General features: G+C 64.9%; 115 protein-coding genes, 1 tRNA gene and 1 pseudogene (2 of these 117 running past the window's edge). 63 read left to right on the top strand and 54 right to left on the bottom strand.

The window, feature by feature from the left end; genetic code table 11:
- The 4 genes from OK015_RS27455 to OK015_RS27440 all read left to right on the top strand — a co-directional run.
- Positions 1–456, top strand: partial view of an ABC transporter substrate-binding protein gene (locus OK015_RS27455; protein ID WP_268127975.1) — the end only. It extends 1,044 nt beyond the left edge of the window; the window shows 456 of its 1,500 coding nt (coding positions 1,045–1,500); its start codon lies beyond the left edge, outside the window; its stop codon occupies positions 454–456.
- Positions 457–498: 42 nt separating this feature from the next.
- Complete coding sequence (locus tag OK015_RS27450; RefSeq protein ID WP_268127974.1) at positions 499–1,380, top strand: ABC transporter permease; 882 nt, start codon at positions 499–501, stop codon at positions 1,378–1,380.
- The gene (locus OK015_RS27445) at positions 1,377–2,132 is read left to right on the top strand and encodes an ABC transporter ATP-binding protein (protein ID WP_268127973.1); all 756 of its coding nucleotides are present in this window, start codon (positions 1,377–1,379) and stop codon (positions 2,130–2,132) included. Before OK015_RS27450 ends, OK015_RS27445 begins: the two co-directional genes overlap by 4 nt.
- A gap of 62 nt (positions 2,133–2,194) precedes the next feature.
- The gene (locus tag OK015_RS27440) at positions 2,195–3,712 is read left to right on the top strand and encodes a SulP family inorganic anion transporter (RefSeq protein ID WP_268127972.1); all 1,518 of its coding nucleotides are present in this window, start codon (positions 2,195–2,197) and stop codon (positions 3,710–3,712) included.
- A 7-nt stretch (positions 3,713–3,719) separates the two neighbouring features.
- Here OK015_RS27440 and OK015_RS27435 read toward each other — a convergent pair whose 3' ends face one another.
- The 3 genes from OK015_RS27435 to OK015_RS27425 are packed head-to-tail and all read right to left on the bottom strand — an operon-like array spanning position 3,720 to position 5,740.
- Positions 3,720–4,172 (bottom strand): nitroreductase family deazaflavin-dependent oxidoreductase, encoded by a 453-nt coding sequence (locus OK015_RS27435; protein ID WP_268127971.1) that lies wholly within the window; start codon positions 4,170–4,172, stop codon positions 3,720–3,722.
- Positions 4,173–4,181: 9 nt separating this feature from the next.
- Complete coding sequence (locus OK015_RS27430) at positions 4,182–4,568, bottom strand: hypothetical protein (RefSeq protein WP_268127969.1); 387 nt, start codon at positions 4,566–4,568, stop codon at positions 4,182–4,184.
- Positions 4,569–4,576: 8 nt separating this feature from the next.
- Positions 4,577–5,740 carry a steroid 3-ketoacyl-CoA thiolase gene (locus OK015_RS27425; RefSeq protein WP_268127967.1) on the bottom strand — a complete coding sequence of 388 codons (1,164 nt, stop codon included), beginning with the start codon at positions 5,738–5,740 and terminating at the stop codon, positions 4,577–4,579.
- A 121-nt stretch (positions 5,741–5,861) separates the two neighbouring features.
- Here OK015_RS27425 and OK015_RS27420 point away from each other — a divergent pair, with 121 nt between their 5' ends.
- From OK015_RS27420 to OK015_RS27390, 7 genes are all read left to right on the top strand, one after another.
- A complete protein-coding gene (locus OK015_RS27420) occupies positions 5,862–7,112 on the top strand; it encodes a cytochrome P450 (RefSeq protein WP_268127965.1) in 1,251 nt (416 codons plus the stop codon).
- Positions 7,112–8,146 carry an acyl-CoA dehydrogenase family protein gene (locus tag OK015_RS27415; protein ID WP_268127963.1) on the top strand — a complete coding sequence of 345 codons (1,035 nt, stop codon included), beginning with the start codon at positions 7,112–7,114 and terminating at the stop codon, positions 8,144–8,146. Before OK015_RS27420 ends, OK015_RS27415 begins: the two co-directional genes overlap by 1 nt.
- Positions 8,137–9,300: an acyl-CoA dehydrogenase FadE29 gene (gene fadE29 / locus OK015_RS27410; RefSeq protein ID WP_268127961.1), complete on the top strand. Its 1,164-nt coding sequence runs from the start codon at positions 8,137–8,139 to the stop codon at positions 9,298–9,300. Before OK015_RS27415 ends, fadE29 begins: the two co-directional genes overlap by 10 nt.
- The gene (locus OK015_RS27405; RefSeq protein ID WP_268127959.1) at positions 9,297–10,256 is read left to right on the top strand and encodes a bifunctional MaoC family dehydratase N-terminal/OB-fold nucleic acid binding domain-containing protein; all 960 of its coding nucleotides are present in this window, start codon (positions 9,297–9,299) and stop codon (positions 10,254–10,256) included. The genes fadE29 and OK015_RS27405 overlap by 4 nt, the downstream gene beginning before the upstream one ends.
- Positions 10,253–10,684, top strand: a complete 432-nt coding sequence (locus tag OK015_RS27400) for a MaoC family dehydratase (RefSeq protein WP_268127957.1) — start codon at positions 10,253–10,255, stop codon at positions 10,682–10,684. Before OK015_RS27405 ends, OK015_RS27400 begins: the two co-directional genes overlap by 4 nt.
- Positions 10,684–11,877 (top strand): lipid-transfer protein, encoded by a 1,194-nt coding sequence (locus OK015_RS27395; protein ID WP_268127955.1) that lies wholly within the window; start codon positions 10,684–10,686, stop codon positions 11,875–11,877. Before OK015_RS27400 ends, OK015_RS27395 begins: the two co-directional genes overlap by 1 nt.
- Positions 11,878–12,001: 124 nt before the next feature.
- Positions 12,002–12,847, top strand: a complete 846-nt coding sequence (locus tag OK015_RS27390) for a DUF559 domain-containing protein (protein ID WP_268127953.1) — start codon at positions 12,002–12,004, stop codon at positions 12,845–12,847.
- Between the two features lie 53 nt (positions 12,848–12,900).
- Here the strand turns inward: OK015_RS27390 and OK015_RS27385 are convergent, their stop codons facing one another.
- Both OK015_RS27385 and kstD read right to left on the bottom strand, forming a co-directional pair.
- Complete coding sequence (locus OK015_RS27385; RefSeq protein ID WP_268127950.1) at positions 12,901–13,770, bottom strand: MaoC/PaaZ C-terminal domain-containing protein; 870 nt, start codon at positions 13,768–13,770, stop codon at positions 12,901–12,903.
- A gap of 1 nt (position 13,771) precedes the next feature.
- The gene (kstD, locus tag OK015_RS27380; RefSeq protein ID WP_268127947.1) at positions 13,772–15,463 is read right to left on the bottom strand and encodes a 3-oxosteroid 1-dehydrogenase; all 1,692 of its coding nucleotides are present in this window, start codon (positions 15,461–15,463) and stop codon (positions 13,772–13,774) included.
- 72 nt (positions 15,464–15,535) lie between these two features.
- Here kstD and OK015_RS27375 point away from each other — a divergent pair, with 72 nt between their 5' ends.
- The 7 genes from OK015_RS27375 to OK015_RS27345 all read left to right on the top strand — a co-directional run bounded on the left by OK015_RS27375 (position 15,536) and on the right by OK015_RS27345 (position 21,924).
- Positions 15,536–16,321: a 2-keto-4-pentenoate hydratase gene (locus OK015_RS27375; protein WP_268127944.1), complete on the top strand. Its 786-nt coding sequence runs from the start codon at positions 15,536–15,538 to the stop codon at positions 16,319–16,321.
- 51 nt (positions 16,322–16,372) lie between these two features.
- Complete coding sequence (locus OK015_RS27370; RefSeq protein ID WP_268127942.1) at positions 16,373–17,287, top strand: acetaldehyde dehydrogenase (acetylating); 915 nt, start codon at positions 16,373–16,375, stop codon at positions 17,285–17,287.
- On the top strand, positions 17,284–18,336 hold the full coding sequence (dmpG, locus tag OK015_RS27365) for a 4-hydroxy-2-oxovalerate aldolase (protein ID WP_268127941.1): 1,053 nt from the start codon (positions 17,284–17,286) through the stop codon (positions 18,334–18,336). The genes OK015_RS27370 and dmpG overlap by 4 nt, the downstream gene beginning before the upstream one ends.
- 77 nt (positions 18,337–18,413) lie before the next feature.
- Positions 18,414–18,719, top strand: a complete 306-nt coding sequence (locus OK015_RS27360; protein ID WP_268127939.1) for a hypothetical protein — start codon at positions 18,414–18,416, stop codon at positions 18,717–18,719.
- 88 nt (positions 18,720–18,807) lie between these two features.
- Positions 18,808–19,947: a hypothetical protein gene (locus OK015_RS27355; RefSeq protein ID WP_268127937.1), complete on the top strand. Its 1,140-nt coding sequence runs from the start codon at positions 18,808–18,810 to the stop codon at positions 19,945–19,947.
- Positions 19,944–20,726 carry an SDR family oxidoreductase gene (locus OK015_RS27350; RefSeq protein ID WP_268127936.1) on the top strand — a complete coding sequence of 261 codons (783 nt, stop codon included), beginning with the start codon at positions 19,944–19,946 and terminating at the stop codon, positions 20,724–20,726. The genes OK015_RS27355 and OK015_RS27350 overlap by 4 nt, the downstream gene beginning before the upstream one ends.
- Before the next feature lie 52 nt (positions 20,727–20,778).
- Positions 20,779–21,924, top strand: a complete 1,146-nt coding sequence (locus tag OK015_RS27345) for a sulfotransferase family protein (protein ID WP_268127933.1) — start codon at positions 20,779–20,781, stop codon at positions 21,922–21,924.
- Between the two features lie 82 nt (positions 21,925–22,006).
- On the opposite strand, the gene OK015_RS27340 is transcribed toward OK015_RS27345, so the two are convergent.
- Together OK015_RS27340 and OK015_RS27335 are read right to left on the bottom strand one after the other, a co-directional pair.
- On the bottom strand, positions 22,007–22,456 hold the full coding sequence (locus tag OK015_RS27340) for a hypothetical protein (RefSeq protein WP_268127931.1): 450 nt from the start codon (positions 22,454–22,456) through the stop codon (positions 22,007–22,009).
- A gap of 4 nt (positions 22,457–22,460) precedes the next feature.
- On the bottom strand, positions 22,461–23,633 hold the full coding sequence (locus tag OK015_RS27335; protein WP_268127930.1) for a Rieske 2Fe-2S domain-containing protein: 1,173 nt from the start codon (positions 23,631–23,633) through the stop codon (positions 22,461–22,463).
- Positions 23,634–23,758: 125 nt separating this feature from the next.
- On the opposite strand from OK015_RS27335, the gene OK015_RS27330 reads away from it, so the two are divergent.
- Complete coding sequence (locus OK015_RS27330; protein WP_268127928.1) at positions 23,759–24,283, top strand: gamma carbonic anhydrase family protein; 525 nt, start codon at positions 23,759–23,761, stop codon at positions 24,281–24,283.
- A gap of 10 nt (positions 24,284–24,293) precedes the next feature.
- On the opposite strand, the gene OK015_RS27325 is transcribed toward OK015_RS27330, so the two are convergent.
- The 5 genes from OK015_RS27325 to OK015_RS27305 all read right to left on the bottom strand — a co-directional run bounded on the left by OK015_RS27325 (position 24,294) and on the right by OK015_RS27305 (position 29,339).
- Positions 24,294–25,274 carry an NHL repeat-containing protein gene (locus OK015_RS27325; protein ID WP_268127926.1) on the bottom strand — a complete coding sequence of 327 codons (981 nt, stop codon included), beginning with the start codon at positions 25,272–25,274 and terminating at the stop codon, positions 24,294–24,296.
- Positions 25,275–25,645: 371 nt separating this feature from the next.
- A complete protein-coding gene (locus tag OK015_RS27320) occupies positions 25,646–26,071 on the bottom strand; it encodes a nuclear transport factor 2 family protein (protein ID WP_268127925.1) in 426 nt (141 codons plus the stop codon).
- The gene (locus tag OK015_RS27315) at positions 26,068–27,261 is read right to left on the bottom strand and encodes a thiolase domain-containing protein (protein WP_268127923.1); all 1,194 of its coding nucleotides are present in this window, start codon (positions 27,259–27,261) and stop codon (positions 26,068–26,070) included. The genes OK015_RS27320 and OK015_RS27315 overlap by 4 nt, the downstream gene beginning before the upstream one ends.
- Positions 27,261–28,325: a thiolase domain-containing protein gene (locus OK015_RS27310; RefSeq protein WP_268127922.1), complete on the bottom strand. Its 1,065-nt coding sequence runs from the start codon at positions 28,323–28,325 to the stop codon at positions 27,261–27,263. The genes OK015_RS27315 and OK015_RS27310 overlap by 1 nt, the downstream gene beginning before the upstream one ends.
- Positions 28,326–28,340: 15 nt before the next feature.
- On the bottom strand, positions 28,341–29,339 hold the full coding sequence (locus OK015_RS27305) for a Zn-ribbon domain-containing OB-fold protein (RefSeq protein ID WP_268127921.1): 999 nt from the start codon (positions 29,337–29,339) through the stop codon (positions 28,341–28,343).
- A gap of 70 nt (positions 29,340–29,409) precedes the next feature.
- Between OK015_RS27305 and OK015_RS27300 the strand changes: the two genes are divergently transcribed.
- From OK015_RS27300 to OK015_RS27290, 3 genes are read left to right on the top strand one after another with little or no spacing between them, the layout of a single operon-like run.
- The gene (locus OK015_RS27300; protein WP_268127919.1) at positions 29,410–30,441 is read left to right on the top strand and encodes an LLM class F420-dependent oxidoreductase; all 1,032 of its coding nucleotides are present in this window, start codon (positions 29,410–29,412) and stop codon (positions 30,439–30,441) included.
- A gap of 44 nt (positions 30,442–30,485) precedes the next feature.
- Positions 30,486–31,202 carry an acetoacetate decarboxylase family protein gene (locus tag OK015_RS27295; RefSeq protein WP_268127917.1) on the top strand — a complete coding sequence of 239 codons (717 nt, stop codon included), beginning with the start codon at positions 30,486–30,488 and terminating at the stop codon, positions 31,200–31,202.
- On the top strand, positions 31,199–32,404 hold the full coding sequence (locus OK015_RS27290; RefSeq protein WP_442791172.1) for a cytochrome P450: 1,206 nt from the start codon (positions 31,199–31,201) through the stop codon (positions 32,402–32,404). The genes OK015_RS27295 and OK015_RS27290 overlap by 4 nt, the downstream gene beginning before the upstream one ends.
- A gap of 87 nt (positions 32,405–32,491) precedes the next feature.
- Here the strand turns inward: OK015_RS27290 and OK015_RS27285 are convergent, their stop codons facing one another.
- Both OK015_RS27285 and OK015_RS27280 read right to left on the bottom strand, forming a co-directional pair.
- Positions 32,492–33,331 carry a type IV toxin-antitoxin system AbiEi family antitoxin gene (locus tag OK015_RS27285; RefSeq protein ID WP_268127916.1) on the bottom strand — a complete coding sequence of 280 codons (840 nt, stop codon included), beginning with the start codon at positions 33,329–33,331 and terminating at the stop codon, positions 32,492–32,494.
- Positions 33,332–33,490: 159 nt separating this feature from the next.
- Positions 33,491–34,282 carry a crotonase/enoyl-CoA hydratase family protein gene (locus tag OK015_RS27280; RefSeq protein WP_268127914.1) on the bottom strand — a complete coding sequence of 264 codons (792 nt, stop codon included), beginning with the start codon at positions 34,280–34,282 and terminating at the stop codon, positions 33,491–33,493.
- 97 nt (positions 34,283–34,379) lie between these two features.
- On the opposite strand from OK015_RS27280, the gene OK015_RS27275 reads away from it, so the two are divergent.
- Genes OK015_RS27275 through OK015_RS27265 form a run of 3 tightly spaced genes read left to right on the top strand, consistent with a single transcriptional unit; the run spans position 34,380 to position 37,662 of the window.
- Positions 34,380–36,032, top strand: coding sequence for an acyl-CoA synthetase (locus OK015_RS27275; protein WP_268127912.1), 1,653 nt, complete (start codon positions 34,380–34,382; stop codon positions 36,030–36,032).
- Positions 36,029–36,796 carry a fructosamine kinase family protein gene (locus OK015_RS27270; protein ID WP_268127910.1) on the top strand — a complete coding sequence of 256 codons (768 nt, stop codon included), beginning with the start codon at positions 36,029–36,031 and terminating at the stop codon, positions 36,794–36,796. The genes OK015_RS27275 and OK015_RS27270 overlap by 4 nt, the downstream gene beginning before the upstream one ends.
- Before the next feature lie 26 nt (positions 36,797–36,822).
- Positions 36,823–37,662 carry an amidohydrolase family protein gene (locus OK015_RS27265; RefSeq protein ID WP_268127909.1) on the top strand — a complete coding sequence of 280 codons (840 nt, stop codon included), beginning with the start codon at positions 36,823–36,825 and terminating at the stop codon, positions 37,660–37,662.
- Between the two features lie 14 nt (positions 37,663–37,676).
- On the opposite strand, the gene OK015_RS27260 is transcribed toward OK015_RS27265, so the two are convergent.
- Positions 37,677–38,342, bottom strand: a complete 666-nt coding sequence (locus tag OK015_RS27260) for a TetR/AcrR family transcriptional regulator (protein ID WP_268127908.1) — start codon at positions 38,340–38,342, stop codon at positions 37,677–37,679.
- A 131-nt stretch (positions 38,343–38,473) separates the two neighbouring features.
- Between OK015_RS27260 and OK015_RS27255 the strand changes: the two genes are divergently transcribed.
- Both OK015_RS27255 and OK015_RS27250 read left to right on the top strand, forming a co-directional pair.
- Positions 38,474–39,829: an amidase gene (locus tag OK015_RS27255; protein ID WP_268127906.1), complete on the top strand. Its 1,356-nt coding sequence runs from the start codon at positions 38,474–38,476 to the stop codon at positions 39,827–39,829.
- Between the two features lie 146 nt (positions 39,830–39,975).
- On the top strand, positions 39,976–41,526 hold the full coding sequence (locus tag OK015_RS27250) for an acetolactate synthase large subunit (RefSeq protein ID WP_268127904.1): 1,551 nt from the start codon (positions 39,976–39,978) through the stop codon (positions 41,524–41,526).
- Between the two features lie 49 nt (positions 41,527–41,575).
- Here OK015_RS27250 and OK015_RS27245 read toward each other — a convergent pair whose 3' ends face one another.
- The 4 genes from OK015_RS27245 to OK015_RS27230 are packed head-to-tail and all read right to left on the bottom strand — an operon-like array spanning position 41,576 to position 46,114.
- Positions 41,576–42,289 carry a hypothetical protein gene (locus OK015_RS27245; protein ID WP_268127902.1) on the bottom strand — a complete coding sequence of 238 codons (714 nt, stop codon included), beginning with the start codon at positions 42,287–42,289 and terminating at the stop codon, positions 41,576–41,578.
- A 4-nt stretch (positions 42,290–42,293) separates the two neighbouring features.
- Positions 42,294–43,802, bottom strand: coding sequence for a long-chain-fatty-acid--CoA ligase FadD17 (gene fadD17 / locus OK015_RS27240; protein ID WP_268127900.1), 1,509 nt, complete (start codon positions 43,800–43,802; stop codon positions 42,294–42,296).
- A 3-nt stretch (positions 43,803–43,805) separates the two neighbouring features.
- On the bottom strand, positions 43,806–44,903 hold the full coding sequence (locus tag OK015_RS27235; protein ID WP_268127898.1) for an acyl-CoA dehydrogenase family protein: 1,098 nt from the start codon (positions 44,901–44,903) through the stop codon (positions 43,806–43,808).
- A gap of 32 nt (positions 44,904–44,935) precedes the next feature.
- Positions 44,936–46,114, bottom strand: coding sequence for an acyl-CoA dehydrogenase (locus OK015_RS27230; RefSeq protein ID WP_268127896.1), 1,179 nt, complete (start codon positions 46,112–46,114; stop codon positions 44,936–44,938).
- Positions 46,115–46,306: 192 nt separating this feature from the next.
- On the opposite strand from OK015_RS27230, the gene OK015_RS27225 reads away from it, so the two are divergent.
- From OK015_RS27225 to OK015_RS27170, 12 genes are all read left to right on the top strand, one after another.
- Entirely contained in the window at positions 46,307–46,498 is a 192-nt protein-coding gene (locus tag OK015_RS27225; protein WP_267733354.1) for a ferredoxin, read from the top strand.
- Positions 46,499–46,533: 35 nt separating this feature from the next.
- On the top strand, positions 46,534–47,448 hold the full coding sequence (locus OK015_RS27220) for a 3-oxoacyl-ACP reductase (protein WP_268127894.1): 915 nt from the start codon (positions 46,534–46,536) through the stop codon (positions 47,446–47,448).
- Positions 47,449–47,688: 240 nt separating this feature from the next.
- On the top strand, positions 47,689–48,453 hold the full coding sequence (locus OK015_RS27215) for an MlaE family ABC transporter permease (RefSeq protein WP_268133149.1): 765 nt from the start codon (positions 47,689–47,691) through the stop codon (positions 48,451–48,453).
- Between the two features lie 7 nt (positions 48,454–48,460).
- On the top strand, positions 48,461–49,303 hold the full coding sequence (locus OK015_RS27210; RefSeq protein WP_268127893.1) for an MlaE family ABC transporter permease: 843 nt from the start codon (positions 48,461–48,463) through the stop codon (positions 49,301–49,303).
- A gap of 18 nt (positions 49,304–49,321) precedes the next feature.
- Positions 49,322–50,524: an MCE family protein gene (locus tag OK015_RS27205; protein ID WP_268127892.1), complete on the top strand. Its 1,203-nt coding sequence runs from the start codon at positions 49,322–49,324 to the stop codon at positions 50,522–50,524.
- Positions 50,524–51,576, top strand: coding sequence for an MCE family protein (locus OK015_RS27200; RefSeq protein WP_268127890.1), 1,053 nt, complete (start codon positions 50,524–50,526; stop codon positions 51,574–51,576). The genes OK015_RS27205 and OK015_RS27200 overlap by 1 nt, the downstream gene beginning before the upstream one ends.
- Positions 51,566–52,630 carry a virulence factor Mce family protein gene (locus OK015_RS27195; protein ID WP_442791171.1) on the top strand — a complete coding sequence of 355 codons (1,065 nt, stop codon included), beginning with the start codon at positions 51,566–51,568 and terminating at the stop codon, positions 52,628–52,630. The genes OK015_RS27200 and OK015_RS27195 overlap by 11 nt, the downstream gene beginning before the upstream one ends.
- Positions 52,631–52,642: 12 nt before the next feature.
- The gene (locus OK015_RS27190) at positions 52,643–54,085 is read left to right on the top strand and encodes a virulence factor Mce family protein (protein ID WP_268127888.1); all 1,443 of its coding nucleotides are present in this window, start codon (positions 52,643–52,645) and stop codon (positions 54,083–54,085) included.
- Entirely contained in the window at positions 54,082–55,239 is a 1,158-nt protein-coding gene (locus OK015_RS27185) for a virulence factor Mce family protein (protein WP_268127886.1), read from the top strand. Before OK015_RS27190 ends, OK015_RS27185 begins: the two co-directional genes overlap by 4 nt.
- 12 nt (positions 55,240–55,251) lie before the next feature.
- Entirely contained in the window at positions 55,252–56,910 is a 1,659-nt protein-coding gene (locus OK015_RS27180) for a virulence factor Mce family protein (protein WP_268127884.1), read from the top strand.
- Complete coding sequence (locus OK015_RS27175; RefSeq protein ID WP_268127883.1) at positions 56,910–57,617, top strand: mammalian cell entry protein; 708 nt, start codon at positions 56,910–56,912, stop codon at positions 57,615–57,617. The genes OK015_RS27180 and OK015_RS27175 overlap by 1 nt, the downstream gene beginning before the upstream one ends.
- Positions 57,617–58,108 carry a mammalian cell entry protein gene (locus OK015_RS27170; RefSeq protein WP_268127881.1) on the top strand — a complete coding sequence of 164 codons (492 nt, stop codon included), beginning with the start codon at positions 57,617–57,619 and terminating at the stop codon, positions 58,106–58,108. Before OK015_RS27175 ends, OK015_RS27170 begins: the two co-directional genes overlap by 1 nt.
- 18 nt (positions 58,109–58,126) lie before the next feature.
- Here OK015_RS27170 and OK015_RS27165 read toward each other — a convergent pair whose 3' ends face one another.
- From OK015_RS27165 to OK015_RS27155, 3 genes are all read right to left on the bottom strand, one after another.
- On the bottom strand, positions 58,127–58,705 hold the full coding sequence (locus OK015_RS27165) for a hypothetical protein (RefSeq protein ID WP_268127878.1): 579 nt from the start codon (positions 58,703–58,705) through the stop codon (positions 58,127–58,129).
- 81 nt (positions 58,706–58,786) lie between these two features.
- Positions 58,787–60,280, bottom strand: coding sequence for an alpha,alpha-trehalose-phosphate synthase (UDP-forming) (locus tag OK015_RS27160; RefSeq protein WP_268127876.1), 1,494 nt, complete (start codon positions 60,278–60,280; stop codon positions 58,787–58,789).
- Positions 60,281–60,445 carry a hypothetical protein gene (locus OK015_RS27155; protein ID WP_090607062.1) on the bottom strand — a complete coding sequence of 55 codons (165 nt, stop codon included), beginning with the start codon at positions 60,443–60,445 and terminating at the stop codon, positions 60,281–60,283.
- A 591-nt stretch (positions 60,446–61,036) separates the two neighbouring features.
- Here OK015_RS27155 and OK015_RS29135 point away from each other — a divergent pair.
- The 4 genes from OK015_RS29135 to OK015_RS27135 all read left to right on the top strand — a co-directional run bounded on the left by OK015_RS29135 (position 61,037) and on the right by OK015_RS27135 (position 64,797).
- Positions 61,037–62,011, top strand: a complete 975-nt coding sequence (locus OK015_RS29135; RefSeq protein WP_326498503.1) for a DivIVA domain-containing protein — start codon at positions 61,037–61,039, stop codon at positions 62,009–62,011.
- An 89-nt stretch (positions 62,012–62,100) separates the two neighbouring features.
- Complete coding sequence (locus OK015_RS27145) at positions 62,101–63,036, top strand: enoyl-CoA hydratase (protein ID WP_268127870.1); 936 nt, start codon at positions 62,101–62,103, stop codon at positions 63,034–63,036.
- Between the two features lie 118 nt (positions 63,037–63,154).
- The gene (locus tag OK015_RS27140) at positions 63,155–64,009 is read left to right on the top strand and encodes an SDR family oxidoreductase (protein WP_268127868.1); all 855 of its coding nucleotides are present in this window, start codon (positions 63,155–63,157) and stop codon (positions 64,007–64,009) included.
- The gene (locus tag OK015_RS27135; protein ID WP_268127866.1) at positions 64,006–64,797 is read left to right on the top strand and encodes an SDR family NAD(P)-dependent oxidoreductase; all 792 of its coding nucleotides are present in this window, start codon (positions 64,006–64,008) and stop codon (positions 64,795–64,797) included. Before OK015_RS27140 ends, OK015_RS27135 begins: the two co-directional genes overlap by 4 nt.
- Before the next feature lie 14 nt (positions 64,798–64,811).
- On the opposite strand, the gene OK015_RS27130 is transcribed toward OK015_RS27135, so the two are convergent.
- Positions 64,812–66,389: an LCP family protein gene (locus tag OK015_RS27130; protein ID WP_268127864.1), complete on the bottom strand. Its 1,578-nt coding sequence runs from the start codon at positions 66,387–66,389 to the stop codon at positions 64,812–64,814.
- Positions 66,390–66,869: 480 nt separating this feature from the next.
- Between OK015_RS27130 and OK015_RS27125 the strand changes: the two genes are divergently transcribed.
- Entirely contained in the window at positions 66,870–67,142 is a 273-nt protein-coding gene (locus tag OK015_RS27125; protein ID WP_268127861.1) for a hypothetical protein, read from the top strand.
- 147 nt (positions 67,143–67,289) lie between these two features.
- Here the strand turns inward: OK015_RS27125 and OK015_RS27120 are convergent, their stop codons facing one another.
- On the bottom strand, positions 67,290–67,496 hold the full coding sequence (locus tag OK015_RS27120; RefSeq protein ID WP_442791332.1) for a hypothetical protein: 207 nt from the start codon (positions 67,494–67,496) through the stop codon (positions 67,290–67,292).
- 122 nt (positions 67,497–67,618) lie between these two features.
- Between OK015_RS27120 and OK015_RS27115 the strand changes: the two genes are divergently transcribed.
- Positions 67,619–68,770: a TDT family transporter gene (locus tag OK015_RS27115; RefSeq protein WP_268127859.1), complete on the top strand. Its 1,152-nt coding sequence runs from the start codon at positions 67,619–67,621 to the stop codon at positions 68,768–68,770.
- 17 nt (positions 68,771–68,787) lie between these two features.
- Here OK015_RS27115 and OK015_RS27110 read toward each other — a convergent pair whose 3' ends face one another.
- On the bottom strand, positions 68,788–69,279 hold the full coding sequence (locus tag OK015_RS27110; RefSeq protein WP_268127858.1) for a hypothetical protein: 492 nt from the start codon (positions 69,277–69,279) through the stop codon (positions 68,788–68,790).
- 27 nt (positions 69,280–69,306) lie between these two features.
- On the opposite strand from OK015_RS27110, the gene OK015_RS27105 reads away from it, so the two are divergent.
- The 6 genes from OK015_RS27105 (at position 69,307) to OK015_RS27080 (ending at position 75,366) form a co-directional block, all read left to right on the top strand.
- Positions 69,307–70,182, top strand: a complete 876-nt coding sequence (locus OK015_RS27105) for an alpha/beta fold hydrolase (RefSeq protein ID WP_268127856.1) — start codon at positions 69,307–69,309, stop codon at positions 70,180–70,182.
- A gap of 349 nt (positions 70,183–70,531) precedes the next feature.
- Positions 70,532–71,218: a S1 family peptidase gene (locus OK015_RS27100; RefSeq protein ID WP_442791170.1), complete on the top strand. Its 687-nt coding sequence runs from the start codon at positions 70,532–70,534 to the stop codon at positions 71,216–71,218.
- 167 nt (positions 71,219–71,385) lie between these two features.
- Complete coding sequence (locus OK015_RS27095) at positions 71,386–71,850, top strand: lipoprotein LpqH (protein ID WP_268127852.1); 465 nt, start codon at positions 71,386–71,388, stop codon at positions 71,848–71,850.
- Between the two features lie 51 nt (positions 71,851–71,901).
- On the top strand, positions 71,902–72,807 hold the full coding sequence (locus OK015_RS27090) for an MAP_0585 family protein (RefSeq protein WP_268127850.1): 906 nt from the start codon (positions 71,902–71,904) through the stop codon (positions 72,805–72,807).
- A gap of 22 nt (positions 72,808–72,829) precedes the next feature.
- Positions 72,830–73,600: an enoyl-CoA hydratase gene (locus tag OK015_RS27085; RefSeq protein WP_268127847.1), complete on the top strand. Its 771-nt coding sequence runs from the start codon at positions 72,830–72,832 to the stop codon at positions 73,598–73,600.
- 125 nt (positions 73,601–73,725) lie between these two features.
- The gene (locus OK015_RS27080; RefSeq protein ID WP_268127845.1) at positions 73,726–75,366 is read left to right on the top strand and encodes a diflavin oxidoreductase; all 1,641 of its coding nucleotides are present in this window, start codon (positions 73,726–73,728) and stop codon (positions 75,364–75,366) included.
- Here the strand turns inward: OK015_RS27080 and OK015_RS27075 are convergent, their stop codons facing one another.
- A complete protein-coding gene (locus OK015_RS27075) occupies positions 75,367–75,972 on the bottom strand; it encodes a TetR/AcrR family transcriptional regulator (protein ID WP_268127843.1) in 606 nt (201 codons plus the stop codon). It abuts the gene before it with no gap.
- Between the two features lie 71 nt (positions 75,973–76,043).
- On the opposite strand from OK015_RS27075, the gene OK015_RS27070 reads away from it, so the two are divergent.
- Together OK015_RS27070 and OK015_RS27065 are read left to right on the top strand one after the other, a co-directional pair.
- A complete protein-coding gene (locus OK015_RS27070) occupies positions 76,044–77,459 on the top strand; it encodes an ABC1 kinase family protein (protein ID WP_268127841.1) in 1,416 nt (471 codons plus the stop codon).
- Positions 77,446–78,627: a cytochrome P450 gene (locus tag OK015_RS27065; protein WP_268127839.1), complete on the top strand. Its 1,182-nt coding sequence runs from the start codon at positions 77,446–77,448 to the stop codon at positions 78,625–78,627. The genes OK015_RS27070 and OK015_RS27065 overlap by 14 nt, the downstream gene beginning before the upstream one ends.
- A 47-nt stretch (positions 78,628–78,674) precedes the next feature.
- On the opposite strand, the gene OK015_RS27060 is transcribed toward OK015_RS27065, so the two are convergent.
- The 4 genes from OK015_RS27060 to OK015_RS27045 form a co-directional block, all read right to left on the bottom strand.
- Positions 78,675–79,079 carry an ATP-binding protein gene (locus tag OK015_RS27060; protein ID WP_268133143.1) on the bottom strand — a complete coding sequence of 135 codons (405 nt, stop codon included), beginning with the start codon at positions 79,077–79,079 and terminating at the stop codon, positions 78,675–78,677.
- A 129-nt stretch (positions 79,080–79,208) separates the two neighbouring features.
- Positions 79,209–79,649, bottom strand: coding sequence for a response regulator (locus OK015_RS27055; protein WP_268127837.1), 441 nt, complete (start codon positions 79,647–79,649; stop codon positions 79,209–79,211).
- A 112-nt stretch (positions 79,650–79,761) separates the two neighbouring features.
- Positions 79,762–80,226 carry a hypothetical protein gene (locus OK015_RS27050; RefSeq protein ID WP_268127836.1) on the bottom strand — a complete coding sequence of 155 codons (465 nt, stop codon included), beginning with the start codon at positions 80,224–80,226 and terminating at the stop codon, positions 79,762–79,764.
- Between the two features lie 196 nt (positions 80,227–80,422).
- Entirely contained in the window at positions 80,423–81,025 is a 603-nt protein-coding gene (locus OK015_RS27045; protein WP_268127834.1) for a TetR/AcrR family transcriptional regulator, read from the bottom strand.
- A 121-nt stretch (positions 81,026–81,146) separates the two neighbouring features.
- Between OK015_RS27045 and OK015_RS27040 the strand changes: the two genes are divergently transcribed.
- The gene (locus OK015_RS27040; protein ID WP_268127832.1) at positions 81,147–81,899 is read left to right on the top strand and encodes an SDR family NAD(P)-dependent oxidoreductase; all 753 of its coding nucleotides are present in this window, start codon (positions 81,147–81,149) and stop codon (positions 81,897–81,899) included.
- A 141-nt stretch (positions 81,900–82,040) separates the two neighbouring features.
- Positions 82,041–82,853, top strand: coding sequence for a DUF732 domain-containing protein (locus OK015_RS27035; protein WP_268127831.1), 813 nt, complete (start codon positions 82,041–82,043; stop codon positions 82,851–82,853).
- A 410-nt stretch (positions 82,854–83,263) separates the two neighbouring features.
- On the opposite strand, the gene OK015_RS27030 is transcribed toward OK015_RS27035, so the two are convergent.
- Together OK015_RS27030 and OK015_RS27025 are read right to left on the bottom strand one after the other, a co-directional pair.
- The gene (locus OK015_RS27030) at positions 83,264–84,088 is read right to left on the bottom strand and encodes an SDR family NAD(P)-dependent oxidoreductase (RefSeq protein ID WP_268127829.1); all 825 of its coding nucleotides are present in this window, start codon (positions 84,086–84,088) and stop codon (positions 83,264–83,266) included.
- A gap of 114 nt (positions 84,089–84,202) precedes the next feature.
- On the bottom strand, positions 84,203–85,630 hold the full coding sequence (locus OK015_RS27025; RefSeq protein WP_268127827.1) for an amidohydrolase family protein: 1,428 nt from the start codon (positions 85,628–85,630) through the stop codon (positions 84,203–84,205).
- A 263-nt stretch (positions 85,631–85,893) separates the two neighbouring features.
- Here OK015_RS27025 and OK015_RS27020 point away from each other — a divergent pair, with 263 nt between their 5' ends.
- Positions 85,894–86,775, top strand: coding sequence for a LysR family transcriptional regulator (locus OK015_RS27020; RefSeq protein WP_268127825.1), 882 nt, complete (start codon positions 85,894–85,896; stop codon positions 86,773–86,775).
- 271 nt (positions 86,776–87,046) lie between these two features.
- On the opposite strand, the gene OK015_RS27015 is transcribed toward OK015_RS27020, so the two are convergent.
- The 5 genes from OK015_RS27015 to OK015_RS26995 form a co-directional block, all read right to left on the bottom strand.
- Positions 87,047–87,580 carry a barstar family protein gene (locus OK015_RS27015; RefSeq protein WP_268127822.1) on the bottom strand — a complete coding sequence of 178 codons (534 nt, stop codon included), beginning with the start codon at positions 87,578–87,580 and terminating at the stop codon, positions 87,047–87,049.
- Positions 87,581–87,582: 2 nt separating this feature from the next.
- Positions 87,583–88,473, bottom strand: coding sequence for a ribonuclease domain-containing protein (locus OK015_RS29380; protein ID WP_442791169.1), 891 nt, complete (start codon positions 88,471–88,473; stop codon positions 87,583–87,585).
- 165 nt (positions 88,474–88,638) lie between these two features.
- Positions 88,639–88,938, bottom strand: coding sequence for a hypothetical protein (locus OK015_RS27005; RefSeq protein WP_268127819.1), 300 nt, complete (start codon positions 88,936–88,938; stop codon positions 88,639–88,641).
- 195 nt (positions 88,939–89,133) lie between these two features.
- Positions 89,134–89,205: transfer RNA gene (locus OK015_RS27000), tRNA-Thr, on the bottom strand.
- 28 nt (positions 89,206–89,233) lie between these two features.
- Positions 89,234–89,959 (bottom strand): hypothetical protein, encoded by a 726-nt coding sequence (locus OK015_RS26995; protein WP_268127817.1) that lies wholly within the window; start codon positions 89,957–89,959, stop codon positions 89,234–89,236.
- Between the two features lie 159 nt (positions 89,960–90,118).
- On the opposite strand from OK015_RS26995, the gene phoP reads away from it, so the two are divergent.
- The gene (phoP, locus tag OK015_RS26990; RefSeq protein WP_268127815.1) at positions 90,119–90,838 is read left to right on the top strand and encodes a two-component system response regulator PhoP; all 720 of its coding nucleotides are present in this window, start codon (positions 90,119–90,121) and stop codon (positions 90,836–90,838) included.
- A 35-nt stretch (positions 90,839–90,873) separates the two neighbouring features.
- Positions 90,874–92,357 (top strand): annotated as a pseudogene (locus OK015_RS26985) (sensor histidine kinase).
- Here OK015_RS26985 and OK015_RS26980 read toward each other — a convergent pair.
- The 9 genes from OK015_RS26980 to OK015_RS26940 form a co-directional block, all read right to left on the bottom strand.
- Positions 92,329–92,733 carry an HIT family protein gene (locus OK015_RS26980; RefSeq protein ID WP_268127814.1) on the bottom strand — a complete coding sequence of 135 codons (405 nt, stop codon included), beginning with the start codon at positions 92,731–92,733 and terminating at the stop codon, positions 92,329–92,331. The pseudogene OK015_RS26985 and the gene OK015_RS26980 overlap by 29 nt on opposite strands.
- Positions 92,734–92,770: 37 nt before the next feature.
- Complete coding sequence (locus OK015_RS26975; protein ID WP_268127812.1) at positions 92,771–93,190, bottom strand: ketosteroid isomerase family protein; 420 nt, start codon at positions 93,188–93,190, stop codon at positions 92,771–92,773.
- A 22-nt stretch (positions 93,191–93,212) separates the two neighbouring features.
- Positions 93,213–94,340: an NDMA-dependent alcohol dehydrogenase gene (locus OK015_RS26970; RefSeq protein WP_268127810.1), complete on the bottom strand. Its 1,128-nt coding sequence runs from the start codon at positions 94,338–94,340 to the stop codon at positions 93,213–93,215.
- A 152-nt stretch (positions 94,341–94,492) separates the two neighbouring features.
- Positions 94,493–95,047 (bottom strand): nuclear transport factor 2 family protein, encoded by a 555-nt coding sequence (locus OK015_RS26965; protein ID WP_268127808.1) that lies wholly within the window; start codon positions 95,045–95,047, stop codon positions 94,493–94,495.
- Between the two features lie 3 nt (positions 95,048–95,050).
- Positions 95,051–95,257, bottom strand: coding sequence for a ferredoxin (locus OK015_RS26960; protein WP_268127806.1), 207 nt, complete (start codon positions 95,255–95,257; stop codon positions 95,051–95,053).
- A 6-nt stretch (positions 95,258–95,263) separates the two neighbouring features.
- Positions 95,264–96,616, bottom strand: a complete 1,353-nt coding sequence (locus OK015_RS26955; RefSeq protein ID WP_268127803.1) for a cytochrome P450 — start codon at positions 96,614–96,616, stop codon at positions 95,264–95,266.
- Between the two features lie 112 nt (positions 96,617–96,728).
- Positions 96,729–97,553, bottom strand: coding sequence for an SDR family oxidoreductase (locus OK015_RS26950; RefSeq protein ID WP_268127801.1), 825 nt, complete (start codon positions 97,551–97,553; stop codon positions 96,729–96,731).
- Positions 97,553–98,773 carry a cytochrome P450 gene (locus tag OK015_RS26945; RefSeq protein WP_268127798.1) on the bottom strand — a complete coding sequence of 407 codons (1,221 nt, stop codon included), beginning with the start codon at positions 98,771–98,773 and terminating at the stop codon, positions 97,553–97,555. The genes OK015_RS26950 and OK015_RS26945 overlap by 1 nt, the downstream gene beginning before the upstream one ends.
- A complete protein-coding gene (locus OK015_RS26940) occupies positions 98,770–99,408 on the bottom strand; it encodes a TetR/AcrR family transcriptional regulator (RefSeq protein WP_268127796.1) in 639 nt (212 codons plus the stop codon). Before OK015_RS26940 ends, OK015_RS26945 begins: the two co-directional genes overlap by 4 nt.
- Positions 99,409–99,631: 223 nt before the next feature.
- On the opposite strand from OK015_RS26940, the gene OK015_RS26935 reads away from it, so the two are divergent.
- From OK015_RS26935 to OK015_RS26920, 4 genes are read left to right on the top strand one after another with little or no spacing between them, the layout of a single operon-like run.
- Positions 99,632–101,098 (top strand): aldehyde dehydrogenase, encoded by a 1,467-nt coding sequence (locus OK015_RS26935; RefSeq protein ID WP_268127794.1) that lies wholly within the window; start codon positions 99,632–99,634, stop codon positions 101,096–101,098.
- 19 nt (positions 101,099–101,117) lie between these two features.
- On the top strand, positions 101,118–101,867 hold the full coding sequence (locus OK015_RS26930; RefSeq protein ID WP_268127792.1) for an SDR family oxidoreductase: 750 nt from the start codon (positions 101,118–101,120) through the stop codon (positions 101,865–101,867).
- Positions 101,864–102,721 (top strand): NAD(P)-dependent oxidoreductase, encoded by an 858-nt coding sequence (locus OK015_RS26925; RefSeq protein WP_268127790.1) that lies wholly within the window; start codon positions 101,864–101,866, stop codon positions 102,719–102,721. Before OK015_RS26930 ends, OK015_RS26925 begins: the two co-directional genes overlap by 4 nt.
- Positions 102,721–103,152, top strand: coding sequence for a carboxymuconolactone decarboxylase family protein (locus OK015_RS26920; RefSeq protein WP_268127788.1), 432 nt, complete (start codon positions 102,721–102,723; stop codon positions 103,150–103,152). The genes OK015_RS26925 and OK015_RS26920 overlap by 1 nt, the downstream gene beginning before the upstream one ends.
- Here OK015_RS26920 and OK015_RS26915 read toward each other — a convergent pair.
- Positions 103,149–104,270 carry a M20/M25/M40 family metallo-hydrolase gene (locus OK015_RS26915; protein WP_268127787.1) on the bottom strand — a complete coding sequence of 374 codons (1,122 nt, stop codon included), beginning with the start codon at positions 104,268–104,270 and terminating at the stop codon, positions 103,149–103,151. The two genes, OK015_RS26920 and OK015_RS26915, sit on opposite strands and share 4 nt — an antisense overlap.
- Before the next feature lie 73 nt (positions 104,271–104,343).
- Entirely contained in the window at positions 104,344–105,429 is a 1,086-nt protein-coding gene (locus OK015_RS26910) for an aldo/keto reductase (protein WP_268127784.1), read from the bottom strand.
- Positions 105,430–105,511: 82 nt separating this feature from the next.
- Between OK015_RS26910 and OK015_RS26905 the strand changes: the two genes are divergently transcribed.
- Positions 105,512–105,919, top strand: a complete 408-nt coding sequence (locus OK015_RS26905; protein ID WP_268127782.1) for a MarR family winged helix-turn-helix transcriptional regulator — start codon at positions 105,512–105,514, stop codon at positions 105,917–105,919.
- 5 nt (positions 105,920–105,924) lie between these two features.
- Here the strand turns inward: OK015_RS26905 and OK015_RS26900 are convergent, their stop codons facing one another.
- The 6 genes in view from OK015_RS26900 to OK015_RS26875 are tightly spaced (at most 42 nt apart) and all read right to left on the bottom strand, a layout consistent with a single transcriptional unit that may run on beyond the window.
- A complete protein-coding gene (locus OK015_RS26900) occupies positions 105,925–107,031 on the bottom strand; it encodes an MSMEG_0565 family glycosyltransferase (protein WP_268133141.1) in 1,107 nt (368 codons plus the stop codon).
- A gap of 2 nt (positions 107,032–107,033) precedes the next feature.
- Positions 107,034–107,879, bottom strand: coding sequence for a carbon-nitrogen hydrolase family protein (locus tag OK015_RS26895; RefSeq protein WP_268127780.1), 846 nt, complete (start codon positions 107,877–107,879; stop codon positions 107,034–107,036).
- Positions 107,880–107,889: 10 nt separating this feature from the next.
- Positions 107,890–109,314: an MSMEG_0567/sll0787 family protein gene (locus tag OK015_RS26890; protein WP_268127777.1), complete on the bottom strand. Its 1,425-nt coding sequence runs from the start codon at positions 109,312–109,314 to the stop codon at positions 107,890–107,892.
- Complete coding sequence (locus OK015_RS26885; RefSeq protein WP_268127774.1) at positions 109,314–110,369, bottom strand: MSMEG_0568 family radical SAM protein; 1,056 nt, start codon at positions 110,367–110,369, stop codon at positions 109,314–109,316. Before OK015_RS26885 ends, OK015_RS26890 begins: the two co-directional genes overlap by 1 nt.
- 42 nt (positions 110,370–110,411) lie before the next feature.
- Positions 110,412–111,689, bottom strand: coding sequence for an MSMEG_0569 family flavin-dependent oxidoreductase (locus OK015_RS26880; protein ID WP_268127772.1), 1,278 nt, complete (start codon positions 111,687–111,689; stop codon positions 110,412–110,414).
- Positions 111,686–111,865: the 3' portion of an MSMEG_0570 family nitrogen starvation response protein gene (locus tag OK015_RS26875; protein WP_268127770.1), read on the bottom strand. It continues 117 nt past the right edge of the window; only the last 180 of its 297 coding nucleotides appear in the window; its start codon lies beyond the right edge, outside the window — the gene reads right to left on this strand; it ends in the stop codon at positions 111,686–111,688. Before OK015_RS26875 ends, OK015_RS26880 begins: the two co-directional genes overlap by 4 nt.

The raw sequence follows: 111,865 nt of genomic DNA, 5'->3' as shown, positions 1-111,865 counted from the left end.
AATCGGGACTTCGAGATCAGCACCTTCGTCAATGACAGTTACCTGCGGCAACTGTCCGGCACCGACTACGAGCGTCGCCGTGACGAAGTCGCCAACCCGACAGCGTTGAGCGGGATCGACGACCTGTGTCAGCAGCCGGTCGATGATCCGGCCCAGGCGTCCGAACTGTGGGTGCGGGGCGCCGTCCAGACGACGGCAGCTGCGACTCCGACCTGCCTGCTTCGCCGGGTTGCCGGCACGAAATCGGTGCGGGTGTCGTACGTGCCGGACACCTTCACGGCTGTCAGGATCTTCGCCGATCATGCGGTCTGGCTGTACGACCCAGTAGCACCACCGATTCAGCGGTACAAGCCATTCGCCACCGCGGAGGGTGCCAGCGTGTACCGGCGACAACACCCGCAGTCCAGTGCCATCACTTACCCGGCCGCCGTGGCCAGGTCCCTTGCCACCGGCTAGCCCGCCACCACACCCGAACTTCCCCTCACGGAAAGGAAATCCATGACTCAGACCATGACCGCACCCGCTTTACCAAAGCTTTCGGTTCCGGCCGGTTGGAAGGCAAAGCCGGGACCGCAGCGGTCGATTGTCCGCGTGCCCCACGCGGTCCGGCGGCGCGCGGCCGCGGTGGTGCTGCCGATGATCCCCATCGCCACCTTTGTCGCGATGTGGCACTTGCTGACCGCCCATAACGTCGTCGCCTGGTTGCGGTTCAACCGGATGCCGGCCCCGGCGACCGTGCTGGAGGCGTTGCTCGCCCGGGTGAGCAGCGGCACCTACTATGACGACCTATTGGCGAGCTTGCAACGAATACTGCTCGGCTTCGGCCTGGCGGCGGTGATCGGCATCGGGCTGGGAATCCTGGTGGGCCGCTCGGGCATCGCGAGAATGGCGCTGCGGCCGTTCATCGAGCTGATCCGGCCCATCCCCGCGATCGCACTGGTGCCGTTGACGATACTGCTGTTTCCCTCCAGCGAGCAGGGGATCGTCTTCATCACCTTCTTCGCCGCGTTCTTTCCGGTTGTGGTCAGCACAATTCACGCGACGGATGCACTGCCCAAGGTGTGGGAGGACGCCGCCAGGACCATGGGAGCCGGCCGCGTATCGCTGCTGTTTCACGTCGTACTGCCGGGCGCCTTGCCGGGGATCTTCGCCGGGCTGTCGGTGGCCATGGGTGTCGCCTGGATCTGCGTCGTCAGTGCGGAGATGATTTCCGGACAGTTCGGCATCGGCTACTACACGTGGCAGTCGTACGGCTTGCTCGACTATTCGGGTGTCGTGGTCGGCATGATTTCCATTGGCGCTCTTGGTCTTATCACCGCGTGGCTTGTCGAGCGCATGGGTCGCCGGGTGAATCACTGGCTGCCGAGAGCCACCGGATGAGCACGGGCGCAGTCACTCTCGAGGAGTTGAAAGTCGGCTTCAACGGTGTTGTCGCCGCCAACATCTCCCTGACCGTGCGCCCCGGCGAGGTGGTCGTCTTTCTGGGCCCTTCGGGATGCGGCAAGTCGACCGTCTTGCGCGCACTGGCCGGGTTGCTCACGCCGATCAGCGGCACGGCCACGGTAGACGGCGCACCGGTCACCGGCAATGCGGCCCAATGCGCGATGGTGTTCCAAGAGGACGCACTGTTTCCCTGGCGCACCGCACTGAAGAACGTGCAGTATCCGCTCAAACTCCGGGGTCTTCGCGGCAAGGAACTCAAGGCGGCGGCAACCGCACGATTGGAACAAGTTGGGCTGGCCGCTTACCTCGACCACCTGCCCAGCCAGCTCTCGGGGGGCATGCGCCAGCGCGTGCAATTGGCGCGAACTCTGGCCTGCGAGCCACGGGTGATGCTGATGGACGAGCCTTTCGGCGCACTGGACGCACAGACCCGGCGCGAGATGCAGGGGCTGCTGATGTCCGTCTGGGAGACCCAGAAGATGACCATCCTGTTTGTCACGCACGATGTCGACGAAGCGCTGCTGCTCGCCGACCGGGTGGTGTTGCTGAGCCATCGGCCGGCGACCGTCGCCGACATCGTCATCATCGACACGCCACGCAACGCCGAGGCCCAGTTCGAAGAACCTTATCAGCAACGGCGCCGCGCCATCCTCGAGTTCCTCGGACACCGTCAGGCCGAAACGGCGTAATTGATCGCCACCGCGCCAGTCTTCGACCAATAGCTAAACCGCTTCCCCATCAAGGAGATTCGATGAGTATCACTATGCCCGGCCTTCGTCTGCGCGCCGCGGGTGTCGCCAGGTCATCCGGCTACCCGCTGCTGTCCACGACCATGCTGCGCACCGAGGTGCTTGCCGGTCTCGTCGTCGCGCTCGCGCTGATTCCAGAAGCGATCGCGTTCTCAGTCATCGCCGGCGTCGATCCGCGGGTGGGGTTGTTCTCCTCGGTCACCATGGCCGTCACCATCGCGTTCGCCGGCGGCCGGCCCGCGATGATCTCTGCCGCCACCGCCGCGGTCGCATTGGTGGTCGCTCCCGTCGCCCGCGATCACGGAGTGGGTTACTTGGTGGCCACGATCATCCTCGCGGGCATCATCCAGATGGCCCTCGCGTTCGCCGGCGTCGCCAAGCTCATCCGGTTCATCCCCCGCAGCGTGATGACCGGGTTCGTCAACGCGCTCGCCATTCTCGTTCTCGTATCGCAATTACCACATCTGTTCGGCGTGCCGTGGCTGGTCTATCCGCTCACGTTGGTCGGCATTCTCGTGATGGTCACGCTGCCGAAGCTGACCACCGCTGTGCCGGCACCGCTGGTGGTCGTGCTGTTGCTCACCGCAGCGGTGATGCTGTTTGGCTGGCATGTTCCTGACGTGGGTGATCAAGGCGCACTGCCGAATTCGCTGCCGCTGCCCGGCTTGCCCCATGTTCCTTTGACACTTGGAACGCTGAAGACCGTCGCGCCCTACGCGTTCGGCGCGGCGCTAGTCGGACTCCTCGAATCACTGATGACCGCAAAACTCGTCGACGACATCACGGACAGCCCGTCGAACAAGACACGCGAAGCCTGGGGCCAAGGGATGGCTAACGTGATCACCGGAATCTTCGGCGGTATGGGCGGGTGTGCCGTGATCGGCCAGACGATGATGAACGTCAAGGTCGCCGGTGCACGAACTCGACTGTCCACCTTGTTGACCGGGATATTCGTCTTCGTGCTGGTGGTCTCGCTGGGAGATGTGGTCGGCCGGATACCGATGGCCGCCTTGGTAGCGGTCATGGTCGTCGTATCGGCGGCCACTTTCGACTGGCACAGCATCTCCCCCCGCACACTGAAAGTCTTGCCGGGCAGCGAAATCCTCATCATGGCCATCACCGTCGCCGGCACGGTGGCCACCAGTAATCTGGCCGTCGGAGTGTCGTTGGGAGTGCTTACCGCCGTTGTGGCCTTCGTCCGCCGCGTCGCCCACTTCACGTCGGTCGAGCCCACCTCCGGGCGCGGGGATTCCGATGCCGGCACTCGCACCTACCGCGTGCACGGCGAACTCTTCTTCGCGTCGAGCAATGATCTTGTCCACCAATTCGATTACGCGAATGACCCCGACGACGTGGTGATCGATATGTCGGGCGCGGTGGTATGGGACGCGTCCTCGGTGGCTGCCCTCGACACGATTCGTCACAAATACCGGTCCCGGGGCAAATCTGTTCGTCTGACCGGTCTCAACAGCGCAAGTCTGGACCGGCTCGGCAGGTTGTCGGGCCTGCTGCGTATCTGATTCGCCGTTAGCCCACCGGGTCGCAGATCACGACCGGGATCACCCGATCCGTCCACGACCGGTAGTCGCCGAACGACGGGTACATGGCGTCCAACTTCGGCCAGTACTCCTGGCGCTCCGCCTCGGTGGCGTCACGCGCCTGAAGCTGCAGCACCTCGTCCTTAATCTGCACGGACACTTTGGGATTGGCCTTGAGGTTGAGGTACCACAGCGGATGCTTGTCGCTGCCGCCCCGGGAGGCCACCAGGATGACGCGGTTGCCCTCGCGCAGGTAGAGCAGCGGGCTCACCCGTGGTTCACCGGTCTTGCGGCCGGTGGTGGTCAGCAACGCGACCGGCGCCTTCTGGAAAGTGCCGCCGAGCTTTCCGTTGCTGCGCTTATAGATCCAGGTGTTGCCCTTCGACATCCACTTGATGAAGAAGCCGACCACCGGGGAATTGAGTGATTTCGGTTTTTCCATGACGTGTCCCTAGCGCTGAATGAAGGGGTGAAACCGGACCGTGATGTGGTGGATTTCTGCTTGGCCGCTTGGACTTTCGGCGGGGATCACGAACGTTTCGTCAACCCGCGCGGCCAGGCGCCGGCCGCCGAGCGCCGCCTTGGTCAGCACCTGGTAAGTGGCATGCACCTCGTCGCCGGCGATGGAATAGTCCGGCGGTGTCGTCTCCGCGAGCAATCGGTACTGGGGTCCGCGATTGAGGCTGCGCCGCAAGTGGTTTCCGGAAAAGCCGTTCTTGATACCCTGCTCGGTCCGGGTGCACCCGACCGCGAACGGAACCGTGTCGCCGACATGGCTGACAAGGGCGTCGATGTATGCCTGCGCCGCGGCGATGCGGTTCTCCTCGGGGACGAGCACTGCCGATGCTAGATGCGCTCGATGATGGTGCCGGTGGACAGCGCGCCACCGGCACACATGGTGATCAGTGCGGTGCTCTGATCGGTGCGCTCCAGCTCGTGCAATGCGGTGGTGATCAGCCGGCTGCCGGTGCTGCCCACCGGGTGGCCCAACGCGATCGCGCCGCCGTTGACGTTGACCTTGTCCATGTCGGGATTGTGCACCCGCGCCCAGGACAGCACCACCGACGCGAAGGCCTCGTTGATCTCCGTGATGTCGATGTCGCCCATCTTCATGCCGGCCTTCTCGAGCACCTTGGCGGTCGACTGCACGGGGCCGTCCAGATGGTAGTACGGCTCCGCACCGATCAGTGCCTGGCTGATGATCCGGGCTCGCGGTTTCAGCCCCAGTGCCTTGGCTTTGTCCTCGTCCATCCACAGCACGGCCGCCGCACCGTCGGAGATCTGCGACGACGTACCCGCCGTGTGGATCCCGCCCTCCAGCACCGGCTTCAGCGAGGCGAGGCCTTCCAGCGTGGTGTCGCGCAGGCCCTGGTCACGAGTGACGACATGACGGTCGCTCGTCGGCTGCTTCTGCTCGTCGAGCACGGGCGCCTCGATGCCACTGATCTCGCGGTCGAACCGGCCCTCGGCCCATGCCTGCTTGGCCTTTCGCTGCGAGTCGAAGCCGAACTGGTCGATGTCCTCGCGGGTGATGCCGCGACGCTTGGCGATCCGCTCGGCGGCGGTGAACTGGTCGGGCAGGTCGATGTCCCACGACTCGGGGCGCAGGATCCCGCGATCGGGGCCGGCGTTGGCGCCCAGCCCGACGCGGCTCATCGCCTCGATACCGCACGCGATGCCGACGTCGATCGCACCCGCCGCGATCAGGCCCGCGATCAGGCCGTTGGCCTGCTGGCTGCTGCCGCACTGGCAGTCCACGGTCGCGGCGCCCACGTGGTCCGGCAGCCCGGCGACGAGCCAGCTCACCCGGGTGATGTTGTTGGACTGCTCGCCGTACTGCGTGACGCAGCCGCCGATGATCTGCTCGACCTCGCCGGCGTTGATGCCGGCCTTCTCCACGAGCGCCTTCTGCGTGGCCCCCAACAACTCGGTGGCGTGCAGACCAGATAGCCACCCGTTCCGCTTACCGATGGGACTACGAGTGGCTTCGACGATGACAGGGTTACCCATTCCGTCAGGCTAGAACACGTTTCATTACTCTGACAAGCGAGGATGGTGACCTGCCTTTTATCTGCGCAGGAGCCGTGTTTTACTGGCACTAGAACACGTTGCAATTGAGGAGCGCATACACATGGCACCCGCCAACATTCCCTCCGACTTCGACTTCCTTGACCCCGACGTCAACCTCGCCGGGCTGCCCGTCGAGGAGCTTGCCCAGCTGCGCAAGGCGGAGCCGATCCACTGGGTCGACATCCCGGGCGGCTCGGGCGGCTTCGAGGACAACGGCTACTGGATCGTCACCAAGCACGCCGACGTCAAGGAGGTATCGCGCCGCAGCGACGTCTTCTCGAGCTGGCTGAACGGTGCCATCCCGACCTGGCCGCCGGAGATGAAGCGCGAGCAGGTCGAGTTGCAGCGCAGCGTCATGCTGAACATGGACGCGCCCCACCACACCCGGCTGCGCAAGATCATCTCCCGCGGGTTCACCCCACGGGCCATCGGCCGGCTGGAAGCCGAACTGGCCCAGCGCGCCGAAAACATCGCCAAGACCGCGGCGACCGAGGGGACCGGCGACTTCGTCGAGCAGGTGTCGTGCGAGCTGCCGCTACAAGCCATCGCGGGCCTGCTCGGTGTTCCCCAGGAGGATCGCGACAAGCTCTTCCGCTGGTCCAACGAGATGACCGGCGGCACCGACCCCGAGTACGCCACCGTCGATCCCGCGCAGTCGTCGATGGAACTGATTGCGTACGCCATGGCCATGGCCGAGGAGCGGGGCAAGAACCCCACCGACGACATCGTCACCACCCTCATCCAGGCCGACATCGAGGGGGAGAAGCTCTCCGACGACGAGTTCGGCTTCTTCGTGGTGATGCTCGCGGTGGCGGGCAACGAGACCACGCGTAACTCGATCACCCACGGCATGATCGCGTTCGCGAACAACCCCGATCAGTGGGAGCTCTTCAAGAGGGAGCGCCCGGCCACCACCGCCGACGAGATCATCCGATGGGCCACCCCGGTATCGGCATTCCAGCGCACCGCCAACGAGGACATCGAGTTGGGTGGCGTGTTGATCAAGCAGGGCCAGCGGGCCGTGATGTCCTACCGCTCGGCCAACTTCGACGAAGAGGTCTTCGAGGACCCGCACACCTTCAACATCCTGCGCGACCCGAATCCGCACGTCGGTTTCGGCGGCACCGGCGCCCACTACTGCATCGGCGCGAACCTGGCCCGCATGACCATCAACCTCATCTTCAACGCGGTCGCCGACCAGATGCCGGACATCAAGTCGGTTGGCGAGCCCGAGCGACTACGGTCAGGGTGGCTCAACGGCATCAAGCACTGGCAGGTCGACTACACGGGAAAGAGCGCGGTTAATTCCTAATGGATTTCGATCTCACTGCAACGCAGCAGGCCGTCGCTGACGTTGTCACGTCCGTGCTGGAACGGGATTTGACGTGGGACGCACTCGTCCGCGGGGGGGTGACGGCGCTACCGGTGCCCGAACGTCTCGGCGGCGACGGCGTCGGTCTCCCCGAGGTCGCCACGGTGCTGACCGAGGTGGGGCGCCACGGTGCGATCACGCCGGCCCTGGCCACGCTGGGCTTCGGCGTGCTGCCGCTGGTGGATCTGGCCTCCGATGACCAACAGGACCGGTTCTTGGCGGGCCTGGTCAAGGGGGCCGATGGCGGGGTGCTGACCGCGGCGCTCAACGAGCCCGGTTCGGCGCTGCCCGACCGGCCCGCCACCACCTTCGCCGACGGGCGGTTGACGGGCACCAAAGTCGGTGTCGCGTACGCCGAACAAGCGGATTGGATCATCGTGACGGCCGACAGTGCGGTCGTCGTGGTGTCGCCGACGGCCGACGGTGTGGAGCTGGTTCGCACCCCGACGTCGAATGGCTCCGATGAGTACACGGTGACGTTTGCCGCTGTCGCGGTTCCCGACACCGACGTATTGGCCGGCGCCGCCGCGCGCCGGGTCAACGAGCTGGCGTTGGCGGCGATCGGCGCCTTCACCGATGGACTGGTGGCCGGGGCGCTGCGGCTGACCGCGGATTACGTGGCCGGGCGCAAGCAGTTCGGCAAGCCGCTGTCGACCTTTCAGACCGTGGCGGCACAGCTCGCCGAGGTCTACATCGCTTCGCGCACCATCGATTTGGCGGCGAAGTCGGTCGTTTGGCGCCTGTCCTTGGGGGGCGAGCCCGCCCCCCAGTTGCGGGCCGATCTCGATGTGCTCGGGTACTGGATCACGTCGCAGGCCCCGCCGGTGATGCAAATCTGCCATCACCTGCACGGCGGTATGGGGATGGACATCACCTACCCCATGCACCGGTACTACTCCACGATCAAGGACCTGTCCCGGTTGCTGGGTGGGTCCTCTCATCGTCTAGACCTGGTGGGAGCGCAATGTTCATAGATCTGACCCCGGAGCAGCGTCAGCTGCAAGCCGAGCTGCGCGAATACTTCTCGAATCTGATTTCGCCCGACGAGGCGAAGGCGATGGAGTCCGACCGTCACAACGAGGCCTATCGCGCGGTGATCCGGCGGATGGGCCAGGACGGCAAGCTCGGCGTGGGTTGGCCAAAGGAGTTCGGCGGCCACGGCTTCGGCCCGATCGAGCAGTCGATCTTCGTCAACGAGGCGCACCGGGCCGACGTGCCACTGCCCGCGGTGACGCTGCAGACGGTCGGACCCACCCTGCAGCAATACGGCAGCGAGCTGCAGAAGAAGAAGTTCCTGCCTTCCATCCTCGCCGGCGAGGTGCACTTCGCTATCGGCTATACCGAACCGGAAGCCGGCACCGACCTGGCATCCCTGCGGACCACGGCGGTGCGCCACGGCGACGAATACATCGTCAACGGTCAGAAAATCTTCACCACCGGTGCCCACGATGCCGACTACATCTGGCTGGCCTGCCGCACCGACCCGGAAGCCGTTAAGCACAAGGGCATTTCGATCCTGATCGTCGACACCAAGGACCCCGGCTACTCCTGGACTCCGATCATCCTGTCCGACGGCGCCCACCACACCAACGCCACCTACTACAACGATGTGCGGGTGCCCGCCGACATGCTGGTCGGCGAGGAGAACGGCGGATGGCGGCTGATCACCACGCAACTCAACAATGAGCGCGTGATGCTCGGTCCCGCGGGCCGCACCGCCGGGATCTACGACCGGTTGCACGCCTGGGCATCCAAGCCGGGTGGCGACGGCGTCACGCCGGTCGATCACGCCGACGTCAAGCGCGCGCTGGGTGAGATCTACTCGATGTGGCGCATCAACGAGCTACTCAACTGGCAGGTCGCCGCCGCCGGTGAGGACATCAACGTGGCCGATGCCGCGTCGACGAAAGTCTTTGGTACCGAGAGCATTCAGTACATCGGTCGGCTCGCCGAGGAGATCGTCGGCAAATACGGTAACCCGGCCGAGTCCGACACCGCCGAGCTGCTGGAGTGGCTCGACTCGCAAACCAAGCGCAATTTGGTGATTACCTTCGGTGGAGGCGTGAACGAGGTTATGCGTGAAATGATCGCGGCGTCCGGCCTCAAAGTGCCGAGGGTGCCTCGATGACCGATATCCGGGAGTCGATCGCGGAAATCACGTCCACTGTTGTCGCCAAGCAGCGCGACGCCAGGGATCCGGTGAACGAGCCGACGATCAAGACGTGGGTGGAAGCGCTCGGGGACCGCAACCCCATCTACACGGACGAGGCCGCCGCCCGCGCGGCCGGACATCCGGGAATTGTCGCCCCACCGGCAATGATTCAGGTATGGACCATGTTCGGCCTGGGCGGCGAGCGTCCAACCGACGATCCCATGGGTCCGCTGATGGAGCTGTTCGACCGCGCCGGGTACGTCGGCGTGGTGGCCACCAACTGCGAGCAGACCTATCACCGGTATCTGCGGCCCGGCGAGCAGGTCAGCATCGCTTCCGAGATGCGCGACGTGGTCGGCCCGAAGCAGACCGCGCTCGGTGAGGGCTGGTTCATCAACCAGCACATCACCTGGCGTGTCGGTGACGAGGATGTCGCCGAGATGGCATGGCGCATACTGAAATTCAAACCTCGCGAATCCTCGGATGACGCGGCGCCGGCTGCGGTGCCCGCAGATCTGGATCCGGACGCCATGATGCGTCCCGCGTTGTCGCGCGACACCGCCTTCTTCTGGGAGGGTGTCGCAGCGCACGAGCTGCGTGTCCAGCGGCGGCCCGACGGTAGCTTGCAGCACCCACCGGTACCGGCGGTGTGGCAGGACAAAGAACAGCCGATCGATTATGTGGTGGCTGCCGGGAAGGGCACGGTGTACAGCTTCGTCGTGCACCACGCGCCCAAGGTGCCGGGCCGCACGCTGCCCTTCGTGATCGCCTTGGTCGAGCTCGAGGAAGGCGTGCGCATGCTGGGTGAGCTGCGCAACGTCGATCACGCCGACGTGACGATCGGAATGCCGGTTCGCGCAACCTATATCGACTTCCCGGCCGGCGATTCCGGACCGGAGTGGACACTGTGCGCCTGGGAGCCGGAGGCATGAGCGCACCTGGGTCGGATGTCGCCGCCAAGGCGGCTCCGCAAATCCAAAAGGGCACGACGCTGCCCGAACTCAAGATCTACGGCGACCCCACGTTCATCATCTCGACAGCCATTGCGACCCGGGACTACCAGGATGTGCACCACGACCGGGACAAGGCGCAGGCCAAGGGATCCAAGGACATCTTCGTCAACATCCTCACCGACACCGGGCTGGTGCAGCGCTTTATCACCGACTGGGCCGGGCCGTCGGCGCTGATCAAGTCGATCGGGCTGCGACTGGGGGTGCCGTGGTACGCGTACGACACGATCACCTTCTCCGGTGAGGTGACCGCGGTCGAGAACGGGTTGATCACAGTGAAAGTGTTTGGCCGCAACAGCCTTGGCGACCATGTCATCGCAACGGCCACATTCACGATCGGGGACGTCTAATGTCCCTCGCAAGCGGGAGGGGCCCCCTGTCGGGTAAGGCGGCCATCGTCGGTATCGGTGCGACCGACTTCTCGAAGAACTCCGGTCGAAGCGAGCTGCGACTGGCCGCCGAAGCGGTGCTCGCCGCTCTCGATGACGCGGGCCTGAGCCCTGCCGACGTCGACGGGCTGACCACCTTCACGATGGACACCAACAACGAGACCGCGGTAGCGCGGGCGGTCGGCATCGGGGACCTGAAGTTCTTTGCCCAGACGGGATACGGCGGGGGTGCCGCGTGCGGGACCGTGTTGCACGCGGCGATGGCCGTCGCCACCGGTGTGGCCGACGTCGTGGTGGCGTACCGGGCATTCAACGAGCGGTCGGGTATGCGGTTCGGCCAGGTGCAGACTCGCTTAGCGGGAAGTGCTGGCGTGCAAGCTGATTCGACGGCGGCCGACAATTCCTTCTCATATCCGCACGGGCTGTCGACGCCGGCCGCGCAGGTCGCGATGATCGCTCAGCGTTACATGCACTGGTCCGGGGCGACCAGCCGTGACTTCGGCGCCATCTCGGTGGCCGACCGCAGGCACGCCGCCAAGAACCCCAAGGCTTACTTCTACGAGAAGCCGATCACCATTGAGGAACACCAGAATTCGCGGTGGATTGCCGAGCCGCTGCGGCTGCTGGACTGCTGCCAGGAGACCGACGGCGCGGTCGCGATCGTGGTGACGTCGGTGGAGCGGGCGAAAGATCTCAAACAACGCCCCGCGGTGATCGAGGCGGCGTCGCAAGGCTCCAGCCCCGACCAGTACACGATGGTCAGCTACTACCGGCCGGAACTGGGTCTGCCCGAGATGGGTGTGGTGGGCCAACAGTTGTGGCAGCAGTCAGGCCTCTCGCCGGCCGACATCCAAACCGCGGTGATTTACGACCACTTCACGCCGTTCACCCTGATTCAGTTGGAGGAGTTGGGTTTCTGCGGCAAGGGTGAGGCCAAGGAGTTCATCGCCGACGGTGCTGTCGAGATCGGCGGACGGCTGCCCATCAACACCCACGGCGGCCAACTCGGCGAGGCCTACATCCACGGCATGAACGGCATCGCGGAGGGTGTGCGGCAACTGCGGGGTACCTCGGTGAACCCGGTGCCCGACGTCGAGCACGTGCTCGTCACCGCAGGAACCGGCGTGCCCACCTCCGGACTGATCCTCGGCTAGCTTGCCTTTTTGCGCCCCGCCCGTCGAGCGCGCGGCTAGCCGCGCGTTCGACGCTGAACGCGAAGCTGGCCGCGCGCTCGTCGACTGAAGTGACGTAGGCAGTACGGCATGCGACGCTGCCCCGATGGGTGAGCCGTTCGTCGGCACTGAGGCAATCGCCCTCGGTACTTTGACCAAGAGCCAGTTGAATAGGCGTTATCGGCGACTATTCCGAGACGTCTACGTCGATCCCGACACTGAAGTCACGTCTGTCCTGCGGGCGAAGGCCGGGTGGCTGTGGAGCGGACGGCGCGCAGTGGTGGCGGGTTTCTCTGCGGCAGCGCTGCACGGCAGCAAATGGGTCGACGACCACAAAGTGGTGGAGTTGATTCACATCCATCGCCACCCGGTGCCGGGAATCCAGATGCACGGCGACGTCGTCGATGCGGACGAAGCCGAGGTGATCGACGGCGTCGCGGTGACATCGCCCGCGAGGACAGCTCTCGACCTTGGGTGTTGGTACCCGACCACGACTGCTGTGGCTGGTATCGACGCATTGGCGAGAGCAGCTGAGGTCAAGGCGGCGGATGTCGAGTTGCTCGCTAAGAGGTATCCGGGACGCCGCGGAATCGTGCAAGCACGGAAGGCGGCGGCCCTTTTTGACGCGGGCTCGCAGTCACCCAGGGAGTCGTGGCTTCGTATTGTCTTGATTCAGGCCGGCTTGCCGCGACCACATACGCAGATTCCGGTGCTCGACGAATGTGGCAACTTCGCCGCCTATCTCGATATGGGCTGGGAGGACGTCAAGGTCGCAGTCGAATACGACGGCGAACAACATCGGAATGATCGATGGCAGTACACGCGAGACATCCGCCGATTGGAAGCTCTGGAGCGCCTCGGCTGGATCGTGGTCCGCGTGGTGGCGGGAGATCGTCCGCCCGCCATCGTTCGCCGGGTTCGCGCGGCTCGTGCGCGCCGAACGTACAGCTAGCCGCGCGTTCGAGCACGAGAGTGCGGCTAGCCGCGCGTTCGACGAACAAGCGTCTACGCGGGGACGAGCTCGACGCCGCTGAGCACCACCGCGTTGTCACGCGACGGCGCAACGACGCTGGCCAGGAAGCGGTTGTCGTCCTTCCAGATGCCGACCCTGAGCGTTTCGCCGGGGAATGCCACACCGGCAAAGCGCGCGCCGTAAGCGGCCACGGCCTTCGCGTCGCCGTCCAGCAGCGCGTCGGTGATGGCCTTACACGTCATGCCGTAGGTGCACAACCCATGCAGGATCGGCTGGGAAAATCCTGCAGCAGCGGCGAATTCGGGATCAGAGTGCAGTGGATTGCGGTCGCCGCAGAGCCGGTACAGCAATGCCTGCTGGGGCAGGATCGGCACGTCGACCTCGAGGTCGGGAGCCCGATCGGGCGCTCCGTCCGACGACCCACCCCCTGAAGGCCCACGCTCGCCACCGAATCCGCCTTCACCGCGGGCGAAGATCGAGCGGCGCTGCGTCCACAGCACGGTGCCATCCGGCGCCGACGCCGTCGTCTCGCTCCAGATCACCGCGGCCTTGCCCTTGTCCCAGATATCGGTGAACCGGGTGACGGCCGTGGCGGAACCCGACGCCGGCAGCGGCCCGGGTACTTCGATCCGCTCGCTGGCGTGCAGCACCTTGCTCAGCTCGATGTCGATGCCCGGGAACTGCACCGTCGGAGGCTTGGTCATGTGAAAGGAGGCCGCGACGTTGCCGAACGTCGGCAGCACCTGCGGGGTGTCGTCGATCAGATAGCGCAGCTCGCGTGCGTCCATGGGGTCGGCGCCCGCGCCCAGCCCAAGGTGATAGAGCTGGATATCGCTACTGGTCCAAGAGAATTCGATGGGCTCTAGCTCGGCAGCCAGCGCGACGTCTACATCGATTGGCATGTCAGTTCCTTCCGCCCTGATCGGCGATGTGCAGCGCGGCGAGGTACCCGAAGGTCATCGCCGGCCCAATGGTGCCGCCCGGACCCGGATAGGTGTGCCCCATCACGGGTGCACTGACGTTGCCCGCGGCGTACAGGCCGTCGATGATGCTGCCATCGTCGCGCAGTGCGCGGCCATGGACATCGGTGCGGATGCCACCTTTGGTCCCCAGGTCGCCGGGCACCATCTTGGCGGCGTAATACGGCGCGTGGGTCAGTTCGCCGAGGTTCGGGTTGGGCTTGTTGGTGGGGTCGCCGTAGTACCGGTCGTAGGCGCTCTCGCCGCGGCGGAAGTCTTCGTCGACACCCGATCGGGCGAAGCCGTTGAACCGTGCCACGGTTTCGGTGAACTCGGCGACCGGAAGACCCGCCGCCTCGGCCAACTCCTCGAGCGTATCGGCCTTGATGATGACGCCGGACTCCATCCACTTGCGCGGAATGCGTTGTCCTGGTTGCAGTCCCGCGAAGATGTAGCGGTCTCGGTACTGCTGGTCGAACACCAGCCAAGCGGGAATGTTCTCGCCCGGCCCGGGCCCCTGGCCGTGTTCCCCGCCGTACATGTGGTGGCAAGCTTCGACGTAGGGCATCGATTCGTTCATGAACCGCTTGCCGGACATGTTGACGATGATCGAGCCGGGCGAGTTGCGCTCCGATAAGGCGAACCACGGTGCGCCCACCAGCGGCACCGTGGGGCCCCACCATGCGTCCTCCATGATGTCCAGTGCGGCGCCCAGCTTTTCGCCCGCGATGATGCCGTCACCGGTGTTGGCCTTCGCGCCGACGGTCCATTCGCTGGTGATCGGTGCGCGCTGGTATTTCACCCGCATCTGCTCGTTGTGCTCGAAACCGCCACTGGCCAGGATCACTCCGCGCCGTGCCCGGATCAGGTGCGGCTCGGCGGATTCCGATGCACCGGTGTCGCGGACGTAGACCCCGCGCACGACGCCGTCTTCGACGTACAGGTCGGTGAGCGCGGTGTTCAGCTGGACCGGAACGCCGGCCCGCTGCAGCCCGATCCGCAAGGGCGCGATCAGGGCCCGCCCCATGCCGACGAGGTTCTTGCCGGTGGTCTTGGCCCACATCGTGCGGGCGCCGACCTTCAGGCTGCGCAGCACTCCCCGCGGGTGCCGCTTCAGCATGTTCAGTCGCACGTAGTCCTGTTGCATCACAACCACATTGAGCGGCACTTTGCCGTACGCCGGCTCCAGCCCGCCCTCGTCAGGACCGAGCTTGCGCGCATTGAACGGCTTGGGCTCGATCGAGCGCCCCTCCGCGCGGCCGCCGGGCGCTTCGGGGTAGTAGTCGGAATACCGGGGCACCCAGCACATCTTGAGCGGCGTATGCCGAAGCACGAAGGACAGCATCTCGGGGCCGCGCTCGAGGTAGGTGTCGATGCGCTCCGGCTCGACGACCGTGCCGACGATGCCGTGTAGGTAGGTGCGGGCAGCCTCGGGCGTGTCCTTCACGCCGGCGCGCTTGAGCACCTCGTTGTTCGGAATCCAGACGCCGCCGCCTGAGCGTGCGGTGGAGCCGCCGAAGTGTGGAGCCTTCTCGATGACTACTGTCGAAAGGCCTCGGTGCGCGGCGGCGAGGGCGGCCACCATCCCGGCGGCGCCGCTTCCGACCACGACGACGTCGTACTCCTGCGCTGTCATGTAGAACACGTTATAGAATTGCCCGGGCTGGCCGCTACCGGCCCGGTCAAACGGACGAGGGGACTTCGGTAAATGCTCAGTGTTGCGATCCGCGACGAGCTGGCAGCCGACCTGGCGCAAGCCGAACGTAGCCGTGAGCCGATCGCGCCGTTAACCTCCGCGCACCCCGACATCGACGTCGTCGACGCGTACGAGATCCAGCTGATCAACATCCGGCAGCGGGTCGCCGAGGGTGCCCGGGTGCTGGGCCACAAGGTCGGCCTGTCCAGCAAGGCGATGCAGCAGATGATGGGGGTCGACGAGCCGGACTACGGGCACCTGCTGGACGAGATGGAGGTGTTCGAGGACACCCCCGTCAAGGCGGACAAGTACCTGTACCCGCGGGTGGAGGTCGAAGTCGGCTTCATCTTGTCCGCCGACCTGCCGGGCGCCGAGTGCACCGAAGACGACGTGCTGGCGGCCACCGAAGCCCTGGTGCCCTCCATCGAGTTGATCGACACCAGGATCACCGACTGGAAGATCGCGTTGTGCGACACCATCGCCGACAACGCCTCGTCCGCCGGTTACGTGCTGGGTAGGGCCAGGGTTTCGCCGGCCGACATCGATGTGAAGGCCATCGACGCGGTGCTGACCCGCAACGGCGAAGTGATCGCCGAGGGCCGCAGCGACGCCGTGCTGGGCAATCCGGTGACGGCCGTGGCCTGGCTGGCCCGCAAGGTCGAGAGCTTCGGGGTCAGGCTGCGCAAGGGCGACGTGGTGCTTCCCGGTTCGTGCACGAGGGCGATCGATGCGCGTCCCGGTGACGACTTCGTCGCCGATTTCGCGGGGCTGGGTTCAGTTCATTTGTCGTTTGAATAGGCTCGGATTAGTTTTGAATCAGTTGATTTAACGCTTCGAAAAAGGAGCATCATGCCGTCGAAGGCAAGCGTCGCAATTGTCGGATCGGGAAACATCAGCACCGACCTGCTGTACAAGCTACTGCGCTCGGACTGGCTGGAACCGCGCTGGATGGTGGGGATCGACCCGGAGAGCGAAGGCCTCGCGCGGGCCCGCAAGCTGGGCTTGGAGACCACCCACGAGGGAGTCGACTGGCTGCTGGCTCAGTCCGAGAAACCCGACCTGGTGTTCGAGGCCACCAGCGCCTACGTGCACCGGGACGCGGCGCCGAAATACGAGGCCGCCGGGATCCGGGCCATCGACCTGACGCCGGCCGCGGTGGGCCCGGCGGTCATTCCGCCGGCGAACCTGCGCCAGCATCTGGACGCGCCGAACGTCAACATGATCACCTGCGGGGGGCAGGCGACGATTCCGATCGTCTACGCCGTGTCGCGCACGGTCGAGGTGCCTTACGCCGAGATCGTCGCATCGGTGTCGTCCTCGTCCGCGGGACCGGGCACCAGGGCCAACATCGACGAGTTCACCAAGACGACCAGCAAGGGCGTCGAGACCATCGGTGGGGCCGCGCGCGGCAAGGCGATCATCATCTTGAACCCGGCCGATCCGCCGATGATCATGCGCGACACCATCTTCTGTGCGATCCCCGAGGACGCCGACCGCGATGCGATCGCCAAATCCATCCACGACGTGGTCGCCGAGGTACAGACTTACGTCCCCGGCTACCGGCTGCTCAACGAGCCGCAATTCGACGACCCGTCGATCAACTCGGGCGAGCAGGCCCTGGTCACGACGTTCGTCGAGGTCGAGGGCGCCGGAGATTACTTGCCGCCCTATGCGGGCAACCTCGACATCATGACGGCGGCGGCCACCAAGGTCGGCGAGGAGATCGCCAAGAAGACGCTCGCGGTAACCGGAGGTGCGCGATGACCACCGACATTTTCTTCAACCCGATCTGGGACGTCCGTATGACGGACACGTCGCTACGTGACGGCTCACACCACAAACGCCACCAATTCACCAAGGACGAGGTCGGTTCGATCGTCGCGGCGCTGGACGCGGCCGGCGTGCCGGTAATCGAGGTGACCCACGGCGACGGCCTGGGCGGCTCGTCCTTCAACTACGGCTTCTCCAAGACTCCCGAGCAGGAGTTGATCAAGCTCGCCGCGGAGACGGCGAAAGAGGCCAAGATCGCGTTCTTGATGCTGCCCGGCGTCGGCACCAAGGAGGACATCAAGGAGGCGCAGGACAACGGCGGGTCGATCTGCCGGATCGCCACTCATTGCACCGAGGCCGACGTCTCGATTCAGCACTTCGGTCTGGCCCGCGAGCTCGGTCTGGAGACCGTTGGGTTCTTGATGATGGCCCACACCATTGCGCCGGAGAAACTCGCCGCCCAGGCCCGCATCATGGCAGACGCCGGCTGTCAGTGCGTCTACGTCGTCGACTCCGCCGGCGCCCTGGTGCTCGACGGCGTGGCCGACCGGGTATCGGCCCTGGTCGCCGAGCTCGGCGACGACGCCCAGGTGGGCTTCCACGGGCACGAGAACCTCGGGCTCGGGGTGGCCAATTCAGTCGAGGCGGTACGCGCGGGCGCCAAGCAGATCGACGGCAGCGTGCGGCGCTTCGGCGCGGGCGCGGGTAATGCTCCGGTCGAGGCCTTGATCGGCGTCTTCGACAAGATCGGCGTGAAGACCGGCATCGACTTCTTCGACATCGCCGACGCCGCCGAGGACGTGGTGCGCCCGGCCATGCCGGCCGAATGCCTGCTCGATCGCAACGCGCTGATCATGGGGTACTCCGGGGTCTACTCGAGCTTCCTCAAGCACGCTGTCCGGCAAGGCGAGCGCTACGGCGTCCCGGCGCACGAGCTGTTGCACCGGGCCGGCCAGCGCAAGCTGATAGGCGGCCAGGAAGACCAGCTGATCGACATCGCGCTGGAGATCAAGCGCGAGCAAGAAAGCGCGGTAACGCGCTGACCCCGCTGTTGTAACGCACCGGCTTCGCTTTGCTGCGGCACAGCCCGGGCACAGCCGACGCCGGTAACCTGACCGGCATGAGCACATCCAACACACTCCGCGGCCGCGGACTGTACGGCCTGCTCGCCGGGGGGCTACTCACTGCTACCGCCGCGACGGTGATCGCGCTGCCCCTGGCGGCCACAGCCAACGCGGATCCTCCCTGTAATCAGACCGTCGGCCAGTCCATCGACGCGTACCTGACGCGGCATCCCGACGTCAAAGCGCAGCTGTCCGCCAAGTCTCAGGCGGAGGGCGGCGGCCCCAACGTCATGGACTACCTGAGTCGGCATCCGGATGTGCGGCAGCATCTGATCGACCTGTCCCAGCAGTGCACCTCTTAGCGATCGGGCCTCGTCGGCAAACGTAAGCGGCGACGCGCGAGAATGTTCGCCATTGACGAAAAAGTAGAACACGTTCTAGCGTCTAGGCGTGTCCACCCATTCCTTTACGGATCCCCTCACCTCCGCGATCGCCGAGGCCGAGAAACTGGTCGCCGCCGCACCGCATATCGAGACGGAAGCCGATCTGCTCGAAGGACTGCAGTATCTGGCCGGCTGTATATCGGGCTGCACACACCTGGCCTTCGACTACGACCGCGATCACCCGTTCCTGCAGTCGGGCACCGGGCCGTTCACCAAGATGGGCCTGGACAACCCGGACACGCTGTACTTCGGTACCCGCGTGCACGCCGACCACGATTACGTGGTGACGGGCCGGCGTGGAACCACCACTGACTTGAGCTTCCAGCTGTTGGGCGGGGAGTACACCGACGACAACGTGCCGGCCAGCCAGGCCGCGTTCGACGACCGTGAGCTCGACATCGCGGCCGACGGCAGCTTCGAGTGGCGGGTACGGCCGACCCGCCCCGGCCAGTTGGTGATACGCGAGGTGTACGGCGACTGGTCGGCCCAGCGTGGCACGCTGGCGATTTCCCGGCTGGACACCGCCGGTACCGCGCCGCCGCCGCTGAGTCGTGACCTCATCGAAAAGCGTTACGCCACAGCAGGAAAGCAGCTGGTGCAGCGGGTCAAGACCTGGCTGCAGTTCCCGCAGTGGTTCTACCTGAATCTGCCGGTCAACACCATGGTGGCGCCGCGGCTGACCCCGGGGGGGCTGGCGACCCAGTACTCCTCGGTGGGGCACTACGAGCTGAATCCCGACCAGGCGCTGGTGATCACCATTCCGGTCAGCGACGCGCCCTACCTGGGCTTCCAGCTCGGCAGCCTGTGGTATATCTCACTGGACTACATCAACCACCAGACCTCACTGAATAACACTCAGGCACAGGCAGATCCGGATGGCAAGGTCCGCATCGTCGTCGCGGACGGGAATCCGGGCGTCACCAACTGGGTCGAGACCCTCGGTCACCGACGCGGGTATCTGCAGTTCCGCTGGCAGCGGGTGTCTCGCGAACTGACCGAGGCCGACGGGCCCACGGTCGAGCTGGTCGACCTCGATGCGGTGGCGCAGGCGCTACCCTACTTCGAGCACAACAAGATTTCCGAGGACGACTGGCGTGCACGAATCACGCTGCGCCATCAACAAATTCAGGCAAGGATGCTGGGATGACGAAGTTGCTCGACGGCAAGGTAGTGGTGATCAGTGGTGTCGGCCCGGGTCTGGGCACCACGTTGGCGCACCGATGCACGCGAGAGGGCGCCGATCTGGTGCTCGCGGCCCGCACTCCAGAACGCCTGGACGACGTCGCCAAGCAGATCGCAGACGTCGGCGGCCGCGCGGCGACGGTGCGTACCGACATCACCGACGACGACCAGGTCAACAACCTCGTCGACGCCACGCTCGAGGCCTACGGCAAGGTCGACGTGCTGATCAACAACGCGTTCCGGGTGCCGTCGATGAAGCCGTTGGCCGGGACCACCTTTCAGCACATCCGCGATGCGATCGAGCTCAGCGCGCTCGGCGCGCTGCGGCTCATCCAGGGCTTCACGCCGGCGCTGGCGGCATCGAAGGGCTCGGTCGTCAACGTCAACTCGATGGTGATCCGGCACTCGCAGGCGAAGTACGGTGCCTACAAGATGGCCAAGTCCGCGTTGCTTTCCATGTCGCAGTCGCTGGCCACCGAGCTGGGCGATCAAGGTATTCGGGTCAATTCCGTTGCACCCGGTTATATCTGGGGCGACACGTTGCAGGCCTACTTCAATCATCAGGCCGGCAAGTACGGCACCACGGCCGAGCAGATCTACGAGGCCACCGCGGCCAACTCCGATCTGAAGCGGCTGCCGACCGAGGACGAGGTGGCGTCGGCGATTCTGTTCATGGCCAGCGACCTGTCCAGCGGTATCACCGGGCAGACCCTGGACGTCAACTGCGGTGAGTACCACACCTAATGACCGTCACCGACGATGCAGAGCGAAGCGATGAGGAGGAGGTGGCGCATCCGTGACACAGCGCACCGATGTGGGCACCGTCGACGATTTGCACGCGTCGGCGACCAAACTGGTTGGGCTCGACGACTTCGGCGTCGACAACGACAACTACCGCGAAGCGCTCGGTGTGCTGCTGGATTCTTACCAGCGTGACGCGGGCCTAACCGCGTTGGGCAGCAAGATGAATCGGTTCTTCCTGCGCGGCGCGCTGGTGGCGAGGCTGTTCTCCGAATCCGCGTGGAAGCAGTACCCCCAGCACGCCGATGTTGCCATCGAGCAACCGATCTTCGTCACCGGGCTGCCGCGCACCGGCACCACGATCTTGCACCGGTTGCTGGGAGCCGACCCGGTACATCAAGGTCTGCACTTGTGGCTGGCCGAGTTCCCCCAGCCGCGCCCGCCGCGCGACACCTGGGAATCCAACCCGTGGTATAGCACGCTGGACGCGCAGTTCAATCAGCATCACCAAGAGAACCCGGAGTACACCGGCCTGCATTTCATGGCCGCCTATGAGCTGGAGGAATGCTGGCAGCTGCTGCGCCAGTCGCTGCATTCGGTGTCCTACGAGACGCTCTCGCACCTGCCGACTTACTCGCGGTGGTTGTCGCAACAGGACTGGACGCCGTCGTATCAGCGGCACCGCCGCAACCTTCAGTTGATCGGCCTCAATGACGCCGAAAAGCGTTGGGTGCTCAAGAATCCCAGTCATCTGTTTGCGCTGGACGCATTGCTGGAGACCTATCCCGACGCGCTGGTGATCCAGACCCACCGGCCCGTGGAGACGATCCTGGCTTCGATGTGCTCGTTGGCGCAGCACACCGCCGAGGGCTGGTCGACGACCTTTACCGGCACCCAGATCGGTGCCGACGCGATGGAGACCTGGTCGCGCGGGCTCGAGCGGTTCAACACCGTGCGCGCCAAACACGATCCGGCCCAGTTCTGCGACGTCGATTACCACGACTTGATCGCCGATCCGCTCGGAACGGTCACAGGCGTGTACCGGCACTTCGGTCTGGCGCTGACCGACGAGGCCCGAAAGGCGATGGAGGACAGCCACGCCGAGAGTCAGACCGGCGCCCGGGCACCGAAGCACAAGTACTCGCTGGCCGACTACGGGCTCACCGCGGAAGAGGTCAAGGAGCGGTTCGCCGGACTGTAAACCGTCGCGAGACGGCAACTGGCAACACATTTCGCGCGTGGCACCGTTGGTAGTTACAGTCGCGCGGCGAGGGTGAACCGGCCTAGTCCTCGTCGGGTTCCTGCTCCAGGTAACCTTCGGCCACCGCATGCTCGATGCTGTCGGACAGCCGCGGGCAAGACCTGGTTCGGGCGGTGTCACCGCCGGACTCACGCACTTCGGCAAAGTGGGCGCACCGCTGCGATGCCTCGGCATTCCATTGCACCGCAGTATGTCCCGGGCCCAGTCGTCGCACGTTCACCGTGACATGGCAGAAGCGGCAATCCACCGGCTGCAGACCCGACGTGAGATAGCGCTCGCGGTCGGCGCGACTGGCCTCGCGGACCGCGGCCGCGCGTTGTGGGTCGTTCGCGAAATCCCTAGACTTCGACCAGGATCCAGACCCGCCATTGCGGGCCGGTTTGTCTTCGTGGTCGTGGCCGTCACCATGGAGCAACAGCATCGACCGGGCGAGCCGATCGACGTCGGGGACCGCCGGCTGGTCGTCAGACATGTCGTCAGTGCTGTTCGGCTGGAACTTCTTCGGCCGCAGGGGCTTCGGCGTCCTGTGCCTTGAGGTTCTCGGCCACCTCGACGTTCCAGTGTTCAATGGCGCGAGTGGTGTCCACCTCGATCTCGAAGCGCTCCACCATCTCCGGCTCGACATCGGCGGCGTCGACGTAGAACTGCTGATACCAGCGACGCAGCTGGTAGACGGCGCCGTCCTCCTCGACCAGCAGCGGGTTGTCGATCCTGGTCTTGTGCTTCCAGATTTCGACGTCCTGCAGGAAGCCCTTACTGACACCCTCGGTGAAAACCCGGGAAAGCTTCTCGGTCATCTTTTCGTCCATGCCCTTGGGCTTCTCGACGATGACGCCCCACTGCAGGACGAACGAGTTCTGGGTCACCGGGTAATGGCAGTTGATCAGAATCGACTCGGCCTTGAAGCCGCCGTAGCTGTTGTGCAGCCAGTTGATCATGAACGACGGCCCGAAGTAGGACGCCTCGGAGTCCAGGTGTGCCTCGCCGTAGGAGGTCCCCAGATCGTTGACGTCGGGCCGGCCCACGTTGTGCAGGTACTGCGAGGCGACGTGGCCCTCGAAAACATTCTTGAAGTACGTCGGCAACCCGAAATGGATGTAGAAGAAGTGCGCCATATCGGTGACGTTGTCGATGATGTCGCGGCAGTTGGACCCCTCGATGAGAATCCGGTTCCACCGCCATTCGGTCCACTCGTCACTGTGAGCCTCCGGGATGTCCGGAATGCGCACGGCCGGGTCGGGCGGGTTGTTCTCGTGGTCGTGCCACACGAACAGCAGGCCGCCGCGCACATCGGTCGTCCAGGACCGGGTGCGCGCCGTCTTGGGTGTGCGCTTGGCGTAGGGCACCAGCTTGCAGCGTCCGTCGCCGCCCCAGCGCCAGTCGTGGAACGGGCAGGCAACTTCGTCGCCCTTGAGGGTGCCCTCGGACAGATCACCGCCCATGTGCCGGCAGTAGCCATCGAGCACCTTGATGTCGCCGTGGGAGTCGGCGAAAACCACCAGCTTGGTGCCGAACGCCTGAACCGAGTGCGGCTTGCCGTCCCGGAAGTCCTCCGCGACGCCCAGGCAGTGCCAGCCCCGGGCGTATCTGGTCGGCAACGCACCGGGATCGATTTCCCGGATGCCGACCGCTTTAGTGTCGGTAGTCACCTGGCACCTCCTACGTGCTAGCCCTCTAACTAGAACACGTTACAGTTTTTTGACACGCGTGCGCAACGACAGCGTGTCTAGCTGGGTCTTCCATGGGGCCTTCATGCCTGGGGTATATCTAGACGATGCCACTGTTTGCTTTCGAGGGTCGGGCGCCACGGATCGATCCGACAGCTTTCGTGGCGCCGACCGCGACCCTGATCGGCGACGTCACGGTCGAGGCCGGGGCGTCGGTTTGGTTCAACGCCGTCCTACGCGGCGACTACGGGCCGATCGTCGTGCGGGAAGGCGCCAATGTTCAGGATGGATCGGTGCTGCACGCGCCACCGGGCATCCCCGTCGATATCGGACCGGGCGCGACGGTGGCCCACATGTGTGTCATCCACGGGGTTCACGTCGGTTCTGAGGCACTGATCGCCAACCACGCCACCGTTCTGGACGGCGCCGTGATCGGTGCGCGCAGCCTGGTTGCCGCGCATTCTTTGGTGACAGCGGGCAGTCAGATTCCGGCCGGGGTGCTCGTCGTCGGAGCCCCGGCGCAGATCAAGGGCCCGATCGCCGGAACCGGCGCCGAGATGTGGATCAACCTGAACCCGCAGGCCTATCGCGATCTGGCGCAGCGCCACCTCGCCGGGCTGGAGCCGCTCTAGACCGACCGGGTCAATGTGCGAGCTCTGTCGGCTGGTATCCCGCCGCCAGCTTCAGCACCCGGTCGTGGAAGTCGACCACGAACACGTCGTCCTGAGGTCCCACCGCTATCCCATAGGGCGCGAAGAGATCGCCGAAAGGCAGCAAGGACACGGTGTTCGAGCCCGCCGTCAGCCTGAGCACCCGATTGTTGTTCAAGTCGGTGACGTAGACGCTGTTGCTCCGATCGACCGCCACGCTGTTCGGAAAGTTCAGGCCGGTGAACGGGAGGATGACCGGGGTGGTCGTGCCCGCGGCCAGCTGCTGGACCCGATTGTTGCCGGCGTCGGCGACGTAGATGCCGTCGCTGCTGTCCACCGCCAGATCGTACGGCTGGTTGAGCTCGGTGAACGGCACCGGAACCTGAACGGTGGTGCCGACCGGCAGTTCGAGTACCTGGTTGTTTTTGAAGTCGGCGACGTAGACATCGCCGACGCTGTCTGCGGTCACGCCATGGGGCTCTGTCAGGCCCGTGAACGGGAGCTCGATTTGGGTCTTGGCGCCGGCGGCAAGTTCGAGCACCCGCCTGTTTTTCTGGTCGACGACATAGAGATTGCCCTTGGTGTCCGTGGCCAGACCCGCCGGACGGTTCAGGCCGGTGAAGGGTAACTCGATCGGGGTAGTGGAACCGGCTTGCAGCTCGAGCACGCGGTTGCCGCCCGAGTCGGCGACGTAGACATTGCCGGCTCGGTCCACTTCCACGCCTTCGGGATCCGCGAGGGTGAACGGCAGCACGACAGGGCCGGCAGCGGGTGACGGAGAGCTTGACGTCACGGTCTGCGTGGACGCCGCCTTGCCGGACGATGTCCGCCCGAACGCGAAGTATCCGGCCAGGCCGAGGATCGTGATGATGACGACGGCCGCGGCACCCGCAATCGCCAGAGTGGGCCGGGATCGCGGCGGCTGTGGCGGATTGGCCTTTGCCGGCGTTTCGAATTCCCAATCGTCGTCCATGGGCCGCCTCTCTCAATCACCACGGTGATCGCGACACCAGGACACTACCGCGCAGGACCGGCCGTATCGCAAGTTCAGCGAAATGCTCGCCCAGTCGAAATCTCGGTCAATTCCCAAGGGCTGTCGATTGGTATCCCGCAGGCAGTTTGAGCACCCGGTTGTGGAAGTCGATGACGTAGAGACGTCACCTCGACCGCCCACGGCCACCTCGAACGGGGCGACCAGATTTGGCCTTTGCGGGCGCTTCGATATCCCAGTCGTCATCCATGGGCAGCCTCCCTCAACCCCCGCGGTGACCGCGACCCTATCGCGCGCAGTTGCGCCCGCACAGGAAGCTCCAGGTGAATTCCGGGAAGCAGGTTTGCGGACGATCAAACTTTGCGGGTATTGGCGGCTGCGCGGTCCATCTCCCAATACGCGCGCAGGGCAACCAGTTCGCCGTCGTCGTTGGCCTTGTAGGTGAACACGCCTTCGGCTGTCGTCTGGTAGTCGCCCGTGGTGATGAGGATGTGGCCGACGTTGGCTTCCTCGTTGCCGCACTGGTAGGTATCGCGGAAGAAGAACTCGATCTTGGTCGTCGGGGCGATGGCCTGGTCCCAGAACGCCGAGATCGCGTCACGGCCCCGGTGTCCTTTGCCCTCGGGGTCGAAGGCCGACGGTCCAATGGGGTCCTCGACGATGGCGTCCTCGGTGAACACCGCCAGCCAGGCCTCTTTGTCCCTGGCCAGGACCGCTTCGCGCGAGCGACGGCCGGCCTCGTGGGCCGGATGCGTGGTCTTCTCCGCGGCGTGGCTCACGCGGTCACTTTTTCGGGCTTGTCGGCACTGACCACCCACATCGAGTAGTACTGCGAACCGCCACCGTAGGCGTGTCCCAAAGCTTTTCGGGCGTTGGGAACCTGATGGTCGCCGCCCTTGCCCATCACCTGGATGGCCGACTCGGCAAAGCGAATCAGGCCCGACGCGCCGATCGGGTTCGACGAGAGCACGCCGCCGGACGGGTTCACCGGAAGCTTTCCGCCTATCGCAGTCTCGCCGGATTCGGTGAGCTTCCAGCCCTCACCCTCGGGCGCAAACCCCAAGCTCTCCAACCACATTGGCTCGAACCAGGAAAACGGCACGTAGATCTCCGCGACGTCGATCTCGTCGATCGGGCTGGTGATGCCGGCGCCTTTCCACAACGCGGCGGCCGCGTCGCGGCTTGCCTGCGGGCTGACCTGGTCGCGGCCCGAGAACTGCAGAGGCTCGGTGCGCAGCGCGGTGGCATGGATCCAGGCCACCGGTTGTCCTTGCGCCACACGGGCTTCGGCGATCTCTTCATTGCCGATGACGACCGCGGCCGCACCGTCGGAGGACGGGCAGGTCTCGTCGTAGCGGATCGGGTCCCACAGCATCGGGGACTCCATCACCTTTTCGACGGTGATGTCGGGCTGGTGTAGATGCGCCAGCGGGTTGCGCGCCCCGTTGAGCCGGTCCTTGACCGCAACGATGGCACCGATGTTGAGCGGTGCGCCGGAGCGGCGGATGTATGACCGAACGTGCGGGGCAAAATACCCGCCCGCGCCCGCGCCCACCGGCTTGATGAACGGGATCGGAATCGACAACGCCCACATGGCATTCGACTCTGACTGCTTCTCCCAGGCCATCGCCAGCACGCGCCGATACTTTCCCGACTGCACCAGGCTGGCGGCCACCACGGCGGTGGATCCGCCGACCGAACCCGCGGTGTGGACCCGGATGAGCGGCTTGCCGGTGGCGCCCATGGCGTCGGCCATGAACAGCTCCGGCATCATGACGCCCTCGAAGAAGTCCGGCGCCTTGCCGACTACGACCGCGTCGATGTCGTCGAACGTCGAGCCGGAGTCCTCCAGCGCCCGGTCGATCGCCTCGCGTACCAGGCCGTTCATCGAAACGTCCTTGCGCTTGGCTACATACTTGGTCTGTCCGGTGCCCAGTACCGCGGCGAGGTGCGCGCCTGCGCCGGCCATCAGTTCTTTCCTTCCATGACCGCGACGAGATTCTGTTGCAGTGCAGGTCCGCTGGTGGCGTGGGCCAGCACCCGCTGCGCAGAGCCGTCCCAGATGTGTTGTGCGGCAAATCCGATGCGCTCCAGGCCGGCAACGAACATGGGGTTGGCCGACAGCGCGCCGCCGGACGGATTGACTTTCGTCTTCCCCGGGATCCGGATGGCTTCGGCCAGGATCAGGTGCTGGTGGGTGAAGGGCGCGTGGATTTCGGCGACGTCGAGGTTGGCGGTGGTGCCGCCGGTGGCCGCCTTGGTCGCTGCTTTCGTCGACGGTGATTCGGTGAGGTCGCGGGCGCCGAGCACCGGGGTTTCGATGCGGTGCTCGATTCCGGTTATCCAGGCCGGGTTTTCGCGCAATTCGCGGGCTCGGTCGTCGGCGGCGAGCACGATGGCGGCCGCGCCGTCGGTGATCGGTGCGATGTCGTGCCGTCGCAGTGGGTCGGCGAAGAAGGGCCGCTCGAGCAGTTCCTCGACCTGGACTGGTGGTTCCACCTGGTCGGTCCGGCGGGCGTTGGCGAACGAGTCGAACGCCACCCGGGCCATTTGTATTTCGGTCCACTTGCCGGAATCGAGCCCGATGCGGGCCTGTAATCCGGCCAGCGACACCGAGTCCGGCCACAGCGGCGCGACCGTGTAGGGATCGGTCTGCCGAGACAGGATCTGGCGCAGGACGCCGGCCGAGGACTTTCCGAAGCCGTACACCAGCGCGGTGTCGACCTCGCCGGTCAGGATCTTGATGTAGGCCTCGTAAAGGGCCCAGGCCGCGTCCATCTCGACGTGCGACTCGTTGATCGGCGGAACCGCGCCGATCGAGTCGATAGCCGAGATAAACGAAAAGGCCCGTCCAGCAAGATAATCGGAGGATCCCGAACACCAGAATCCGATGTCAGTCCTGGCGATGCCCAGTTCCTCGTAGAGCTGGGCGAAGCACGGTATCAACATCTCGACACCGTTGGTGGTGCCGTCGGTGCGGCGGACATGCGGGGCGTGGGCAAAGCCGACGACCGCAACATTGCGTTCGCTCATGTGCAGTTGGGCCCCTTACAGGTGGTGCTTGTAGGTGTTGTACTCGGCGTCCGGCTCGCCGGTGGGCCGGAAGTACTCGATGTTGTCGATGCCAAATCCCCACTCCTCGCGGGGCTTCCACACCGCTTCCACCCGCATGCCCATCCGCACCTCGTGCGCGTCGATGTCGGCGACCAAGTGCAGGAAGGGAATGTCGGCCCCGTCGAGCAGCACGTAGGCCGCCACATAAGGCGGCTTGATGCGCTGACCCTGGAACGGGATGTTGATGATCGCGAACGTGGTTACCGTACCTTTGTCCGGCAGCTCGACGAATTCAGTGGTCGGGCGGCCGGTAGCCGGATCCGCGCCGTGCGGCGGGAAGTACACCTTTCCATTCTCCCCGGTGCGTGCCCCCAGCAGCTTGCCCTCGGCGATGGCGCGCAAGTACGCGCTCTCCTCGTGCGAGGCGGTGTGCTGAATCGTCAGCGAGACGGGCGTGACGATCATCGTGACCGGGTCCCGTCCGTCGGCGGCTCCCTCGGGTTCGGCCGGCTCTTCTTGGTCACCCAGCTTGAAGTACGCGATATCGGTGATGGCGCCCAAGGTTTCGTCGGCCCAGTGCACGTGCACCCGGGTGCCGGTCTTGATCTTGCCCGGTTCGCCGGCGTCGACGGCATGGATCATCGGGGTGTCGGCGCCGTCCAGCGTGATCAGCGCCCAGGCGAACGGACGGTCCAGCGGCTGGTCCTCTAGTGGCTCGGGTTGCCAGGTCCAGGATGCCACGGTGCCGACGGACGACACCGGTACCATTTCGCCCAGTGGTTCGTAGGTGACCGGGTCGTACTCCGCCGGTGGCACATGCACCCGGCCATCCGATCCGCGCACCCCGAGAACGCGGCGCTCACGCAGTGCGGTGAAGAACTTGCCTAGCGTGGGACCGACTGAACGGGTGTAGTCGAAGGAGAGGGTTAACGGCGCGGAGAGAGGCGGCTCGGAGTGATCGATAGTGGTCGGGCCGCTCGAAGTGGCTGTCACGCCATCGAGTAGAACAGGTTCTAAGAACCGTTTCAATATCGGGTCCGGTTCGGCAGGGAAAGGCAGAGAGATGAAGCTGGGTTTGCAGCTGGGTTATTGGGGCGCTCACCCGCCGGACAACGCCGGCGAACTCGTTGCCGAGGCCGAGGCCGCCGGGTTCGACGCCGTGTTCACCGCCGAGGCGTGGGGTTCCGACGCCTACACGCCGCTGGCCTGGTGGGGTTCGTCGACGCAGCGGGTGCGGCTGGGCACGTCGGTCGTTCAGCTTTCGGCGCGGACCCCGACGGCGTGCGCGATGGCCGCACTCACTATCGACCACCTCAGCGGTGGCCGGCACATCCTGGGGCTCGGGGTGTCCGGGCCGCAGGTGGTGGAGGGCTGGTACGGCCAGTCGTTTCCCAAGCCGCTGGCGCGTACCCGCGAATACATCGACATCATCCGGCAGGTGTGGGCCCGCGAAGCGCCGGTGACCAGCGACGGCCCCCACTACCCGCTGCCGCGGACCGGCGAGGGCACCACGGGCCTGGGCAAGCCGCTCAAGCCCATCACCCACCCGCTGCGCGCCGACATCCCGATCATGCTGGGCGCCGAGGGGCCGAAGAACGTTGCGCTGGCCGCGGAGATCTGCGACGGTTGGCTGCCTATCTTCTACACGCCGCGGATGGCCGACATGTACAACGGATGGCTCGACGAGGGCTTTGCCCGGCCCGGCGCCCGGCGCACCCGCGAGGACTTCGAGATCTGCGCGACCGCGCAGATCGTCGTCACCGAGGACCGAGCCTCCGCGCACGCCGCGATCAAGCCCCACCTGGCGCTGTACATGGGCGGCATGGGTGCCGAAGACACCAACTTCCACGCCGACGTCTATCGCCGGATGGGTTACGAGCAGGTGGTCGAGGACGTGACCAAGCTGTTCCGCAGCAACCAGAAGGACAAGGCCGCCGAGATCATCCCGGACGAACTCGTCGACGACGCGATGATCGTCGGCGACATCGACTACGTCCGTAAGCAGATCAAGGCGTGGGAAGCCGCCGGTGTCACGATGATGGTGGTGTCCGGTCGTACTCCGCAGCAGGTCCGGGACCTCGCCGCGCTGATCTAGGGCGGGGCTTGCCCCGTCAATAGAACGGGTTCTAGATTGACCGGATGACAGCCTCGCAGCACACGATCGCCGGCACGGTGATCACGATGCCGGTGCAAATCCATCAGGCAAAGCAGCACATGGCGATGTTCTCGGTGGACGCCGACGCGGCGCAGCATCTGATCGACTACAGCGGCCTGCAGGTCTGCCGCTACCTGCCCGGGCGGGCGGTCGTGGTGCTGATGTTGATGCACTACATCGACGGAGACCTGGGCCAGTACTACGAGTTCGGCACGAGCGTGATGGTCAACCCGCCCGGGTCGGCCGCGAGCGGGCCACGGGCCTTGGGGTCGGCCGGCGCCTTCATCCACCACCTGCCCGTCGATCAGGAGTTCACGCTCGAGGCTGGAACGAAGATCTGGGGTTACCCGAAAGTCATGGCGGACTTCGCCATTCGAGAGGGCCGTCAGTTCGGGTTCGACTGCGTGATAGATGGGCAACTCGTGATCGGCATGGATTTCCGTCCCGGGCTGCCGATTCGGCTGACCCCGCGCCAGCAGGCGCAGCGCAGCTACTCGCACCGCGACGGGATCACCCGCGAGACGGCCTTCGAGCACACGCTGGACGGTGTGCGGACCCGGCTCGGTGGGGTGCGCGTCCGGTTGGGCGATCATCCTTACGCGAAAGAGTTAGCGTCGCTTGGTCTTCCGAAGCGCGCGATGTTGTCCAGCTCTGCTGACCAGGTACGAATGACATTCGGCGATGCCCAGGAGATCTCATGACGGTGACTTCAGCGACCAAACCCGATGTCGACCTGACCGACGGGACCTTCTACGCCGGTGACTCCCGGTCGATTTACAAGTGGATGCGCGAGCACGAACCCGTCTTCCGCGACCGCAACGGGCTGGCCGCGGCGTCGACGTATCAATCCGTCATCGAGGCCGAGCGTAATCCCGAGGTGTTCTCCAACGCCGGTGGCATCCGGCCCGACCAGCCGGGCGTCGAGATGATGATCGAGATGGACGATCCGCAACATCTGTTGCGCCGCAAGCTCGTCAACTACGGGTTCACCCGCAAGCGGGTGAAGAATCTCGAGGCCTCGATCACCTCGTTGTGCGACACGCTGATCGACGCGGTATGCGAGCGCGGCGAGTGTGACTTCGTCTGGGACCTCGCCGCGCCCCTGCCGATGGCGGTCATCGGCGACATGCTCGGGGTCCGTCCCGAGGAACGCGAAATGTTCCTCAAGTGGTCCGACGATCTGGTCAGTTCCTTGAGCAGCACTGCGGCCGAAGCGGATGTCCAGGTCACCATGGACGCCTTCGCCGCCTACAGCGGATACATGATGGGGATGATCGAGGCCCGCAAGGCCGAACCGACCGACGACCTGGTCAGTGTTCTCGTGCACGCGGAGGTCGAAGGATCGCGCCTGGAGGACCATCAGATCGTCACCGAGGTGCTGCTGCTATTGATCGGCGGCGACGAGACCACCCGCCACACGCTGTCGGGCGGGACCAGGCAGCTTCTATTGCACCCGGATCAGCACCGGCGTCTAGCAGCCGATCTGTCGTTGCTGCCCAACGCGATTGAAGAGATGCTGCGTTGGACCGCGCCCGTGAAGAACATGGCCCGCACGATCACCGCCGACACCGAGTTCCACGGCACGCAACTGCACAAGGACGAAAAGATCATCCTGCTGTTCGAGTCGGCGAACTTCGACGAGAAGGTCTTCGAGGAACCGGAGCGCTTCAACATCGAGCGTTACCCGAACAACCACCTCGCGTTCGGATTCGGCACGCACTTCTGTCTGGGCAACCAGCTGGCCCGCCTCGAGCTGTCGATCATGCAGAGTCGCCTGCTGGAGCGCCTGCCTGACATGCGGCTGGCGTCTCCCGATGCGCCGCTGCCGTTGCGGCCGGCGAACTTCGTTTCCGGCTTGGAGAAGATGCCGGTCGCGTTCACCCCGAGCGCGCCGCTCGGCTGAGGCCCTTAACCCGTTCGCGCCTCGTTTCGCCTCGTTTCGCCGAACGTGAACTCACTGCGAAAAATCAGGTGAAATCTCGCAGTGAGTTCACGTTCGGCGCGACCAAGCCGCTGCCACCCGGCGCAGAATGCCGCCCGGCACGTCCTCGGCAGTGACCCGCACGACGATCCAGCCGAGTTCGGTCAGCGCGTCGAAGCGCGCGATGTCCCGGTTGAATTGCCTTCGGTCGGTCCGATGATGGTCGCCTTCGTACTCGACAGCGACTTTGATGTTCTCCCAACCCATATCGAGCACGGCAACAAGTTCGCCATATACGCCGTATACCGTGATCTGGGTCTGAGGTCGCGCATAACCGGCGTTGACCAGCAATAGCCGCAGCCACGTTTCGCGGGGCGACTCCGCGCCGGCGTCGATCAGCTCCAAAGCCCGTCTGCTGCGTCTGATGTTGCGGTGCCCCTTGTAGCGGTTCGCGATGGCTTCGGCATCGGTGATGTTCAGTCGTGTGGCTCTTGCCAGCGCGTCGATGGCGGCGACCGCATTGCCGATCGGATTGCGGCAGGCAAGGTCGAAAGCTGTACGAGCCGGCGTCGTTGCCGGCACGCCGCCGATCAGGGTGATCTCGTCGTCTGCAACGTGATCCGACCAGGTGCGAATCCCTGCCGGAGGCCGGCGGTGCTGATAAAGCAGCTGGGCCGGTGCCCTGTCGTCGACCCACTTTGCGCCATACAACGCGGCGGCAGAATGCCCCGCGACGATGCCGCGTCGCCGAGACCACAACCACGCGGCGCGAGCACGTGCCGCGGCGCTGAGGTTCGTTCCGGATGGGACATAGACGTCGGGATGGACCGCCACGCATCGGCTTCGCAGCCGGTAAGCCGTCAGCGCGCCCGACTTGATGGCCTCACTGCCGAGGAAGGGTTCTCCCACCGATGCAGTGTGGCGCGGTGGTCTGACAACTACGCCGAGCGTGACATGACTGCGAAAAATCGGTCGAAATCTCGCAGTGAGTTCACGTTGGGCGCGAAGGGGGGACGCGTCCGCGGCCGCGCGGGCGGCCCGCCGCGGCGTTCCGCTCGCGGGCGAGCGTCAGCGATTTTGGAAGTTGGGCTTGCGCTTCTCGGCGAACGCCCGTGGGCCTTCCTTGGCGTCGTCGGACAGGAAGACCTTGATGCCGATCTGGGTGTCGATCTTGAAGGCGTCGTTCTCGTGCATGCCCTCGGTCTCGCGGATCGCCCGCAGAATCGCCTGCACAGCCAGCGGGCCGTTGTTCTCGATGAGCTCGGCGATCTCGAGCGCCTTGGTCAGCGCCTGCCCGTCGGGAACCAGGTGCCCGATCAGGCCGATCTCCTTGGCCTCGGCGGCGGTGATGTGCCGGCCGGTCAGCAGCAGGTCGCAGGCCACGGTGTAGGGGATCTGGCGCACCAGCCGGACGGCCGAGCCGCCCATCGGGTACAGGCTCCACTTCGCCTCGGAGATGCCGAACTTGGCGCTCTCGCCGGCGATGCGGATGTCGGTGCCCTGCAGGATCTCGGTGCCGCCGGCGATCGCGGGGCCTTCGACGGCCGCGATGAGGGGTTTGGTCAGCCGACGGCCCTTGAGCAGGGCATCGATGCGTGACGGGTCGTAGCTGCCATCTTTGAACGAATCGCCCGGCGGCTTCTTGGTTGCTGACTTGAGGTCCATGCCGGCGCAGAAGTAGCCACCGGCCCCGGTCAGGATGCAGCACCGGATGTCGTCGTCGTTGTCGACGCGGTCCCAGGCCTGCACCATGATTTCCATCATTTCCGTGCTCAGCGCGTTGCGGGCGTGCGGCCGGTTCAGGGTGACGATGAGCGTGTGACCGCGCTGCTCAACCAGCGCGTCCGGTCCGGATTCCACGTTTGCTGGCGCTTGGCCATTATCAGGAGCCACGGCTACCGCCCTTTCCTCGTCATCGAGCACGAACTTGTCAAGAAATGTAACACGTTCTAATTTGGTGGCCGTGGCCCTGAATATTGCCGATCTTGCCGAGCACGCCATCGACGCCGTGCCTGACCGTGTAGCCCTCATCTGCGGCGATCAACAGCTGACCTACGCGGAGCTGGAGGAGAAGGCCAACCGCCTGGCGCACTATCTGATCGAACAGGGCGTGCAGAAGGACGACAAGGTCGGACTTTACTGCCGCAACCGCATTGAAATCGTCATCGCGATGCTCGGCATCATTAAGGCCGGCGCCATCCTGGTGAACGTCAACTTCCGCTACGTCGAGGGTGAACTGCGCTACCTGTTCGACAATTCCGACATGGTGGCGCTGGTCCACGAGCGGCAATACTCGGACCGGGTTGCCAACGTCCTGCCGGACACTCCGAACGTCAAGACGATCCTGGTGGTCGAGGACGGCTCGGACGACGACTTCAAACGGTACGGCGGTGTCGAGTTCTATTCCGCGATCGCTGACAGCTCGCCCGAGCGTGACTTCGGCGAGCGCAGCGCCGACGACATCTACCTGCTCTACACCGGCGGCACCACCGGGTTCCCGAAGGGCGTGATGTGGCGGCACGAGGACATCTACCGCGTCCTGTTCGGTGGAACCGACTTCGCGACAGGCGAATTCATCTCCGACGAGTACGACCTGGCCAGGGCCGCCGCGGCCAACCCGCCGATGGTCCGCCATCCGATTCCGCCGATGATCCACGGCGCCACCCAGTCGGCCACCTGGATGTCGATCTTCTCGGGCCAAACTACGGTTCTCGCACCGGAATTCAACGCCGACGAAGTTTGGCGCACGATTCACGACCACAAGGTGAACCTGCTGTTCTTCACCGGTGACGCGATGGCGCGACCGTTGCTGGACGCGCTGCTGGCACACCAGGACAAGGGCAACGAGTACGACCTGTCGTCGCTGTTCCTGCTCGCCTCCACCGCGGCGCTGTTCTCGCCGAGCATCAAGGAGAAGTTGCTCGAGCTGCTGCCCAACCGGGTCATCACCGACTCGATCGGCTCTTCGGAGACCGGGTTCGGGGGCACCAGCATCGTCGCCAAGGACGCACCGCACAGCGGCGGCCCGCGCGTGACGATCGACCATCGGACCGTCGTGCTCGACGAGGACGGCAACGAGGTGAAACCGGGCTCCGGTGTGCGCGGCTTCATCGCCAAGAAGGGCAACATTCCCGTCGGCTATTACAAGGACGAGAAGAAGACCGCCGAGACGTTCAAGACCATCAACGGCGTCCGCTACGCCATCCCCGGTGACTTCGCGACGGTCGAGGAGGACGGCACCGTGACGATGTTGGGTCGCGGCTCGGTCTCGATCAACAGCGGCGGCGAGAAAATCTATCCCGAGGAGGTCGAGGCCGCACTGAAGGGGCACCCCGACGTGTTCGACGCCTTGGTGGTCGGTGTGCCGGATGCCCGCTACGGGCAACACGTCGCCGCCGTCGTGCAGGCGCGGCCCGGGACGCGGCCGGCACTGTCGGAGCTGGATGCCTTCGTGCGCTCCGAAATCGCGGGATACAAAGTCCCGCGCAGCCTTTGGCTGGTCGACGAGGTGAAGCGCTCGCCTGCCGGGAAACCGGACTACCGCTGGGCCAAGGAGCAGACCGAGGCGCGGCCCGCCGACGACGTGCACGCGGCTCACGCCACTGCGTGACCCATTTCGTCAAACGCAATCAGGCCGCACCTGGCGGCTTCTTCGCGTGGGAAGCCGCCGGTCTGAAATGGCTTTCGAGTGTCGACGGCGGCGTGCGGTGCGCGCAGGTCGTCTCGTTTGACGCCACGAGTCTGACCCTGCGCCGGCTCGACTCGGTGCGTCCGAGCCCGGACGCGGCCCGCGAGCTCGGGCGTCGCCTGGCGATTACGCACGACGCGGGAGCCCCGTCCTTCGGCGCCGGGCCCGACGGCTGGGACGGGCCGGGATACTTCGGACCGTTGTCGCAGCCGTTACCGATGTCGCTGCGCCGGCATCGGCGCTGGGGCGGCTTCTACGCCGAGGAGCGGTTGGCCCCAATGCTGGAGCTCGCGGCGGCGCAGCTCGACGCGCCGGCCCGAACCGCGATCGACGCCGTGATGGCGCGTTGCGACGCGGGCGATTTCGACGACGGCGACCGGCCGGCGCGGCTGCATGGCGATCTGTGGAGCGGCAACGTGATGTGGACGCCCGGCGGCGTGGTGCTGATCGACCCGGCCGCGCACGCCGGCCACCGCGAGACGGACCTGGCGATGCTCGCGCTGTTCGGCTGCCCGCACTACGACGCCATCGTTGCGGGCTACCAGCGGGTGCGACCGCTCCAACCCGGCTGGCGCGACCGCATCGGGCTGCACCAGCTCTTTCCGCTACTGGCGCATGTCGTGCTGTTCGGTGGCGGGTACGCCGCGCAGACCCATGCCGCCGCCCGCGCCGCGCTGGCCGTCTGACGGGCCGTGGCTAATGTTGAATTGCGATGACGATCGATGTGTGGATGCAGCACCCGACTGCCCGGTTCCTGCGCAGCGACATGCTGGCATCCCTGCGGCGCTGGACCGGCGGGTCCATACCCGATACTGACATCCCGATCGAGGTCACGATCGCGGCGATGGATGCGGCCGACGTCGGCTTCGGCCTGCTCAGCGCCTGGAGCGGACCCAACGGCCAGGACCTTGTTTCCAATGACGAGGTCGCCGAGTGGACCCGGTTGCACCCGAACCGGTTTGCCGGTCTGGCGACCGTCGACCTCGATCGCCCGATGCGGGCGGTCCGTGAGCTGCGGCGCCGGGTCGCCGAGGGATTCGTCGGCCTGCGGCTAGTGCCCTGGCTGTGGAACGCGCCGCCCACCGATCGTCGTTACTATCCGCTTTTCGCCGAATGCGTCGAGGCCGCCGTTCCGTTCTGCACTCAGGTCGGCCACACCGGCCCGCTGCGGCCCTCGGAGACCGGTCGCCCGATTCCCTACATCGATCAGGTGGCCCTGGATTTTCCCGAGCTGGTCATCGTGTGTGGACACGTCGGCTACCCATGGACCGAGGAGATGGTGGCCGTCGCGCGCAAACACGAGAACGTCTATATCGACACTTCCGCCTACACCGTCCGGCGGCTTCCGGAGGAACTGATTCGGTTCATGAAAACCGGTACCGGACAACGCAAAGTCTTGTTCGGCACCAACTACCCGATGATCACTCACGCGCACACGTTGGCCGGGCTCGACGAACTCGGTCTGGGCGACGAGGCTCGTCACGACTTTCTGCACGGCAACGCCGAACGCGTATTCAAACTGGAGGCAAACACACGGCGCTCCGGTCCGTAACCGCATCGCCGGCATCAGCTGCGGACGGATCGGCGTCTGCCGGGTTTTGTGCGTGCGGAGGGTCGGGCAGCCGCATCGCCGGCGAGCACCGAGTGAAGGATAGTGGCCAGATAGGTGCGTTCGAGTTCGCCCACGGGCAGCGTGTCCCGTTCCACCAGGCTCTGCGCCAGGCTGCCCTCGTGAATCGCAACCAATAGCCGGGCCAACATGTCGAGATCGACATCGTCCCGGCGTCCTGATCTCTCCAGTAGCAGCGCAAGGAGTTGGACGAGCTCCTTGCGGAGTCTTCGGTCATGGTCCGCGAGCGCTCGGGCAGCTACGGGATTGCGGATCGCATGCAGCGTGTACTCCATGGACAGCAAAAACCAGCCCGGTTCCTCTCCGTGGCCCTCCGACATCGCCGCAACCAGCGCCGCGATGGGGTCCTCGGAGCGAAGGGCTTCGCTGACGATGTTCTTGAGCCGCTCAACGACGTCCTGGCTGTGCTGATCGAACAGCGCGAGGAACAGTGCGTCCTTGCTGTCGAAGTTCGAGTAGAAAGCGCCCGTTGTCAGTCCCGCGCGCCCGCTGATCTCTCCGATCGTCGAGCCGTGAAAACCGCGCTCTGCGAACACATCTCGGGCCGCGCTTAGCAAGGCCGCCGTGGTCTTCGGCCGCCGCTTGGTCGGCCCTCGTGGCATCGGTAAAGGATATCATCGGTTATCGGATAGGCATACGTATCTTATTTGTGTACCGTTGCATAACGTATGCGATATTGATTCCTATCGGATAGACCTTTTGATCCGATTGAGTCTTCTTGGAGAGGAAGGCGATGCCCACCCCACCGTGTACTGCGGTCGATCTGGCGCGTCAGGTCCGGGCCGGTCAGCTCGATCCCGTCGACGTGACCGCGGCCGCCCTCGATCGTATTGCCGCTGATTCCCGCGCCGCCGCGGCGTTTCGCCACGTCAGGCGGGAGGAGGCGCTCAGCGAGGCAGCGCACCTCGCCCGTCGCCCCGATCGGGGGGCACTACCTCTTGCCGGAGTGCCGGTGGCGATCAAGGAAGTGACGGCCGTGCGAGGCGAATACCCCGCGTGGTCCATGACGGACGGTCGGCGATTCGATTCTGACAGCGACATCGTCGAGCGTCTCCGAGCGGCGGGGGCGGTGATCATCGGAACGACTCGAACGCCGCAATCGTGTTTGTGGCCGATGACTGACGACCAAGACGCAATCGTCGCGAACCCATGGGCATCCACCTACACCGCGGGCGGATCATCAGGTGGTAGCGCGACGGCTGTCGCCGCTGGCTTGGTTCCCCTCGCCCACGGCACCGACGCATTCGGGTCGGTGCGCTCACCGGCCGCCATATGCGGAATAGTCGGATTCACACCAGGTTTCGGAACTGTTCCGGCCGCGGACCGGGATCAATGGTCGGGCCTCTACACCCACGGCCCGCTGGCCACCACCGTTTCCGATGCGGCCCTCATGCTTTCGGTGCTAGCGGAGAAACCCGAACTCGCCACCGTCGACGCAGTCGGCACGCTGCGCATCGCCCTGTCCCTACGACCACCGGGATTCGCGCTGCCGATCCCGAAGGAATATCGCGCCGCCGCTGCGCACGCCGGGCATCTACTCCGAGAGTCTGGCCATCGCGTCGTGGCGCAGTCACCGCGCTACGGAAACATCGCTCCGGCGATGCTGGTCCGTTGGCTTGCCGGTCCCGGGCCCGGCGCCCCGGTTCCGGCCCGGCCCGAACCACGCACTCGGCGACACCAACAGGCCGCAGCCCTCGTACGGTCTGCGGGCCTGATCAGAGAGCGGCCGCAACGCAAGTGGACTGCGCGAGCGCGGGCATTCTTCGATCGTCACGACGTGTTGATAACTCCCATGCTCGCAACGCTTCCGCCCCTGTCGAGACGTTGGAGCGAAAGAGCATGGCTTCCCAATGTCGTGGCGGCGACTCGATTGACCCCTTTTCTGGCCCCCTGGGACTTCGCGGGCTTTCCAGCCATGTCGGTACCGGTTGGACGGATGCCGACCGAGCTACCGATCGGTGTGCAACTCGTGGCTCCGCCCGGCCGGGAGTCATTGCTGTTGGCGGTGGCGGCCCAGCTCGAAAGTCTCAATCCGTGGCCGCGCACCGCGCCTGATCCGTCGCCCCGCGGATCGCGGGCTTCGAACTGATCGCTCGTGGGCATGCATGCAGCGGCACCACCCGCAGGAAGCAGACGTAAAGTCCGTTTCGGCACCAACCAGCCGATAACAACCTCGATGCGCGTCTTGGCCAGGTTGGACGTTGGGCGCGGTTACTTTCGGACAGGAGGACAAAGGTGAACGGCGCTCAGGCTTTGATCAACACCCTGGTCGACGGCGGGGTCGACGTGTGCTTCGCCAATCCCGGAACCTCCGAGATGCACTTCGTCGCCGCCCTGGATACCGTTCCGAAAATGCGTGGTGTGCTGGCCCTTTTCGAAGGCGTCGCCACCGGCGCAGCCGACGGATACGCACGCATCGCCGACCGGCCGGCGGCGGTGCTGTTGCATCTGGGCCCTGGATTGGGCAACGGCCTGGCAAACCTGCACAACGCGCGGCGGGCCCACGTGCCGATGGTGGTTGTCGTCGGTGATCACGCCACCTATCACAAAAAGTACGATGCCCCACTGGAATCCGATATCGACGCGCTTGCGGGCAGCGTCTCGGGGTGGGTGCGCCGCACGGGTTCCGCCGCCGACGTCGCGTTCGACGCCGCCGAGGCAATCGCCGCGAGCCGCGCGGGCTCGCAGATCTCGACGCTGATCCTGCCCGCCGACGCGTCCTGGTCGGACGGCGCCCAGCCCGCCGCGTCGGCGCCCGCGGGGCCGGCAGGCGCCGACCCGCTGCTGGTGCCCGAGGTGGCCGAGGTGCTGCGTTCGGGAGAACCGACCGTGATCATGGTGGGCGGCGACGCCACCCGCGCCCCCGCGTTGGCCGCGGCGGCGCGCATCGCGCAGGCAACCGGCGCCCGCGTGATCTGCGAGACCTTCCCGGCGCGCCTGGAGCGCGGTGCCGGCGTCCCCGCCGTCGAGCGCTTGGCGTACTTCGCCGAGGCCGCCACGGCCCAACTGGACGGCGCCAAGCATCTGGTGTTGGCCGGCGCCAAATCGCCGGTGTCCTTCTTCGCCTACCCGAACATGCCCAGCGACCTGGTCCCGGCCGGCTGCGAGGTGCACGTGCTCGCCGAGTACGGCGGTGCGGCCGAGGCGTTGGTCGCATTGGCCGACGAGGTCGCGGCCGGCACGTCCGCCCCGGTGGCCGACGCGTCGCGCCCGCAGCTCCCGACCGGCGCCCTGACCTCCGCGTCTGCCGCCGACGTGATCGGCGCGCTGCTGCCCGAACGGGCGATCGTCGTCGACGAGTCGAACACCTCGGGCCTGCTGCTGGCGCAGGCCACGGCCGGGGCGCCGGCGCATGACTGGCTGACGCTGACCGGCGGGGCGATCGGCTATGGCATACCCACCGCGGTGGGTGCAGCGGTGGCCGCCCCGGACCGTCCGGTGCTCTGCCTGGAATCCGACGGGTCGGCGATGTACACGATTTCGGGGCTGTGGACCCAGGCGCGCGAGAACCTCAACGTCACCACCGTGTTGTACGACAACAGCGCCTACGACATCCTGCGCATCGAGCTGCAACGTGTCGGCGCCGGTTCGGCGCCAGGTCCCAAGGCACTGGACCTGCTTGATTTATCCCGTCCCACAATGGATTTCGTCAAGATCGCAGAAGGTATGGGGGTGCCGGCCCGGAGGGTGCGCACCGCCGAGGAATTCGCCGAGGCGCTGCGCGAGGCCTTGGCCGAACCCGGACCGCATTTGATCGACGCGGTGGTGCCGTCGATCACGGGTTAGACATCAGCGGGTTCGACGGTCGAGAAGTCGCCGCATCGGCGGTGTTCGGTCAATAACGGGCCAGCACGGGAAGCCGGCTGACGAGCCAGTCCATCACCGTGTTGACGACCTCGACTCCGGCCTCGAAGCCGCCGTCGTGGACTTCGGCCGCCAACGCCACACCCCATTGCCCCGAAGGCGTGGACAAGATCCCGAATTGGCGGACCAGGTACTCGCCGTTCACGCCGGGGCCCCAACCTCCTTTTGCCGCAGAGCCATTGGCGGCCAGACCCCAGCGGTGATCGGGAGTGAGGTCGCCCATCAGCTCGATCACATCCCCCGCATCGGGGATCAGCGGCAACTCCGCGGCGAACCGCGCTTGCCGCTGCAAGGTCCACTCCGTCTGGCCGAAGGCGGTGAAACCGCGGCGAAGCCGCCGTGATTCGACGACGGTGGCGGTGTCGCCGCCTTCGGCGACGACGCCCTGTACCTGCCGCGCCGCGTCCACCGGCTCACCCAGCAGTGACCACAATTGTTCGGATGCGCGGTTGTCGGATTCGGTGATGGCCTTGACGGCGAGCTCGCGGGCGTTGAGCCAATCCCTGCGCAAGGCCGCGATCGCCAGGGGCACTTTGATGGTCGACCACGCGACGCCGGACCACCACCTGCCCAGCGAATAAGTCCGGTCCGGACGGGCGATCGCGACACCAATGTTGGCCGGCACCACATCGGAAAGCTGCTCAAAGCTCGCTTCCAGCGCGAGCTCTAGGGGCCGGGACGTCATCGGATTATCGGGGCATCGGCCATACCCGATCATCGCAGTCGACGCCTTCGGCTGCCAACTGGCGCTTGAGCACCTTGAATGTCACCGTCCGCGGCAGCTCCGCGCTGATCCTGACGTACGACGGCCATTGTTTGGGACCCAGGTCGGGCTGCTCGGCCAGGAAGGCCCGGAATTTTTCGGCATCGAACTCACTACCCGGCGTCATCACCAACGCGGCCATCACTTGGTCGCCCACCACAGGATCGGGGATCGCATACACGGCTACCTCGGCCGCGTCGGGGTATCGCAGCAATACCCGCTCGATCGGGGCGGCGCCGAGGTTCTCGCCGTCGACCCGCATCCAATCACCCAGCCGCCCAGCAAAGTACGCGTAGCCGGCCTCGTCGCGGTAGGCGAGGTCGCCGCTGTGGTAGACCCCACCGGCCATTCGCTCGGCCTCGGCGGCCGCGTCGTTGTAATAACCCTCGAAACGGCCGGGGCCAGCGGTGTTCACCAGCTCGCCGACCACTCCCACTCCGCAGGGCCTACCGGTGTCGGGATCGACGATCTCCAGTCCTTCGGTCAGCGGCCCCAATGCGCCCGGCGGCGTATCGGGGGTGCGGGCGATCGCGACCCCGCCTTCGGTCGACCCGAACCCGTCCTGGACGGCGCAGCCGAATCTGCGGCCGAACCGTTCGATGTCGGCGGGAACCCCCTCGTTGCCATACACCGCGCGGAGCGGGTTGTCCGCGTCGTCGGCTTGTTCCGGCGTGGCCAGCACATAGGACAGCGGTTTGCCCACATAATTGGCGTAGGTGGCGCCGTACCGGCGCACATCCGGCAAGAAACCAGACGCAGAGAACCTACGCCGCAACGCCATTGAGCCCTGACATGCCGCCGCCACCGCCCAGCCGACCAGAACCGCGTTGGAGTGGAACAACGGCATCGACACGTAGCAGACATCGTCGCGGCCGAGGTCGAACCGCTGTGCCATCGTCGTTCCGGCGATCGCGACCTTGCCGTGGCTGCACTTCACCGCCTTCGGCTCGCCGCTGGTGCCCGATGTAAAGATCAGCATGAAGAGGTCTTCGGCCTTCGCGGACTGGAAACTCAACTCGGCATTGCGATGGTCGTCGACTTCGGCGGCCCACTGTGCGGAATCCACGTTCAGATGGTCGATATCATCCAGTGTGGCAGCAGATTTCGAGTCGGCCAGCACCAATTGGCAGTCGGCCCGGCTGATGTCGCGGGCCAGCGCCTCGCCGCGACGCACCGGGTTGAGTCCGACCGGCACAATCCCCGACATTCCCGCCGCGGCCAGCATCGCGGAGAAGAACGGCGTGTTTTCCAGCAGGACGCCGACGTGCGGCGGCCGGTTCGGATCGAGGCGCTCGCGCAGCGTCGCCGAAATCGCGGCAGCATGTCGCAGGTGATCGCGCCAGCTGGTGAATGACTCCTCGAAGTAGACGCCTCGGTCGTCGATGTCGGTCAGTGGCGCCAACAGTTTGGTGACCGTGGGGTCAGCGGGAATCACGAGCTAGGCAGGGGTTTCCGCCAGCTCACGACCGATCCGGCGCAGTTGCCCGGTGGCGCCGCCCAATGCGAACTCCGCCTCCTTGGCTGCCAGGAAGTAGCGGTGCGCGGGGTGATCGGTGTCGACGCCGACGCCGCCATGCACGTGCACGATGGTGTGCGCGACCCGGTGCCCGGCGTCAGCGGCCCAGAAGGCGGCGCTGGCCACGTCGATCTCGGCGGGGATGTCTTCCGAGACCTTCCACGCCGCTTGGGTGAGCGTCAACCGCAGCCCCTTGACGTCGATGTAGCCGTCGGCCAGCCGTTGCGACACCGCTTGGAAGCTGCCGATCGGGCGGTCGAATTGCTCACGCTCGCGGGCGTATTCGGCAGTCATCTGCAAGCCGCGATCGAGCACCCCGAGTTGATACGCGGTGCGGCCCAAGGTTCCGAGCGTGCCGAGCCAGGCAGCGACTTCGTTTCCGCCGACGCGCCGGGCGTCGTGAACAGCGACGCTGTCCAGCGCCAGGTGTCCGATACTGGTCTTCCCGGTGGTCGCCAGCGTGGTCACGGTGACGCCAGCGTCTTCGGCGCTCACCAGGAAAACGGCGGTGCCGGAATCAGTTTCAGCAGGAACCAGGAAGGCATCCGCTATCGGGCCGAAGCCGATTTGCGTGCGGGTTCCGGTCAGCTGATAGCCATCACCGGACCGGATTGCCCGTACCGGCCCCTCGCCCATCTCACCGTCGGAAGCGACTGCCAAGATCTTCTCGCCCTTGATGGCGGGTACGCCCCAGGCCTGCTGTAGTTCCTCGGAGCCGAATCGCGCCAGCACTCCGGCGCCCAGCATCACCGATTCCAGATACGGCACGGCGGCCAGCTGGCGGCCCAGCGCAACCAGGATCGCGACCTGCTCGAGCGCGCCGAAACCGTCGCCACCCAGCGCGGACGCCGAGGCGCTGGTGAGGATGTCGGCCTCGATCAGCTTCTGCCACAGGACCCGGTCGAACCGTTGCTCGAGCCCGTCGAGTTCTCGTTGATGCTCCGGCGTGCACACCGAGTCCACGATGGTGTCGACCAAGCCGCCGAGGTCGTGCGCCGCTTCGGTTGTCGTGAAATCCATAGGGTGTCGTCCTTTGCAGAGTAGAGAGCTGCTCAGCGGTTGCGGGGCAGGCCGAGGGCGACCATGCCGATGATGTCGCGCTGCACTTCGTTGGTGCCGCCGCCGAAGGTCAGGATCAAGCAGGCCCGGTGCATCCGTTCGACGCGGCCACGCAGCAGCGCGCCCGGCGAATCCTGACGCACTGTCGCCGCGGTACCGAGCACCTCCATCAACAGCCGGTAGGCCTCGGTGGCCAGCTCGGTGCCGTACACCTTCGCCGCCGACGCGTCCGCCGGCCCCAAGTCATGACCTTCCGCCGACGCCAGTTCCCAGTTGATCAGCTTGAGGACCTCGACCTTGGCGTGCACCCGGGCCAGGTTCAGCTGCACCCACTCCGAGTCGATCAGCCGGGCTCCACCGACGTCCTTGGTGTTTTGCGCCCATTCGCGAACCTCACGCAGGGCCAGGAAGATCGGTTGCGCGGACACCAAGGCGACCCGCTCGTGGTTGAGCTGGTTGGTCACCAGCTTCCAGCCGCCGTTCTCCTCACCGATCAGGTTGGTCACCGGGACGCGCACGTCGGAGTAATAGGTGGCGCTCGTGTCCACACCGGCCATGGTGTGCACGGGCGTCCAGGAGAAACCCTCCGCGGTCGTCGGCACGGCCAGCATCGAAATGCCGCGGTGCTTCTTGGCCTCCGGATTGGTGCGAACCGCCAGCCAGACCCAGTCCGCGTAGGCGATCAGGCTGGTCCACATCTTCTGGCCGTTGATGACGTAGTCGTCGCCGTCGCGCACCGCGGTGGTGCGCAGATTGGCCAGGTCGGTGCCGGCGCCGGGCTCGGAGTAGCCGATCGAGAAGTGCAGGTCACCGGCGGCGATCTTGGGCAGGAAGAACTTCTTCTGCTCGTCGGTGCCGAAAGCCATGATGGTCGGGGCCACGCTGTTGATCGTCAGGAACGGCACCGGCACGCCGGCGACCGCGGCCTCGTCGGTGAAGATCAGCGAGTCCATCGGCGAGCGGTCCTGGCCGCCATATTCCTTGGGCCAGTTCAGGGTGAGCCACCCGTCTTTGCCCATCTGCGCGACGGTGTCGCGATACGCGTTGCCCGTCCCGACTTCACCCTGCGTCGAGTGCAGCGCCTCACGGCGCTCCGGCGTCATGAGCGCGGTGAAGTACGACCGCAGCTCGCGACGCAGCTCCTCCTGTTCGGGGGTGTAACTGATGCGCATTCCAGCCGTCCTTTGGGTAAACGTGACAAGCGGCTATTCGACCAACGGCTACCCGTTTCGTCTTCGGAGGTTGTAACACGTTCTAGTCTTGGAATCCAGCGACCGTTTCCTCAGATGCACCCGAGCCCTATGGTGGAGCTACATTCTGAAGGGACATAGGGCGAGACCCAGGCCAGCTTCAAGGAGGATGCCGTGCGGGTGATCGTGGATCGTGACCGGTGCGAAGGGAACGCGGTGTGCTTGGGAATCGCACCAGATATCTTCGACCTGGACGATGAGGACTACGCCGTCGTGAAGACCGATCCGATTCCGTCCGACCAAGAAGATCTGGCCGAGCAGTCGATTGCCGAGTGCCCGCGCGCGGCCCTGCTGCGCGAAGACTAGCGGCGAGCGACCCCGAAACTAGAGGTATTCATAAATTGACTAGCAGCACGAACGCGACCGATCTATCCGGAAGGGTCGCGGTGGTGACCGGTGCGGCCGCGGGACTTGGGCGCGCCGAAGCGCTCGGTCTGGCCCGCCTCGGCGCCACCGTGGTCGTCAACGACATCGCCACCGCGCTGGATGCCTCGGACGTCATCGACGAGATCAGCGCCGCAGGCTCCAAGGCCGTCGCGGTGACCGGTGACATCAGCCAGCGCTCGACGGCCGACGAACTGGTGTCTTGCGCCGACGGGCTGGGCGGGCTCGACATCGTCGTCAACAACGCCGGCATCACCCGTGACCGGATGCTGTTCAACATGTCCGACGAGGAATGGGACCAGGTCATCGCCGTGCATTTGCGAGGGCATTTCTTGCTCACCCGCAACGCCGCGACCTATTGGCGCAGCAGGGCCAAAGACGCCGGGGGATCGATCTTCGGGCGGATCGTCAACACTTCGTCGGAGGCGGGCCTCGTCGGCCCGGTGGGCCAGGCCAACTACGGCGCCGCCAAGGCCGGCATCATCTCGCTCACCCTGACCGCGGCGCGGGCGCTGGGTCGCTACGGCGTTTGTGCCAACGCGATCTGCCCCCGCGCGCGCACCGCGATGACGGCCGACGTGTTCGGCAGTGCAGCAGATATAGAGGAAGGCGGCGTCGACCCGCTGTCCCCCGATCATGTGGTGAACCTGGTGCAGTTCCTGTCGTCGCCGGCGGCGGCGGAGGTCAACGGCCAGGTGTTCATTGTCTACGGACCTCAAGTGACATTGGTCTCAGCTCCGACCGCGGAACACAGGTTCACCGCGGACGGCGCCGCTTGGGCGCCGGCTCAGCTGAGCAGCACATTGCAGGACTACTTTGCTGGTCGAGATCCAGAACGCAACTTTTCCGCGACCGCGTTAATGGAGCAATAGCAACGTAATACCGCTTCCCGGGGGCGCAATCAGCTAGTAGAACGTGTGTCAGATTGGCAATACCACGACGGCGCTGACCAGGACAAATTAACGCTTTAGACAGAGATAACCTGTTCATTGACACTGTGAACTTCTTCTGAGTTAATATGATCCGGCTCACACGGGGCCGGGTGCGAACATGGACAACGCAACGGCGGCACACAGGCTTCGCCGTGGGCAGCAAAAGGGGGGGTGCCGAGTTTGATCGAACAACTTTCGGTTCCGGCCCGTGCTGTTGGCGGGTTTTTCGAAATGATGATCGATACAGCCCGTGCTTCTTTCCGGCGACCGTTTCAAGGACGCGAGTTCCTGGATCAGACGTGGATGATCGCGCGCGTGTCATTGGTCCCGACGTTGTTGGTGTCGATTCCATTCACCGTCCTGGTGGCATTCACCCTCAATATCTTGCTGCGTGAAATCGGCGCGGCCGATTTGTCCGGCGCTGGAACGGCATTCGGCACCATCACCCAGCTGGGTCCGGTGGTGACCGTGCTGGTCGTCGCGGGGGCGGGTGCCACCGCGATCTGCGCCGACCTGGGCGCGCGCACCATCCGCGAAGAAATCGACGCGATGCGGGTGCTCGGCATCGACCCGATCCACCGGCTGGTGGTACCCCGCGTTCTGGCTTCTACCGTTGTCGCACTGTTGCTTAACGGGTTGGTGTGCGCCATCGGTTTGTCCGGCGGGTACGCGTTCTCCGTGTTTCTGCAGGGCGTGAACCCGGGTGCATTCATCAACGGGCTGACCGTACTAACCGGCCTGCGCGAGTTGGTGCTTGCCGAGGTCAAGGCGCTGCTGTTCGGCGTCATGGCCGGACTGGTCGGGTGCTACCGCGGCCTCACCGTCAAGGGTGGGCCGAAGGGCGTCGGCAACGCGGTCAACGAGACCGTCGTCTACGCGTTCATCTGCCTGTTCGTCATCAACGTGGTGATGACCGCCATCGGCGTGCGGTTCTCGACGAAGTGAGGCCGCGATGAGTTACGACCTCACTTACCGGTTCCGCAATATCGCGGCGAGACTCCAGGGCCCGGTTGACGATTTCGGCGAGCAGGCCCTGTTCTACGGCCAAACCGTGCGGTATGTCCCCAACGCGCTGACCCGCTACCGCAAGGAGACGATCCGCCTCATTGCCGAGATGACGCTGGGCGCCGGGGCACTCGTGATGATCGGGGGGACGGTCGGCGTCGCGGCATTCCTTACGCTGGCCTCCGGTGGGGTCATTGCCGTGCAGGGTTATTCCTCACTGGGCAACATTGGTATCGAGGCGCTGACCGGCTTCCTGTCGGCGTTCCTGAACGTGCGCGTTGTCGCTCCGGTGATCGCCGGCATCGCGCTGGCAGCGACGATCGGTGCCGGTGCCACTGCCCAGTTGGGTGCCATGCGGGTATCCGAGGAAATCGACGCGGTGGAATGCATGGCGGTGCACTCGGTGTCCTACCTGGTGTCGACTCGGCTGGTCGCCGGCCTGGTTGCGATCATTCCGTTGTATTCGCTGTCGGTTCTCGCCGCGTTTTTCGCGGCCCGATTCACCACGGTTTTCATCAACGGTCAGTCGGCAGGTCTCTACGACCACTACTTCAATACCTTCCTCATCCCGTCGGACCTGCTTTGGTCGTTCCTGCAGGCCATCGTGATGTCCATCGCGGTGATGCTGGTCCATACCTATTACGGCTACAACACCACCGGTGGGCCGGTTGGCGTGGGCATCGCGGTCGGTCAGGCGGTGCGGACCTCGCTGATCGTCGTGGTCGTCATTACTTTGTTCATCTCGCTGGCGGTCTACGGCGCATCCGGTAACTTCAACCTCTCTGGGTAAGGGGATCGCTTAAAACATATGGCAGAGGGCGGAGCGCGACGTACAAATGTCCGGCTGGCAGCGGCGCTGCTGGCCAGTTTGTTGGTGGCGTTTACCGTGCTGACTTACCTTTCGTACACAGCGGCTTTCACCTCCACCGACACGGTTACCGTCGCGGCACCGCGGGCCGGGCTGGTGATGGACAAGGGCGCCAAGGTCAAGTACCGCGGCATCCAGATCGGCAAGGTCACCGACATCACCTACAGCAGCGATCAGGCGCGCCTGACGTTGGCCATCAACAGCGATGCCATGAGCTACATCCCCTCCAACGCGGCGGTGCATATCGCGGGCAACACCATCTTCGGCGCCAAGTCGGTGGAATTCCTTGCGCCCCAGAAGCCATCGCCGACATCGCTGCGTCCGGATGCGCACGTTGAGGCCTCGGCGGTGCAGTTGGAAGTCAACACCTTGTTTCAATCGCTGATGGAGCTGCTGCACAAGGTCGACCCGGTCGAATTGAACGGGACGTTGAGTGCGCTGGCCGAAGGTTTGCGGGGTCATGGCGACGACCTGGGCGCCCTGTTCTCCGGCTTGAATACGCTGACAAGACAAGCGAATCCGAAGCTGCCTGCCCTGCAGGAGGATTTCCGCAAGACGGCGGTTGTCACCAACATCTACGCTGACGCCGCCCCGGACCTGAATACGATTTTCGACAACCTCCCCGCCATCGACAAGACGGTCGTCGACCAGCAGAAGAATCTCAATGACACCTTGTTGGCCACAATTGGCCTGTCCAACAACGCTTATGAGACGTTGGCGCCGGCCGAACAAGATCTGATCGCCGCCCTCAACAGGTTGCGGGCCCCACTCAAGGTGGCCTCCGACTACTCACCCGAATTTGGGTGCCTGTTCGCGGGTATCGACCGCGGCCTCAAGGAGTTCGGACCGATTCTCGGTGTTCGCAAAGCCGGCCTGTTCACGTCGTCGAGCTTCATCCTGGGTGCACCGGCGTACACGTATCCGGAGTCCCTGCCGCAGGTCAACGCTTCCGGAGGTCCGAACTGCCGAGGATTGCCCGACATCCCGAACAAGCAGAACGGCGGGTCCTGGTACCGTGCGCCGTTCCTGGTCACCGATAACGCCAATATCCCGTACGAGCCGTTCACCGAACTGCAGTTCGACGCACCGTCGACGCTACAGTTCCTGTTCCACGGCTCTTTCGCGGAACGGGACGACTTCTGATGGCGAGTTCGGAGATGCCGTCGCACCGGTCGATGGTGATCAAGGTCAGCCTCTTCGCGGTGGCGATGCTGCTGGTGGCTGCGAGCCTGGTGGTGGTCTTCGGTGACTTCCGGTTCGGTCCCGAAAGTACCTACCACGCAACCTTTATCGACGCGTCTCGGTTGAAATCCGGCCAGAAGGTCCGCATCTCCGGGGTGCCGGTCGGTTCGGTGTCCGACATCAAACTCAACTCCGACAACAGCGTCGACGTGGCGTTCGTCGTCGACAGTCGCTACACGCTGTACTCGTCGACCCGCGCGGTGATCCGGTACGAAAACCTGGTTGGTGACCGGTTCCTGGAAATCACCTCGGGGCCGGGGGAGCTGCGCAAGCTGGCTCCGGGCGCGACGATCAACGCCCAACACACCCAGCCTGCGCTGGATCTGGATGCGCTGCTGGGTGGACTGCGGCCGGTGCTCAAGGGCTTGGATGCCGACAAGGTCAACACGATCAGCAGCGCCATCATCGAGTTGTTGCAGGGCCAGGGTGGAGCGTTGTCGAACGTGCTGGCCGACACCAGCGCTTTCTCGACGGCGCTGGGTCAGCGTGACCAGCTGATCGGTGACGCGATCACCAACCTCAATACGGTGTTGGGAACCATCGATCAAAAAAGTGCGCAATTCTCGGCCAGCGTCGACCAGTTGCAGCAATTGATCAGCGGACTGGCCAAGAACAAGGACACGATCGCGGGAGCCATTCCGCCCCTGGCGTCGACAACTACGGACCTCACTGAGCTGCTGAAGAATTCACGCCGGCCGCTACAGGGCGTCCTCGAGAACACCCGGCCCCTGGCCACCGAAATCGACAACCGCAAGGCCGAGGTGGACAACGACGTCGAACAACTCGGCGAGGATTATCTGCGTCTGGCCGCACTCGGTGCCTACGGGTCGTTCTTCAACATCTACTTCTGCTCGGTGACGATCAAGATCAACGGACCGGCCGGCGGCGACATCCTCTTGCCCCTCGGCGGCCAGGTGGATCCCAGCCAAGGGAGGTGCGCTTTTGTCAAGTAATCCAAAGCACGAACGCGACCCGCTGCGCACCGGGGTATTCGGCGTGGTGTTGGTGATCTGTGTCGTGTTGATCGCCTTCGGCTACTCCAGTTTGCCGTTCTACCCACAGGGAAAGACGTACGACGCTTACTTCACCGACGCCGGCGGCATCTCGCCCGGCAACGCCGTCTACGTGTCGGGCTTCAAGGTCGGCAAGGTGCAGTCGGTCGGTCTGGCCGGCGACAGCGCCAAGGTGACCTTTTCCGTCGACCGGCACGTCACGGTCGGTGACCAATCACTGGCCGCGATCCGCACCGACACCATCCTCGGTGAGCGCTCCATTGCGGTGACTCCGGCGGGTCACGGCAAGGCGACCACCATTCCCCTGAGCCGGACGACGACGCCGTACACGCTGGCCGGCGCGCTCGAAGATTTGGGTCAAAACGCGAACAACCTGAACAAACCGCAGTTCGAACAAGCCTTGAACGTCCTCACCGACACCCTGCACGATGCCACCCCTGAGCTACGCGGCGCGCTGGACGGAGTGGCATCGCTGTCGCGCACCCTGAACCGCCGTGACGAAGCTCTGCAAGGCCTGCTGGCCCATGCGAAATCGGTGACGGGCGTGCTGTCGCAGCGAGCCGATCAGGTCAACAAGTTGGTCGACGACGGTAACCAGTTGTTCGCCGCGCTCGACGAGCGACGCGCCGCGCTGGCCCAATTGATCGGGGGCATAAGCGATGTCTCGACCCAGATCTCCGGCTTCGTCGCCGACAACCGCAAGGAATTCGGCCCCGCACTGAGCAAGCTCAATGACGTGCTGAGCAATCTCAATGAGCGCCGCGACTACATCACCGAGGCCCTCAAGCGGCTGCCAACCTATGCGACCGAACTCGGCGAGGTTGTCGGGTCAGGACCCGGATTCAACGTCAACGTGTACGGCGTTATCCCGGCGCCGCTGCTGGCTGCGATGTTCGACGTCTTCTATCAGCCGGGCAAGCTGCCGGCCAGCCTCGCCGACTACCTGCGCGGGTTGATCCAGGAACGCTGGGTCATCAGGCCGAAGTCACCATGATGCGGAACCTTGATGATTAAGCGGACTTTCGGCGGCCGGGGGCTGCGCAACATTACCCTCATCGCGCTGGTCGCGGTGCTGATCGGCGGGGTGTACGCACTGTCTTCGGCCAACGGCGGTGGCCGAAAAGTCGTCGGCTACTTCACCTCCGCGGTCGGGCTGTACCCCGGAGATCAGGTCCGCATCCTTGGGGTCCCGGTAGGCACGATCGACTCGATCGAACCGCGACCTTCCGACGTCAAGATCACCATGTCGGTCTCCGACGAAGTGAAGATCCCGAAGGATGCCAAGGCGGTCATCATGTCGCCAAACCTGGTGTCGGCCCGCTTCATTCAGCTCACTCCGACATACAGCGGCGGAGCGGTGCTGCCGGATGGCGGCAGCATCGACCTGACCCGCACCGCGGTGCCGGTGGAATGGGACGAGGTCAAGGAGGCGCTGACTCAACTGGCTGTCTCGCTGGGTCCGACGGCCGGATCGATGCAGGGGCCGTTGGGCGCGGCCATCAACCAGGCCGCGGACACGTTCGACGGCAAGGGTGAGTCGTTCCACAACGCGTTGCGTGAACTCTCGCAAATCGCCGGGCGACTGGGGGATTCACGCGGCGACATCTTCGGTACGGTCAAGAACTTGCAGGTTCTGGTCAACGCATTGTCGGCGAGCAACGAACAGATCGTGCAGTTCGCCGGGAACGTCGCTTCGGTATCGCAGGTGCTCGCCGACAGCTCACGCCATCTCGACGGGACGCTCGGCACTCTCAATAAGGCGCTCTCGGACATCCGCGGATTCCTGCACGAAAACAACTCGACGTTGGTCGATACCGTCAACCAGCTCAACGACTTCGCCAAGACGTTGAGCGACCAGAGCGACAACATCGAGCAGGTGCTGCACGTCGCGGGCCCCGGTATCGCAAACTTCTACAACATCTATGACCCGGCGCAGGGCACGCTGAACGGCTTGTTGTCGATACCTGAATTCGCCAACCCGGTGCAATTTATCTGTGGCGGTTCCTTCGAAACCGCCGCCGGGCCGAGAGCACCTGACTATTACCGCCGCGCCGAACTCTGCCGTGAGCGGCTGGGGCCGGTGCTGCGCCGGCTGGCGGTCAATTATCCGCCGGTTATGTTCCACCCGCTCAACACGATCACGGCGTACAAGGGCCAGATCATCTACGACACTCCTGCCACCGAGGCCAAGGCGCAGACGCCGATTCCGCAGCTGACGTGGATACCCGCGCAAGGGGCTCCGCGGGCTCCCACCCAGAATCCGGCGGATCTGCAAGCCCTGCTGGTGCCGACCGCCCCCCAGGCCGGTCCGCAGCCGGGGCCCCCGGCGGGAAACCCCGCGCCTGCCCCAGGCCCCGCCCCCGGGTCCGCGTTCGGCCCGCTGCCGGGTCCCGCGCCGGTCCAGGGGCCTTCGGCCGGGCTGCAGAACGGCCAGGGGGCAGGCGGATGAGGCGAATCATGTTGCGCGGCAGTGCTTTGGCGGCGGGCAGCGTGCTGCTCGCTGGTTGTCAGTTCGGCGGCCTGAACTCCCTATCGATGCCCGGTACCGCCGGGCATGGCAGTGGTGCCTACACGATCACCGTCGAAATGCCCGACGTGGCGACGTTGCCGCAGAACTCACCGGTCATGGTCGACGATGTCACGGTCGGCAGTGTCTCTGGTATTTCGGCTGAGCAACGGTCTGACGGATCCTTCTATGCCGCAGTGAAATTGGCGCTGGAGAAAAGTGTGGTGTTGCCGGCCAATGCGATCGCGACGGTCGCCCAGACGTCATTGCTGGGTTCGTTGCACATCGATTTGGCCGCCCCGAAGGATAAGCCGGCGACCGGCAGGCTGGTGAACGGGTCGAAGATCGCCGAGGCCAACACGGGCCGGTTTCCCACCACCGAAGAAGTGTTTTCCGCCCTCGGTGTAGTGGTCAACAAGGGCAATATCGGTGCGCTGGGCGAGATCACCGATGAGACCTACCAGGCCTTCGCGGGCCGGCAAAGCCAGTTCGTCGACCTGATCCCCCGATTGTCTGAGCTGACTGCGGGACTCAATCGACAGATCGGCGACATCATCAACGCGGCCGAAGGCTTGAACCGATTCTCCGCGACGCTGGCGCGCGACAAGGACAACCTGGCCCGGGCGCTGGACACGCTGCCTGAAGCGCTGCGCGTACTCAACAAGAATCGGGACCACATCGTTGACGCGTTCGCCGCGCTGAAGAAGCTCGCGACGGTGACCTCGAACGTGTTGTCAAAAACCAAGGTGGACTTCGCCGAAGACCTCAAGGCCCTGTATTCGGTCGTGAAAGCCCTCAACGACAACCGGAAGAATTTGGTCACCTCGCTGCAGATATTGTTGACGTTCCCCTTCCCCAACTACGGCATCAAACAGGCCGTGCGTGGCGACTACCTCAACGTGTTCACCACCTTCGACCTCACCTTGCGCCGGATCGGTGAGACATTCTTCACCACCTCGTATGCACTTGATCCCAACATGATGCACATGGGTGAGATTCTCAACGCGCCCGACTTCTTGACCGGCGAACTGGCCAACCTGTCTGGACAGGCGGCCGATCCGTTCAAGATTCCGCCCGGTACGGCGTCCGGACAATAAGGGGCGGCGCAGATGATAGACAGACTGACCAAAATTCAGCTCGCCATATTCGCGGTGATCACCGCCATCACGCTGATCATCATGTCGATTTACTACCTGCGGCTGCCGGCTACGTTCGGCATCGGGACCTACGCAGTGACAGCCGACTTCGTCGCCGGAGGCGGTCTGTACAAGAACGGCAACGTCACCTACCGTGGCGTCGCGGTCGGCCGAGTCGAGTCAGTGACCTTGAATTCCAGCGGCGTTACCGCCGGAATGCGACTCAACAGCGGCACACCCATCCCGTCGAACGTCACCGCCACCGTCAAGAGTGTGTCGGCCGTCGGTGAGCAGTACATCGACCTGGTGCCGCCAAGTCATCCGGCATCGGCCAAGTTGCACAACGGATCTCGGATCGATCGGGCGAACACCCGGATCGGTCAAGATGTCGCCGACTTGCTGAAGCGGGCGGAGACGCTGGTCAACAGCCTCGGCGACACCCGGTTGAAGGAACTGCTACACGAGACGTTCATCGCCGCCAACGGCTCCGGACCCGAGCTGGCCCGGTTGATCGAGTCGGCCCGGTTGCTGGTCGACGAGGCCAACACCAACTATCCGCAAGTCGCACAGCTGATCGACCAGGCGGGTCCGTTCCTGGAATCCCAGATTCGTGCCGGCGCTGATATCAAGTCGCTGTCAGATGGGCTGGCGCGGTTCACCTCTGAGGTGCACCAGGCCGACCCGCAGCTTCGCTCGACGTTGGCGAACGCCCCCGGCGCGGCGGACGAGGCCAGTACCGCGTTCTCCGGTATCCGCCCCTCTTTCCCGGCGCTGGCCGCCAGCCTGGCGAACCTGGGCCGGGTCGGCGTGATCTACCACAAGTCGATCGAACAACTGCTGGTGGTTCTGCCGGCCTTGTTCGCCGCGATCATCACGATGGCGGGTGGTCCTCCTCTCGACGAGGGCGGCAAGCTGGACTTCAAGCTCGACCTCAACGACCCGCCGCCGTGTGCGGTAGGTTTCCTGCCGCCGCCGTTGATGCGGACACCTGCCGATGAGACGGTGCGTGAGCTCCCGAGGGACATGTACTGCAAGGTCGCTCAGAACGATCCCAGTACCGTGCGCGGCGCCCGGAACTATCCGTGCCAGGAATTCCCCGGCAAACGGGCACCGACGATTGAGCTGTGTCGTGACCCGAAAGGCTATGTGCCGGTTGGTCGCAATCCCTGGCGCGGGCCGCCGGTTCCGTACAACACGCCGGAAACAAATGGCCTGAACACGCTGCCGCCCAACAAGTTTCCGTATATCCCACCGGGCGCTGATCCTGATCCGGGTGTACCCATCGCGGGGCCGCCCCCACCCGGCGTAGTGCCCGGTCCCGGGCCGGTGCCGCGTCAGCCGGCGTTCGACCCGCCGCCACCCAACGACAGCGGGCCGCCGCCGGGCAACCCGTCGTGGATGCCGCCAGGAGTCCCGCCGGTGCCGCCGCAGATCCCGTATCCGAAGTGGCTGCCGCCACCGCCGGCCGGCCCGCAACCGCAGGCCAGCGGCCCGGCCTACACCACCTACGACCAAACCACCGGAGCCTTCAGGGACCCGGCAGGCGGCACTGGTATTTTCGCGTCCGGCGCGAACGGCGCTTCCAGCGCCGAGAATTGGGTGGACCTCATGCTTGATCCAAGGCCGATGTAGTGGCTTCTCCCGTTGATGAGGAGCGATCCTCGACGCAACGCGTTCGCCGGCGGGCATCGCGTCCGGCGGGCCCGGCGAAGGGTGCGTCGGGCGCGGCAACTACCGTCCAGGCCGACGTCCCAACCGAGCAGAAGCACCCGGCCAAGCGCGTCAAAACCCCCAAGGCCGTCAAGCCCCCGCCACGGCGGCAGCCGCACCGCGTCCTGGTCAGATGGATCTCGGCAGCCGCCGCGCTGTTGGCATTGGGCGGCCTGGCCGCTTGCCTGGCCATCCTGGTCGTCCAGCATCGGCACGCCCAAGCGGCGCAAGCCCGTGATCAGCGCTTCGTCGACACCGCCACGCAGACTGTGGTCAACATGTTCAGCTACAAGCAGGACAACATCGACGAGAGCGTGAACCGGTTCTACAACGGCACCAGCGGCCCGCTGCGCGGAATGCTGGGCGCCAACAACAACATCGAGAACCTCAAAGGCCTGTTCCGCTCCACCAACGCGACATCGGAAACCGTCATCAACGGCGCCGCTCTCGAGGCCATCGATTCAGTCACCGACAACGCGTCGGTTCTGGTGTCGGTGCGCGTCACCGTGGCCGACATCGACGGAGTCCACAAGCCATCCATGCCGTATCGGCTGCGGGTCATCGTGCATGAGGACGAGCGGGGGCAGATGACCGGATACGACCTGAAGTATCCGGACGGGGGCAACTGATGCGGTGGCGCCGGTGGTCGCTGGCGGTCGCGGGTTGGCTGTTGGTCGCCGGCATCGTCGGGTTGTCCGCTGCCGCCGGCTGGTTCTATTGGGACCGGGTGCAGTCTCGTGGCGAGCAGACGGCCCGGGCGCTGTTGCCTCAGTTGGCTGCCAAGGAGATTCCCGAGGTCTTCGCCTACGACTATCAGACCGTCGAACGTAGCCTCGCCGCGGCGTATCCGCTGCTGACCCCTGACTACCGCCAGGAGTTTCAGAAAAGCGCCAATGCGCAGATCATCCCGGAGGCGAAGAAGCGCGAGGTGGTCGTCCAGGCAAACGTGGTCGGCGTCGGGGTCATGTCCGCGAAGCGCGAGTCGGCGTCGGTGATGGTTTACCTGAACCGTACGGTGACGGACAAGACGCGGCAGCCGCTCTATGACGGCAGCCGATTACGGGTGGACTTCAAGCGGATCGGCGACAAATGGCTGATCGCTTACATCACGCCGATCTAGTCGCAGACCGAAGCCCTTCTAGAAGCACATTGCAAGGTCGTTGCATTGCAACGGATACCGCTGGATGGGACTGGGCGGAGGCCCGTTGAGTACCAGCGAGAACGGTTGCTTGCTCATCGCCGGTTCGAGGCCACATACGGCACCGTGCAAACTGGTGTGCGTGCCGGTGAGCGACCCGTCGTCGAATGCGTAGGTGTCCGTCGACGGCCCGGTGCCGCCGCCCGGGCAGGAAAGGCCGTCGGCCACATCTACTTTGAAGGTCCAACGTTGGCTCACCAGTCGGGCGCGCCCGCTGTAGTTCTGCAGCTTGTCTTGCCGGGTGATCCGTTGGTTGGTCGAGCTCACTATGTTGAGCGCACAAAAATCCGCCTGAATATCCGGGTTGGAATAGTCCTTGTAGTAGCGGCTTCCGTTTACTTGATCGCACAGCGTCGTGACGGTCCAGGTCACCCCCGAGACACCGGCCTCGTTGTAGGTGTAGGTGCCGTCCGGCGGCGGTCCGACCGCAAGCGCCGGCTCGCCAGACTCCAGCGCGATTCCGATTGCCACTGCTGAGAAGACGCCGGCTCCAGCGGCCAGCGCGCGACGGATTTTCACTGTGCCCTCCCTTCGGGCCTTCCCTGCACGCTGCATTGAGTATCACAGCGCTTTGATGGCAACACCATGGGTCTGCCGCCGCTAATTCGCGCCCGGCGGATGCGCCTCGGCGAGGGCATCGAGGAACGACCGTGCCCAGCGGTCCACGTTATGAGCAAGAACCTGGCGTCGCAAGGATCGCATCCGGCGGCGCCCTTCGTCAGCCGACTGGTTGAGCGCTGCCTCGATCGCGTCCTTGACGCCCTCGAGGTCGTGTGGGTTCACCAGGTAGGCCTGCCGTAGTTCGGTTGCGGCGCCGGTGAATTCGGATAGAACGAGTGCACCGCCGAGATCACTGCGGCAGGCGACGTACTCCTTGGCCACCAGGTTCATCCCGTCCCGCAGCGGGGTGACCAGCATGACGTCGCTGGCCACGAAGAACGCGATGAGCTCGTCGCGGGCAACCGCGCGATGGATGTAATGCACCACCGGGTGGCCGACTTCGGCGTATTCGCCGTTGATGTGGCCGACTTCGCGTTCGATGTCGTTGCGCAGAATCTGGTAGCTCTCCACGCGTTCGCGGCTCGGTGTGGCCAGCTGGATCAGCACCGTGTCGTCGCGTTTGATGCGCCCTTCGGCGAGCAGTTCCGAAAAGGCTTTCAGCCGAACGTCGATGCCCTTCGTGTAGTCGAGGCGGTCGACGCCGAGCAGGATCTTGCGTGGGTTGCCCAACTCCGCACGGATTTCTTTCGCGTGGCGCCGGATGTCGCGATGCCGTGCCGTCTGGTCGAGAGCGCCCGAGTCGATGGAGATGGGAAAGGCACCCACCCGAACCCTGCGATCCGTCAGCTCGACCTCACCGAACCGCGACCGCACGCCGACGGCTCCACGGGAGGTGTTGGCGCCCACCAGTTGCCGGGACAGGAACAGGAAATTCTGTGCGCCGCCGACCAGATGAAACCCGACCAGGTCGGCACCGAGCAAGCCCTCGATGATCTCGGTGCGCCACGGCAGCTGCATGAACAGCTCGACCGGGGGGAACGGGATGTGCAGGAAGAAGCCGATGGTCAGGTCGGGCCGCAGGGTGCGCAGCATTGTCGGGACCAACTGCAATTGGTAGTCCTGGACCCATACCGTCGCGCCGCGGGCGGCCGCGCGGGAGGTGGCTTCGGCGAAGCGCTGGTTGACCTCGACGTAGCGATCCCACCATTCGCGGTGGTAGATCGGCTTGACGATGACGTCGTGATACAGCGGCCACAGCGTGGCGTTCGAGAAACCCTCGTAGTACTGGGCGACGTCGTCGGCGGACAGGCGCACCGGGAAAAGCTGCAGGTCATCTTGAGCGATGGGCTCGTCGTCGACGTCGATCTCGTCGTCGACTTGCCCGGATACCAAGCCCGGCCAGCCGACCCAGGCCCCGCTGCGGCGGCGAAGCAACGGCTCCAAGGCCGTGACCAATCCCCCCGGGCTGCGTTTCCAGGTCGTGGTGCCGTCGGGCAGCCGTTCCAAGTCAACCGGCAGGCGATTGGCGACCACCACAAAGTCGGCATTCCCGAAGTCTGCGGTCTTCGAGCTCTGGCTGCCCCGGGGAGCCATTTAAGCGTCGAGTTTCGCCGGTCCAATACCGAGCATGGACAAGAAAACGCGGCACTCGTCGGCGTCGTTCGCGTAGGCGGCGACGACGCGCCTGGCCTGGTTGGCGGTGCTGTCGGCCAGCGGCTCGACATCGCCGATTTCGCCAGGGTCAGATTTTGTAGGCATGGGACAACTCTATGCGACTCCGATATTCGCCCGCAGCTGTCCGGGGCGGTGCGGGGTCGTCTCGACCGCGAAACGCGGTTTACCCCGGTCGCTCACCTGGCCGAAACCTTTGCGCAGCCGTTTGTTCACGCAAATAAGTTGGATTGTTAACAATCCGAATTCTTCTCAGCTGAGATTCGGTCGTCGGCGTTGCGCCTGGTGGCCAAGCAAAGTCCCGGATTTAAATCAGAAGATACGCATTCAGCAGATTCCGGGAGGCGATTTCGCGCGGTGTCCCGGCGAACGTTCGCGGTGGCCCCGGCGCCGGGTGTCCGGGGAGGTTCGGGCGGGCCGCACACGACGGTCGAGTAAGGCCCCGAGGTGGGCCAACGCGCTCCCCGGTTAGGGTTGCGACGTGGAAAGACGCGGCTGTGCGGTGGTCTGGCTGGTCGCTTCGCGGTAACCGCTGTGCGTCTTACCTGTCTGTCTACTGACTGATGTCCAGTTGTTCAAAGGCAAACCAGGATGCCATCGCGACAAAGGCATTATTCTAAGCCGCAGCGCACCACATATTGGCGTTGCGCTGACGTCGATGACTTCGGGAGAAGAACAATGGCTCTCACGCCGGCCGATGTTCACAATGTGGCGTTCTCCAGGGCGCGCATTGGTAAGCGTGGCTACAGCGAGCAGGAAGTCGATCTGTTCATCGACCTGGTCGAGCAAGAGCTGACTCGCCACATCGAGGAAGACGCCGAGTTGCGCCACCGCAACGCCGAGCTGCGCAACCGCGACGGGGGGCTCAAGAAGCGGGAAGCCGAGCTCGCCCAGCGGGAAGCCATTCTGCACGAGCACGAGGCCGAAGTCCGCAGGCACGAAGTCGAAATTCGCAAGCACGAAGACCAGATCCGCCACCAGGAGAGCCAGCTCGCCCACCGGGGAACGCCGCTTCCCCAGCAGGTCGCCCAGCTTCGCTATCGGGAAGCCCAGGTTGCGCAGCGTGAGGCCCAGTTCGCCCAGCACGAGGCTGAAGTCGCGCAGCATGAAGCCCAGCTCGCTCAGCGGGAGTCCGAGCTGCGCCGTCGGGAAGCCGATCTCAACCAGTGGGAGTCCGATCTTCGCCAGCACGAAGCCGAGCTAGAGCAGCAGGAATCCCAGCTAGCCGAGCGGGAGTCGGAGCTCGAACAGCAGGAGGCCGAACTGCACCACCTGCTGGAGCAGCCGCACGCGGTCGCCTCCGGCGCGGAGGCCGCACCCGGGCAGGTGGCGCGCCAGCAGTTGAGGGCCGTGCCGCGGCCGGCCGCGGTCAACGGGTCCGCGCACCTCGAGGAGACGCGGGCTGTCGCCGCGGTCCATGGGCGACATGACATGGAGCGGATGGCGATTCGGGCAGTCACCGACACGCTCGGCAATACGTTGACCGAAACCGTCCACGAGCGGACCCGCCGGAGCGAGGCCACCGCGGCCGTCGCCTCCGAAGGCTCCTCCGAACTCGATCGATTGAAGCAAGAGAACGCGGAACTTGCCCGCTCGCTGGGCCTGCTCAAATCCGCCGCCGCGCTGCTCGCCGCCGCACTCGACCAGCCGTAATTCAGCCGGCACAACCCAACTCGGCTTCGCTTACACACTCGCCGTAATGTGTAAACAAGGCGGATTCAACGACGAACGAGGTGGGCGGAATGACAGTGTCCGAGCAAGCCGACGCTGCGGCGGGCAACGCCAGCGCCAACGAGCTGGTGGCCTATGAAACCCTCGATGAGGGCCGCATCGCGCGGATTTGGCTTAACCGCCCCGACGCCCACAACGCGCAGAGTCGCGGGCTGCTGGTTGCGCTCGACGAAGCATTCGGTCGTGCCGAGGCCGACGACACCGTTCGCGTGGTGATCCTGGCGGCGCGCGGCAAGAACTTCTCCGCCGGCCACGACCTGGGCTCCGAGCAGGCCCTGGCGGAGCGTGCACCCGGACCGGGGCAGCATCCGAGTTTCCGCTCGCGGGGCGCGACGCTCGAGCCGATCATGGAGAAGCTGTATCACCAGGAGTGGCACTACTTCTTCGAAAACACTTGTCGCTGGCGTGATCTGCGCAAGATCACGATCGCCCAGGTGCAGGGTAACGCGATCTCGGCCGGCCTGATGTTGATCTGGGCCTGCGATCTGATCGTCGCGGCCGACAACGCGAAGTTCAGCGACGTGGTCGCGGTCCGGCTGGGGATGCCGGGTGTCGAATACTACGCTCACCCTTGGGAATTCGGGCCACGCAAGGCCAAAGAGCTTTTGTTGACCGGTGATTCGGTGGACGCTGACGAGGCGTACCGGCTGGGCATGGTGTCCAAGGTTTTCCCGCTCGACGAATTAGAGCAAAAGACACTGGAATTCGCGCGGCGCATCGCCGAGCGACCGACCATGGCGTCGCTGCTGATCAAGGATTCGGTCAACGCCGCCTCCGACGCGATGGGTTACACCGAGGCGCTTCGGCACGCGTTCCACGTTCATCTGTTGGGGCATGCGCACTGGGCGGCGTTCAACGAGAACAGGTGGCCGGTCGGCCAGCCGCCGCATGTCGAGGACTGGCGCAACGCGAAGCCGACCAAGGTGGCTCGCCGCGATACGCCGTAGCACCGGCCGCTCGATCGCCCGCTTCCGAGCAAGGCCAATTCGGCGGGGGCAGCGATGATCGTGGCGGGGGTCACATGGTTCTATAGCTAGAACCTGTTCCAGTTTGAGAGGGCCTCGCGTGCAGCTATCTTTCGAAGACCGGACGTATTTGATCACCGGTGGCGGCAGTGGAATCGGCAAGGGCGTGGCCGCGGGGCTGGTTGTGGCCGGGGCCTCGGTCATGATCGTCGGGCGCAACGCCGACCGCCTGGCGGGCGCCGTCGAGGAGGTCCGGGCGCTCGCCGACAGCGCCGGTAACGGCGGCGCGATCCGCTACGAGCCCGCCGACGTCACCAATGAGGACGAGGTCACCCGTGCTGTCGACGCCGCAACGGCGTGGCACGGCAAGCTGGATGGTGCGGTGCACTGCGCGGGCGGCTCGCTGACCGTCGGACCGATCACCCACACCGACTCGGAGGCGTGGCGAAACACCGTCGACCTCAACATCAACGGCACCATGTACGTGCTCAAGCACGTCGGGCGTGAACTGGTGCGCGGCGGTGGCGGCTCGTTCGTGGGGATCTCCTCGATCGCGGCCAGCAACACGCACCGCTGGTTCGGGCCCTACGGCGTCACCAAATCGGCCATCGATCACATGATGATGCTGGCCGCCGACGAACTCGGGCCGTCGTGGGTGCGGGTCAACAGCGTCCGACCGGGGCTGATTCGCACCGATCTTGTTGATGCAAGCGTCATTCAGTCGCCGGAGATCAGCGCCGACTACGCTCTCTGCACCCCGCTGCCGCGTGTGGGTGAGGTCGAGGACGTCGCCAACCTGGCCATGTTCCTGCTCAGTGACGCGGCGCAGTGGATTACCGGGCAGTGCATCAACGTCGACGGCGGTCACATCCTGCGCCGGGGCCCGGACTACTCATCCATGATGGTGCAGATGTTCGGCGCCGACGCGCTGCGCGGAGTGGTCGCCAAACCATGAAAAGACTTGACGGCCAGCGGATCCTGGTGACGGGCGGCGCTTCGGGGATCGGCCGGGCGACCGCGTTGCGGTTGCTGGGCGAAGGCGCCAGCGTGGTGGCCGCCGATATCTCGGCCGATGGTCTGAGCGCCACCCAGGCCCGTGCCGAGGAGGAAGCGACGGCGCAGCGGCTCACCACGACGCCGATCGACGTCGGCAGCGAGGATTCGGTGATCGACGGTGTCAGTTCGGCCGTCGAGAAGCTCGGTGGCCTGGATTCGCTGGTCAACGCGGCCGGGATTTTGCGTGCCTGGCATACCCACCAAACCAGCCTCGACCAGTGGAATCAGATCATCAACGTCAACCTGACCGGTACTTTTCTGGTAGTACGGGAAGCGCTGCCGGCGCTGCTGGCGAATCCGCGCAGCGCGATCGTGAACTTCAGCTCGACGTCGGCGTCGTTTGCCCACCCGTACATGGCCGCCTACGCCGCGAGCAAGGGTGGAATCCAGGCGTTCACCCACTCCTTGGCGCTGGAATATGCCAAGGACGGTCTGCGCGCGGCGTGCGTCGCACCGGGCAGCATCAAGTCCGGGATCACCGATGCCACCGGCGGATACATCCCGAAAGACGCGGACTGGTCGCTGTTTCCGCGGCTGATGCCGATCCTGCCCACCACAACGGAATCCAGCGGGGCGGGGATGGCCGAACCCAATGCGGTCGCCGGTGTGATCGCCATGCTGGTGTCCGACGACGGCGCCTGGATCACCGGCACCGAAATTCGGATGGACGGCGGCACGCACGCCTGAGACGTGCCTGGCCGCTAGTTAACGCACGGCACCCCGCCGCCGTCGATCGGCTTGCCCTGATCGGGTGTCGGGTCGGTGCTGGTGCCGTAGCCGGAACCCGGATAACTGCTGCTCTTGCTCGACGTCGTCGTGCTGGACGACGACGAGGAGGAATCGTCGATGGATTCGTCCAGCGTCGGCATCGCGTAGTTGTTATCGACGGTCACGCGGATGTGTCCGGGCTGCATGCTGGAATCAGGCTGGTTTGGCGTGTCCATGCCGAGCAGGCCAGCGATGTTGCGGGCGTCGGTTTCGGCGCCCACGCCGTACTGGATGGTGCTGGTGCTCGGGTCGCCGGAGTCGCGGTCACGCGCCTGAACCGAGGTGTAGCCATACTTTTTCAGCGCGCGAGACACCTGGCTGGCAAGGCCGCTCATGCTGCCGGCGTTGACCACGTCGACGGCAGTGGACGGATTCGGTTTGGCGGCCGTCGTCGGCGACGAGCTTGTCGAGGAGTCGACGCCGATCGCCGACGCCACCTCGGCCTTGATCGCGGCCGGGTCGATGATGTTGACGTCTTGGCCGTTGATGTTGTCGTAGCGGACCACCGGCAGCGTCCGGAATTCGACCTGATTTGCCGTCGCGCTGCCGGCGATCTCACCCATTCGGCGGAACATGTCCTCGTTCCAGCCGGCCGACAGCACGACGTCTTTGCGAGCCACCGCCATCAGGCTCTTCATCTTGTCCAGATTGGTGAAGGTGCCCGAATCCTGTAGCTCCCGCATGACCGACGAAATGAAGGCTTGTTGGCGATGGGTGCGGTCCAGGTCGCCGTTGTCGAGGCCGTGACGTTGCCGGACGAAGGCCAGCGCCTCCGAGGCGTCCAGGCGCTGCGGCCCGGCGGGGAAATCGGCGCCGGAATAGGAGTCGTAGACGGCGTGATTGAGGCACACGTTGACCCCGCCCAGGCTCTGCGCGAGATCGTAAAAGCCGGCCAGATTGACCTCGGCGAAGTAGTCGATCGGTACCCCGGTCAGGCTGCGCACCGCGCGCAAGGTCGCGGCCCGGGCGGCTTCGCGGCCTTTTGTCTCGAGTTCTTTTTGGCTGCTCACGCCCTGGTTGACGAGCTTTTGGGCGACGTATTGCTTGGTCAGCCCGTACGCCTCCTTGATCTTGATGTGGTTGTATCCCGGCACGCCGGTGAACGGCACCCAGTCGTCGCGGGGGATTGAGAAGGCGACCACTTTGTTGTCCGCCCCGACGTGCACGAGTATCAGCGTGTTGGTGTTGTACCCGCCGTCATCGGAGTCGCCCGCGTGCAGCTGCTTCAGAATCGAATTGGGAAGGTCGTTGCCCTCCTGGTCTTTTCGTGAGTCCAGGCCGATCAGCAGGATGTTCATGTTGTCGCCACTGGATCGCGGATCATCGGGGCTCAGGGCTTGCGAGACGGTGATGCCGCCCAGCGCGCCGTGCGCCACGTAGTAGCCCGCCCCGGTCATCAGCACCGCGGCCGTGGACACCAGGGTCATGAACGCCCGCGTCACCCCTCGGCGGAGCGGCGACGGTGGGCGAACCGCTCGATGACGGCGATGCGCGCCGCCGGAGCGTGCCATCAGAAACCTCGACCCTTCAGTCGCGCACCACTCGACACCGCCTCGGCGGTTTGCGGTGATGACGCGAAAAGCATGCGGTCAAGTATGCGGTAGCTTGCTGTGAAGCCCCCCAGCACGCCGACCCGGGATACGTCACGGTGGCCCTCCTCACCCTCGGGAATCGCCCGAATCGCCGACCGCAATCTTTCCGCTACCAGCATGTTTTGGCCAAATGGCGCCGAGTTCGGGGTCCGGAAGCGTCGCGGGCAGGTCTCAGGAGGAGAACATGGCCGACGAGATCGATCCCGATTCGTCACCGGGCGGAGACAATGCCGATCAGCGGGCGCCTGAGCACGGCTTACGGTAGGTATGGCAGACGATCGCACCAGGTCTGCGGACGGTAATTCCGCTCCCCTTGTTGGCGGCCGTGGTGGTCGTCGGGCTTTATAACCGGGTACGGCCGACGCGCGACGATTGGTCACATCTGCCGGCCCGACTTGTTTGCCAGGCGCAGTCGACGCCCAACCCGCCGCCGGGGTCACCGTGGCCTGGTTCGGTGTCACCCATCCCCGGGCCAACGTCTTGTGGATTGCGGTGCACTTCGCCCAATCCCTACCTCCGTCGCCCAGCGACCAAGTGATTTACAGTCTCGCCGACGACGGCACGCCGTTCGCCGTGCTGAACCAACAGCCGGGCAGCGGCGACTCGGCGCTCCGCAACACCCGAAGCGCCGGCGCCGACACCCGGACGGACCCGCAGACGGACGGCACCTGACATCGTCGAGATGACGGTGAATCCAACGAAATTCGGGATCGAGAAAGACTCCGTGAATCCATCTCGGCGGGGCGCGCCGCCCAGCGAGCCGGTGACTTAGGCATTGCAAATCTGCCACGGTTAACGAAAGCTGTTGCGGCCGAACAATTAGCGCACCTTTTCGAGATCTTCACCCGATTGGTAGAAGAGCCGAATATTCGAACCGCTGACGATTTCTGCGAGGTATATGCCGAGCGGTTCAACCTCGTAGTAATAGTGAACGTAGCCTTGCTTATCCAATGTCGTGGCACAGGTGAGGCCCGGGGCGCCGCATCGTTGCTTGGTTGGCAGCGCGAGTACAGCGATTGCCAGCATGACGATGATCGCGACCAAGACTGGAACTTTGTTCACGATGTGCCTCGTTTGCACGGAATACGTCACGCGATGGAGTGTAAGCGCAACGTCGAGTAATCCCGGGGAAGTAGGGTCTCACAGCTATGACGCGTGCAACCTCCGACAACCCGCGGCCGTCGCGCACTCGGGTCGAGGTGCTCGGCAACGTCGGGCCCAACTGGTTTGCGTCGGTAATGGGAACGGGAATCGTTGCTATCGGCGGGGCCACCTTGCCGTTGCACGTGGTGGGGTTGCGCGCTTTTGCGGGAGTGGTGTGGGTGATCGCCGCCGTGCTGTTGGCGGTCCTGATCGTACTGGTTGGCGGTCACTGGCTACTCCACCCGACGGTGGCGCGCGGGCATGCACGCAATCCACAGATGGCCCATTTCTACGGGGCCGCGCCGATGGCGCTGATGACCGTCGGCGGCGGAGCCATAGTGGTTGGCAGGGATCTGATCGGCGAGCGTATTGCCGTCGACCTGGACTGGGTGCTGTGGACCGCGGGGACCCTCGGCGGGGTGTTCACCGCGGTCACCATTCCGTTTCTGATGTTCACCCAGCACGACGTCGAACCCGACGCGGCCTTCGGCGGCTGGCTGATGCCCGTCGTTCCGCCGATGGTGACCGCGGCGACGGGGGCGCTGCTGCTGCCGCACATCGCCGCGGGCTCCGGCCGTCAGACCATGCTTTACGGCTGCTATGCGATGTTCGGGTTGTCGTTGCTGGCCTCGTTGAACATCGTCGCGATGATCTGGAGCCGACTGGTGCTGTACGGCACCTCGGGCACCGCACGGGTGCCGACGCTGTGGATCGTGTTGGGTCCGCTTGGCCAATCGATCACGGCCGCAGGACTTCTCGGGACGGCAGCGTTGCACGGGTCCATCGACCATGACGTGGCCGAGGACATGAATGCGTTCGCCATTCTGTACGGAGTTCCGGTGTGGGGCTTCGCCGTGTTGTGGATCGCGCTGGCCGCCGCGCTCACCGTGCGTACGTTGCGACATGGGATGCCGTTCGCCTTGACGTGGTGGAGCCTGACGTTCCCGGTCGGCACCTTCGTGACCGGCACTTCGCAACTTGCCGTCCACACCCACCTGCCCGCTTTCAGGGTGGCCGCGGCCATCGCCTACGCCGGCCTGCTGTTCACCTGGTTATTGGTGGCCGTCCGCACCACGCGGGGCAGCCTGGGAGGCAGTCTGCTCAACCTGCCGCCCAGCAGCGCACCGATCAAGGCCAGCAAGGGGCACGTATCCTGAGCATTCCGGACCTTCCGTCAGGTTCGCCAGCGTCTTGTTGGCGATGAAACTTCTTGCGGTGGAGCTGTTTTCGGGGCGGGTGAGCAAGCGATGAAGACCGCCACGGCCAACGGGTCTGCCCGCTCGCCGAATTTGCCGAGGCGAACGGCGGCACGGCGAAAGCGCGCCGTTTTGATACACCGTCCCGGCGGGTAGACAACGTTGAACCGATCAGGGGTGTGAAAACTCGGCGCAATGCCGGACCGGCTCACGCCGGCACCGCGTTCGCGACTGGCTCGACAGATCGGCCCGATCGTCACGCGTCGACACACGACGCGGCTCGCCACTAAATGGAGGTACGCATGCGCGCAGAAGAAGGCGACGAAACCGTCAACGATTACGCCAAAGAAGGAAAGCAAACCCACGACCGGATCAAGGAAGCCCAGCGAGCCGGAAGCCCCTTGGGCCGAGTCGTTGGACGGATCACCAAGTTCTTTCGGGGCGAAGATGATTCCCCAGGTGGCAACCACTGATCGAGGTCGTCCTACGATCTTCTGATGACGACGGCTCCTGAACAGTTCTCCACGTCAGGGAGGGGCGGCGTTCGCATTGTCGCCGACCGCCAGGGCGATCCACTTTCGCGGGCCGTGGTGTTCTTGCACGGCGGCGGGCAGACCCGACGTTCGTGGGGGCGGGCGGCTGCCGCGGTCGCCGGACGCGGCTGGCAAGCGGTCACGATCGATTTGCGGGGCCACGGCGAATCCGACTGGTCCAGCGAAGGCGACTATCGCGTGGTCAGCTTTGCCAGCGATGTCCTGGAGGTGCTGCGCGGCCTGCCGGAGAAACCGGTGCTGGTGGGCGCCTCTCTGGGTGGATTCACCTCGATGCTCCTGGCGGGCGAGCTTTCGCCCGGCATCGCCAGTGCCGTCGTTCTCGTCGACATCGTGCCCAACATGGAGCAATCGGGCGCGGATCGAATTCACAACTTCATGTCGGACCGGGTGGAGTCGGGGTTCGCCTCACTCGAAGAGGTCGCCGACGCGATCGCCGAATACAATCCCCACCGGCCCCGGCCAACCGATCTGGAAGGCCTGACCACCAACCTGCGCCGTCGCGGGGATCGTTGGTACTGGCATTGGGATCCCCAATTCATCAGCGGCACTGCGGCTTTCCCGCCATTCGAAGTCACCGACGCCGATCGCATGCACACTGCCGTCGAGGCGATCCTGCGCAGCGGTGTGCCCATGCTGCTGATTCGGGGCCAAATGAGCGACCTGGTCAGCCAGCAGCGTGCCGAGGAATTTCTTGCGCGCTTTCCGCAGGTCGAGTTCGCCGACGTCCGCGGCGCGGGCCACATGGTCGCCGGCGACCGCAACGACGTCTTCGCGGGAGCAGTTCTGGATTTCCTCTCCCGCCATGTCGACGCGGGATAGCGGCGCGGTCCCTGAGCAGCCGGTTCGGCCATTGCGGCTCGCCCGTCGACGTCCGCGATATTGCCCCGGCGGGGCGGTCGTGTGCGGCATTGCGCGCGGCATCGATCGACGTGATCGGTCGCGTCCGCGATCGGCTTATCACGACGACGAGGTTGACGCCCACAGCGGATTCGTCGTTCCGGTAAAGGATTTCATCGACTGGGCGCTCACGTATCACTCGACGCGAACGCGGCATCGGCACTACCTGCTCCGGCCGTAGCGACTCCTACACCCGTCCACTCAGGGACCGCGCGGGCCGGCGCGAACACCTGGGAGCGGTCCGCCGTCGCTCTGACCAGCCACAAGTTCAATGCGGGCTGGTAGCATCCTCGCCCGACAAGAGGAGAGCGGCGTGGTGATAGCGCGGTTGCGGGGGTTGGGGCTGTTCGTTGCCATGACGATGGCAGCGACCGTGTTCGCGAATACGGCTGCGGCAGAGGCGCCGCCCGTGCCGGGCGTGCAGGTCGAAGATGAAAGCAGCAGGTGCACAGCGGGTTTCGTGGCCCAGGGTGACGATGGCAGCTACTACATGCTGACCAGTGGACATTGCGACGCGCACGACGGTTCGGTATGGACCTACGGCGAGGGCACCCCGCTGGGCCCGATCACCGTCAGCGAGAAAGAAGGCGACAAGCGCGACGCCGCCATCATCCGCCTCAACCCCGCCGTCGGTGTGCCGTCCGGTGGCATTGGCGGCATGCCGGTGCGAGATGTGTTGGGCAGCAGCCAAATCAAGCTGGGTACCCCGTTCTGCAAGCTGGGGGCGGTCACGGGGGAGACGTGCGGCACGATCACCGAGATAGACGGCGATGTGGTCGAAGCCAGCGTGTTCAGTCTGGGCGGCGACAGCGGTAGTCCCGGCTACGTGAAGAACGGCGACGGGACCGTGAGTGCCGTCGGCATCTTGATGTCCTCGCCCGACGGTGACGACAACAACACCTACTTCACGCTCGTGCAGCCGTTGTTGGGCAAGTGGGGAATCCGCCTTCTGCCCTGACGGGCGCCGAACTCCCGGCCAGGGAAGTTACGGTTTCACCGCGCTTGCTACGGGGTACAAGCCGCTCCGATGTCTTGCGTACGCACCTGTGCGGCCCGGTAGGGTCCCTAGGTGTCGACGGAAACGAACGCGAAGGTAGCGGCACCAGCAACACGAAGGAGTGGGCGGTGAAACGTGGGATCGTGATCGGCGCGGCCGGCGTGGCCATGGTGGTCGCAAGCTGTGTCGGCTGTTCGAGCAACAAGTCCAACACCGGCGCATCGGGCACGGCGACAGCGCCGGCCGGCCCGCAGGTCATCGTGGACGGCCAGAAGCAGAACGTCACTGGCCAGGTCACGTGCACGCCGGCCGGTGACAACATCAACATCGGCATCGGTGATGCCGCCGCCGGCGTTGGAGCGGTGATCAGCAACGCCAACCCACCCATCGTCCATGCGGTCGGGCTGGGCAACGTCAACGGCGTCGCGCTCGGTTTCTCCGACGCCGCGCCGAATCAGGCCAGTAACGCCGGAGCCGCCGTGGACGGCAAGACCTACGCCATCAAGGGCACGGCGACCGGGACGGACATGACCAACCCGGAGCAGCCGCAGACGGTAACCAAGCCATTCGAGATGGACCTGACCTGCCCGTAACGCGGGCCAACCAGACGTCGTCGGGGCCCAAGCCTCAGAGGGGACGCAGCTATGTCGTCTAAGAAGCGTGTCAGCGCGATGGCGCTCGCGGCGGGGCTCAGCATCTCCGCGTTGAACCCGGGATTCGCGAGCGCCTTCCCGCTCGACCCACCGCCGCCCTGCCCGGGCGGCAACTGCCACAGCGGCCCCGGCGGGCCTGGCGGCGGACCGCACAGCCCGCAGGCGCCGGAGACCACTGCCGCGCCGGCCACCACGGCTCCCCCCGCAACCACTGCCGCGCCGCGGACGACGCCCGCGCCGCAGACCACCGCGCAGCCGAGCCCGCAGACCACCGCGCCGAGCGCGCCGACGACCACCGCGCCGGCCAGCCAAACCACGACCCCGCCGGCCACGCGTACGACGACGCCGGCCGAACAAACCACGACGCCGCCGAGCGCAGGCACCACAACGCCGGCCGAACAAACCACCACGCCGCCGAGCGCAAAAACCACGACGCCGGCGGGCAGCCAAACTACGTCGCCGTCCGGACAGCGGCCCACCCGGACCGTGGTGGCACCGAGCACCCAACCGCCGCACCAGCCCTACGCACCGCGCGGCACCTACCTGACGGCGACCGCCGACATCGGCGGTCCCACGGATGCGGATGTCGGCTTCAGCATCGTCGGCCACGGCGCACCGCCGCCGCCGCCGCCGCGGGGCTGGGGCTGGAACGACGGGCCGCCCCCGGGGCACCCGCCGCCACACTGGCAGGGCCCGCCGCCTCCGGGTGGCTGGAACGGGCCGCCGCCTCCGGGCGGCTGGAACCGCCCATGGGCCGGGCCCCCGCGTGACGTGGCATATGCCCGCGCCGACTTCGGACCGTTCGCCTACAACACCTTCACTGTCGTTCCGGTCTTCAACTGGCAGTTCGGCGGTTGGGGTTATTGGTTCTTCGGTGTGTGGGTCCCGCTGTACTGACGGCCACAGAGACATCGCTTAGTTGGAAAGACGATTCGTCAGGGTCAGCCGCGATGGCGGGCTGGCCACCATCGAGTTGATCAACTCCAAACCGCTCAACATCTTGGGCAGCGGGGCCATCGAGGAACTGACGCAGGCCTTCCGCGCGATTAGCCACGAGAGCGACGCCAGGGTCGTGGTGCTGCGCGGAGCGGGGGAGAAGGCATTCATCGGCGGCGCCGACATCAACGAGATGGTCGCGCTGGATCGGTCCACCGGCGAGATTTTCATCCGCCGGCTGGCCGGCTTATGCGAATCGATTCGCGAATGTCCGGTTCCTGTCATCGCCCGTCTCGCGGGTTGGTGCCTCGGCGGCGGACTGGAAGTCGCAATCTGCTGCGATCTGCGAATCGCGGAGTCAGGGGCCAGATTTGGCATGCCGGAAGTGGCCGTCGGCATCCCATCGGTAATTCATTCGGCGTTGTTGCCCGCACTGATCGGGGCCTCGCACTCGGCCTGGCTATTGCTGACCGGCGAAACGATCGACGCCCGGACGGCTGCCGGCTGGGGCCTCGTTCACGAGGTTGTCGCCACCGACCAACTGGACCATCGCATCGCCGAGCTCACGACGAAACTCGGTGGATTCGGCACGAATGCGGTTCGACAACAAAAGCGCCTTCTCAACAAATGGTTCGACATGACCGTTCATGGGGCGATCGAAGACAGCGTCGAGCAATTCGGTTTGGCGTTCCTCACTGGGGAGCCGCAACAGCACATGCGGGCGTTCCTCGCCCGCAGGCGCGACCAGCGCTAGTCCCGGCGTCCACCGACCCGTATGCGCTCGGCCGGGGTTGTTGCGGCCCCTGCCCGAGAAAACTAAGGTAAGCCTAAGCTTATGGAGACGGCGAGTCTCGCGCGCGACGAACAACGGGAGCAATCATGACTTCTCAGCCGGAATTCTCGCTGGTTGTCGGGTACGGCAGTGACATGGGCAATGCCGAAGACGCCGCCATGTCATTCGCCGAGGCGGCCGAGGAAGCCCTCGGTGTCAGTGCTGCCGCGATCGAACTCAACCAGGTCGAACCGTCCGACCTGCAATCGGCGACTCACTTCGTTGTCGTGTGTTCGACGTGGGGTGAGGGCGAGTTTCCGGACAACGCCTCCTTGTTCTGGGAGGCGATCAGCGCAGACGGTGCCGAACGGCTCGAACATCTGAGGTTCGCGGTGCTTGCCCTCGGCGACACTGGCTACGAACAGTTCTGCAATGCCGGGCGGCTCCTGGACGAGCGCCTGGAAGCCCTCGGCGGCATCCGGCTGGCCGAGCGAGTCGACGTCGACGGCGTCTATGCGCAAGCGGCCGAGGCGTGGACAAACGATCTCGTCAAGCTGCTGTCCGCCGACCACACCGATCCCGCCCCCGCAGTCGTCGTCAGCGTGCCGGAACCGCGCCCATCCGACAACGCCGAGCAGTCCCGCCGGGATCGCAGCCATGCGCTTTTCGAGGCACGCATAGCGGTCAACCGACTGCTCACCACGACGGCCTCCGACAAGGAGGTCCGTCACTACGAGGTGGAGCTTTTTGGCTCCGGGATCACTTACAACACAGGCGATTCCATCGCGGTGCATGCCAGCAACGATCCGATCCTCGTCGACGCGCTCCTGGGCGAGCTCGGCGTGGGCGCCGACTACGCGGTGACCGGCTATGACGAGCGACTCGGTGCGTTGCTCGCCGATCGCCTCGAGATCCGGACGCCGTCGCGGGCACTGCAAACCTTGGTCGCCTCTCGTACGAAGGACGCGGCGGCGGCGAGCGCGCTGGGCGCCGATGTCGTTGCCGCCCCGGGCTCGTGGTTGTACGGCAAAGATGTGCTCGATCTGATCAGGCTGGGCGACCTGACTGTCGATGAAGTCGTCGACACCCTGCGTCCCCTGCAGTCTCGTGACTATTCGATCGCGTCGAGCCCGCTGGTGCACCCCGACCATGTGCACCTGACGGTGGCGACAGTGCGCTACACGGTCGGCGATCGCCGGCATGGCGGCGTGGCCTCGACATTCCTCGCGGACCGCGGTGAGACGGTGCGAGTACAGCTGCGGCCCAACCATTCCTTCCGGCTGCCGGCGGCGGACGCGCCGATCATCATGATCGGCCCGGGGACCGGCATCGCGCCGTTCCGGGGCTTCCTGCAGGAACGGCAGGCGGCCGGCGCGTCTGGTCGCTCGTGGCTGTTCTTCGGGGACCGACGGCGCGGCTGCGATTTCCTCTACGGCGACGAACTCGACGCCTTCGTCCGATCCGGTACGCTCACCCGACTCGACTGCGCGTTCTCCCGAGACGGGGCGGCGGGCGACTCGAAACAGTACGTGCAGCACCGCATGTGGGAGAACTCGGCGGAGATCTTCAGCTGGCTGCAGGACGGCGCATACGTGTACGTGTGCGGCGACGCCGAGCGAATGGCCAAGGATGTCGACGTGGCACTGCGTGGCATCGTGGCCCGCTGTGGCGGGATGGACGACGCCGCCGCACACGCATATGTCAACGAGCTCATGAAGAACCACCGCTATCTGCGCGATGTCTACTGATCAGTTGTCGCTGAGCGCCTGAATGCGTGCGGCCAGCACCTCGGTCCACTCGGCGAGGTAGTGATCGTCGGGGACGCGCGCCTCGGATTGGTGGAAGAGGTTGGTGGCGAAGCGCGCCCCCAGAACGCCGTTGACGCCGAGTGCCGCGGAAACCTTGGCCTGTTGTTGGCTCATCCCGGGCGCCCAGACCATAATCCATTCCGCCAGTTCGCTATTGAGCGTATCGACCAGGGCGGCATAGGCGGTGTCAAGGCGAGCGGAACGGCCCGCGGAGGTGCGCGCGGCGATCTGCAGCAGTTCGATCTCTTCGTCGACGACCGAGAGCAAGTACCTGCCCAGGACGGTCAGCTCGGCGTGCATGTCACCGAGGCCCGCGAAGAGAGCGCGGATGTCGTGCATCGCGTGGCGGCGGTCCAGCTGGCGATCGATGCCTGCGTTGAGGAGCTCTTCCTTGGATTTGAAGTGGTGATAGAGGGCGCCCGAGCCGGGTGCCAATCCGGCGGCGGCTTCGATCTGGGAGACGCTGGTCGCGTCGAATCCCTTCGCACTGAACAGCCGCATTGCCTCGCTTACTAGCCGTTCCCGTGTTGATGCGGGCGTCGTCATTGACCCCTCCAAAGTGATCACTTACCGTGTACAAGGTACCACTTTACTAGGCAGGGTAGGGTAAGGGCCACATGCCGCATCAGGACAGCCCGCTACCGCAGGGTCGGATCCGCCGCACCATGCCGTTGGTGGGCTTCACCGCGCGAGCCGCCGGGGGCCGGCTCGTCGCAGGATTACGCCGACGAGCGGGCGAGGACGATGCCGTCGAACGCTTTCACGAACGCACTGCCGAGCGCTACACCGAACTACTCGGGCACTCCAAGGGCGTGCTGATGAAGCTCGGTCAGAGCATGTCAATGATCGACACGCGAGCGTTGGGCACGGGCGGGTTCTGGCCCTATCAGAAAGCCATGAGCCGGCTGCAGGCCGACGCTCCGCCGATGCATCCGGAGTTGGTTCGGGAAGTCCTCGACGCCGAGCTCGGTTCCGCCGTCGGCCAGTTTGCTGAGTTCAGTGACGAGCCGATAGCCGCCGCGTCGATCGGTCAAGTGCACCACGGGGTCCTGCGCGACGGTCGCGAGGTTGCTGTCAAGGTCCAGTATCCCGGTGTAGCCCAGGCGATCCGCGATGATCTGGCCAATACCGAGTTGTTGGCAACGTTTTTTCGGTTCATGACGTCGGCGCTGGGAATTAATCCGGATTTTCGGTCGGTGGCGCGCGAGGCGGCAGCACGGATCTCCGAAGAGGTGGACTATCGGCACGAGGCGGCCACCATCGGGAGGTTCGCCGAACTCTATCGAGGCCATCCGTTCATCCGAGTTCCCAGCGTGATTCCCGAAGCATCCAGCGACCGCGTCTTGACGATGAGCTACCTCGACGGAATGGACTGGCCGCAAGCGCAACGAGCCGATCAGGATCTGAAGAACGTCTGGGCCGAGGCCATCGTGCGCTTCAGTCAGGGCAGCTTCCGGCACGCGAATCTGTTGCACGCCGATCCTCATCCCGGCAACTACCGGTTCAACGCCGATGGCACCGTCGGCTTTTTGGACTACGGCTGCGTGAAGGTCCTGCCGGAACTGCAGCGCTGGCGACTGGTCGCCATGAATCGTGCCGTCATCGAGCGCCGCAAACAGGACTACCGCGACCTGATGGTGCAGGCCGGCTTCCTCGCCGCCGACTCCGACCTGACCGCTGACGAGCTGTATGAGTGGCAGTCGGAGATGCTCCACGAGTCCATCGCGGCACCCCAGCCGGCCACCTACACTCCCGAGACGACCGCACGCACGATTCACGGATTATTCGGCGTTAGTGACGCCGACCATCCGATGGCCCGCATGAAGGCGCCCGAGGACTTTGTGTTCGCCGGGCGCCTCCTGCTCGCCCTCTGCAGCGTCGTCGTCGGGCTATCGGCTACCGCGCCGGCGCGGGCCATCATCGACGACATGGACGGTGTCATCGAGCCGATCACTGAATTGGGCAAGCTGCATCACGCGTGGGTCCGGGAGCGCGGTCTCCCGTCGGCTTTGGACCACCATGACCGCGCCTGACGTCCGGGCCCAGTTGCCGTGGGATGCGGCCGACCCCTTTTCCTACTACGAGCGCCGACGCCATGAAGGCGACGTGGTCTGGGATCACGCTACGGGGGCTTGGCTGGTGCTCGGCTATCACGCCGTGCAACACGTTCTCGGCGGATCCAACTGGACGAGTAGCCCGTTGGCGAACCCCATCACTCGGGATGTGTTTGGGGCTGTGGATCCAGATATCTTGCGCAGCAATATCTTATTCACCGATGGCGTCGATCATCAGCGGCTGCGTGATTCGGTTCGCGACGTCTTCACCCGCTCTTTCATCGCTGGTCTGCACGAGGGTATCGAAGCGATCGCGACGGAAACGATCGACCGCATATCCACCGCGGGCGAGTTCGACTTCATGACCGAAATCGCATCACCGCTACCGATCGCTGTCGTCGCAGCCTGGATGGGCCTCGATGTAGACACGGCACGATTGTTCGGTGACGAATCGCCGGCGATCAGCGAGATGCTCAGTGGTGTCGCAGACATCAGCGCTATCAACGCCGGAACAGAGGCCTTCGCGGCACTGGTCGCCGAGCTTCTCCCGCTGGCGGCCGACCGCCGCACCCACCGCCGCGACGACCTGCTCGGATTCATCGCCGCCGACCGCAACCTCGAACTCGAAGATGTCGTCACCACTGCGGTGATCATCGCCGTCGCGGGACATGAAACGACCGCAAACCTGTTGGGTGCAGCCATGATCCGTCTCTTGAAGCCCGGCCCCAGAGGTGTCCGGCCCATCGACATCATCGACACGGTCGACGATCGACTTGTCAGCGAGCTGCTGCGCCTCGACGGACCCGTACAGGCGGTGGGGCGCACCGCCACGTGCGACCACATCGTCGGCGGCGTTGCAGTCCATGCGGGCGAGCCGGCCCTGGCCGTCATCGGCGCCGCCAACCGCGATCCGGAGGTCTTCCCCTGGCCCAGACGACTTCAGATAGACCGCGCCGGACCTGCGCCGCTGACATTCGGCTACGGCTCACACTACTGTCTGGGCGCCGCGCTCGCCCGGCTCGAGATCGCCGTGGCACTGCGCCACATCCTGGCGCGCCGCCCGGTGCTTCGTGGCGATCCCAGTTGGCGGGACACACCGGCTATCCGCGGACCGTCGCACCTGACCATCCTCTTCGAGGGCGACTAAAAGCCGGCTAGCTCAACCGCTTTGGAGCTCAGGGCGGGCGCTGTAAATCAATGTTCTTGAGGCGCAGAATAATCAAGGCATACGGTGGTGCCGTCGGGTCGAGCGTTGATGGTGCAGTGGTCTGCCAAGGCGTGCATCAACATGATGCCGCGGGACGCGCGCGGGTCGTGGGGCTGTCGCGGCGAACGCCGATGCCATGCTCCCCGATCGCTGACGCAGACGCTGATGATCTGTGCGGCTGGGTCATAAGCGGCCTGAAGGCTCATGGTGCCGACTTCCGCGGCGCGGTAGGCGTGTTCAACGCAATTGGCAAGCGCTTCGTACACGCCGAGAATGATGTCCTCGCTGACCTCCGGTGCCGCCTGTGGCAACTCCCGCAGCCAGCTTCGCAGCGAGCGGCGCAGCTCGCCCGCGGTGGCGGGGTCGGCTGTACCCGCGCAACTCAGTTGCACTGGGACCGCCGGTGAAAGCTCCACACACATAACTTTCGCATACCCCGTTGGCCGGAGAAAAAACCAGGGTGGCATATCGCTTCAGCCACAGAACAATAGCCGCGGTGAGACCTGCCAGTGACCACAACGCTAGCCACGTCGTGGGAGCCGCACAATCTGGACGAAGAAGCTGTCGATCTGTCGGATCGCGGCCATGTACTGGTCGAGGTCGACGGGCTTGGTGACGTAGGCGTTGGCGTGCAGGTTATAGCTGCTCAGAACGTCCTCCTGCTCCGACGACGTGGTTAGTACCACGACGGGAATGTCTTGCAGGTCGGGGTCCGATTTGACGGTTTGTAAGACCTGGCGGCCGTTGAACTTGGGCAGATTGAGATCTAGCAAGATGAGATCGGGCCGCGGTGCGTTGCTGAATTGGCCACGGCGATAAAGGAAATCCAGTCCTTCGGCACCGTCATGGGCCACGTGGAGCTTGTTGGCGATCTTGTGGTGCTCGAACGCTTCTCGGGTGATCAGTTCATCGCCGGGGTCGTCCTCGACGAGCAGCACGTCTATCGGATGGGGCGATGTCATCGGTGGTTTCCACCTTCCGGGAGGGGCAGCGCTCAAGAGCGCCTTGAAAGATGGTGTACCCCTACGTAACAGGCGCTAACCCGGATGTGACGTGTGGCCATAGGCCGTTAACCTATTGGCCGGCAACATCATCCATCGGCCGACCATCACCATGTCCCACATCGCGGTGGGCCAGGCTGGTGGCGAGCGCCTTGTTGCCCTGGACGGTCCCGACGATGTCCACGGCGTCATTGACCGTGAAATGTGAAGTGGCGGTGAAGGGTTTGCTACCAGTGCCGGTGATCACGGTCGTGTCGGGGGTGAGCAAGTACGTCTGGGTATATCCGCTGGCGCTGCGCGCGGTTACCGAGTCCGCCGATACTGCGATCAGGATTCCCTCCTGACTCACTGACTGCGGCGAAGGTGCCGGCGGTGTGGCAGCGATCACATGGTCGGGCGCCGTTGGGTTTTCGGTGGTAGGGCCAGCAATCGCCAGTGCCGTGAAGCTCGCGGCACACAAGAGGGAGAGGGGAGCAACGCCACACACCACCGATCGGTGTCGCAGCCGCGATCCGGTCATTCGGTGCTTGGCGCCCACGATCAATCCTTCTTTCGCGGTACGGCGCCGACAGTGCCCGACGCCTCACGATTCAGATCCGCTGAATGGGAGTTACCCGACGCGCCCTGCGGGTAAACCCGCGCCGTTGTCGCGCCGGCGGTCGGGAGGCGGGTCAGCTCGCGTTGAGCGTCGGACAATCCTCGTAACGGGCCCGACTGCCCACCTGATTCCGAGGTCAGATGAGGCCCACACCGTTGAAAATGGTGTCGACCAAGTTCTCGACGTACGAGTCGGAAAGTTCGATGTCCTGATAGGGAACGAGCAGCCGATGATAGATCGGCCCGTAGAGCGCGTCGAGAATGAGATCGGGGTCGAGTCCGTCCCGGATTTCCTGGCTCCGGATGCCTTGGCTGATAATGGACCGAGCGACGGCCCGCCTCGGCTCCACCCAGCGCGTCACGACGGCATTTCGCAACTCGTCATCGATCTGTGCCCGTCCGATCAAGACGCGCAATGTGCTGCCGTACGGACCCCGATACAGCTGGGCCAGTGATTTCATTGAAACGGTTAGACTTTCGCGCGCGGTGGGAAGTTCTACGATCGGTGCGGCGCGGTCGACTTCGGCCAGAAATGCGTCCATCACCACGGTTGAGATATTCGGCCAACGCCGATAGATCGTCGTCTTGGCGATCCCGGTGCGCTCGGCCAGCAGTTCCACCGTCAACGCGTCGAACCCAACCTCCGTGCCGATCTTGAGGGCGGCACGCAAAATCAATGCCGTCGTTTCGACTCCCCGCTTCGGTGCGCGGCGCTGATCGCCAGTCGGCTCCGATCGCAACTCCGGCCCTCCTTCCGAGGTAGGTCCACCATTCAACACGATTCATCCGAGTGAGCTTGACGGACAACGCTACGCTACGTAGCGTTGTTTTCGCGCCTGTAGTCAGTCCCGAGGAGTTGCCGTGAGCGTCGATCATCTGAATGAGATCTTGCAAGGCAAGGTCGCCATCGTGACCGGAGCGGCGAGTGGGATCGGTCTGGCAATCACTCGACGGTTGAACGAATATGGCGTCGCGGTGGTAGCCGAGGATATCGACCCCGCCGTTGACGACCTGTTCGCCGGCGTCGACACCGTGGCCCCGTTAGTCGGCGACGTTGCGGCGGAGCAAACGGCGAAAGACGCGGTAGGCCTGGCCCATAACCGCTTTGGCAAGCTCGATATTCTCGTCAACAACGCCGGCACGATCATCAACAAACCCGTCGTCGAGACAACGCTCGAGGACTGGAATCACATCATCGGAACCAACGCCACCGGAGCCTTCCTGCACACTCGCGAAGCGATGCGCGCGATGATTCCCCATCAGAGTGGCTCCATCGTCAACATCGGTTCCTACGCTTGCTTTCAGACGTTCAAGACGATCTCCGCCTACGCCGCCTCCAAAGGTGCACTCGCACAGTTGACTCGAACTGCGGCCTTGGAGGGCATCGACAATGGAATCCGGGTCAACGCGCTCGGGGTCGGCGATGTGGTGACGAACATCCTCGGTGATCCGGACGATCTGGTGGAGCACGGAAAGGGCGCACCCATCAACCGGGCGGCCGACCCCGCTGAGATCGCGCACATCGCGGCCTTCCTGGCATCAGACCTCGCGAGCTATGCGGTCGGCGCGGTCTGGATGGTCGACGGCGGCATGAGCGTTGCCATCCCAAATTGATCCGGGGATCAATTTCCGGGCCGTGTCCAAGGCTTGAGCCCGGGGGCAAAAGCATGGGTGACCTGCGGGAGCGCCACCGTGCATGGGTGTCGCCGGCCGTCGCGGTTGACCGGGACTTGCGACGCTCGCAAACTGGTTGATATGCGCGACCGCGAGACGATCGACTCAGAATTGCGGCGCATCGCGGTCTGGCGTCAATCGCTGCGCCAGCAAGGCCGTGAACCGTCATCCCGAGAGGTCGACGAACTGCTCGACGAGCTGCTCGCCCACAGCTCGGGGGCGTCTCACCCCGACCCAGCGTCACCCGAAAGCGCGTTGTTTGTTCCCGACACCTGGTTGCGGAACAACACAACCCGCACCAAGCCGCGCCGACGTGTTAAGGGTGTGCTGCGCCGCTGGGGCCTCCTCGCGGCATTGCCGCTATCCCTGGTCGCCGTCGTCGCCGCGGTGGTGGTGATGTTGGCGGTCCACCAACGGGATTCGACGGCGGCGCAGCCGGAAGCGCAGCCGGAAGCGCAGCCGACGGAAACTCCGCCGTCGGCGGCACCGCCCAAGCCGTTGGCGCCGGCAGCACCCGCTCCGCGGGTCGACATTGCCGACGCGGCATTTGTCGGCGCGTTGAAGCACGAAGGCGTGCCGGTTCCCAGCCAGGAATACGTGACGGCCCAAGGGCACGCCGTCTGCGACTTCCTGGCGCAGCAACACACGTTCGCCGATGCGGTCGGCTTCGTGCAGCGATCGTCGGTATGGGACGCCAACCAAAGTACCGACGTCACCGCCGGTGCCATCGTTGCGTACTGCCCGCAGTCTCAACCTTCCGTGGCAGACCAGATGCAGCCGGCCTATCAGAACACTCTTTCTGACCTGCAGGCCATCGAAGGAAAACTGCAAGGCATCCAAGACGATCTGCACGGCATCCAGGGTGGACTGGAAGGCCTCCCAGGCCACCCGTAATCCGGGTCGTCGCCATCATCGCTGACCTTGGCAGATCCACCCGTTCTTAGTACACGGAGCGCGACCCAATCTGGCCCGATGGTCGGGATCGCCACCCTGAATGGAAGCGGTTCGACAATGCCACGCGCGATGTCCGCTAGGGGGATCTCTGTGTCCGTGCCGTTCGCCCGCGCGTTAGTGTCCAACTGACATCTCGCCTAGTGGCTTTGGACTTTTGCAGCATCCCTCGGCCATGGCGGCAATCGGCTTCAGTCCCTGATCGGCAGAAGCGACTGGGACTTCACCGGTCCGCGTGGAACGTGCATCGCCAAGTTGCGGATTCCGGCACCCTGGCGAGAACCGTCACGCGACGCGGCACGGAGACCTCCAGGTCATCGGCTCTCAAATCCGGCAAGACAAATCTCATAAGATCACCGAGTTTCTGCATCGTCGACGCTGAGCGGCTTTGCCTGATGAGGAACGCCGATGAGAAGAAGTTCACCAGTACGTCGGGGAGCCTCGACGAGCATCGGGAAGACGACGGCTCGCTTGGGTAGTCGGACATGCTTTCGGTCTTTCATTACGGCTGAGACGACCTGTGTGGCAACGGTTTCGCGCGGTACGTCGACGAGGAGCTGCATCCGGTAGAAGCGGGCGAAGGAATTGGCTGTCGGCGCGTAATTCTCGGCACGGGCCTGCATGTCGGTGGGGATCGGTCCGAGCTCTACCAGTGTTGTGCGGATCGGCAATCCACGAAGCTCGGCTCGCAGGGCCGCGGTGAACTGGGTAAGAGCCGCTTTCGACGCTGAGTAGGTCGCGAGCCCTGGAAGGGCCACGCAGCCCGCGAGCGAAGAGACGTTGATAATGTGGCCGTCCCCGCGGCGAAGCATTCGGGGGATGGCTTGCCGGCACAATTCGGCTGGGGTGACGTAGTTGACCTCAGTTACCCGTCGCAGGTCATCGCCGGACGCGTCAGTGAAACCACCGATGGTGTCGACGCCCGCGTTGTTGACGAGAACGTCGACCGGCCCGATTTCGTGCTCAACGCGTTGAATGAGGGTGGCGACTTGAAGTGGATCCGATAGGTCGGCAACGTGGGCAGAACCCCCGAGCTCGGCGGCCAGTGCCCGCAGGGCGCTCTCGGTCCGCGCGACGAGCGCCACTGTTGCCCCGGCACCGACGAAGGCACGGGCAAGACTTTCGCCGATGCCTCGCGACGCCCCAGTGATGAGCACTCGCTTCCCTTTGAGCTCCATATCATCTCCTCTTATCTGTTGCGGTGTCAGGCTGAATCCGCGGCCACGCTCCCGCCGTAATCTCGTTCTTCGTGGCCGGCGGCCGGAAACTGGTTACGGGCAGTTCAGCAGTCGTCACCGTGCGCTCCGTAGGTTCGCGGTGATCAACTCGGCCAATTCATCGAAGGCTGCAGGAGCGGTGCCAGGTAGCCGTGGCACGGTCGCCCGAACCCGATCGAGGATCGCCTCAGCTGATACGTCGGCGCGTTTCGTCAGGTCCGGCAGGTTGACCCCCTGCAGAACACCGTCGCGTTTGACGACTTTCCCGTCGACCAACACAGTGCGGACGTCGTCGGAACACGTCTGGAACACGAGAGTGCCGGCAGGATCGATCTGCGGGTGCTGGTTGATCGCCGATCCGCCGATCACGATCAAGTCGGCGCGTTTGCCGACCGTGATGCTGCCGATGCGGTCCTGAAGACGCAACGCTTCGGCCGCGTTGATCGTCGTCCATTCCAAGGCCTGGTATGCCGATGTCAACACCTGCCGTGGATCGGCTCCGGCTAGATTCGTCGGCTCGGCGTCGGCCCAGCGCTTGAACGCCAGTGCGAGCCGCAGCTGGACGAACAGATCGCCGGAATTCAGCGACGTAATGTCGGTGGACAGCGTTGGCTTGATGCCCCGTTGTTCGGCCGCCCGAAACGCGAGCCGACCCATGCCCATGTTCAGCTCGCTCTCCGGTGAGATCGAGATCTTGGCTCGGTGCCGGGCCAGGATGTCCCATTCCAGCTCGGTTAAGGCGTTGCAGTGCACGTGCACCTGGTCCGGGCTGAGCAGGCCCGCCGCATCCAGTTCGGCGATCCCGCTGGGAAGTGACCAAATGTTGCCGGTGTGGGTGACGGTCAACGCATCGTGGGCACGGGCCGCCTGAATTTCGGCCCGCGTGCGGTGCAGGGGAATCAATCCGACCTCGGTCAACGCCACCCCGAGACTGAGCAGACCGTCACTGCCGTGAAAATAGCGAGCCGCGATCCGCTCAAAGTCCTTGATGCGGTCGCCGTGGTCGGCGAAGAACTGCGGCGTTTGGGGGCTGGAGTCGAAAAAACCGTAGGCGAAGACGCCTCGAATGCCGGCGTCTTGAAGACCCGCAACCGCCGCGTCGCTGTGGTCGGGGCTGTTATTGCAGTGGGAAAAATCAAGAATGGTGGTGACGCCGGCGTTGAGAGCCTCCAGGGCGCCCAACCGGTTGCCCAGGTAGACATCCTCAGCGGTGTACGCCGGCGCCACGGCCAGCCGGATTCCGAAGAAATAGTCGCCCAGCGTCCAATCCGAACACAACGCCCGCATCTGCGATTGCCAGGTATGCCGGTGGGTGTCGATCAATCCCGGTGCGACGATATGGCCCCGGGCGTCAATGACCTCAGCGTCCACGGTCGGCAATGAAGGCGCCACCGCCGTGATTTCGCCGTCTTCGACGAGGACGTCGCCTATCGGAATTGTGCCCAGCGCCGCGTCCATGGTGAGGAGATGGCCGCCGCGCACGACGATGCGGTGTTCCGACATGACTCGCCTCCCGCGGAAGTGTGGTTGTCGTCATGACCAGTCCAGCACCACGCCTACCGGGCGATCATCAGTCAAAAAAGTTGTAATCACCGAGCACACGAACCAGCTCGCCACACCTACTCACGGAGTTGCAGTCAACTGGTTGGGCCTCTGCCGAACCCGTCGCCGACGCGCCGACGCGTACCGAGGCCGACGAGTACAAAGGATGTCGAGACACCATTGGTTCCAGAACGGGCGGAGCGAGCGACGAGTACATGGGTCGGATGAGCATTCGTGCCTTGCGGTTCGCGTTGACGTTGGCTGAGGAACTCCACTTCGGGCGTGCCGCGCAGCGCCACTACATCGCAGCTCAGCCGTTCGGGCGCGTCATCCGAGAGTTAGAAGCAAGCGTCGGTTTTCAGATCTTCGCCCGGACCAGCCGGCGAGTCGTCGTTACCCAGCGCGGCAGCGAGTTTCTCGCACAGGCCCAGCGCGTTGTGGAAGCCTTCGACACGCTGACTTGCCGTGTGCGGGCCGACCCGTCCGCGGACCGTTTGTCGTTTGGGGTACTGGGATTCGGTCTCGGCGACCTGTGGGGCTACCTGCGAGAGGCGCTCTTTGCGGCGCATCCGGGATTGGAAGTCGGCTTCACCGACGTCACCTTCGCCGAGCAGTACGAGGTGGTGCGGTCTGGGCGGGCCGACGTGGGATTCGTCATGGCCGTGGGACCAATCGATGGCATAGATCTGCTACCGGTAATGGTGTCGGAGCGCGTGGCAATCGTTCCGCGGCAGTCCTCGCTCGCCGACGCACACCGATTGTCCGCGGGTGACGTCGCTGAAGAACTGTTCGTCGATGTCGACTTGGGCACCTCCGGGATGGAGCGATGGCTCGGCGACGCCTGGGTGGACCGGAGGTCTGGGGATCGGGTGCGTTATCCCGCGGCGCTGACGGCCGCGGTTGCATTAACCAACCGCATCACGGTGCACTCGGCTCCTGCGGCCGACTACTTCCCGCATCCGCGAGTGGCATTCGTGCCCATGGACGGCCCCAAGTGCCAAATTGCCATCGCCGTTCGGTCGGATGACCATCGACCCCCAATCGAGGTAATCCGCCACATCACCCCCATCCTGAGCGTCTCGGCGACGTCGTTGCGATCCCGGTGATCGGCCGATCCAAGAGTGACCGCGAACGCGCGTCATGCCGAGTGCGGCGAGCTGTTCCACGTCGTCGCTACGGTGGGCCGTATCCGCGCAGGTAGGCCGGTTTTGAGTGGAGCCCCCTGTCAGGATTGAACTGTTCTGGCGACCCAGCGAGAGAGGTTGAAAACCGCTCCTAGCAGCAAAAGCTCATTACTAGAAGTCGCTGCAGATGTCTGTAACTGCAGGGGAATTGTGGGCATTTTGTGGGCAAAAGGCGGGTCCCGTCGGTCCGCCCCTAACCAGTTGCGTCCGGAGGTGGCTCGACGTCCACTTCTGCGACTTGGACGCCGACGGATACCCACCGTTGGCGGACTTCGGGGAGCTTATCGCCGGGAGCGGAAAGCAATAAGCCGAAGGCCGCCGGCGGGTTGAGTTCGTCACGATAGTGATTACGGTAAAACGCCATTTTGTTGGCGAACCAGGAGAAAACTTCGGGCTCTTCGACCAGCAGGAGATGGGAATGAGTCACCTCGGTTAGATATGCGCGAGCAGGTGGCTTCTCAAGAGCTTTATTAGTCAGGTTGTCCAGATCCCTCATGAAGTCATCAAAGGCCGCGTAATTGTGGCCGAACCAGGGCGGAAAATCCCAGACCTTTGCGAAGGTGTCGAAGAGGGCATCCAGCGTTTTTACGTGTACACCGTCAACCGTGCGAAATTCGACTTCGGCCGGGGGTAACAGTGGCGACGGCGTCTCGTGACGTATAGCGACGCAGGGCCCGCCATCAATCGCCTGCAGTAAGAATTTGTCTAGTTTCACGGAGCCTGCCATCGTTATCGCATCCTGTGGAATGTTCCGTAATGATCATTGGTATACCAAGCCGATCCGTCACTGCCAGTAATGATGCGTTCCTCATCGCGGCCCTGGCCCGGCACTTTGGGATTAACGTCCCACTCCTGGTACGTAATGGGTTTGCCCGATGCATCAGTGACCGGCAGAAGTGGGGGTCGACCAGGGGGCGGCGTGTTCTCAAAAGCGCTTCCACCCTTCGTGCCTGGGGCGTTGGCTGACCCAGGCCATTTTCCCGCGTCGACCTGTTGCAGCACATCCCGAGCATTTTTGGGTATTAGCGGCTGCGCGCCACCACCTGCGCCCAAGTCGCCTTTTCCGCCGATGGGGCCACCGCCGCCCCCGCCGCCTTGGACGGTTCCGGTTTTCGGATCGTACTGCGGTGGTGCAGGCGTGACTGGCTCGAAGGGCCCGTGCGCGGGTTGGTCAGTGTAGGGGTCCCACTCCTTGTCCAGCTTGAAACCGGCGTCGAGCGCCCGAGCCACGGGTGGCGCTTGCGGTTCGGCGAAAGTGACTCTGTTTAGAGGTGCGCTGGCGGTGGTGATTTTGGCGGCGATTGCTTGGTCGTGGGCGATCAGCTGTGCGGCGCGATCTTGGATGCTGGCGACGTAGACTTGGGCTTGGGCTTGGGCTTGGGCCTGAGCCGCCACGCCGCCCCGCGGCGGCGTTACCGAAAGGTCTTCGCCCACAACGTATCCGGCGCTGCTGGCTTCCTCGACCGCATCGAGCACGCTGCGTTTGGCGGAATCGAGAGTGTCCGCTCCCCGGCGTGCGATCGCGGCGGATTCGTGCAGCACGTCGGCGAGCCCTCGTACCTGTACCAGGTCAGCGAAGGCTCTTCCTTGGGCCGCCTCGGCGGCGACGCCCTCCCACACCGTCCCGCCCGGCGACACGGTAGCTCGATGAATCGAGCTAAATGAAGACTCCCAATGCTCGGCAGTAGCTGTCCAGTCCCTGGCTGCGTTTTCTAGATGCGTGACGTCCCAGGCTCGGATCTCCGAGAGCGACGGCACCCCGACACTACCGGCCCCCGGCACTGGTTACAGCTGGGATAGCGAGGCACTGATGGCGGCGACTTGCTGCGCACCAGCAGCGTCAGTCATCGCGAACTGGGTGCCCGCCACGGCAGATTTGACTGCGCTTGTCTGCGCACGTTGGGCTAACACAGTGATGGTTGCATCCACGGCAGTATGAGCAGCACCGACGGCGGCAGATGTCGCTTGGATTGGTAGCTCAGCACTGGGCAGCGGAGTCGCCGCCACCAACTCCGCCGACACCATCTCGCAGTGCGCCGCCAGTACCTGTAGCCCCGCATCACTGACCCGAAGAACAACGGCCACGTCACCGAGCTTAAGCCGCCACGACGCGCTGGTCACTTCACCGCACGGATCACGATCAAACTCGGCAAACACCTGTCCGGCCGGTGGCCCGGGTGCCGACCGAGCACGGACAAAATGTGGGCAAGAGCGTCGCGGCCGCGCTAGCGTTCGATGCAAAAAGCGCCTCTACCAGCGGATATTCCGCGGTAAGTATAGAGCCCCCTGTCAGGATTGAACTGACGACCGCTCGCTTACAAGGCGAGTGCTCTACCACTGAGCTAAGGAGGCCGGGTAAATCGGCTGCCAGCTTAACGGGTCAAGAGTCGCTCTCGATGATGCGCTGTGAGGGCACCGGGCGTGACGACGTGCGGCTCCTGGGTCGCCGGCCCGGCAGCGGGATGCGCTCGGCGATGCTGCTCAGCGGGTTGACGACCATCGTGAGCGCGGTGACGGCGTCCTGCAGGGTGGAGATCGCGGGCTCGAGCGCCTCCATGCCCGGCGTCAACCGGGCCAACGTGTCGGCGACGTCGGCGAGTTGGTCGAGCGGACCATGTTTGGCGGTGAGCTTGTCGATCAGACCGCCCTCGGAAAGCAGCCGGTCGGCCAAGCCATCCTCGGACAGCACCCGTTCGATCAACCCGTCCTCGGCCAGCAGCTGATCGGCCAGCCCGCCGGCCTGCAGCGCCCGGTGTAGGCCGCCGCCCTCCGCGGTCAACCGATCGACCAACCCGTCCTCGGACATCAGCAGGTCGACCACCCCGCCGGGACGCAGGAGGCGGTCGAGCGGCCCGTCGGGCGCCATCGCGCGTCCCAGCGGTGCATCCTCGTCCATCATTCGGGCCAGCCGATTGGCCCGGGTGATGGCGTCGTCGAGCCCCAGCATGGACGTCATGGCGTTGGTCCCGCGTGTTCCGCTTTCCCCGAGCGATCGCTTCGCCACCCCAACCGCCGCGCTGGCGAGGGTCAGGCTCGCTTCCGCGGCGGCAAGGCCGACTCGCGCCGGCGCTGTCGCGACGGAAACCATGCTCTTGGCCAGATCCATGGTCCGAGTCTATGCACGGCGCGCCCCAAAACACGGGGGTCCGGTCCAAGCTGATGCGATGATTCCTGGCAGACTACTAGCAGACTATGCGCACCCAGTTCACAGGAACTGCACAATGATTGCGAAGGCAACGTTCAACCAAGGAACGGAACTGACAAGATGACTGCGGCAACCCAAGGCGAAATCAAACCGGAAGCGCGTGTCCTCGTCGTTGACGACGAGGTCAACATCGTCGAACTGCTCTCGGTGAGTTTGAAGTTTCAGGGATTCGAGGTCTCAACCGCGACCAACGGCGCCCAAGCGCTGGATCGCGCGCGCGAAGCGCGGCCCGACGCGGTGATCCTCGACGTGATGATGCCCGGGATGGATGGCTTCGGGGTGCTGCGCCGGCTGCGTGCTGACGGCATCGATGCACCGGCATTGTTCCTGACGGCCCGCGACTCCTTGCAGGACAAGATCGCGGGCCTGACGCTGGGCGGCGACGACTATGTGACCAAGCCGTTCAGCCTGGAGGAGGTCGTCGCCCGGCTGCGGGTCATCTTGCGGCGCGCCGGCAAGGGCAGCGCGGAAACGCACAACGCCCGGCTGACCTTCGCGGACATCGAGCTGGACGAAGAGACTCACGAAGTATGGAAGGCCGGCCAACCGGTGTCCCTGTCGCCCACCGAATTCACGCTGCTGCGTTACTTCGTCATCAACGCGGGGACGGTGCTGAGCAAGCCGAAAATCCTCGACCACGTCTGGCGTTACGACTTCGGCGGCGACGTCAATGTCGTCGAGTCCTATGTGTCGTATCTGCGCCGCAAGATCGATACCGGGGAGAAGCGGCTGCTGCACACCTTGCGCGGGGTTGGCTATGTTCTTCGGGAACCGCGCTGAGCGCGCGCTGGGCCAGTCGACGAAAGTAGCAGTTGGTGGCGAATAAGAAGGAAACGGCCACACACGTTCGGCGTGGATTGCCTCTGCGGGTAGGCCTGGTCGCGGCCACCCTGGTTTTGGTGGCTTGCGGTCTGGCCGCCTCGGGCGTCATGGTCACGTCGATCCTGCGGCACAGTCTGGTCAGCCGGATCGACCAGACGCTGCTCGAGGCATCGCGCGGCTGGGCGCTGGCACCGCGGCGGCAGTTGACGGCGTCGTCTTACGAAGGCCCGGACCCGGGCCGGCCTCCGTCGAAGTACTACGTGCGCGGTGTGGGCACCGACGGCAAACCGTTCACGGCCATCAATGACCGCAACGCCGAACCGGCATTGCCGCCTGACAACGACGTGGGCCCCAATCCGACGACGCTGTCGTCGGTCAATGGCTCGGATATCCAGTGGCGAGCGGTGTCGGTGCGCGGACGCAACGGCCTGACCACCGTCGCGATCGATCTGTCCGATGTCCAGCACACGGTGCGCTCCCTGGTCTGGTTGCAGTTCGGCATCGGGGTGGCGGTGCTGGTGGTGGTCGGCATCGCCGGCTTCGCGGTGGTGCACCGCAGCCTACGGCCGCTGATCGAGGTTGAACAAACCGCCGCCGCGATCGCCGCGGGGCAACTGGATCGTCGTGTACCAGAACGTGATCCCCGAACCGAGGTGGGCCGACTTTCGTTGGCGCTCAACGGAATGCTTACCCAGATCCAGCAAGCGGTGGCTTCCTCGGTGTCCTCGGCCGAGACGGCCCGGGGCTCGGAAGACCGGATGCGCCGGTTCATCACCGATGCCAGTCACGAACTGCGCACCCCGCTCACCACCATTCGCGGGTTCGCGGAACTGTACCGCCAGGGCGCGGCGCGTGACGTGGCCATGCTGCTCTCGCGCATCGAAAGCGAAGCCAGCCGGATGGGCCTATTGGTCGACGACCTTTTACTCCTGGCGCGGCTCGACGTGCAACGCCCCCTGGAACACCATCGTGTGGACCTGCTGGCGCTGGCCAGCGATGCCGTGCACGACGGGCGGGCGATCGACCCCAAGCGCACCATCAGCATGGAAATCCTCGACGGCCCCGGCACTCCCGAGGTGCTTGGCGACGAGCCCCGGATCCGCCAGGTGCTGAGCAACCTCGTCGCGAACGCGTTGCAGCACACCCCGGCAACCGCGGACGTCACGGTGCGGGTGGGTACCGACGGTGACGATGCCGTGATCGAAGTCGCCGACAAGGGCCCCGGCATGAGCCAGGAGGACGCGACGCGGGTGTTCGAGCGCTTCTATCGCACGGACTCGTCCCGGGCCCGGGCGAGCGGCGGTACCGGACTGGGATTGTCCATCGTCGACTCGTTGGTGCAGGCGCACGGGGGCAAGGTGACCGTGCGAACCGCGCCCGGGGAGGGGTGCTGCTTCCGCGTGACCCTGCCACGTGTCAGCGACGTACCCGCCCAGGTCGGCTGACGTCTACGCCAGTTGCTCCAGGGCCGCCTTGATCCTGGCCTGTGCTTGATCGAGCGATTCCGGCGACGGGTTGCGGTCGACGTTGGCGAAGCCGAAGTCGCTCAGGCTGCGCGTCGGAAACACGTGGACGTGCAAGTGCGGCACTTCCAGCCCGGCGATGATCATCCCCGAACGCTCGGTCCGGAACGCCTTGGACACGGCCCTGCCGATCAGCTGGCTCACCGACATCACGCGGGCGAAGGCCGCATTGTCGACGTCTTGCCAGTTGTCGATCTCGGCGCGCGGCACCACCAGCGTGTGTCCTTGCGTCATCGGCTCGATCGTCAGGAACGCGACGACGTCGTCGTCCTCGTAAACGAATCGGCCGGGTAGTTCGCGGTTGATGATCTTGGTGAAGATCGACGCCATGGTCCCAGCATAGATTCGGCGATCGGACGACCCCGAGTCAGTCCTCCTGGCCGAACTCCATCACGTCGAGGTTCCAGTACCCGCGCATGTTGGTGATCAGCCCCGCGTCGTTGACCTTGTAGGTGAACACGCCGCGCACCTTGCTCGTCATGCCGCCCTCAAACTTGCTCTGTAGCACCAGAATATGAGCGATCTCGTCGGGTGAGCTCGACGGGAAGGTCTCCTCGCACGTGATGGTGAGCTGGTTCTGGGCGATGTTGTTGTCGAAGAACTCGCCGACGGCGGCCTTGCCACGCACGCCGGTGCCGTCGGGGTTGGTGACGGACTTGCCGATCGGGTCCTCGATGACCACATCGTCGGTCATCAGCGCCAGCCAGCCGTCCCGGTCTTTGCCTTGCGCGCAGCGCCACGACGACTGCGACGCGGTCAGTGCCGGGGATTGGGCGGTTTGGGTCATGATCCGAGCCCCTCTTGTCGGCTTACCGGTCGGCGTCGGTGTAGCGGATGACGCCGCGAATGTTCTTGCCGTCCAGCATGTCCTGGTAGCCGTCGTTGATCTGCTCCAGCCGGTACTGGCGGGTGATCATGTCGTCCAGGTTGAGCTTGCCGGCCTTGTACATCGACAGCAGCTGCGGGATGTCGTACTGCGGGTTGCCGCCACCGAAGATGGTGCCCTGCAGATTCTTCTGCATCAGGGTCAACATCGCCAGGTTCAGGTTCACATTGGTGTCCAGCAGGCTGCCGATGGCGGTCAGCACGCAGGTGCCGCCCTTTTGGGTGATGTTGAGATAGTTGTCGATGTCGGCACCGTGCAGCTCACCGACGGTGACGACGACCTTGTGGGCCATCAGACCGTAGGTCACCTCGGCTATGCCCGCCATCGCGGCAAAGATGTCGGGATAGACGTGGGTCGCGCCGAACTTCAGCGCCTGATCGCGCTTCCACTCCACCGGGTCGATCGCGAAGACGTAGCGCGCGCCCGCGTTCACGGCACCCTGCAGCGCGGCCATGCCGACGCCGCCGACGCCGACGATGGCGACGTCTTCGCCCGGGCGGACGTTGGCGGTGCGGACCGACGAACCGTAACCAGTGGTGACACCGCAACCGACCAGGGCGGCGACCTCGAACGGCACCGAGGGGTCGATCTTCACCACCGAGCTGCGGTGCACGACCATGTAGGGCGAGAACGTCCCCAGCAACGTCATGGGGAATACGTTCTGGCCGCGGGCCTGGATGCGGAACGTGCCATCGGAGACCGCGGCACCGCCCAGCAGGCCCGCCCCGAGGTCACAGAGGTTGCGCAGGCCGGCCTGACAGGTCGGGCATTGCCCGCAGGACGGGATGAACGACAGCACCACGTGGTCGCCCGGGGCGATGTCCTCCACACCGGGCCCAACCTCGGTGACGATGCCCGCACCCTCGTGTCCGCCGAGCACCGGGAACCCTGCCATCGGGATGCCACCGGTGACTAGATGGTGATCCGAATGGCACATCCCGGCCGCTTCCATCTGGATCTTGACCTCGTGCGCTTGCGGGTCGCCGATCTCGATATCCTCGATGGACCACTGCTGGTTGAACTCCCAGATCAGTGCGCCTTTTGTCTTCATGAAGGACCTCCACTAACATGCCCTGACCCGAGTGTCGGGGAAAGGGACCGGCCGCGGCCGGATGGCAATTAGAACGTGTTCTTATTCGCAAACCATTATGACGTGCATCACCGGGCTGTAAACACGCGGGGGACCACCAACCGGTCGGGAGATCACCAGATCGGTGCGGGTGCTTGCCCCAGCGGGTAATAGCCCGGCAGCTTCTCGCCCGCGATGCTGCGCTCGATTCGCTTCTGCATTCCGGCGGACAGATCGCCGGACTCGATGAGCTTCGCGAACATCTTCGCGACATGTCCGAAGTCGAAGAAGTCACGCTGCCACTCGATCAGCCCTTCGTCGTTAAGCCGGAACCAGCTGCCGCCGATTCCGTAGATCTCGTCCTGGGTGCCGTCGGTCTTGTTGACGATCTGCTTCCAGAAGCCGACGATCTCGCCCTGCTTCTCGTCGATGAGCACTTTCTGGTACTCGTAGACCCAGTTCTCCAGGCCCTCCATCTCCAGGCCCAGTGCGACATCGCGGATCTCGTCGACGCCGACGCACATCACGTCTTCCTTGGGGCCGATGTTCCAGCCGTAGGTGGCGTCTTTGGCGTAGAAGTCGGCGAGCGGCTTCCAGTCACCGGCCTTTTCGCAGTCCTTGTTGGCCTGCAGCCAGCGGTCGACCCATGCCTCGAGATCCTCTCGCGAGTGTGACGCTTGAGAAGTCATAAGTCAGTCTCCCTTCTCTTTGATGAATAGTGCTTGGGTTGGGCACATATCGACCGCGCGCTGGACTTCATCGCGGGCGTCTTCGGGCAAGTCGGGGTCGAGGATCTCGACCTTGCCCCGCTTGGGCACCCGGAAGTAGTCGGGCGCCTCCAGTTCGCACATGGCGTGGCCCTGACACAAGTCCAGATCGACTTCGATCCGAAAACCCATGACCGGTCAGGCTTTCCGCTTGCGGTAGCGCGCCTTCGCCGGCCTGGCGAGCTGGACGACCATCTTCGAGTGGTCGTTGTGATAGCTGTCGGCCGGTTGAGCCATCTCGAACTCGTACTCGCGCAACAGAACCGAGAAGATGGCTTTGATCTGCATCTGTGCGAACGCGGCACCGACGCAGCGGTGCCGGCCCGCGCCGAATGGGATCCAGGTCCACCGGTTGACGACGTCGGCCTGCTCGGGCTTGTTGTAACGGTCGGGATTGAAGGCGTCCGGGTCGGGGAAGTCCTCCGGAATCCGGTTCGAGATCGCGGGGGATGCCGCAACGAAGTCACCGTCGTGGATCGGGAAGCCCTGCACCTCGAACTCGCCCTTGGCGACTCGCATCAGGATGATCAGCGGCGGATGCAGCCGCAGGGTCTCCTTGACCACGTTGTCGAGCTTCGGGATCTGGCGCAGCGCATGGAAACTCACCTCCTGGCCGTCGGCGTACAGCTCCTCGAGCTCGGCCAGCACCTCGGCGTACACGTCTGGGTGACGGATCAGCTCGATCAGCGTCCACGCCGAGGTCCCGGAACTGGTGTGGTGCCCGGCGAACATCAGCGAGATGAACATCCCGGTGACCTCGTCAGCGGAGAATCGTGGGCTGCCCGCCTCGTCCTTGATCGACACCAGCACGTCGAGCATGTCGCGGTCGGTCTTGTCCTTCGGCGGATTGGCCAGCCGCTGATTCATGATCTCCTGAACCAGCGCAACAAGTTTCACACGCGCTTCGTCGCGGCGCCGGAAGCTCTCGATCGGGAGATAGGGGTCGACGTAGCAGAGCGGATCGGTGCCACGCTCCAGTTCGTGGTAGTACTCCGCGAAGCGGTGATCGAGCTGCTCGCGGAACTTCAGGCCGATCAGGCAGGCGGTCGAGGTGTAGATGGTCAGCTCGGCGAAGAAGTCGAGCAGTTCGATCTCGCCCTCGTCGCCCCAGTTGGCGATCATCTTCTTTACTTCGCCCTCGATGGTGGCCGCGTGCCCCTTCATCTGCTCGCCGCGCAGTGCCGAGTTGTGCAGCATCTCCTTGCGCCGCTCCGGGCTGGCATCGAACACCACGCCCTTGCCGAAGATCGGCGTCATGAACGGGTAGGCCTCGGCCTGATCGAGATCCTCGTCGGCGGAGCGGAAGAAGAACTCGTTGGCTTCGGCGCCCGACAGGAAGATGACGTGCTTGTCCACCAGCTGGAACCAGCCGACGTCGCCGCACTCCGCACGGATGCGCTTCATCAAACCAATTGGGTCGGTGCGGAATTCTTCGAGATGGCCGTGCTCTTCTTCGCCACCGGAAACCCGGGGCACGATGGCTGTGGTCATTTGCTCACTCCTCACCGGCGCTCGTGTCTCGCGCCGTATCGTCGTTTCGCGAAGTCATGTGCTCACTTCTCACCGGCGCGCGTACCTCGCGCCGCATCGTCGTTTCGCGAAGTCATGACGGCATCCCCTCTTCGCCGAGTGCGAGCTTTTGGCGATCTTTGTTGTCGGCCAACGGGGCTTCGGGCTGAAGCTCCATGTTCGCGATGAAGCCACCGCGTGGCGTCTCGGCGACGAACGCGATGGCTCGTCCCAGGTCCGACGCGCGCAGGAAGTAGTCGTGGCGGGCCTGGCCCCACTTGGCCCAGTCGTCCAGCGCGGGACCGATCTTGTCGGCCGGCAGGCTCCAGCCCATCGCTGTCTTGGTGGGGCCGGGATGCACGATCGAGGCCCGCACGCCGGTGCCCTCCAGTTCCATCTGGAAGTTGGTTACCATCGCGACCAGCGCAGCCTTGGCCGCCCCGTAGGCGCCCATGTGTGGTCGCTGCCGAAGTGCGACATCGGAACCCACGAAGATGAGGTCGCCACGCTGCCGCTCGAGCATGCCCGGCAGCACCGCGGCGGCCAGCCGGTTGGCGCCGACGAGGTGGATCTGTAGCTGCGAGTCGAATTCGTCGGTGGTGATCTCGGCGAGCTTGCCGAAGTAGGTGTCGCCCGCGCCGGCCACCAGCACCTCGATGTCGCCGAGTGCGTTGACCGACTGTGCGACAAAGGATTTCACCGAGTTAGGGTCGGTGACGTCTAGATGGAATCCGATCGCTTCACCGCCGTCGGCGTTGATCTTGCCGACGATGTCGTCGAGCTTCTCGACCCGGCGGGCACCCAGCGCGACCGGGAAGCCGTGCGCCGCGAGTTCGATGGCGGTGGCCTCTCCGATGCCGGAGGAGGCGCCGGCCACGATTGCCGGTCGACGTTCGGGCAGGGGGGCGAAGCGAGGCATCAGCGGGTCTCCACGGCGATGGGTAGGTGAGCGAATCCGCGGACATTGCTGGAGTGGACGCGGACGGCGTTGGCCTCGTCGACCTGATACCCGCGGATTCGCTTGAACAATTCGGTGAGCGCGACCCGGGCTTCCATCCGGGCCAGGTGCGCGCCCAGGCAGAAGTGCGCGCCGCTACCGAAACTCATGAGCTTGGAACCGATATCGCGGCCGATCAAGTAGTCGTCCGGGTTGTCGAACACCCGCTCGTCGCGATGGGCAGAACCAGGCAGCAGCAGGAGTACATCCCCGTCGGGGATCGTGGTGTCGTAGAGCGTCAGGCCCCCCGCCACGGTGCGGGCGAGGATCTGGCTCGACGTGTCGTAGCGCAGTGTCTCCTCGACCCACAGCGGGACCAGTTCGGCGTCGTCGTAGACCGGTGCCAGCTGATCGGGGTTCTTGTGCCCCCAAAACGCGGCATTGGCAAGCAATTTGGTGGTGGTCTCGTTGCCGGCGATCACCATCAGGAACATGAAGCCGAGCACTTCGTCGTCGGTGAGCCGGTCGCCGTCGATCTCGGCCTCCAGCAGCGCGGTGGTCAGATCGTCGGTCGGCTTCGTGCGCCGCTCGGCCACCATCTGCTGGTAGTAGACGATCAAGTTGATGGACGCCTCGACGGCCTCGGGTGGCACGTCGGTGACGCCCTCGTCGCGGTGCATCACGCCATCGGCCCAGGCCCGGACCTGGACACGATCCGCCTCCGGTACGCCCATCAGCTCGGAGATCACGTCCATGGGCAGCTTGCCCGCGAACTCGTCGACGTAATCGACGAGCTCGCCGGATGCGGCCGCCTCCAGCATCGTGTCGAGGTGCTTGACCGCGATCTCGGTGACCCGCGGTTCGAGTTCGCGGATGCGGCGCGGCGTGAAGCCCTTCGACACCAGGGTGCGCAGCCGCAGGTGGCCTGGATCGTCCATCGCCAGGAAGCTCATCGTCTTGCTGGCGTGCGGGCCGCGCGATGCCGGGTCCAGCGAGACGCCGAACTTGTTGGAAAGCGTTGTGCTGTTGCGGAATCCCTGCAGCACATCCTGATGCCGGGATAGTGCCCAGAACTTCAGTTCCTCATTGCGATACAGCGGTGCTTCGTCGCGCAGCCGCTGGTAGTAGGGATACGGATCTTCGTGGAAGTCATAGTTGTAAGGATCGAGGACCAGTTCGTGGTCTCCAACATGGACGGTCATTCGGTTCTTGTCTCCTGGCTTGTCTCCCCGGTGCCGGCCAGCAGGAGGCTGACAACATATGTGAGCCGGTCGGCGATTTCGTGGTAGGTGAACTGGCCGCTGGCTGCCTGAACCAGCGCGCCGAAGAACGTCATCTCGAGTGCGGACACCGTGCGGGGGTCGGCGCCGGGCCCGATGGCCGTCGCGATGCGGCGGTGAATCTCGGCACCGATCCGGTCACGCGCGGCGCCCACCGTGGGATCGGCGCCCCCGCCCAGCAACGCCGTCGTGCATGCGGCGCCGACTTCGGGCTCGTCGGCGACGACCAGCGCGAGATGGCGCAACACCTTGTCCACCCGCGTGAGCATCGGCTCGTTGACATCGGTGAAGTAGGGGACCTGCTGCACCAGGTCTAGGTACACCTCGGCGATCAAGTGGTTTTTCGACGAGAAGTAGGTGTAAGCCGTGGCCGGGGCGACCTTGGCGCGGGCCGCGACGGCACGCACCGTCAGGTCGGCATACGACTTCTCGCGCAGGGTTTCGATGCCGGCGGCGAGCACCTTGCGGAAGGTCTCTTCTTGGCGGCGATTGCGCGGCGCCTGACCGGTTGGCTGCTCGGCCTGGGCTGTGACCGTAACCAGGGCATCGCTGGACACATGTCCAAGCTATCGGACAGAGGGGATGCGAAGCAAGCCCGACCGGTAAATATACTGCTTAATAAGCATTTATTCCGTCTTCTGCGGCCGCCTTCGGGATCGGCCCTTGCACCGTGGATGGCCCGACAGCTATGGTGCGATGGGACATTATCGGACAACTGTCCATTCGGATGGGTGGTTGCGGTTTGCCCGTGGATTTGCCACACAGAGACGGGAGCGGGAGATGGCCTTGTTGGCCGACGGCGTGAGTGAACTCTTCATCGACGGCAAAAAGTCGGCCGGCAACGCCGGGACCTTCACGACCATCAACCCGGCGACCGAGGAAGTGCTGGGAGTCGCGGCTGACGCCGACGCGGATGACATGAGCCGTGCGATCGACGCCGCGCGACGTGCCTTCGACGACACGGATTGGTCGCGCAACACCGAGTTGCGGGTGCGGTGTGTGCGTCAACTGCGTGAGGCGATGCAGCAGCACCTCGAGGAGCTACGCGACTTGACCATCGCCGAAGTCGGCGCACCGCGGATGCTCACCGCGATCGCACAGCTCGAGGTCCCGGTCAACGACCTGGCGTTCGCGGCCGATACCGCCGAATCATACGAGTACAGCCAGGATCTCGGCGAGGCGAAGCCGATGGGTATCCCCACCCGACGTACCATCGCGCGTGAGGCCGTCGGCGTTGTCGGCGCCATCACCCCGTGGAATTTTCCCCACCAGATCAACCTCGCCAAGATCGGGCCCGCGCTGGCCGCCGGGAACACCGTCGTCCTGAAGCCCGCTCCCGATACGCCCTGGTGTGCCGCGGTGCTGGGAGAACTCATCGCCGAGCACACCGACTTTCCGCCCGGTGTGGTCAACATCGTGACGTCCAGCGACCACAGCGTGGGCGCGATGTTGTCCAAAGACCCTCGGGTGGACATGGTTTCGTTTACTGGGTCGACGGCGACCGGTCGCGCCGTGATGGCCGACGGCGCCGCGACCATCAAGAAGGTTTTCCTCGAGCTGGGGGGCAAGTCGGCCTTCATCGTGCTCGACGACGCCAACTTGGCCGGCGCGGTGGGTGTGGCGGGTTTCTCGGTCTGCATGCACGCCGGGCAGGGATGCGCGATCACCACCCGGCTGGTAGTGCCGCGGGCTAAGTATGACGAAGCAGTCTCCATCGCGGCCGCGACGATGGGGGGTATCAAGGCCGGCGACCCGACCGACCCCGGAACAATTTGCGGGCCAGTGATTTCGGCGCGCCAGCGTGACCGGATACAGGGCTACCTCGACTCGGCGATCGCCGAGGGCGGCACGTTCGCGACAGGCGGAGGCCGGCCGGCCGACCGCGAAGTCGGCTTCTTCATCGAACCCACCGTGATCGCGGGCTTGGGCAACGACGCCCGCTGCGCGCAGGAGGAGATCTTCGGCCCGGTCCTCACGGTGATTCCGCACGACGGCGACGACGACGCGGTGCGCATCGCCAACGACTCGGCATACGGTCTGTCCGGCACCGTGTTCGGCACCGACCCGGATCGGGCGGCGAGGGCAGCTGCGCGCGTGCGCGCCGGCACCATCAATGTCAATGGCGGCGTGTGGTATTCGGCCGACGCGCCGTTTGGCGGATACAAGCAATCCGGGAACGGTCGCGAGATGGGCCTGGCCGGTTTCGAGGAGTACTTGGAGACCAAGACCATTGCGACAGCGGTCTAAGTAAAGGAGCTTGAGACACATGCGGTTTGAAAACAAGGTCGCCATCGTCACCGGATCCGGTGGCGGTATCGGTCAGGCCTATGTCGAGGCGCTGGCCCGTGAGGGCGCGGCGGTCGTGGTGGCTGACATCAACCTGCAGGGCGCTGAGAAGGTGGCCGACGGGATCAAGGGTGAAGGCGGAACCGCGCTGGCTCTGCCGGTCGACGTCTCCGATCCGGAGTCGGCCAAAGCGATGGCCGACCGTACGCTGGCCGAGTTCGGCGGTATCGACTACCTGGTCAACAACGCCGCGATCTTCGGCGGAATGAAGCTCGACTTTCTGATTACTGTCGACCCCGAGTACTACAAGAAGTTCATGAGCGTGAACCTCGACGGCGCGCTGTGGTGCACCCGCGCGGTGTACAAGAAGATGGCCAAGCGGGGTGGCGGGGCGATCATCAACCAGTCGTCCACGGCAGCCTGGCTGTACTCGAACTTCTACGGGCTGGCCAAGGTTGGCATCAACGGCCTCACTCAGCAGCTGGCCACCGAGCTCGGGGGCCAGAACATCCGGATCAACGCGATCGCCCCGGGCCCCATCGACACCGAGGCCAATCGAAGCACCACCCCGCAGGAGATGGTCGCCGACATTGTCAAGGGAATTCCGTTGTCGCGAATGGGACAGCCTGAGGATCTTGTCGGCATGTGCCTGTTCCTGCTGTCGGATGAGGCGTCCTGGATCACCGGGCAGATTTTCAATGTCGATGGCGGACAGATCTTCCGGTCATGAGCGACGAATTGCGCCTCGGCTACATCGGGCTGGGCAACATGGGCGCCCCGATGGCCACAAAGATGACCGAATGGCCGGGTGGGATAACGGTTTACGACATCCGGACCGAGGCGATGACGCCGCTGGTCGAAAAGGGTGCCGGCATTGCCGACAGTGTGGCCGATATCGCCGCCGCCGACATCGTCCACATCACCGTGCTCAACGATGCCCAGGTGCGTGAGGTCGTCGGCGAGTTGGCCGCCCATGCCAAGCCCGGCACCGTCATCGCGATCCACTCCACGATCAGCGACACCACCGCTGTCGAGCTCGCAGCCGAACTCAAGCCGCATGGCATCCATGTCGTCGACGCGCCGGTCAGTGGTGGGGCCGCCGCGGCGGCGAAGGGCGAGCTTGCCACCATGGTGGGCGCCGAGCGTGAGGTGTACGAGCGGATCAAGCCGGCTTTCAAACACTGGGCGTCGGTTGTGATCCACGCCGGTGAGCCGGGCGCCGGAACACGAATGAAGCTGGCGCGCAACATGTTGACGTTCACGTCGTACGCGGCGGCGTGTGAAGCCATGAAACTCGCCGAGGCGGCAGGTCTGGATCTGCAGGCGCTGGGCCGGGTGGTGCGTCACACCGACGCGCTGACCAGCGGGCCGGGGGCGATCATGGTGCGTGAGGACATGAAAGACCTCGAGCCGGGCAACTTCCTGTACGAGCCCTTCCTGCACACCCGCGGGCTCGGCGAGAAGGACCTGAGCCTGGCGCTCGCCTTGGGCGAGGCGGTATCGGTTGACCTGCCGCTGGCCCAGATCGCCTACGAGCGGCTGGCCGCCGGCCTCGGGGTACCGCATACAGAGAAAGAGTCGTAATGGACGAATTGCGCCGCAAGGGCCTCGACAAAATGAACGAGGTGTACGGCTGGGAGATGCCCAACATCGAGGGCGACGCGTACTTCGACCTGACCGTCGACCACCTGTTCGGCGACATCTGGAACCGGCCGGGGTTGTCGATGCGCGACAAGCGCATCATGACGTTGACGGCGGTGACCGCGGTCGGAAGCCGCGACCTGGCCGAGATCCAGATCAACGCGGCCCTGCTCAACGGGGAACTCTCCGAGGACGAGCTCAAGGAGATGGCCGTCTTCCTCACCCACTATCTCGGCTTCCCACTGGGCTCCGCGCTCAATGGGGCGGTCTCAGCCGTCGTGGCAAAGCGCAAGAAAGCCGCCGCGAAGGGTGCCGCTGAGGACAAGAAGGGCAACGTGGATGCCGCGTTGAAGATGCACTCGGGTAGCGACTAAGCCACCAAAAAGTCGGCGACCACCGCGGCCATCGCATCGATCGCATCGCGGGTGATGACTTCGAATCCGTGGGTGCTCAGGGTGGGCAGACACAGCAGCCCGGCGCGCGGCGTCAGGCCGCTGGCTTTGGCGTGGGACGCATCTGTCTCGAAGGCACCCAGCACCGCGGCTTGGGGTGTCAGGCCCCGGTTGGTCGCGGTCTGCATCAGCCGGTCGGCGACGTCCTTGTCGTAGACGCACAGCGCGTCGCTATAGCCCACGATCGGACCGCCGGTGACGGTAGTCGCGTACTCCTGCTCGGTGGGTCCGACCTCCAGCGCCAGCGTGAGTGTGCCCGGCAGCGTGGCACTGGCATAGGAGCCACCCACCCCGCCGATTTCCTCGTTGGTGGTGAACACCAGGTAGACATCCTCGGCGGGCCGTTGCCCACTGCCGCGCAGCAGGCGAGCGGCGCGCAGCAGGGCTGTCACTGCCGCGCGATCGTCGAGGAAGTAGGAGCCGACGTAGTCGTCACCAATGTCGACCAGCGTCCTCTTGCTGCGGTCGACGCAAATCCGTGTGCCCGCATGGACTCCGGCGGCGGAAAGCTGTTCTGGGCTGCGGCCGGTGAAGACGTAGACGTGCTGCCAGTCCAGCGCTCGATCGCCCTGGTCGGGCTTGGTCTCCCAGATCCGCGGACTCTCCTTGGTGGTGTGCTCGGAGCCCAGGGTGAGTACCCCGGTGAAGGTCTCGTTGTCCCCGAGCACGGCGACCGGGCCGAGCCCGAAGTTGCCGGGATACATCACCCCTAGCTGAGTGACGTGCAACGAGCCGTCGGGTTCGATTCGCTTGACCAGCATGGAGAGCTCATCCATATGCGCCATGACGCGCGTCCCGGTTCCCGGCCCCTCCGTCGGGGTCCAACGGTGCCGGCTCCGCGCGGCGTCGGCACCGGAATCGGCTGCGGCGCCGACAAACCCGATCAGGTTGCCGGCATCGTCGGTCCACATGTCGTCGACGACGGGTTGCAGTTCGCGCGCGCATACAGCACGCACCGCGTCCTCTTGACCGCAGGGCCCGTAGGTCCACAGCAGTTCTTGCAGGAGGTCGTCGCCGGAGTCGCTGTCGCCGTCCGCCATCAGGCCCCTTTCGTCACTGGCTGCCTCACCAGCGTTAGCACACAATGGTTGTGGGCAGCGGCCATGGGCGTCCTCAGTAGGGTTTGCCACCTTCGGGCATCACGTATTCCGAGGTCGGCCCGAAGACACCGTTGATCGTGGTTCCGCCCTGGATCATGCCCGAAGCCATCTCCAGCATGGTCTGGGGGAAGCCAAGACTCGGTTTGGTCAGCTTGTCGAGCCGGGCCATTTCGTCGGCGCTGAGGTTGACGTCGACGGCGCGAACATTGTCATCGAGCTGCGAGAGTCGGCGCGCCCCAATGATGATCGACGAGACGGCGGACTGTGCATGCACCCATGCCAGTGCCACGCTGGCAACATTCGTGTCGTGCGCTTTGGCGATGACCTCGAGTTCGTCGATGACCGCGTAGGTTTTCTCGGTGAGGAAGCTGTCGACGAGGGCGCCCCGATCGGCGTTGTGCTGACCGGCATTTCGCCGGGTGTACTTGCCGCTAAGCACGCCGCTTTTCAGCGGCGACCACGGCGTGATGCCGAGGCCGAATTCGCTGGCCATCGGAACCAGCTCCCGTTCGACGGTGCGTTCGAGCAGCGAGTACTCGATCTGCAGGCCGACGAATGCGGACCAGCCGCGGAAGCGGGCGATCAGGTTGGCCTCGACGATCTTCCACGCCGGGGTATCCGAAACTCCGATGTAGCGAACCTTGCCGGCCGCAACGAGGTCGTCGAGTGCCGCCATCGTCTCCTCGATGGGGGTGTTGGTGTCCCACATGTGCAGCCAGTACAAGTCGATGTAGTCGGTTTGCAGGCGTCGCAGCGAGTTTTCGCAGGCGTTGATCAGCGATTTGCGGCCCGAGCCGCCGCCGTTGGGATCACCGGGATAGAGGTTGCCGCTGAACTTGGTCGCGATCACCAGGCGATCGCGGCGATCCGCGTGGCGGCCCACGTGGTCGCCGATGATCTTCTCCGAATGACTCCGGGTGTAGAAGTTCGCGGTATCGATGAAGTTGCCGCCGAGTTCGGTGTAGCGATCGATGATCTGTTGGGACTCTTCCACGCTGGTACCCCAGCCGAGGTCTTCGCCGAACGTCATCGCCCCCAGGCACAGGGGGCTGACGCGCAAGCCAGACCGTCCGAGTGTCACGTATTGATCCAGAGGCATGCTGGCCGCTTCCTGGTAGATTGCTCGAACATGAGGTTGTTCATTTCTAAACTAGTTCACGCCTGAACGGCCTGGCAAGTCGATGTCTGCGGTGGATGCGGCCAAGATCTGGTCACTGAACTATCGGCTGCTGCTTTCGGTCATCTCGTGCGCCGAGGCGGAGATCTGCGCGCTGGGGCTCGAGTCCAAGGAACTGCTCCTGCTCGCCGAGATCGACGAACATCCCTACCCGGCCGAACTGGCCGCGACGTTGAGCATGCCTAAGGCGACGGTGACGCTTTACCTGAAACGGCTTGAGGCCGCTGGATTCGCGCGCCGCGAGATCGACCCGTCCGATTTGCGGCGCCATCGTCTCGAGCTCACCGCAGCCGGGCGCCAAGTCGCCAGGAACGGCCTGGCGCTGCTGTCCGACGAGTTCAACAAGCGGCTGGGACGCCTGAGTGCAGCGCAGCAAAAGGACCTCAAAAGGCTGCTCGAGAAAATCGTCTGATGATGTCAAGCTGACCGGAGCAACGGATTCGGGTGATTGCGGTAAAAGTCGATATGCGCTCGCGCCGCGGCGTTCCAAGTCATCGTCTGAGCGAGGCGACGCCCAGGTCTGGAGTCGTAGGACGCTTGGATGGCGGTGTTCAACGCGGCGGCCATGCCGACGACGTCACGCGCGTAGCTGATCGTCGTTCCGAAAACCTCACGCAATACCGGCAAGTCGCGCGCGACCACTGGTCGTCCCGCGGCCAGTGCTTCTAGTGCCGCTAGGCCGAACCCCTCCTTCGTGGAAGGGAAACAGAATGCCTCGCATCCGGCCACCAGGCTCGGCAGTAACACGTCGTCGATGGCACCAAGGATGACTGGCTTGACGTTGAGCTCGGTGCAGCGCAGGTCGAACGCGGCGCGGTAGTCGCGGTAGTCGAACAGTGTTTCACCACCCGCGACGACCAGTGCGAGGTCGGGATTCTCCTTGCGCGCAAGGTGATATGCACCAACCAAGTCGATGGTTCCTTTACGCGGTTCGATACCGCCCACCGTGAGCACATACCGTCCCAGGCGGTCACGCCACCGCGCACGCGCTGCCGTTGCTGCCGCGTCGTCGGATGCGGCGTCGATAAACCGCTGCGCCTGAACGCCGTTCGGGATAACGGTGGGCCGGAAGCCCCACTTCGAGGCGACCTCGTCGGCGACGGCGGCAGAGACACAAATCCGGGCGTAGGGGTTGGTGATGGCTTGCTCGTGACATGCGGCCAGGACAGGAGTGGTGAATTCGTCGAGGTGGTGAATGGTGCGGACGCAGTTGTCGACGGCGTTGGCGCTGATGCAGTCCTGCGCGTGCACGATGTCGTAGTCGCCGGGCGTGAATGCATTGCGCAGCAAGTCGATCGAACGCATGACGCGGTCGGTGATGGTGTCGCCGGGATAGTCGACGAAGTCCACCAGGCGCACGTTTACGGCCGGGTCCACGCGGCGAAAGAAGCCATGATCGTTGGCGCGGGCCAACGACCATACGGTCACCGCAACCCCGAGATCGGCGAGTGCTTCGGCGAGGCTCAGCGTGTGCACCACACCGCCCCGAGGCTTGGTCGAGTAGGTCAGCAACGCAACGCGCAGTGTCACCGCGGCGTGGCCTTTGTCCGGTAACTATCGGGCCGCAGCTCGGCCAGGTGGTTCAAAACCTTGCGCGCGCGGGCGATTTCGCTATCGACATCGATTTCCACCCTGGCAAGCCCGCCTGTGGAGCGGGTTGTCGCCAAGATCTCACCACCGGGACCCACCACCTTCGCCTGACCCAAGAAGCGGAGGTTCCCCATGATCCCCGTCTGGTTGGACGACACGAGCACTACCTGGTTTTCGGCGGCGCGGGCACAGTCATACAGGTCGAATAGCCGGGATTGCCGGTCGGCCGGCAAGCGGGAAGCGCGGTCGGTGATGCTGGCCGGCCAGGCCGACAGTGCCGCGATGATCTGGGCCCCGTCGGCTGTCAACGCGCGGGCGGCTTCGGGGAACGTCTTGTCGTAGTCGATGAGCATCCCGATCCTCCCGACCGGCGTCTCAAAGGTGGAGAACGTGTCACCGGCCAGGTAGGTCAGTGATTCACCGGCCGGTTGGTGCACTTTGCGGTAGGTGCCGAGAACGCCGTCGCCTGAGACGCACACGGCGGCGTTGTAGCGGCCGCCTTGTGGGGCCGCCTCGGCGTACCCGACACAGACCGTCATGGGGCCGGCGGCGGTGGCGACCGCCGCGATCTCGGGCCCGTCGGTGTGCAGCGCCGGCGGCGGATCGTTGAGGTCGGGCGCCCGAAAATCACCGATGTATCCGCCAAGGCAGGCGTCGGGAAACACCAGTAGGTCTACCCCGTCCTGCGCGGCGGCTGCGATGATCCCGAGGACCTTGTCCAGGCATCGCTGCAGATCCCGGCCGAAATGAGCGGCGACAGCGGCGACGTTAACCAATGTCAACGCGCCCTCCTCAAGCCGGTCCAAGACGGGTGACGGGGGAGTCCAGCGCCGTGGTCACAACACCGTCCGGCCACCGCAACCTCACTCCCGGTGTCGCGGTTAGCGAACCACACTCGGCGCTGACTACGCCATGGGGTAGATCTGGCGCCGGCTGTGCGACGCCGGCGGTGAGCATCGCGAATCCCGGGAAGCAGGTGAGCCAAGCCCCCATGTCGGCGCCGGCGGGCCGCGGAACCGCGGCCACCTCGAGTTCGGCTCCGGATCGGCCGGCCTCTGCCATCATCCCCAGCGTTCCGACCACGCCAGCCATGCTGACATCTTTGGCGGCGCTGGGACGCATCGACGCGACGGTGTGGGTCATCGCGACGAGATCGCCGCTGCTGCGCACGCTCGTCGAATCCCACTGACTCCCGTGGAACCCCGGGCGCCACCGACCGCAGGTATCGACGGTCAGCCGGATCCGGTCCCCGTGCTTTGCGCCTCCGGCGGGGATCGGGATTGGGGCACGTCCCAGCGCGGTGACCGCCAGGGCCGGTGGAACACCAAGTTGGGTGTGGCCGCCCAGCACCGGGACCTGCCACGCCGCCGAGGCGGCCGACAATCCGGCGATCACCCGATCGAGCAGGCCCCGGGTCGGTGCACCCACCGCGTCCAGGAGACCCACCGGCGTCGCCCCCATCGCGGTGAGGTCGTTCACGTTGGCCAGGACCGAACACCACCCCGCCCATTCCGGGTCGCGTTCAACCATCGCCGGAATAATGGCATCGCATGCGGCGATCAGATCGGTGCCGGGGATCGGCGTTCCGTCGTCGCCGATGAAACCGGGCGGGCCCAGCCCGCCGGGCATGGCGCGCAGCGGCTCAAGTGCGGGCCCGAGGAAAGATTTGGTTGCCGTCGCGATTCGCTGGATTGGGTTGAGGGGCCAGCGAATCCATGCATGAGGACGTCGCGCGACGGTGCATTCACCCAGCGTCCGCCATCCGAGCCCGGTGAACAGCGGCGCGTAGCGCTGCTGCACGGTGGCCTCGAACCGCAGCACGCCGGCCGATTCGGCGTAGGCGCATGCGGCGCGCACCAGCGCCGACCCCAGACCCGCGACCCGTGCGACCGGATCCGTCACCAACCTGGAGCCGGTCCACCAGCCGAGATCGACCGCCGTGGCCGGCGCCAGGCGCACGCCGCCCAGGACCTGGCCGGTCGGCGTTGTCGCCACCAGCACGACGGCACGGGAATCGTCGTCGACGTCGTCGCGGTCCGTTCCGGCGAAAAGACCTTGGTCGCTGACAAACGCGCGGTGGCGCAGCCGCCGGTAGGCGTCGAACTCATGCGCGGCCTCGGCGGGATGGATCAGAAAGGGCGCGGATGGTCCCGGTGCGCCGGTCAAAATCGAGGAGTCGACGGACGCAGGTTGGGCGCTGGTGATGAACGGAATCATCAGGCACCGAAGTTCTGCAGCACGCTGCAGGCACCGCAGGCCGCGCACCCGGCTCGCTGGGCGGCACCGGACATGCCGGCCCGGCGCAGCCGTGCGGCGACTTCGCTGGTCACTTGCGCGACGACCGCCGCGTCGGGAGCCCGAGCACTATCGACGTCCACGGCCAGCGATCCGGGCTGAGGCCGGAACGGGACGACGAACGGATAAACCCCCATGCCGATCAGTTCCGATGCTCCGGCGACTAGTTCGTCGGGCCTTTCTCCCAGTCCCACCAGCAGGTAGGTCGAGACCTGGTTGCGGCCGAACACCCGGACAGCTTCACGCCAGGCAGCGCGATAGGCATCGAGTGGCACGGCGGCTTTGCCGGGCATCCATCGCCGGCGGACCTCGTCGTCGAGGGATTCGACGTGAATGCCGATGGCGCCGGCGCCGGCGTCTCGAAGTTCGGTGATTACTGCCAGGTCGGCGGGAGGTTCGCATTGCACCTGGATCGGCAGGCTGGGCACGGCGTCTTTGACCGCGCGCACACAGCGGGCCAGGTGCCGGGCTCCGCGGTCGGCGCCGGCCGACGTGCCGGTGGTCATGACCATTTGGGTGATCCCGTCGAGTCGGACTGCTGCCTCGGCGACCTCGGCAAGTTGGGCCGGACGTTTCACGGCCGTCGTTGCGCCGGAGCGCAGCGATTCCTCGATGGTGCAGAACCGACACCGCCGATCGGGCGCATAGCGGACGCAGGTCTGCACGACGGTGGTGGCCAGCACGTTGCGCCCGTGCAACCGGGCGAGTTTTTCGTACGGCACACCGTCGGCGGTGGCCAAATCGTAGAAGCGAGGCCGATCGATGATCTCGACGTCCAGTCCAGCGTCCTGGCTGTCCAACAGCATTCGTGTTCCGTCGAACACGTATGGGCTGCTGGGGTTCAGTGGAACGGCGGCGTTGAGTCCGTCGATGACCAAGTGGCCATCGGCGCTTGGGCCGGCGCCTGCCGTACGGCTCACGGGAACCTGGCCGCGGAAGCCACGCAATGCAAGATCGACTCTGATAGACGTGGCCATCGATGGTGCTCCTAGATGTTCGTTGTGCGGCGTCTTGCGACGTCACTGACCTACTGCGAGCCGCCGCACGGACTCGTGATAGCTGCTGATGATCGTGACGGCGATGTGCTGGGCATCGCGGTCGATGCCCAGGAACCGGCCCGAGCCCCAGGTATGCATCCAGGGCAGCCCAACGAAACTCAGACCAGGCACGTTTGTAATGCCGCGCGTTTGCATCGGGCGCCCGCCGCCGTCGAATGCGCTGGCTTGGATCCATCGATAGTCGGGGCGGTAGCCGATGGCCCACACGATGCTGGTGACACCCTCTGCCGCCAAATCCAGTGCCGTTGGATCGGACTCGGGACGCCACACCGGCGTGTAACGCGAGGGCGGCGGCGCATCGATGCCTTCGCGGTCGATGTAGCCGTCGATATCCGCGCAGATGGAGTTGTACACCGAGTCGGCCTGGTCGAGTGCTCTGGTCAGCGTGGGTTCGAAGCGCAGGCTCGAATCTTTTCCGTCGCTTAGCAATCCGTAGAGTTTCATTCCCTCGGCGGCGAACTGGCGCAGATCGATGTCACGGCCGCCGTCACGGCCGGTGACATAGTGGTTTGTCTTTTCGATCGCGGCCGTTCCTCCCGGATACTGTTGTGCGGGCTTCTCATAAAGTCCCATGTCGGCCAGCCACGACATGCAGTCGCGCCCCCGATAGAAACGGGCCACCCTGGGTGCGCTCCCCACAGCCAGGTGGACCTGACGCCCGGCCAAGTGCAGATCTTCGGCGATCTGAGCACCAGATTGCCCGGTGCCGACCACCAGGACCGCACCGGCGGGAAGCTGGTCGGTGTTGCGGTACCGCTCAGAGTGAATTTGGGCGATCGTCGGATCCAGTGAGCCCGCGAACGGCGGGACAACCGGCAACGGGTAGCCGCCAGTTGCGATGACGGCATGCTCGCAGGTCAATGTTTGAGCACCGTGCGTGGTTTGCATGGTCAGCTCGAAGCCGCCCTCGGGACGGTTGGTCAGTCGGGTCACTCGCGTGTGCGGGCGCACTGGGGGTGTGAATCTTTCCAGCCAGCCGGCCAACCACCCCACGACCTCGTCGCGAGTCATGAACCCGTCCGGGTCGGGTCCCTCATAGACATACCCGGGCAATTTGCAGTGCCAGTTCGGTGTCACGAGCGTGAAGTTGTCCCAACGGTTGTCGGCCCAGGCGTGGACCGGTGTTTTTGCCTCCAGGACGACGTGCTCGATACCGGCGCGGCTCAGGTACCAGCTCACGGACAGGCCGGCCTGACCCGCGCCGATGATGGCGACAGGGGTGTGCTCTGGCGTTGTCATGATTGCTCCAGTTCGGGACGCATCGCGGTGATCTCGATCAGCGCATCGAGCGGGAATCGGTTGGCGGCGAGGGTGATCCGCTCCCTGGTATCGACGGCAGACGTGCACGCGAATCCGTACTTGGCGCGCACCCGCGCACCGGCATCGGCTAACGCGCGACGCGATCGGTCCAAGAA

Origin of the sequence: Mycobacterium sp. Aquia_216, assembly GCF_026723865.1 — a bacterium.
Taxonomy (GTDB): Bacteria; Actinomycetota; Actinomycetes; order Mycobacteriales; family Mycobacteriaceae; genus Mycobacterium.
The sequence above is the reverse complement of the archived record's forward strand: the minus strand, read 5'-3'. Positions and strand labels throughout refer to the sequence as shown.

What these genes read in the sequence shown, in the direction of transcription:
- OK015_RS26885 (WP_268127774.1), bottom strand. Translation starts at nt 110,369, where the DNA reads ATGGCCACGTCTATCAGAGTCGATCTTGCATTGCGTGGCTTCCGCGGC.
- OK015_RS26930 (WP_268127792.1), top strand. Translation starts at nt 101,118, where the DNA reads ATGCGGTTTGAAAACAAGGTCGCCATCGTCACCGGATCCGGTGGCGGT.
- OK015_RS27310 (WP_268127922.1), bottom strand. Translation starts at nt 28,325, where the DNA reads ATGAGCGAACGCAATGTTGCGGTCGTCGGCTTTGCCCACGCCCCGCAT.
- OK015_RS26945 (WP_268127798.1), bottom strand. Translation starts at nt 98,773, where the DNA reads ATGACCGTCCATGTTGGAGACCACGAACTGGTCCTCGATCCTTACAAC.
- OK015_RS27350 (WP_268127936.1), top strand. Translation starts at nt 19,944, where the DNA reads ATGACGAAGTTGCTCGACGGCAAGGTAGTGGTGATCAGTGGTGTCGGC.
- OK015_RS26970 (WP_268127810.1), bottom strand. Translation starts at nt 94,340, where the DNA reads ATGAAGACAAAAGGCGCACTGATCTGGGAGTTCAACCAGCAGTGGTCC.
- OK015_RS27145 (WP_268127870.1), top strand. Translation starts at nt 62,101, where the DNA reads ATGACAGTGTCCGAGCAAGCCGACGCTGCGGCGGGCAACGCCAGCGCC.
- OK015_RS26925 (WP_268127790.1), top strand. Translation starts at nt 101,864, where the DNA reads ATGAGCGACGAATTGCGCCTCGGCTACATCGGGCTGGGCAACATGGGC.
- OK015_RS27300 (WP_268127919.1), top strand. Translation starts at nt 29,410, where the DNA reads ATGAAGCTGGGTTTGCAGCTGGGTTATTGGGGCGCTCACCCGCCGGAC.
- OK015_RS27190 (WP_268127888.1), top strand. Translation starts at nt 52,643, where the DNA reads ATGATTAAGCGGACTTTCGGCGGCCGGGGGCTGCGCAACATTACCCTC.
- OK015_RS27070 (WP_268127841.1), top strand. Translation starts at nt 76,044, where the DNA reads ATGCCGCATCAGGACAGCCCGCTACCGCAGGGTCGGATCCGCCGCACC.
- OK015_RS27075 (WP_268127843.1), bottom strand. Translation starts at nt 75,972, where the DNA reads ATGACGACGCCCGCATCAACACGGGAACGGCTAGTAAGCGAGGCAATG.
- OK015_RS26905 (WP_268127782.1), top strand. Translation starts at nt 105,512, where the DNA reads ATGTCTGCGGTGGATGCGGCCAAGATCTGGTCACTGAACTATCGGCTG.
- OK015_RS27170 (WP_268127881.1), top strand. Translation starts at nt 57,617, where the DNA reads ATGCGGTGGCGCCGGTGGTCGCTGGCGGTCGCGGGTTGGCTGTTGGTC.
- OK015_RS26965 (WP_268127808.1), bottom strand. Translation starts at nt 95,047, where the DNA reads ATGACTTCTCAAGCGTCACACTCGCGAGAGGATCTCGAGGCATGGGTC.
- OK015_RS27340 (WP_268127931.1), bottom strand. Translation starts at nt 22,456, where the DNA reads ATGTCTGACGACCAGCCGGCGGTCCCCGACGTCGATCGGCTCGCCCGG.
- phoP (WP_268127815.1), top strand. Translation starts at nt 90,119, where the DNA reads ATGACTGCGGCAACCCAAGGCGAAATCAAACCGGAAGCGCGTGTCCTC.
- OK015_RS27230 (WP_268127896.1), bottom strand. Translation starts at nt 46,114, where the DNA reads ATGCGCATCAGTTACACCCCCGAACAGGAGGAGCTGCGTCGCGAGCTG.
- OK015_RS29135 (WP_326498503.1), top strand. Translation starts at nt 61,037, where the DNA reads ATGGCTCTCACGCCGGCCGATGTTCACAATGTGGCGTTCTCCAGGGCG.
- OK015_RS27135 (WP_268127866.1), top strand. Translation starts at nt 64,006, where the DNA reads ATGAAAAGACTTGACGGCCAGCGGATCCTGGTGACGGGCGGCGCTTCG.
- OK015_RS26935 (WP_268127794.1), top strand. Translation starts at nt 99,632, where the DNA reads ATGGCCTTGTTGGCCGACGGCGTGAGTGAACTCTTCATCGACGGCAAA.
- OK015_RS26920 (WP_268127788.1), top strand. Translation starts at nt 102,721, where the DNA reads ATGGACGAATTGCGCCGCAAGGGCCTCGACAAAATGAACGAGGTGTAC.
- OK015_RS27210 (WP_268127893.1), top strand. Translation starts at nt 48,461, where the DNA reads ATGAGTTACGACCTCACTTACCGGTTCCGCAATATCGCGGCGAGACTC.
- OK015_RS27405 (WP_268127959.1), top strand. Translation starts at nt 9,297, where the DNA reads ATGACCGATATCCGGGAGTCGATCGCGGAAATCACGTCCACTGTTGTC.
- OK015_RS26890 (WP_268127777.1), bottom strand. Translation starts at nt 109,314, where the DNA reads ATGATTCCGTTCATCACCAGCGCCCAACCTGCGTCCGTCGACTCCTCG.
- OK015_RS27130 (WP_268127864.1), bottom strand. Translation starts at nt 66,389, where the DNA reads ATGGCACGCTCCGGCGGCGCGCATCGCCGTCATCGAGCGGTTCGCCCA.
- OK015_RS27055 (WP_268127837.1), bottom strand. Translation starts at nt 79,649, where the DNA reads ATGACATCGCCCCATCCGATAGACGTGCTGCTCGTCGAGGACGACCCC.
- OK015_RS26950 (WP_268127801.1), bottom strand. Translation starts at nt 97,553, where the DNA reads ATGCCTCGCTTCGCCCCCCTGCCCGAACGTCGACCGGCAATCGTGGCC.
- OK015_RS26915 (WP_268127787.1), bottom strand. Translation starts at nt 104,270, where the DNA reads ATGGCGGACGGCGACAGCGACTCCGGCGACGACCTCCTGCAAGAACTG.
- OK015_RS27445 (WP_268127973.1), top strand. Translation starts at nt 1,377, where the DNA reads ATGAGCACGGGCGCAGTCACTCTCGAGGAGTTGAAAGTCGGCTTCAAC.
- fadE29 (WP_268127961.1), top strand. Translation starts at nt 8,137, where the DNA reads ATGTTCATAGATCTGACCCCGGAGCAGCGTCAGCTGCAAGCCGAGCTG.
- OK015_RS27295 (WP_268127917.1), top strand. Translation starts at nt 30,486, where the DNA reads ATGACAGCCTCGCAGCACACGATCGCCGGCACGGTGATCACGATGCCG.
- OK015_RS27415 (WP_268127963.1), top strand. Translation starts at nt 7,112, where the DNA reads ATGGATTTCGATCTCACTGCAACGCAGCAGGCCGTCGCTGACGTTGTC.
- OK015_RS27080 (WP_268127845.1), top strand. Translation starts at nt 73,726, where the DNA reads ATGACTTCTCAGCCGGAATTCTCGCTGGTTGTCGGGTACGGCAGTGAC.
- OK015_RS27255 (WP_268127906.1), top strand. Translation starts at nt 38,474, where the DNA reads ATGCCCACCCCACCGTGTACTGCGGTCGATCTGGCGCGTCAGGTCCGG.
- OK015_RS27090 (WP_268127850.1), top strand. Translation starts at nt 71,902, where the DNA reads ATGTCGTCTAAGAAGCGTGTCAGCGCGATGGCGCTCGCGGCGGGGCTC.
- OK015_RS27025 (WP_268127827.1), bottom strand. Translation starts at nt 85,630, where the DNA reads ATGTCGGAACACCGCATCGTCGTGCGCGGCGGCCATCTCCTCACCATG.
- OK015_RS27315 (WP_268127923.1), bottom strand. Translation starts at nt 27,261, where the DNA reads ATGGCCGGCGCAGGCGCGCACCTCGCCGCGGTACTGGGCACCGGACAG.
- OK015_RS27330 (WP_268127928.1), top strand. Translation starts at nt 23,759, where the DNA reads ATGCCACTGTTTGCTTTCGAGGGTCGGGCGCCACGGATCGATCCGACA.
- OK015_RS27360 (WP_268127939.1), top strand. Translation starts at nt 18,414, where the DNA reads ATGAGCACATCCAACACACTCCGCGGCCGCGGACTGTACGGCCTGCTC.
- OK015_RS26960 (WP_268127806.1), bottom strand. Translation starts at nt 95,257, where the DNA reads ATGGGTTTTCGGATCGAAGTCGATCTGGACTTGTGTCAGGGCCACGCC.
- OK015_RS27390 (WP_268127953.1), top strand. Translation starts at nt 12,002, where the DNA reads ATGGGTGAGCCGTTCGTCGGCACTGAGGCAATCGCCCTCGGTACTTTG.
- OK015_RS27015 (WP_268127822.1), bottom strand. Translation starts at nt 87,580, where the DNA reads ATGGCAGGCTCCGTGAAACTAGACAAATTCTTACTGCAGGCGATTGAT.
- OK015_RS26975 (WP_268127812.1), bottom strand. Translation starts at nt 93,190, where the DNA reads ATGACCCAAACCGCCCAATCCCCGGCACTGACCGCGTCGCAGTCGTCG.
- kstD (WP_268127947.1), bottom strand. Translation starts at nt 15,463, where the DNA reads ATGACAGCGCAGGAGTACGACGTCGTCGTGGTCGGAAGCGGCGCCGCC.
- OK015_RS27425 (WP_268127967.1), bottom strand. Translation starts at nt 5,740, where the DNA reads ATGGGTAACCCTGTCATCGTCGAAGCCACTCGTAGTCCCATCGGTAAG.
- OK015_RS27155 (WP_090607062.1), bottom strand. Translation starts at nt 60,445, where the DNA reads ATGCCTACAAAATCTGACCCTGGCGAAATCGGCGATGTCGAGCCGCTG.
- OK015_RS27375 (WP_268127944.1), top strand. Translation starts at nt 15,536, where the DNA reads ATGCTCAGTGTTGCGATCCGCGACGAGCTGGCAGCCGACCTGGCGCAA.
- OK015_RS26955 (WP_268127803.1), bottom strand. Translation starts at nt 96,616, where the DNA reads ATGACCACAGCCATCGTGCCCCGGGTTTCCGGTGGCGAAGAAGAGCAC.
- OK015_RS27450 (WP_268127974.1), top strand. Translation starts at nt 499, where the DNA reads ATGACTCAGACCATGACCGCACCCGCTTTACCAAAGCTTTCGGTTCCG.
- OK015_RS27385 (WP_268127950.1), bottom strand. Translation starts at nt 13,770, where the DNA reads ATGCCAATCGATGTAGACGTCGCGCTGGCTGCCGAGCTAGAGCCCATC.
- OK015_RS27290 (WP_442791172.1), top strand. Translation starts at nt 31,199, where the DNA reads ATGACGGTGACTTCAGCGACCAAACCCGATGTCGACCTGACCGACGGG.
- OK015_RS27235 (WP_268127898.1), bottom strand. Translation starts at nt 44,903, where the DNA reads ATGGATTTCACGACAACCGAAGCGGCGCACGACCTCGGCGGCTTGGTC.
- OK015_RS27180 (WP_268127884.1), top strand. Translation starts at nt 55,252, where the DNA reads ATGATAGACAGACTGACCAAAATTCAGCTCGCCATATTCGCGGTGATC.
- OK015_RS27400 (WP_268127957.1), top strand. Translation starts at nt 10,253, where the DNA reads ATGAGCGCACCTGGGTCGGATGTCGCCGCCAAGGCGGCTCCGCAAATC.
- OK015_RS27030 (WP_268127829.1), bottom strand. Translation starts at nt 84,088, where the DNA reads ATGGAGCTCAAAGGGAAGCGAGTGCTCATCACTGGGGCGTCGCGAGGC.
- OK015_RS27200 (WP_268127890.1), top strand. Translation starts at nt 50,524, where the DNA reads ATGGCGAGTTCGGAGATGCCGTCGCACCGGTCGATGGTGATCAAGGTC.
- OK015_RS27265 (WP_268127909.1), top strand. Translation starts at nt 36,823, where the DNA reads ATGACGATCGATGTGTGGATGCAGCACCCGACTGCCCGGTTCCTGCGC.
- OK015_RS27185 (WP_268127886.1), top strand. Translation starts at nt 54,082, where the DNA reads ATGAGGCGAATCATGTTGCGCGGCAGTGCTTTGGCGGCGGGCAGCGTG.
- OK015_RS26995 (WP_268127817.1), bottom strand. Translation starts at nt 89,959, where the DNA reads ATGGATCTGGCCAAGAGCATGGTTTCCGTCGCGACAGCGCCGGCGCGA.
- OK015_RS27105 (WP_268127856.1), top strand. Translation starts at nt 69,307, where the DNA reads ATGACGACGGCTCCTGAACAGTTCTCCACGTCAGGGAGGGGCGGCGTT.
- OK015_RS27205 (WP_268127892.1), top strand. Translation starts at nt 49,322, where the DNA reads ATGGCAGAGGGCGGAGCGCGACGTACAAATGTCCGGCTGGCAGCGGCG.
- OK015_RS26910 (WP_268127784.1), bottom strand. Translation starts at nt 105,429, where the DNA reads ATGCCTCTGGATCAATACGTGACACTCGGACGGTCTGGCTTGCGCGTC.
- OK015_RS27370 (WP_268127942.1), top strand. Translation starts at nt 16,373, where the DNA reads ATGCCGTCGAAGGCAAGCGTCGCAATTGTCGGATCGGGAAACATCAGC.
- OK015_RS27420 (WP_268127965.1), top strand. Translation starts at nt 5,862, where the DNA reads ATGGCACCCGCCAACATTCCCTCCGACTTCGACTTCCTTGACCCCGAC.
- OK015_RS26880 (WP_268127772.1), bottom strand. Translation starts at nt 111,689, where the DNA reads ATGACAACGCCAGAGCACACCCCTGTCGCCATCATCGGCGCGGGTCAG.
- OK015_RS27435 (WP_268127971.1), bottom strand. Translation starts at nt 4,172, where the DNA reads ATGGAAAAACCGAAATCACTCAATTCCCCGGTGGTCGGCTTCTTCATC.
- OK015_RS26980 (WP_268127814.1), bottom strand. Translation starts at nt 92,733, where the DNA reads ATGGCGTCGATCTTCACCAAGATCATCAACCGCGAACTACCCGGCCGA.
- OK015_RS27325 (WP_268127926.1), bottom strand. Translation starts at nt 25,274, where the DNA reads ATGGACGACGATTGGGAATTCGAAACGCCGGCAAAGGCCAATCCGCCA.
- OK015_RS27440 (WP_268127972.1), top strand. Translation starts at nt 2,195, where the DNA reads ATGAGTATCACTATGCCCGGCCTTCGTCTGCGCGCCGCGGGTGTCGCC.
- OK015_RS27260 (WP_268127908.1), bottom strand. Translation starts at nt 38,342, where the DNA reads ATGCCACGAGGGCCGACCAAGCGGCGGCCGAAGACCACGGCGGCCTTG.
- OK015_RS27035 (WP_268127831.1), top strand. Translation starts at nt 82,041, where the DNA reads ATGCGCGACCGCGAGACGATCGACTCAGAATTGCGGCGCATCGCGGTC.
- OK015_RS27100 (WP_442791170.1), top strand. Translation starts at nt 70,532, where the DNA reads ATGCGGGCTGGTAGCATCCTCGCCCGACAAGAGGAGAGCGGCGTGGTG.
- OK015_RS27395 (WP_268127955.1), top strand. Translation starts at nt 10,684, where the DNA reads ATGTCCCTCGCAAGCGGGAGGGGCCCCCTGTCGGGTAAGGCGGCCATC.
- OK015_RS27065 (WP_268127839.1), top strand. Translation starts at nt 77,446, where the DNA reads ATGACCGCGCCTGACGTCCGGGCCCAGTTGCCGTGGGATGCGGCCGAC.
- OK015_RS27120 (WP_442791332.1), bottom strand. Translation starts at nt 67,496, where the DNA reads ATGCTGGCAATCGCTGTACTCGCGCTGCCAACCAAGCAACGATGCGGC.
- OK015_RS27245 (WP_268127902.1), bottom strand. Translation starts at nt 42,289, where the DNA reads ATGACGTCCCGGCCCCTAGAGCTCGCGCTGGAAGCGAGCTTTGAGCAG.
- OK015_RS27160 (WP_268127876.1), bottom strand. Translation starts at nt 60,280, where the DNA reads ATGGCTCCCCGGGGCAGCCAGAGCTCGAAGACCGCAGACTTCGGGAAT.
- OK015_RS27020 (WP_268127825.1), top strand. Translation starts at nt 85,894, where the DNA reads ATGAGCATTCGTGCCTTGCGGTTCGCGTTGACGTTGGCTGAGGAACTC.
- dmpG (WP_268127941.1), top strand. Translation starts at nt 17,284, where the DNA reads ATGACCACCGACATTTTCTTCAACCCGATCTGGGACGTCCGTATGACG.
- OK015_RS27115 (WP_268127859.1), top strand. Translation starts at nt 67,619, where the DNA reads ATGACGCGTGCAACCTCCGACAACCCGCGGCCGTCGCGCACTCGGGTC.